The sequence below is a fragment of the Kutzneria viridogrisea DSM 43870 genome, assembly GCF_000525635.1.
In the GTDB taxonomy this organism is placed as follows: Bacteria; Actinomycetota; Actinomycetes; order Mycobacteriales; family Pseudonocardiaceae; genus Kutzneria; species Kutzneria viridogrisea.
In genome coordinates this window covers 5380779-5489821 of record NZ_CP007155.1, presented here as the reverse complement: position 1 = coordinate 5489821, position 109043 = coordinate 5380779, and the positions used below count along the sequence as shown (strand labels likewise).

At 68.3% G+C, this 109043-nt stretch carries 144 protein-coding genes (2 of these 144 cut by a window edge); 42 read left to right on the top strand and 102 right to left on the bottom strand.

All coding sequences use genetic code 11. The annotated features are described in order from the left end of the window. The 4 genes in view from KALB_RS47740 to KALB_RS50235 are tightly spaced (at most 51 nt apart) and all read right to left on the bottom strand, a layout consistent with a single transcriptional unit that may run on beyond the window. Positions 1–128, bottom strand: the 5' portion of a protein-coding gene (locus KALB_RS47740) for a hypothetical protein (RefSeq protein ID WP_025358337.1). It extends 103 nt beyond the left edge of the window; only the first 128 of its 231 coding nucleotides appear in the window; its start codon is at positions 126–128; the stop codon falls past the left edge of the window. 51 nt (positions 129–179) lie between these two features. After that, positions 180–1823 (bottom strand): terminase large subunit, encoded by a 1644-nt coding sequence (locus KALB_RS24430; RefSeq protein ID WP_236650001.1) that lies wholly within the window; start codon positions 1821–1823, stop codon positions 180–182. A 37-nt stretch (positions 1824–1860) separates the two neighbouring features. Beyond that, positions 1861–2319, bottom strand: a complete 459-nt coding sequence (locus KALB_RS24425; protein WP_025358335.1) for a phage terminase small subunit P27 family — start codon at positions 2317–2319, stop codon at positions 1861–1863. After that, positions 2294–2494, bottom strand: coding sequence for an HNH endonuclease (locus KALB_RS50235; protein WP_420811833.1), 201 nt, complete (start codon positions 2492–2494; stop codon positions 2294–2296). Before KALB_RS50235 ends, KALB_RS24425 begins: the two co-directional genes overlap by 26 nt. Positions 2495–2558: 64 nt before the next feature. On the opposite strand from KALB_RS50235, the gene KALB_RS49335 reads away from it, so the two are divergent. Beyond that, entirely contained in the window at positions 2559–2738 is a 180-nt protein-coding gene (locus KALB_RS49335) for a hypothetical protein (RefSeq protein ID WP_236650000.1), read from the top strand. Positions 2739–3668: 930 nt separating this feature from the next. Here the strand turns inward: KALB_RS49335 and KALB_RS46800 are convergent. The 7 genes from KALB_RS46800 to KALB_RS46790 form a co-directional block, all read right to left on the bottom strand. Beyond that, positions 3669–4103: a hypothetical protein gene (locus tag KALB_RS46800; RefSeq protein ID WP_148309605.1), complete on the bottom strand. Its 435-nt coding sequence runs from the start codon at positions 4101–4103 to the stop codon at positions 3669–3671. Next, complete coding sequence (locus KALB_RS46795) at positions 4100–4684, bottom strand: hypothetical protein (protein WP_148309604.1); 585 nt, start codon at positions 4682–4684, stop codon at positions 4100–4102. Before KALB_RS46795 ends, KALB_RS46800 begins: the two co-directional genes overlap by 4 nt. A gap of 369 nt (positions 4685–5053) precedes the next feature. Further along, entirely contained in the window at positions 5054–5227 is a 174-nt protein-coding gene (locus KALB_RS47730) for a hypothetical protein (RefSeq protein WP_158510800.1), read from the bottom strand. Positions 5228–5475: 248 nt separating this feature from the next. Then, the gene (locus KALB_RS24405) at positions 5476–5892 is read right to left on the bottom strand and encodes a hypothetical protein (protein WP_148309603.1); all 417 of its coding nucleotides are present in this window, start codon (positions 5890–5892) and stop codon (positions 5476–5478) included. Then, positions 5837–6880, bottom strand: a complete 1044-nt coding sequence (locus KALB_RS24400) for a glycosyltransferase family 4 protein (protein ID WP_158510799.1) — start codon at positions 6878–6880, stop codon at positions 5837–5839. Before KALB_RS24400 ends, KALB_RS24405 begins: the two co-directional genes overlap by 56 nt. Next, entirely contained in the window at positions 6877–7200 is a 324-nt protein-coding gene (locus KALB_RS47725) for a hypothetical protein (protein ID WP_025358329.1), read from the bottom strand. Before KALB_RS47725 ends, KALB_RS24400 begins: the two co-directional genes overlap by 4 nt. Next, positions 7197–7436, bottom strand: a complete 240-nt coding sequence (locus tag KALB_RS46790) for a hypothetical protein (protein ID WP_025358328.1) — start codon at positions 7434–7436, stop codon at positions 7197–7199. Before KALB_RS46790 ends, KALB_RS47725 begins: the two co-directional genes overlap by 4 nt. 105 nt (positions 7437–7541) lie before the next feature. Here KALB_RS46790 and KALB_RS24385 point away from each other — a divergent pair, with 105 nt between their 5' ends. Both KALB_RS24385 and KALB_RS46785 read left to right on the top strand, forming a co-directional pair. Continuing rightward, on the top strand, positions 7542–7733 hold the full coding sequence (locus KALB_RS24385; RefSeq protein WP_025358327.1) for a hypothetical protein: 192 nt from the start codon (positions 7542–7544) through the stop codon (positions 7731–7733). After that, a complete protein-coding gene (locus KALB_RS46785) occupies positions 7730–7978 on the top strand; it encodes a hypothetical protein (protein ID WP_148309602.1) in 249 nt (82 codons plus the stop codon). Before KALB_RS24385 ends, KALB_RS46785 begins: the two co-directional genes overlap by 4 nt. Here KALB_RS46785 and KALB_RS24380 read toward each other — a convergent pair. The 15 genes from KALB_RS24380 to KALB_RS24315 form a co-directional block, all read right to left on the bottom strand. After that, complete coding sequence (locus tag KALB_RS24380; protein ID WP_025358326.1) at positions 7936–8757, bottom strand: PIG-L family deacetylase; 822 nt, start codon at positions 8755–8757, stop codon at positions 7936–7938. The two genes, KALB_RS46785 and KALB_RS24380, sit on opposite strands and share 43 nt — an antisense overlap. A gap of 147 nt (positions 8758–8904) precedes the next feature. Beyond that, complete coding sequence (locus tag KALB_RS47720) at positions 8905–9075, bottom strand: hypothetical protein (protein WP_158510798.1); 171 nt, start codon at positions 9073–9075, stop codon at positions 8905–8907. 10 nt (positions 9076–9085) lie between these two features. Continuing rightward, positions 9086–9403, bottom strand: a complete 318-nt coding sequence (locus tag KALB_RS50230; RefSeq protein WP_420811787.1) for an Acb2/Tad1 domain-containing protein — start codon at positions 9401–9403, stop codon at positions 9086–9088. Next, positions 9333–9671, bottom strand: coding sequence for a hypothetical protein (locus KALB_RS46780; RefSeq protein WP_148309601.1), 339 nt, complete (start codon positions 9669–9671; stop codon positions 9333–9335). The genes KALB_RS50230 and KALB_RS46780 overlap by 71 nt, the downstream gene beginning before the upstream one ends. A gap of 175 nt (positions 9672–9846) precedes the next feature. Further along, a complete protein-coding gene (locus KALB_RS44200) occupies positions 9847–10224 on the bottom strand; it encodes a hypothetical protein (RefSeq protein ID WP_025358323.1) in 378 nt (125 codons plus the stop codon). Then, positions 10221–10961, bottom strand: a complete 741-nt coding sequence (locus KALB_RS24360) for a hypothetical protein (protein WP_025358322.1) — start codon at positions 10959–10961, stop codon at positions 10221–10223. Before KALB_RS24360 ends, KALB_RS44200 begins: the two co-directional genes overlap by 4 nt. A 72-nt stretch (positions 10962–11033) precedes the next feature. Next, on the bottom strand, positions 11034–11186 hold the full coding sequence (locus tag KALB_RS47715; RefSeq protein ID WP_158510797.1) for a hypothetical protein: 153 nt from the start codon (positions 11184–11186) through the stop codon (positions 11034–11036). After that, positions 11183–11644, bottom strand: coding sequence for a hypothetical protein (locus KALB_RS24355; RefSeq protein WP_025358321.1), 462 nt, complete (start codon positions 11642–11644; stop codon positions 11183–11185). The genes KALB_RS47715 and KALB_RS24355 overlap by 4 nt, the downstream gene beginning before the upstream one ends. A gap of 175 nt (positions 11645–11819) precedes the next feature. Beyond that, on the bottom strand, positions 11820–12245 hold the full coding sequence (locus tag KALB_RS24345; protein WP_025358319.1) for a hypothetical protein: 426 nt from the start codon (positions 12243–12245) through the stop codon (positions 11820–11822). Continuing rightward, positions 12242–12436, bottom strand: a complete 195-nt coding sequence (locus tag KALB_RS24340) for a hypothetical protein (protein ID WP_025358318.1) — start codon at positions 12434–12436, stop codon at positions 12242–12244. The genes KALB_RS24345 and KALB_RS24340 overlap by 4 nt, the downstream gene beginning before the upstream one ends. Further along, complete coding sequence (locus KALB_RS24335) at positions 12433–13059, bottom strand: hypothetical protein (protein WP_025358317.1); 627 nt, start codon at positions 13057–13059, stop codon at positions 12433–12435. The genes KALB_RS24340 and KALB_RS24335 overlap by 4 nt, the downstream gene beginning before the upstream one ends. Beyond that, positions 13056–14120 (bottom strand): glycosyl hydrolase, encoded by a 1065-nt coding sequence (locus KALB_RS24330; RefSeq protein WP_025358316.1) that lies wholly within the window; start codon positions 14118–14120, stop codon positions 13056–13058. Before KALB_RS24330 ends, KALB_RS24335 begins: the two co-directional genes overlap by 4 nt. Then, positions 14117–14803: a hypothetical protein gene (locus KALB_RS49330; protein WP_025358315.1), complete on the bottom strand. Its 687-nt coding sequence runs from the start codon at positions 14801–14803 to the stop codon at positions 14117–14119. The genes KALB_RS24330 and KALB_RS49330 overlap by 4 nt, the downstream gene beginning before the upstream one ends. Next, the gene (locus tag KALB_RS24320; protein WP_025358314.1) at positions 14796–14975 is read right to left on the bottom strand and encodes a hypothetical protein; all 180 of its coding nucleotides are present in this window, start codon (positions 14973–14975) and stop codon (positions 14796–14798) included. The genes KALB_RS49330 and KALB_RS24320 overlap by 8 nt, the downstream gene beginning before the upstream one ends. Positions 14976–15105: 130 nt before the next feature. Next, a complete protein-coding gene (locus tag KALB_RS24315) occupies positions 15106–15333 on the bottom strand; it encodes a hypothetical protein (RefSeq protein ID WP_025358313.1) in 228 nt (75 codons plus the stop codon). A gap of 287 nt (positions 15334–15620) precedes the next feature. Between KALB_RS24315 and KALB_RS24310 the strand changes: the two genes are divergently transcribed. The 15 genes from KALB_RS24310 (at position 15621) to KALB_RS24250 (ending at position 25402) form a co-directional block, all read left to right on the top strand. Next, complete coding sequence (locus KALB_RS24310; protein ID WP_025358312.1) at positions 15621–15926, top strand: hypothetical protein; 306 nt, start codon at positions 15621–15623, stop codon at positions 15924–15926. A gap of 3 nt (positions 15927–15929) precedes the next feature. Then, positions 15930–16394 carry a hypothetical protein gene (locus tag KALB_RS24305; RefSeq protein WP_025358311.1) on the top strand — a complete coding sequence of 155 codons (465 nt, stop codon included), beginning with the start codon at positions 15930–15932 and terminating at the stop codon, positions 16392–16394. Between the two features lie 2 nt (positions 16395–16396). Then, positions 16397–16855 (top strand): hypothetical protein, encoded by a 459-nt coding sequence (locus tag KALB_RS24300; RefSeq protein WP_030110532.1) that lies wholly within the window; start codon positions 16397–16399, stop codon positions 16853–16855. A gap of 2 nt (positions 16856–16857) precedes the next feature. After that, positions 16858–17646 (top strand): DUF2637 domain-containing protein, encoded by a 789-nt coding sequence (locus KALB_RS24295; protein ID WP_025358309.1) that lies wholly within the window; start codon positions 16858–16860, stop codon positions 17644–17646. Positions 17647–17657: 11 nt separating this feature from the next. Next, complete coding sequence (locus KALB_RS47710; protein WP_158510796.1) at positions 17658–17795, top strand: hypothetical protein; 138 nt, start codon at positions 17658–17660, stop codon at positions 17793–17795. Continuing rightward, entirely contained in the window at positions 17792–19024 is a 1233-nt protein-coding gene (locus KALB_RS46775) for a hypothetical protein (protein WP_148309599.1), read from the top strand. The genes KALB_RS47710 and KALB_RS46775 overlap by 4 nt, the downstream gene beginning before the upstream one ends. 34 nt (positions 19025–19058) lie before the next feature. Then, entirely contained in the window at positions 19059–19661 is a 603-nt protein-coding gene (locus KALB_RS24285) for a hypothetical protein (RefSeq protein WP_025358307.1), read from the top strand. 1 nt (position 19662) lies between these two features. Further along, positions 19663–21612, top strand: a complete 1950-nt coding sequence (locus KALB_RS24280; protein ID WP_025358306.1) for a winged helix-turn-helix transcriptional regulator — start codon at positions 19663–19665, stop codon at positions 21610–21612. A gap of 270 nt (positions 21613–21882) precedes the next feature. Next, the gene (locus KALB_RS24275) at positions 21883–22650 is read left to right on the top strand and encodes a metal-dependent hydrolase (RefSeq protein WP_025358305.1); all 768 of its coding nucleotides are present in this window, start codon (positions 21883–21885) and stop codon (positions 22648–22650) included. Between the two features lie 2 nt (positions 22651–22652). Next, complete coding sequence (locus KALB_RS46770) at positions 22653–23144, top strand: hypothetical protein (protein WP_148309598.1); 492 nt, start codon at positions 22653–22655, stop codon at positions 23142–23144. Between the two features lie 96 nt (positions 23145–23240). Next, a complete protein-coding gene (locus KALB_RS24270; protein ID WP_025358304.1) occupies positions 23241–23585 on the top strand; it encodes a GntR family transcriptional regulator in 345 nt (114 codons plus the stop codon). 23 nt (positions 23586–23608) lie between these two features. Continuing rightward, positions 23609–23818 (top strand): hypothetical protein, encoded by a 210-nt coding sequence (locus KALB_RS24265; RefSeq protein ID WP_025358303.1) that lies wholly within the window; start codon positions 23609–23611, stop codon positions 23816–23818. A gap of 40 nt (positions 23819–23858) precedes the next feature. Beyond that, on the top strand, positions 23859–24098 hold the full coding sequence (locus KALB_RS24260) for a hypothetical protein (protein ID WP_025358302.1): 240 nt from the start codon (positions 23859–23861) through the stop codon (positions 24096–24098). Positions 24099–24219: 121 nt separating this feature from the next. Next, positions 24220–24555: a hypothetical protein gene (locus KALB_RS24255; RefSeq protein WP_025358301.1), complete on the top strand. Its 336-nt coding sequence runs from the start codon at positions 24220–24222 to the stop codon at positions 24553–24555. A gap of 100 nt (positions 24556–24655) precedes the next feature. Further along, positions 24656–25402 carry a hypothetical protein gene (locus KALB_RS24250; protein WP_025358300.1) on the top strand — a complete coding sequence of 249 codons (747 nt, stop codon included), beginning with the start codon at positions 24656–24658 and terminating at the stop codon, positions 25400–25402. A gap of 52 nt (positions 25403–25454) precedes the next feature. Here the strand turns inward: KALB_RS24250 and KALB_RS24245 are convergent, their stop codons facing one another. Beyond that, positions 25455–25709, bottom strand: coding sequence for a hypothetical protein (locus KALB_RS24245; RefSeq protein ID WP_025358299.1), 255 nt, complete (start codon positions 25707–25709; stop codon positions 25455–25457). Positions 25710–25835: 126 nt separating this feature from the next. Here KALB_RS24245 and KALB_RS24240 point away from each other — a divergent pair, with 126 nt between their 5' ends. Continuing rightward, positions 25836–26108: a hypothetical protein gene (locus KALB_RS24240; RefSeq protein WP_025358298.1), complete on the top strand. Its 273-nt coding sequence runs from the start codon at positions 25836–25838 to the stop codon at positions 26106–26108. Further along, positions 26105–26623, top strand: coding sequence for a DUF1700 domain-containing protein (locus KALB_RS24235; RefSeq protein WP_025358297.1), 519 nt, complete (start codon positions 26105–26107; stop codon positions 26621–26623). The genes KALB_RS24240 and KALB_RS24235 overlap by 4 nt, the downstream gene beginning before the upstream one ends. A gap of 386 nt (positions 26624–27009) precedes the next feature. Here KALB_RS24235 and KALB_RS24230 read toward each other — a convergent pair whose 3' ends face one another. The 65 genes from KALB_RS24230 to KALB_RS23910 all read right to left on the bottom strand — a co-directional run bounded on the left by KALB_RS24230 (position 27010) and on the right by KALB_RS23910 (position 55549). Then, positions 27010–27291 (bottom strand): hypothetical protein, encoded by a 282-nt coding sequence (locus KALB_RS24230; RefSeq protein WP_025358296.1) that lies wholly within the window; start codon positions 27289–27291, stop codon positions 27010–27012. A 91-nt stretch (positions 27292–27382) separates the two neighbouring features. Further along, a complete protein-coding gene (locus KALB_RS24225; protein ID WP_025358295.1) occupies positions 27383–27568 on the bottom strand; it encodes a hypothetical protein in 186 nt (61 codons plus the stop codon). Positions 27569–27813: 245 nt separating this feature from the next. Continuing rightward, positions 27814–28035, bottom strand: a complete 222-nt coding sequence (locus KALB_RS24220; RefSeq protein ID WP_025358294.1) for a hypothetical protein — start codon at positions 28033–28035, stop codon at positions 27814–27816. Positions 28036–28048: 13 nt separating this feature from the next. Next, the gene (locus tag KALB_RS24215) at positions 28049–28597 is read right to left on the bottom strand and encodes a hypothetical protein (RefSeq protein WP_025358293.1); all 549 of its coding nucleotides are present in this window, start codon (positions 28595–28597) and stop codon (positions 28049–28051) included. Beyond that, entirely contained in the window at positions 28594–29043 is a 450-nt protein-coding gene (locus tag KALB_RS45570; RefSeq protein ID WP_042220732.1) for a RusA family crossover junction endodeoxyribonuclease, read from the bottom strand. Before KALB_RS45570 ends, KALB_RS24215 begins: the two co-directional genes overlap by 4 nt. Then, positions 29040–29294 carry a response regulator transcription factor gene (locus tag KALB_RS24205; RefSeq protein ID WP_025358291.1) on the bottom strand — a complete coding sequence of 85 codons (255 nt, stop codon included), beginning with the start codon at positions 29292–29294 and terminating at the stop codon, positions 29040–29042. The genes KALB_RS45570 and KALB_RS24205 overlap by 4 nt, the downstream gene beginning before the upstream one ends. After that, the gene (locus tag KALB_RS24200) at positions 29291–29536 is read right to left on the bottom strand and encodes a transcriptional regulator (protein WP_025358290.1); all 246 of its coding nucleotides are present in this window, start codon (positions 29534–29536) and stop codon (positions 29291–29293) included. The genes KALB_RS24205 and KALB_RS24200 overlap by 4 nt, the downstream gene beginning before the upstream one ends. Next, complete coding sequence (locus KALB_RS24195; RefSeq protein WP_025358289.1) at positions 29533–29820, bottom strand: hypothetical protein; 288 nt, start codon at positions 29818–29820, stop codon at positions 29533–29535. The genes KALB_RS24200 and KALB_RS24195 overlap by 4 nt, the downstream gene beginning before the upstream one ends. Next, entirely contained in the window at positions 29817–30062 is a 246-nt protein-coding gene (locus tag KALB_RS24190) for a hypothetical protein (protein WP_025358288.1), read from the bottom strand. Before KALB_RS24190 ends, KALB_RS24195 begins: the two co-directional genes overlap by 4 nt. Continuing rightward, on the bottom strand, positions 30059–31261 hold the full coding sequence (locus KALB_RS24185; protein ID WP_025358287.1) for a DUF2283 domain-containing protein: 1203 nt from the start codon (positions 31259–31261) through the stop codon (positions 30059–30061). The genes KALB_RS24190 and KALB_RS24185 overlap by 4 nt, the downstream gene beginning before the upstream one ends. Continuing rightward, on the bottom strand, positions 31258–31488 hold the full coding sequence (locus KALB_RS24180) for a hypothetical protein (protein WP_025358286.1): 231 nt from the start codon (positions 31486–31488) through the stop codon (positions 31258–31260). The genes KALB_RS24185 and KALB_RS24180 overlap by 4 nt, the downstream gene beginning before the upstream one ends. Then, complete coding sequence (locus KALB_RS24175; protein WP_025358285.1) at positions 31485–31670, bottom strand: hypothetical protein; 186 nt, start codon at positions 31668–31670, stop codon at positions 31485–31487. Before KALB_RS24175 ends, KALB_RS24180 begins: the two co-directional genes overlap by 4 nt. Further along, positions 31670–32146 carry a WhiB family transcriptional regulator gene (locus KALB_RS44190; protein WP_025358284.1) on the bottom strand — a complete coding sequence of 159 codons (477 nt, stop codon included), beginning with the start codon at positions 32144–32146 and terminating at the stop codon, positions 31670–31672. Before KALB_RS44190 ends, KALB_RS24175 begins: the two co-directional genes overlap by 1 nt. A 1-nt stretch (position 32147) precedes the next feature. After that, complete coding sequence (locus KALB_RS24165) at positions 32148–32462, bottom strand: hypothetical protein (protein WP_025358283.1); 315 nt, start codon at positions 32460–32462, stop codon at positions 32148–32150. A gap of 190 nt (positions 32463–32652) precedes the next feature. After that, positions 32653–33852, bottom strand: a complete 1200-nt coding sequence (locus tag KALB_RS50225; protein WP_420811832.1) for a DNA cytosine methyltransferase — start codon at positions 33850–33852, stop codon at positions 32653–32655. Between the two features lie 142 nt (positions 33853–33994). Continuing rightward, entirely contained in the window at positions 33995–34492 is a 498-nt protein-coding gene (locus tag KALB_RS46765) for a hypothetical protein (RefSeq protein WP_148309597.1), read from the bottom strand. After that, entirely contained in the window at positions 34492–34806 is a 315-nt protein-coding gene (locus KALB_RS24155; RefSeq protein ID WP_025358282.1) for a hypothetical protein, read from the bottom strand. Before KALB_RS24155 ends, KALB_RS46765 begins: the two co-directional genes overlap by 1 nt. After that, positions 34806–35489: a hypothetical protein gene (locus tag KALB_RS24150; protein ID WP_025358281.1), complete on the bottom strand. Its 684-nt coding sequence runs from the start codon at positions 35487–35489 to the stop codon at positions 34806–34808. The genes KALB_RS24155 and KALB_RS24150 overlap by 1 nt, the downstream gene beginning before the upstream one ends. Next, the gene (locus tag KALB_RS24145; RefSeq protein WP_025358280.1) at positions 35489–35866 is read right to left on the bottom strand and encodes a hypothetical protein; all 378 of its coding nucleotides are present in this window, start codon (positions 35864–35866) and stop codon (positions 35489–35491) included. The genes KALB_RS24150 and KALB_RS24145 overlap by 1 nt, the downstream gene beginning before the upstream one ends. Continuing rightward, on the bottom strand, positions 35866–36153 hold the full coding sequence (locus KALB_RS24140) for a hypothetical protein (protein WP_025358279.1): 288 nt from the start codon (positions 36151–36153) through the stop codon (positions 35866–35868). The genes KALB_RS24145 and KALB_RS24140 overlap by 1 nt, the downstream gene beginning before the upstream one ends. Beyond that, a complete protein-coding gene (locus KALB_RS24135; protein ID WP_025358278.1) occupies positions 36150–36527 on the bottom strand; it encodes a hypothetical protein in 378 nt (125 codons plus the stop codon). The genes KALB_RS24140 and KALB_RS24135 overlap by 4 nt, the downstream gene beginning before the upstream one ends. A gap of 65 nt (positions 36528–36592) precedes the next feature. Continuing rightward, positions 36593–36820, bottom strand: a complete 228-nt coding sequence (locus KALB_RS24130) for a hypothetical protein (protein ID WP_025358277.1) — start codon at positions 36818–36820, stop codon at positions 36593–36595. Next, positions 36817–36972 carry a hypothetical protein gene (locus tag KALB_RS47705; RefSeq protein ID WP_158510795.1) on the bottom strand — a complete coding sequence of 52 codons (156 nt, stop codon included), beginning with the start codon at positions 36970–36972 and terminating at the stop codon, positions 36817–36819. Before KALB_RS47705 ends, KALB_RS24130 begins: the two co-directional genes overlap by 4 nt. Further along, positions 36969–37154, bottom strand: coding sequence for a hypothetical protein (locus KALB_RS24125; RefSeq protein ID WP_025358276.1), 186 nt, complete (start codon positions 37152–37154; stop codon positions 36969–36971). Before KALB_RS24125 ends, KALB_RS47705 begins: the two co-directional genes overlap by 4 nt. After that, on the bottom strand, positions 37151–37360 hold the full coding sequence (locus KALB_RS24120; protein ID WP_025358275.1) for a hypothetical protein: 210 nt from the start codon (positions 37358–37360) through the stop codon (positions 37151–37153). Before KALB_RS24120 ends, KALB_RS24125 begins: the two co-directional genes overlap by 4 nt. Continuing rightward, complete coding sequence (locus KALB_RS24115) at positions 37357–37701, bottom strand: hypothetical protein (protein WP_025358274.1); 345 nt, start codon at positions 37699–37701, stop codon at positions 37357–37359. The genes KALB_RS24120 and KALB_RS24115 overlap by 4 nt, the downstream gene beginning before the upstream one ends. After that, complete coding sequence (locus KALB_RS24110) at positions 37694–37894, bottom strand: hypothetical protein (protein WP_025358273.1); 201 nt, start codon at positions 37892–37894, stop codon at positions 37694–37696. The genes KALB_RS24115 and KALB_RS24110 overlap by 8 nt, the downstream gene beginning before the upstream one ends. Further along, positions 37891–38172 carry a hypothetical protein gene (locus KALB_RS24105; protein ID WP_025358272.1) on the bottom strand — a complete coding sequence of 94 codons (282 nt, stop codon included), beginning with the start codon at positions 38170–38172 and terminating at the stop codon, positions 37891–37893. Before KALB_RS24105 ends, KALB_RS24110 begins: the two co-directional genes overlap by 4 nt. A gap of 64 nt (positions 38173–38236) precedes the next feature. Beyond that, on the bottom strand, positions 38237–38377 hold the full coding sequence (locus KALB_RS47700; RefSeq protein ID WP_158510794.1) for a hypothetical protein: 141 nt from the start codon (positions 38375–38377) through the stop codon (positions 38237–38239). A 318-nt stretch (positions 38378–38695) separates the two neighbouring features. After that, a complete protein-coding gene (locus KALB_RS24100; RefSeq protein WP_025358271.1) occupies positions 38696–38992 on the bottom strand; it encodes a hypothetical protein in 297 nt (98 codons plus the stop codon). Then, the gene (locus tag KALB_RS24095) at positions 38989–39264 is read right to left on the bottom strand and encodes a hypothetical protein (protein ID WP_025358270.1); all 276 of its coding nucleotides are present in this window, start codon (positions 39262–39264) and stop codon (positions 38989–38991) included. The genes KALB_RS24100 and KALB_RS24095 overlap by 4 nt, the downstream gene beginning before the upstream one ends. A gap of 148 nt (positions 39265–39412) precedes the next feature. Continuing rightward, positions 39413–39664: a hypothetical protein gene (locus KALB_RS24090; protein ID WP_025358269.1), complete on the bottom strand. Its 252-nt coding sequence runs from the start codon at positions 39662–39664 to the stop codon at positions 39413–39415. Between the two features lie 103 nt (positions 39665–39767). Next, positions 39768–40034, bottom strand: a complete 267-nt coding sequence (locus KALB_RS24085) for a hypothetical protein (RefSeq protein WP_025358268.1) — start codon at positions 40032–40034, stop codon at positions 39768–39770. Next, on the bottom strand, positions 40034–40315 hold the full coding sequence (locus KALB_RS24080; protein ID WP_148309596.1) for a hypothetical protein: 282 nt from the start codon (positions 40313–40315) through the stop codon (positions 40034–40036). The genes KALB_RS24085 and KALB_RS24080 overlap by 1 nt, the downstream gene beginning before the upstream one ends. Beyond that, positions 40315–40551 (bottom strand): hypothetical protein, encoded by a 237-nt coding sequence (locus KALB_RS24075; protein WP_025358266.1) that lies wholly within the window; start codon positions 40549–40551, stop codon positions 40315–40317. The genes KALB_RS24080 and KALB_RS24075 overlap by 1 nt, the downstream gene beginning before the upstream one ends. Next, positions 40548–40733, bottom strand: a complete 186-nt coding sequence (locus tag KALB_RS46760) for a hypothetical protein (RefSeq protein WP_148309595.1) — start codon at positions 40731–40733, stop codon at positions 40548–40550. Before KALB_RS46760 ends, KALB_RS24075 begins: the two co-directional genes overlap by 4 nt. Continuing rightward, complete coding sequence (locus KALB_RS24070; RefSeq protein ID WP_025358265.1) at positions 40730–41122, bottom strand: hypothetical protein; 393 nt, start codon at positions 41120–41122, stop codon at positions 40730–40732. Before KALB_RS24070 ends, KALB_RS46760 begins: the two co-directional genes overlap by 4 nt. After that, complete coding sequence (locus KALB_RS24065) at positions 41119–41427, bottom strand: hypothetical protein (protein ID WP_025358264.1); 309 nt, start codon at positions 41425–41427, stop codon at positions 41119–41121. Before KALB_RS24065 ends, KALB_RS24070 begins: the two co-directional genes overlap by 4 nt. After that, on the bottom strand, positions 41424–41840 hold the full coding sequence (locus KALB_RS24060) for a hypothetical protein (RefSeq protein ID WP_025358263.1): 417 nt from the start codon (positions 41838–41840) through the stop codon (positions 41424–41426). The genes KALB_RS24065 and KALB_RS24060 overlap by 4 nt, the downstream gene beginning before the upstream one ends. A gap of 213 nt (positions 41841–42053) precedes the next feature. Beyond that, positions 42054–42662: a zinc finger domain-containing protein gene (locus KALB_RS24055; RefSeq protein WP_025358262.1), complete on the bottom strand. Its 609-nt coding sequence runs from the start codon at positions 42660–42662 to the stop codon at positions 42054–42056. Next, positions 42659–43696 carry a hypothetical protein gene (locus KALB_RS44180; RefSeq protein WP_025358261.1) on the bottom strand — a complete coding sequence of 346 codons (1038 nt, stop codon included), beginning with the start codon at positions 43694–43696 and terminating at the stop codon, positions 42659–42661. The genes KALB_RS24055 and KALB_RS44180 overlap by 4 nt, the downstream gene beginning before the upstream one ends. Then, a complete protein-coding gene (locus KALB_RS44175) occupies positions 43696–44700 on the bottom strand; it encodes an HNH endonuclease (RefSeq protein WP_025358260.1) in 1005 nt (334 codons plus the stop codon). Before KALB_RS44175 ends, KALB_RS44180 begins: the two co-directional genes overlap by 1 nt. A 37-nt stretch (positions 44701–44737) precedes the next feature. Beyond that, the gene (locus KALB_RS44170; RefSeq protein ID WP_051913237.1) at positions 44738–45160 is read right to left on the bottom strand and encodes a hypothetical protein; all 423 of its coding nucleotides are present in this window, start codon (positions 45158–45160) and stop codon (positions 44738–44740) included. 188 nt (positions 45161–45348) lie between these two features. After that, positions 45349–46428 carry an HNH endonuclease gene (locus KALB_RS45560; protein WP_035975507.1) on the bottom strand — a complete coding sequence of 360 codons (1080 nt, stop codon included), beginning with the start codon at positions 46426–46428 and terminating at the stop codon, positions 45349–45351. 11 nt (positions 46429–46439) lie between these two features. Then, on the bottom strand, positions 46440–46667 hold the full coding sequence (locus KALB_RS24020; protein ID WP_148309594.1) for a hypothetical protein: 228 nt from the start codon (positions 46665–46667) through the stop codon (positions 46440–46442). Beyond that, positions 46660–46959, bottom strand: coding sequence for a hypothetical protein (locus tag KALB_RS24015; RefSeq protein WP_025358257.1), 300 nt, complete (start codon positions 46957–46959; stop codon positions 46660–46662). Before KALB_RS24015 ends, KALB_RS24020 begins: the two co-directional genes overlap by 8 nt. Further along, positions 46956–47228 carry a hypothetical protein gene (locus KALB_RS24010; protein WP_025358256.1) on the bottom strand — a complete coding sequence of 91 codons (273 nt, stop codon included), beginning with the start codon at positions 47226–47228 and terminating at the stop codon, positions 46956–46958. Before KALB_RS24010 ends, KALB_RS24015 begins: the two co-directional genes overlap by 4 nt. Further along, on the bottom strand, positions 47225–47515 hold the full coding sequence (locus tag KALB_RS24005; RefSeq protein ID WP_025358255.1) for a WhiB family transcriptional regulator: 291 nt from the start codon (positions 47513–47515) through the stop codon (positions 47225–47227). The genes KALB_RS24010 and KALB_RS24005 overlap by 4 nt, the downstream gene beginning before the upstream one ends. After that, positions 47512–48681, bottom strand: a complete 1170-nt coding sequence (locus KALB_RS24000; protein ID WP_025358254.1) for a DNA polymerase III subunit beta — start codon at positions 48679–48681, stop codon at positions 47512–47514. The genes KALB_RS24005 and KALB_RS24000 overlap by 4 nt, the downstream gene beginning before the upstream one ends. Next, positions 48678–48875 (bottom strand): hypothetical protein, encoded by a 198-nt coding sequence (locus tag KALB_RS23995; RefSeq protein WP_025358253.1) that lies wholly within the window; start codon positions 48873–48875, stop codon positions 48678–48680. Before KALB_RS23995 ends, KALB_RS24000 begins: the two co-directional genes overlap by 4 nt. Before the next feature lie 11 nt (positions 48876–48886). Next, a complete protein-coding gene (locus KALB_RS23990) occupies positions 48887–49075 on the bottom strand; it encodes a hypothetical protein (protein WP_025358252.1) in 189 nt (62 codons plus the stop codon). Next, positions 49075–49284, bottom strand: coding sequence for a helix-turn-helix domain-containing protein (locus KALB_RS23985; RefSeq protein ID WP_025358251.1), 210 nt, complete (start codon positions 49282–49284; stop codon positions 49075–49077). The genes KALB_RS23990 and KALB_RS23985 overlap by 1 nt, the downstream gene beginning before the upstream one ends. Before the next feature lie 20 nt (positions 49285–49304). Further along, on the bottom strand, positions 49305–49598 hold the full coding sequence (locus KALB_RS23980; protein ID WP_025358250.1) for a hypothetical protein: 294 nt from the start codon (positions 49596–49598) through the stop codon (positions 49305–49307). Further along, entirely contained in the window at positions 49595–50356 is a 762-nt protein-coding gene (locus KALB_RS23975) for a hypothetical protein (RefSeq protein ID WP_025358249.1), read from the bottom strand. Before KALB_RS23975 ends, KALB_RS23980 begins: the two co-directional genes overlap by 4 nt. Then, positions 50353–50718, bottom strand: coding sequence for a hypothetical protein (locus KALB_RS23970; protein WP_025358248.1), 366 nt, complete (start codon positions 50716–50718; stop codon positions 50353–50355). The genes KALB_RS23975 and KALB_RS23970 overlap by 4 nt, the downstream gene beginning before the upstream one ends. Next, positions 50715–51179 carry a hypothetical protein gene (locus tag KALB_RS23965; RefSeq protein ID WP_025358247.1) on the bottom strand — a complete coding sequence of 155 codons (465 nt, stop codon included), beginning with the start codon at positions 51177–51179 and terminating at the stop codon, positions 50715–50717. Before KALB_RS23965 ends, KALB_RS23970 begins: the two co-directional genes overlap by 4 nt. After that, entirely contained in the window at positions 51176–51532 is a 357-nt protein-coding gene (locus KALB_RS23960) for a hypothetical protein (protein ID WP_025358246.1), read from the bottom strand. The genes KALB_RS23965 and KALB_RS23960 overlap by 4 nt, the downstream gene beginning before the upstream one ends. Further along, positions 51529–51888: a DUF7574 domain-containing protein gene (locus tag KALB_RS23955; protein WP_025358245.1), complete on the bottom strand. Its 360-nt coding sequence runs from the start codon at positions 51886–51888 to the stop codon at positions 51529–51531. Before KALB_RS23955 ends, KALB_RS23960 begins: the two co-directional genes overlap by 4 nt. Beyond that, entirely contained in the window at positions 51885–52523 is a 639-nt protein-coding gene (locus KALB_RS44155) for an ERF family protein (RefSeq protein ID WP_051913240.1), read from the bottom strand. The genes KALB_RS23955 and KALB_RS44155 overlap by 4 nt, the downstream gene beginning before the upstream one ends. Next, the gene (locus KALB_RS23945; RefSeq protein WP_025358243.1) at positions 52520–52876 is read right to left on the bottom strand and encodes a hypothetical protein; all 357 of its coding nucleotides are present in this window, start codon (positions 52874–52876) and stop codon (positions 52520–52522) included. The genes KALB_RS44155 and KALB_RS23945 overlap by 4 nt, the downstream gene beginning before the upstream one ends. Next, positions 52873–53661 carry a hypothetical protein gene (locus KALB_RS23940; RefSeq protein WP_030110545.1) on the bottom strand — a complete coding sequence of 263 codons (789 nt, stop codon included), beginning with the start codon at positions 53659–53661 and terminating at the stop codon, positions 52873–52875. The genes KALB_RS23945 and KALB_RS23940 overlap by 4 nt, the downstream gene beginning before the upstream one ends. A gap of 45 nt (positions 53662–53706) precedes the next feature. Continuing rightward, positions 53707–53970, bottom strand: coding sequence for a hypothetical protein (locus KALB_RS23935; protein ID WP_025358241.1), 264 nt, complete (start codon positions 53968–53970; stop codon positions 53707–53709). Positions 53971–54184: 214 nt separating this feature from the next. Further along, positions 54185–54532, bottom strand: a complete 348-nt coding sequence (locus tag KALB_RS23925; RefSeq protein WP_201771803.1) for a DUF4326 domain-containing protein — start codon at positions 54530–54532, stop codon at positions 54185–54187. A 283-nt stretch (positions 54533–54815) separates the two neighbouring features. Then, positions 54816–55133, bottom strand: coding sequence for a hypothetical protein (locus KALB_RS23915; RefSeq protein WP_025358237.1), 318 nt, complete (start codon positions 55131–55133; stop codon positions 54816–54818). Beyond that, on the bottom strand, positions 55130–55549 hold the full coding sequence (locus KALB_RS23910) for a helix-turn-helix domain-containing protein (protein ID WP_025358236.1): 420 nt from the start codon (positions 55547–55549) through the stop codon (positions 55130–55132). Before KALB_RS23910 ends, KALB_RS23915 begins: the two co-directional genes overlap by 4 nt. Before the next feature lie 133 nt (positions 55550–55682). Between KALB_RS23910 and KALB_RS23905 the strand changes: the two genes are divergently transcribed. Continuing rightward, positions 55683–56267, top strand: a complete 585-nt coding sequence (locus KALB_RS23905; protein WP_030110547.1) for a helix-turn-helix domain-containing protein — start codon at positions 55683–55685, stop codon at positions 56265–56267. A 4-nt stretch (positions 56268–56271) separates the two neighbouring features. Here the strand turns inward: KALB_RS23905 and KALB_RS23900 are convergent, their stop codons facing one another. From KALB_RS23900 to KALB_RS44875, 4 genes are all read right to left on the bottom strand, one after another. Continuing rightward, positions 56272–56493 carry a hypothetical protein gene (locus tag KALB_RS23900; protein ID WP_025358234.1) on the bottom strand — a complete coding sequence of 74 codons (222 nt, stop codon included), beginning with the start codon at positions 56491–56493 and terminating at the stop codon, positions 56272–56274. A gap of 602 nt (positions 56494–57095) precedes the next feature. Next, complete coding sequence (locus KALB_RS23890; protein ID WP_025358232.1) at positions 57096–57401, bottom strand: hypothetical protein; 306 nt, start codon at positions 57399–57401, stop codon at positions 57096–57098. 67 nt (positions 57402–57468) lie between these two features. Further along, positions 57469–57819 carry a hypothetical protein gene (locus KALB_RS23885; RefSeq protein WP_025358231.1) on the bottom strand — a complete coding sequence of 117 codons (351 nt, stop codon included), beginning with the start codon at positions 57817–57819 and terminating at the stop codon, positions 57469–57471. Next, complete coding sequence (locus tag KALB_RS44875; RefSeq protein ID WP_025358230.1) at positions 57819–58031, bottom strand: excisionase family DNA-binding protein; 213 nt, start codon at positions 58029–58031, stop codon at positions 57819–57821. Before KALB_RS44875 ends, KALB_RS23885 begins: the two co-directional genes overlap by 1 nt. Positions 58032–58280: 249 nt before the next feature. Between KALB_RS44875 and KALB_RS45555 the strand changes: the two genes are divergently transcribed. Together KALB_RS45555 and KALB_RS23870 are read left to right on the top strand one after the other, a co-directional pair. After that, entirely contained in the window at positions 58281–58847 is a 567-nt protein-coding gene (locus KALB_RS45555; RefSeq protein WP_081789470.1) for a GntR family transcriptional regulator, read from the top strand. After that, positions 58831–59559 carry a GntR family transcriptional regulator gene (locus KALB_RS23870; protein ID WP_025358228.1) on the top strand — a complete coding sequence of 243 codons (729 nt, stop codon included), beginning with the start codon at positions 58831–58833 and terminating at the stop codon, positions 59557–59559. Before KALB_RS45555 ends, KALB_RS23870 begins: the two co-directional genes overlap by 17 nt. Before the next feature lie 71 nt (positions 59560–59630). Here KALB_RS23870 and KALB_RS23865 read toward each other — a convergent pair whose 3' ends face one another. Continuing rightward, positions 59631–59891 (bottom strand): hypothetical protein, encoded by a 261-nt coding sequence (locus KALB_RS23865; RefSeq protein WP_148309593.1) that lies wholly within the window; start codon positions 59889–59891, stop codon positions 59631–59633. 200 nt (positions 59892–60091) lie between these two features. Here KALB_RS23865 and KALB_RS23860 point away from each other — a divergent pair, with 200 nt between their 5' ends. Beyond that, positions 60092–61132, top strand: a complete 1041-nt coding sequence (locus KALB_RS23860) for an NAD-dependent epimerase/dehydratase family protein (protein ID WP_025358226.1) — start codon at positions 60092–60094, stop codon at positions 61130–61132. A gap of 44 nt (positions 61133–61176) precedes the next feature. Here the strand turns inward: KALB_RS23860 and KALB_RS44150 are convergent, their stop codons facing one another. Next, the gene (locus KALB_RS44150; protein WP_025358225.1) at positions 61177–62472 is read right to left on the bottom strand and encodes an NsdA family TPR-like regulatory protein; all 1296 of its coding nucleotides are present in this window, start codon (positions 62470–62472) and stop codon (positions 61177–61179) included. Between the two features lie 144 nt (positions 62473–62616). Between KALB_RS44150 and KALB_RS23850 the strand changes: the two genes are divergently transcribed. From KALB_RS23850 to KALB_RS23815, 7 genes are all read left to right on the top strand, one after another. Next, positions 62617–62931: a hypothetical protein gene (locus tag KALB_RS23850; RefSeq protein ID WP_025358224.1), complete on the top strand. Its 315-nt coding sequence runs from the start codon at positions 62617–62619 to the stop codon at positions 62929–62931. Further along, positions 62919–63278 (top strand): hypothetical protein, encoded by a 360-nt coding sequence (locus KALB_RS23845; RefSeq protein ID WP_025358223.1) that lies wholly within the window; start codon positions 62919–62921, stop codon positions 63276–63278. The genes KALB_RS23850 and KALB_RS23845 overlap by 13 nt, the downstream gene beginning before the upstream one ends. Before the next feature lie 461 nt (positions 63279–63739). Further along, positions 63740–64327 carry a hypothetical protein gene (locus KALB_RS46755; protein ID WP_148309592.1) on the top strand — a complete coding sequence of 196 codons (588 nt, stop codon included), beginning with the start codon at positions 63740–63742 and terminating at the stop codon, positions 64325–64327. A gap of 253 nt (positions 64328–64580) precedes the next feature. Then, positions 64581–65486: an MFS transporter gene (locus KALB_RS23830; RefSeq protein ID WP_030110550.1), complete on the top strand. Its 906-nt coding sequence runs from the start codon at positions 64581–64583 to the stop codon at positions 65484–65486. Between the two features lie 51 nt (positions 65487–65537). After that, positions 65538–65912 (top strand): hypothetical protein, encoded by a 375-nt coding sequence (locus KALB_RS23825; RefSeq protein WP_025358220.1) that lies wholly within the window; start codon positions 65538–65540, stop codon positions 65910–65912. A gap of 69 nt (positions 65913–65981) precedes the next feature. Further along, positions 65982–67055: a PLP-dependent cysteine synthase family protein gene (locus tag KALB_RS23820; protein WP_025358219.1), complete on the top strand. Its 1074-nt coding sequence runs from the start codon at positions 65982–65984 to the stop codon at positions 67053–67055. Further along, positions 67052–68281: an MFS transporter gene (locus KALB_RS23815; protein WP_025358218.1), complete on the top strand. Its 1230-nt coding sequence runs from the start codon at positions 67052–67054 to the stop codon at positions 68279–68281. Before KALB_RS23820 ends, KALB_RS23815 begins: the two co-directional genes overlap by 4 nt. Here KALB_RS23815 and KALB_RS23810 read toward each other — a convergent pair. The 4 genes from KALB_RS23810 to KALB_RS23795 form a co-directional block, all read right to left on the bottom strand. Next, the gene (locus KALB_RS23810) at positions 68271–68924 is read right to left on the bottom strand and encodes an ArsR/SmtB family transcription factor (RefSeq protein WP_025358217.1); all 654 of its coding nucleotides are present in this window, start codon (positions 68922–68924) and stop codon (positions 68271–68273) included. The genes KALB_RS23815 and KALB_RS23810 overlap by 11 nt on opposite strands. Next, entirely contained in the window at positions 68908–69741 is an 834-nt protein-coding gene (locus KALB_RS23805; RefSeq protein WP_236649997.1) for an MBL fold metallo-hydrolase, read from the bottom strand. Before KALB_RS23805 ends, KALB_RS23810 begins: the two co-directional genes overlap by 17 nt. A 629-nt stretch (positions 69742–70370) precedes the next feature. After that, positions 70371–71534 carry a serine hydrolase domain-containing protein gene (locus tag KALB_RS23800; protein WP_025358215.1) on the bottom strand — a complete coding sequence of 388 codons (1164 nt, stop codon included), beginning with the start codon at positions 71532–71534 and terminating at the stop codon, positions 70371–70373. An 80-nt stretch (positions 71535–71614) separates the two neighbouring features. Continuing rightward, entirely contained in the window at positions 71615–74428 is a 2814-nt protein-coding gene (locus tag KALB_RS23795) for an ABC transporter substrate-binding protein (protein ID WP_025358214.1), read from the bottom strand. Between the two features lie 177 nt (positions 74429–74605). Here KALB_RS23795 and KALB_RS44145 point away from each other — a divergent pair, with 177 nt between their 5' ends. The 11 genes from KALB_RS44145 to KALB_RS23740 all read left to right on the top strand — a co-directional run. After that, the gene (locus KALB_RS44145; RefSeq protein ID WP_148309591.1) at positions 74606–75787 is read left to right on the top strand and encodes a sensor histidine kinase; all 1182 of its coding nucleotides are present in this window, start codon (positions 74606–74608) and stop codon (positions 75785–75787) included. Further along, positions 75784–76398, top strand: a complete 615-nt coding sequence (locus tag KALB_RS23785) for a response regulator transcription factor (RefSeq protein ID WP_042222428.1) — start codon at positions 75784–75786, stop codon at positions 76396–76398. Before KALB_RS44145 ends, KALB_RS23785 begins: the two co-directional genes overlap by 4 nt. A 315-nt stretch (positions 76399–76713) precedes the next feature. Further along, positions 76714–77580 (top strand): siderophore-interacting protein, encoded by an 867-nt coding sequence (locus KALB_RS23780; RefSeq protein ID WP_025358211.1) that lies wholly within the window; start codon positions 76714–76716, stop codon positions 77578–77580. A gap of 36 nt (positions 77581–77616) precedes the next feature. Further along, entirely contained in the window at positions 77617–79317 is a 1701-nt protein-coding gene (locus KALB_RS23775; RefSeq protein WP_025358210.1) for an ABC transporter ATP-binding protein, read from the top strand. Then, positions 79310–80998: an ABC transporter ATP-binding protein gene (locus KALB_RS23770; protein ID WP_025358209.1), complete on the top strand. Its 1689-nt coding sequence runs from the start codon at positions 79310–79312 to the stop codon at positions 80996–80998. The genes KALB_RS23775 and KALB_RS23770 overlap by 8 nt, the downstream gene beginning before the upstream one ends. Then, the gene (locus KALB_RS23765; RefSeq protein WP_025358208.1) at positions 80998–82050 is read left to right on the top strand and encodes a FecCD family ABC transporter permease; all 1053 of its coding nucleotides are present in this window, start codon (positions 80998–81000) and stop codon (positions 82048–82050) included. Before KALB_RS23770 ends, KALB_RS23765 begins: the two co-directional genes overlap by 1 nt. Then, positions 82047–83114: a FecCD family ABC transporter permease gene (locus KALB_RS23760; RefSeq protein ID WP_025358207.1), complete on the top strand. Its 1068-nt coding sequence runs from the start codon at positions 82047–82049 to the stop codon at positions 83112–83114. Before KALB_RS23765 ends, KALB_RS23760 begins: the two co-directional genes overlap by 4 nt. Positions 83115–83205: 91 nt before the next feature. Further along, positions 83206–83433, top strand: a complete 228-nt coding sequence (locus KALB_RS23755) for an MbtH family protein (RefSeq protein ID WP_025358206.1) — start codon at positions 83206–83208, stop codon at positions 83431–83433. Further along, positions 83430–85448 (top strand): multicopper oxidase family protein, encoded by a 2019-nt coding sequence (locus KALB_RS23750; RefSeq protein WP_042220722.1) that lies wholly within the window; start codon positions 83430–83432, stop codon positions 85446–85448. Before KALB_RS23755 ends, KALB_RS23750 begins: the two co-directional genes overlap by 4 nt. A gap of 28 nt (positions 85449–85476) precedes the next feature. Then, positions 85477–101301: a non-ribosomal peptide synthetase gene (locus KALB_RS23745; protein ID WP_025358204.1), complete on the top strand. Its 15825-nt coding sequence runs from the start codon at positions 85477–85479 to the stop codon at positions 101299–101301. Next, positions 101298–109043 carry the 5' portion of a non-ribosomal peptide synthetase gene (locus KALB_RS23740; RefSeq protein ID WP_158510793.1) on the top strand. The gene runs 5658 nt beyond the window's last position, so only the first 7746 of its 13404 coding nucleotides appear in the window; its start codon is at positions 101298–101300; its stop codon lies off the right edge, out of view. Before KALB_RS23745 ends, KALB_RS23740 begins: the two co-directional genes overlap by 4 nt.

Below are 109043 nucleotides of genomic sequence, written 5' to 3'. Positions count from 1 at the left end.
ACATCCGTGAAATGCATCGACGTCCGATCGGCGTCAACAAGGACAGCGGTGAACGTCGGCCCGGAAACCGGGGTCACCACGAACCGCTCCCTCACGACCTGCTTCACCAGACGGTCACGCCCGAACACCGCGGCTCCCTCCACACATCGACGGTCGCCAGCAGGTCAGGAGCCAAACGTTCAGTTGTAGACAGCGAACCCGTCGTACTCGAACTCGTCGCCGACCGTGTCACCGCGAGACATCAACGCGTTCGCCGCCATCGCCGCCGCCGGCACCGCATCGATGCGCTTCGCTGACGCGCCACGATCCGGCTTGTCCGGGCGGATCAACGCCGGGTCGTACGGGGCCTTCCGCACCTCAACCGAGTCGAAACACCAGCGGGCCACAGGGTTCCCGTGATGCCGGAACCGCTCGTCCTTCACCCAGCCCATCACCATGTCCATGCCCGGCGACATGTGCGTGTACGTGTTCGTGTACACCACGATGCTGCCCTCATCCGGATCCAGGTTCGTCCGGACCGACAACTCCTGCACCACCGGCATCGACGACCACTGGTCACCGTCAGCCCCGAGGATGTCGAACAGCGCAGCGTCATCCTCGACATCGGAGTAGATCCGCTGATAGTCAACGACGTTCCCGTCAGTGACCGTCACCCAGCCGTCACGGACCCACCGCGACATCTGGCCATCCGTGTGCTTGTCCAAGAGTGGCAACGCCGCCTCCGGCAGCCAGAACCGCCACAGCACGTCCACCCCACCATCCCCATCCGGGAACAGCAGGCACCACGCTGTGAGGTCGAACTTCGCGGCCAAGTCGAACCCGACCCAGCACTCCCGGCCCGCCAAAAACTCACGCCCATGCTCCAGCGACGGCCACAGCTCGCCAGCCGACGCGTCATACAGGTGCATCGGCATCCACCGCGACGCCTGACCCACCCACTGGTTCAGACGGAACTGCCGGAAGCTGTTCTCCTGCGCCGGGTTGTTCCGAGCCTCCTGCGCCTCCTGCCGCATCGCCTCGATGCTGAGGAAGTCACCCAGCGCCGGGTTCGCGAACGGCCACGTCGACTCATCAAACGGGTCCGCATCCTGCGGCGTGTTCCGCAAATACACGAACACGTGCGCCGCCCGCCCCGGATCCTCCGCAACACGCTGCATCTCCGCGTGCATCTGCCCCGCAAACCCAGCCGTGTCACTACCCGCCGTCGTCGCCGCGATCATCAACGGCTGCCGGCGAGCACCCGAACCCATGCCGGTGCGCATCGCATCCCACATCGCCCGATCACGCCACGCCAAGATCTCGTCCGCGGCCACACCCGACGGGTTCGAACCCAACGCGCCCGCGGCATCAGCGGCGATCACCGCGTACACGCTCGCCGTCTTCGGGTCGATGATCCGCTTGTTGTGGTCCTTCACCTGCAGGCGCTTCGACAAGATCGGCGACAGCTGCACCATGCGCTTCGCCACGTCGAACACCAGCGCCGCCTGATCCCGGTCCCTGCCGACACCGAACAGCTCCGCCGACTCCTCACCATCAGCGACCAGCAGGTACAGCATGATCGCCGCGAGTAGTTCGCTCTTGCCGTTCTTGCGCGCCAGCTCGATCCACGCGATCCGATACCGGCGGACATACGACTCCTGCTCGCCAGACCACACAACCTGGCCGAACAGTGGACGCACGATGTCGTCCCGCTGCCAGTCACACAAGATGAACGGCGTGCGGGCGTACCTGCCTTTCGTGTGCAGGCAGATCTCCTCGATAAACGCCTGCGCGTGATCAGCCCGCGGCTCACAAAAATGCTCCCCACGCCGCCGGCAAGTCACCCCATCCAGCGTGTAGCCACACGCTGGCGGCAACCCGCTAGCTGAGGAGCCGCTCGGCGCCCGACGCCCGCTCATCGCCGCCGCCAATCGACAACTGAGCCCGATCGCTCGGAGTCAGCCCGAACCGGCCGCCCAGCTTCACCATCGCGTCGATGCTGTCCCGCATGATCTGCCAGTACGGAGACTTGATCTCCCCGCCCGCAGCGCCCCGTCCAGTCAGGCCGTAGGTAGTGAGGTGCTCCGACGCCTCCCGGAACGTGCCTGCCGCCACACAGTAGGCAGTGAACGCGTGCACATCCCACGCCGTCAGAACATGCTTGACAATCAAGTCCGGCGCCAACAGGTCCCACGCTGCCCGCGCGTACTCCGTCAACTCCTGCGTCGGCTCGATCCGCTCCTCCGCAGGCTGCGGCTCAGCAGTGTTGATCCGGTACGGCCGCTCCCCGTGCAGGACCCGGAGAGCATTCGGCTTAGGCGCAGGACCCCGCTTCCCCATGGAACGACCTCCGCTTGTCCTGTGCCCGCACGTTGCACCCGAGGTGAGCGGCCTGCACGTTCTCGTAGGTGTGGCTCCCGCCGCGAGACAGCGGCACGATGTGGTCGAGGCTTGGTGAACCAGGGTTGGGCCACGACAGCGTGTAGTCGATGTGCTCGTTGCACAAACCGCACACCCAGCGGTCCCGAACAAAGACCTTCAGCCGGTCAACCCGCTCCACTGCAGTCTCGGCGCAGCGGATGCGGCGAGTGTGGTTCTTCGCCGCGTCACGCTCCGCCTTCTTCGCCCGCAACGCCAGCGCGGAGCACTCAGGCGAGCAGTACGCCTTGCACCTGGACGACGGGAACTCCGTGCCGCAGATACCGCACGGCATGAACGTGCCAGCCGCCCGCCTGACCCCTCGACGCAGCCGGGCGTAGTTCAACGCACACTCGTCAGAGCAGTACCGGCGCTTGCGGCCCACGAAGGTGTAGCAGCTACCGCACATTCCGCATGTGGACGTGCGCTCCACGCTGGTAGGTAAAACCTGCCGGGCCTTCTGGACTGGGTAGTGCGCCCGCTTCCGACACTGAGCCGAGCAGTACATGTTGGGTCGACCAGTTGCTTGGCGACGTTCATACGGTTCCAGGCAGAAGGTGCACTGTGCGACGTCGCCTACCTCGTGCTTGCGCTTGGGTGTGGACGGTCGACACGACGGCGAACAGTAGACAGCCCCTCGGCCCTTGCCTTCCCCCTTGACTGGCAACGGGTTCTCGCACCCGACCACCCCACAAACGCCGCTCATCAGCCCATTTTCCCTGCCCTGGGACCTATTTTTTAGTTTCGGCGCGGGTGATTCTGGGGCCAACATCCTTGGATACCCTTGCAGCCATAAGGCAGCCCAACATGGCGGTGCGTAGCCCATTTGGAGTAGAGATTTCTCGGTACCCTATGGGGTCTATGTCCGATTCTGCATGTTCACCCGAATGGCGGGTTGCAAAAATATCGGAGCCGCGCTAAAGGGGGGGCCTGACCTCCCACCTGTGTCAACCACAGCCCTCAGGGGCCCCAGGGGAGGCCAGTGGCAGCCCCTAGACCACCAGGGCAGGCAGGCACTCAAGGCGCCCGAGGGGACGATGTGGCGCCCGACAGCGGGCATCCTGTCCAGTGCTCGCCCTGCCCTGCTGGTGTCCACCCCTGCGGGTGTAGTGCGGGGCGGGTGCTTGTGGTGCGCGTGCTGTCAGGACCGGGGTGTAGTGGTGTTGGTGTGGCGTGCGCCAGCCAGTGCGGGCGGGATGCGCCCAGTGGTGGCAGCGAGGATGGCGGCCTGTCGCTCCATCATGCTGACTGCAGGTTGCCTGCGGTAGCCATCATGCACGCCCCGGCTGGTGCCAGGCGCCCGCACGGGCACGTTCAGCCTGTTGGACCCTGGCGTCAACCAGGCGCCCCACCTCGTGTGAATCGGGTGAACTGATGACGATGTACGTGTCGTTGCTGTGGCACGAGCAGACGCAGGGCCTGTCCTTGGGTTCGATCACGCCACCCTCGGCGTACACGGTGGGCTGCTGCTCGGTCACGCCGGGATCGCCTTCCTGCAGTGCATGCTGCTCGGAGCTGGCTGCACCTGGCTGGTGTACCAACGGAAAGAAGATTCTGGGTGCAGCTGCCCTCATGGCTTCGAACGTCTCGCGGGGCAGTCGGGCGACGAGCTGGCCGTCAACCTTGTAGAGGTCGACCGTGTTCGGTGCGGCGTGGGGAATGAGCGCGTGGAACAGGGGCCGCTGGGGTGTTGGCTTGCGCTTCACGCTGCACCATCGACGGTGATGCCATAGCCGACGGCGATGTCCTTGAGGGTGGCGCAGGGCCAGGGCTCGTAGTCGCCGTCTTGCTCGCTGATGCAGTGGTCGCAGCCGTTGCCCATGGTGCAGGTGGCGCAGTACTCGATGTCGCGGAGCCCGTCGGGGCTGGTGTCGTCAGCGGCTATGCCGGTGCCTGGCTTGTGGCGGACAATGATGCGGCGGTCTGCCGTGCAGCGGCGGAGTACGGCGAGATCCGGGCTCGGTTTCGCGTTGCATGTGGTCAGCCACTGTTCGTGGGTCAGTGGGCACCTGCAGGGGTCTTCGTAGTAGACCGGGCCACTGGTTGTCTGGCGCGTGAAGCAGCTTCTGGTGACACCATCATGGCGAGACCAGGTACCGAGTGTCGCGGTGCAAACAGGGCATTTGGCCAGTTCGGGTTGACCCAGTGTCGTTTTGGCGTTCTCGGACCGCTCGACGCTTGCGATGGCGACGAGGATGCGGTGGGTCAGGTCTGATGCTGGCGGCATGATTTGACCTTCTGAATCGAGTACCTTCTCGACAAGTTCGGCACTTACGTGATCTTGCATGGGGTGCTGACTGCTTACCGCTCCCGCCCGAACCGGTGTCCGGGCTGCAGCCGTGCGGTCTGTGCGTTATGGCAGGCAACACACAAGCCCCGCCCATGCTGCGGGTCGTTGGGGTCCGCGCCCGCGGCGACGAGTTCCCGCCGGGACTTCGGGTAGTGGTCGGCGACCACGGCAGGTTCCCCGCAGAGAACGCACAGTGGGTTCTTCTCCAGGACCCCGGCACGGAACCGGTTTCGGTGCTCTGTCCCATAGCCGCGTTGTGTGGCGTCTCCGCGTTTGCTCTCGGAGAGCTTGCGGACTTGGGCGTGGCAGCGGCGGCAGCGGCCGACGGTGGGTTGCCCGCAGCGTCCGCATCGGCGGGGCGGCCGGTTAGGCACCGGCTTGGCTGGCTGGCGGGTCGATGCGCTGCTCGATGGTGGTGCCGTCGCCGAGGTGCCAGGTGATACCGGACAGCTGATAGTCGCGATACTGGCCGTCGATGTGGCTGCTCGTGTAGATCGGCGTCATCGACACCGCACCAGCGGGGGCGTCGGGCATGTACACGTGGAACGTGGTGGTGTGGAGTTCCTGGCCGCGTGGGCTCAGGATCGTGGCGCCGGCGGGGAGCCTGAACAGATCGGCGAGGATCGTGTTGTTGCAGCGGAGCTCGACGACATGCCCGGGGTGCGGCTGCTGGTCGCAGCGTGGGTGGTGGCCGTTGGGGGCGCCGATGCGGAGGTCGACGGCCCACCTGTTGCAGTCGCAGGAGGTTGGAGCCTCAGTGTCGGGTGCGGCGTGCCTAGGGGTCGTCACTAGCTTCCCCCGTGGCCGTCGTTGTCCCGCGTGTAGCGGTCAGCTTGCTCTGCGGTCATGACGTACTCGCCATCAGCGTGAGCGTGGCTGGCGCGGACTATCCCGATCCCCGGAGGTAGATGGCCGCCGTTGTCGTAGTGGCGTTGCTGTTCAACCGGCAGCTCGGTCGGCTCTGCCAGGACTTCACCCCTGAGCAGCTCTCTTTGCTCGTCGATGCGGCGAATGGTGACCACAAGCCTCTTCGGTACCGCGAACACGACCTTGTTGTCGCTGTCCTTGAACTGCAGCAGGTCGTGGGCCTGCTCGCCGCTCATGCTGAAGTAGGCGGCGTGGACCTTGGTCCGTTCCGCGTTGCCGCCGTTACTGAAGTAGGTGAGCTGCCACGTGCGCATCGGGGGAGTCTTCTGCTCGGTCATGGTTGTTCCCGTGGTGGTTGAGGTTGTAGGCGTCGAGCCAGTGGTGCAGGTTGTGGTCGATGGTCCAGCCGCGTGCGACCTGCCGGGCTGCAATGCTCATCGCCGCCCGGGTATCTGGGTCGGCGAGTGCGCGGAGCGCTGTGGTCCAGTCGTGCGGGTACTTCACGAGCCACCCGGTCTCGCCGTGGGCCACGGTGTCCGCGTACGGGCCGAAGTCGGAGGCGATGACGGGGATACCGAGGGCGCCAAGCTCACGAACCCGCAGGTCGGACTTGGACCGGTTGAACACGCCAGGCCTGAGTGGCGCGAGGCCGATGTCGAAGTCGATGTACCGCAGGTAGTCCTCGACCCCAGGCAGCCAGTTACTGTGCCGTGCCCGGTTCGGGCGAGCAGTGAAGTAGGCGCCGATCGTGTGCAGCTCGACGTCGGGGTTGCGGTCCACGAACCGTTTCACGGCGGGCGCGCACTCGTCCCAGTCTTTCAGGTGGCTGTAGCCGCCGGCCCAACCGACCGTGAGGAGGTCGTTGGTGACGGGCGGCTGGTGGTCGAGCATCCACGAGTCGACGCAGTTCGGGACGACGGCGACGTTCGAGTTGAACTTCGAGGCAACCTCGGCGAGCGTCGCGGTGGACACGGTGACGAGGTGGGCTGCGGCGATGTTGCGTTCGAGGTCCCGCAGAGCCTGCTGGTTGTACACGGAGAATGCGGGTTCGTTGTGGGCCTCGATGTTCCACATGTCGTCGTCCAGGTCGAGTACCAGCATGCTGTCGCTGTGCTCGGCGAGGTGCTGCCAGGTTCGTGTGGATCCTGGGTCAGCGAGTCTCTGCGCGACGATGACATCGGCGGTGGAGTCGTGGAGCACGTCCAACGGCAGTACGCGGCCGTAGGTGGCGTCGAAGCCACGCGAGGCGAGCGCCTTCAGCGGCACTTGGATCCGGTAGTGGCCGCAGCCTGATGTGTCCTCTTGCCAGCCGAAGATGCGGGTCACGGCGTCGGCCCACTCGGCGCCTCGGTGGCGTAGCGGATGCCGCGAACCGAGATGGGGTCGGGGCGCCCGTCGTGGTGGTAGACGAGGTGCAGCGCAGTCGAGCCCGCCGGCGCATCGGGGGCTTCGATCCCGAACGTGACGAGCCCGGTGTCGGGGTCGACGTCGGCGGAGATAACGCGAGTGTGGAGCGGCAGGTGCAGGAGGCGGTGCAGCATCTGCCCGGAGATCTGGAACTCGATACCCGGCTGCTCGGGCTGCTCGCTGGGTTGCTGCTGCGGGTTGCCGGTGCGGGCCCGATGCTGGGTGCGGGTGCGTGTCACTGCTTCTCCTCGTCGGTCGAGGACTTGATCTCGAGGAGACGCGGGTAGAGCGTGAGGGTGACCGCGGTGAATGCACTCTTGCCTGCATCGCCCGCTTTGATCTGGATGCCGTCTTCGGCGATCAGGCCGACATCGACACCGTTGATGTAGACGTGACCGGGGAGCAGCGGGCCGGATGCGGGCCCATTGGGTTCGATGATCTCGATGTGTGCACCCGTTGCTGGCGGCTGGGGCATCGTTCCTCCTGGCGGACATCTGTGCAGATGGTTGCGCTACCCCTTGAAACTTCACTACGGGCGTAGCATACTTACAAGTGAAGGCTCGAAGTGAGGAGGTCCACGATGGACGCCATCGTCAAAAGCGCCGGAGGTCCGACCGAGGCTGTCGTATGGACTGCCAAGAACCTCGTTGGCCTGAATGCCAGCGACGACTCCTACTACGACATGCTGCTCACCCCGGAGCAGGCTGAAGCCCTGGCTCAGGCGCTGCTCCTCAAGGCCGCCGAGGCTCGACACGCGACGGAGAACCAGTGACCAGGAAACTGCTCACCACTGCCGACATCGCAGAACTGCGTGGGCTGGCCAACGCCGCCGTCGCCCGCACCTGGATTAGGCGTGTCGGTCTCAAGGCGGTCGACCGCGATCCCGTCACCGACGCCAAGCTCTACGACCAGGGCGAGGTTCAGGCAGCGGCTAAGTCGATGCCTGGCAAGGGCGTTGGTGGCGGCCGTCCAAGTCAGAAGTCAGTGGGCGCAGCCCAGGAGGAGCCAGGCAAGTAGATGCCCCCAGGGCGCCGGTACTGCTTGCCCATCACCGGGAGCCACGCGCCCGGGGCGAGCTCGGGGTCGTGCGGGGCGTAGGCGTTCCACATGCTCGTCTTGAAGTCCGCGAGCCCGGATGGCTCGCTGGGGTAGGCGATGTCGTCGCGGATCGCGTACCCGAGATACTCGTCGCGGCGGACCCGGGTGTTGCCGGAGGCGTCCCGGTCGGCCATGGCCGCGAGGATCGCGCCCGCCGTGTGGTCGACGTGGTCCCGGTTGGGTGCGGGGTCGCGGTGGCCGAGGGTGTTCTGGGTGCGGATGTAGTCCGGGGCCACGTCGGTGATCAGCGCGCTGAGCATGGCGACGAACGCGGCCTGCGTGTAGCCGGGGCGGCCGTCGATCGGGTTCGCGATAAACGCGGGGTCGTGCAGCATCCGGTACAGGTCCCCGGTCGGGTCCTCCGGAGCCGCGGCGGCGTGGATGAACGTGAACACCAAGTGCAAGTTCGTGCCGTTGAGCTGGTTGGTGGCGACCTGGTGGCCATTCCACGTCTTCAGCTGGTACGTCCAGGAGTTTGGCATGCCACACGCCTCGGCGTAGGCGGCGCGCGCACCCTGGATGCGCATGTCCGCGTAGTCCATGCCGCCGTAGGTCTTCCCCGTCCGGTACGGAACCTCACCGGCGGTGAGGTACACCGTCCACACGGTGCGGCCGTCGAAGATGTCGCCCCACAGGTCGGGGTTCATGAACAGGAGGTCATCGTCCTGGTGGGCGATGAACTGGATGGCGGTGGTCACGGATTCCCCTCGGCAGGTGGGTCGGCCGCCGCGGGGGCACCCGCGCGGTCCCGCGGCGGCCAGATCAGGTGCACGTCAGCAGACGTGCAGGAACAGGTGGACGAACAGCAACAGCACCCCAGTCACCTCCCCCCCGAGGTGGATCGGTCACTCCTTGTCGGTGAGGAGTGCGACCTGGTGCCCGTAGCGGGCAGCGAGGTGCTGGCAGTACCAGTCACCCTCTCGGACCCTGACCTGACAGGTATCGCAGCTGGCGATCACGTCAGCGGGAGTGATGCTGATCGGGAGGACGGCGCCGCGGGTGGTGCGAATCGGCACTGTCATCTCCTCACGTGTGGTGGCGCGCGATCGCGGCGTTGGCCCGGAACATGCAGTCCTCGAGGTGCTCGATCGCGAGGTCCCGGTCATCGCAGGGCGGCACAACGTCGAGCAGGTGCCGGGCCAGGGTGCGACAGAGTGAGCGCACCGATTCGTGGGCTGCTCGACGCGTGTAGCTGTCAGCAGGGTGGTGGGCGAATCGGTGCTCAATGTCGTCGTGAGCAGCGGAAGTCAACGAGATCCCCAGGGTGAAGTGGTTAAGCGCGTGGCCCGAGTGGCTTGTGCTGGCCGGTGTCAGGGTCGATGCCCAGGGAGTCGGCGAGGACACGGATCAGGCGGTTGGTGTCGTCCACTGTGGTGGCTATGTGGACTTGCGCCTGGTGGTCGGCGTCGGCCTTCGCGTCCCGTTTCGCGTCGGCCCGGTTCGCCGCGCCTTGCAGGACGGGCAGCGCCCACGCCTGAAACCAGGAACTGAAGATCACTGAAACGGCCAGTTTCACCGAGTCCGGTGCGGGCAACGTCAACAACGGCACGAGGAACGTCACCCAGAACAGGGCCATCGAGCCGAGGACGCTGGACGCGATCCGGGCCACCATGAGGTTGAACCGATTGGTGGCCTGTCTGGTGGCGAGGAACTCACGAGGGTGCGGGACCTGAGGGTGCACCACCACCCCCGGTGTCACTCTCGACAGCAGAAATCCTCAGCACGCTGGCTGAGGATTCTGGGCACAGATGTGGCTAGAACAAGCATGGACTGTCCAGGTTGAATGGTCAAGTTTGGTGGCGTTGGGCGCGTCGCTGCCTCATTTCGGCATCCACGTTCTCCACGTCACCAACCCTGACGCGGAGGCGCCCATCGGAACCGGGGTGAGCAGTGAGTCGCTGGTCGCGCCTGGCCCACTTGTAGATCATGTCCCGGCTGCGGCCGACAAGCTCGGCGGCCACGTCGAGGGTGACCAGGTCGTTCTCCCCGTGGATCGCGACAGTGGGAAGGAGCCACTGCTGCCCGAACACCTCCGCCTGCCGGTCGAGGTGTGCGCAGGTATCTGGGTCCACGAGCTGGAGGGCACGCCGGTACTCGCGTGCGATGGCGCGGGCGGCGTCCAGGGCGGTGTCGCCGGGGATGGGCCACCGTCTCGGCTTGATCACGCCGCGTCGTGTTCGTAGGCGCGGGCCAGGATGCGCGACAGGTTGTCGTAGTCGTCGAGCGTCATCCTGTGTCGGCAGCGGCGGCAGTTGATGTGACTGTCGCCCTCCTGACGTTCCAGGCTGAGCCGAGAGCACGCCGGGCACGGGGTCCAGAGCCGGTCGGATCGGTGAGAACGGCCAGCGAGCGCCTCGACACGGTCATGCAGGCCGAGAAGTGCCAGGCCCCCGTCGACACCGTCCTCCTCGACAACGACACGCGCGTCCCCGGACCAGCGCATCACGGCGGTCATCGGCAGGTCGAGGAGCGCGGGCCAACTGTCGAGGAGCACATCAACAGAGCGTCGCGCCCGGTAGTTGGGGCGGCCACCGATGTGCAGGTAGGTTCCGGCGCGTTCGGCGACAGGCCACGCCCATCGTTCAAGTTCATCGACGAGGGCGGCTTGGAGGGCTTCGACGTTGAGGCGGATGGGGACGGGTAGTTCCCGGGTGCCCCCGGTGGGTTCGGTGAGGGGGTTGGCGCCTTTACCGAGGAGTTCGCCGAGCTCGTCGTAGTCCGCGAGGGCCTGTTCGATGGCGCGGCGCACGGTGTCGGTGTCCATGCGGCAGAGGCCGCTGGGGGCCGTTGCCCAGTCAGGGACGCGGGCGCGGGTGGTGCCGTCGTCTGCGGTGTTGGTGTAGGTGCGGGCGTTGGTGCAGTGGGTGCCGCGGCGGCAGCGGAGTGTGTCTTCGGTAGTCATGACAGACCTCTCTGACTGGTGGTGGCGGCTGGCGACCTAGGCCACTGACTGGGGTGGACGTTGGAGAACGGGTCAGGCGCCGATCGCGACCAGCAGTGCCGCGACGCCCGCGAGGACGGCGGCAGTGACCCCGAGGATCAGTCCGGCGCGTCCGCTGATGAGGTAGGCGAGCGCGAGTGCGAGGACGGCTACGGGGATGAGTAGGGCGCGGAGCATGGGGTTCACGGGGTCTCCTTCGTGTGGGTGTTGAGCCAGGAGCGTTGGACGCCTCGAATGGAGACATGGACCTCGGCGGGCCGGGTGTAACGGTCGTGCTCTATGGACGTGTACTGCTTCTCGTGGCCGGTGGTGAGGTTCACTGCGACTGGGACGACGCCGTGCTCATCCAGTTGGTCGGCGAACTCGGTCAGGGCTGCGGCGAGTGCACGCAGCGGGTTCGGCAGCGCATTGATCCGCTGCGCGAGGTGATCCTCGAGGCCGCCCACAGTGGATTCTGGGGAGCCAACCACGAACGGGCTCTCCACGGGAGACGGTGCTTCCGGGAGAGTCTGCCGCCACACGTGTCGGGCCGCCATCGTGGTCTCAAGGAGCTGATCGGACCCGACAGGCCAGGGCGGGGTGGTCCACTCGCGGCGGGTCTGGACAGCGAGGAGTTCGGGGTTGACGTCGTCGTGGGGGATCACGTGGTCTCCTCGGGGCGGGTGTCGCGGTGGCGGCCGGAGCCGGGGCAGGTGGCGCCTTTGGGTTTGCCGGTTCGGCTGTGGCGTTCGGTGCGGTGGGGTGCGAGGTATCCGGTGTGGCGGTCCACGACGATCCCTGGGCGGTGGCAGAAGTTGCAGCACGCCAGTTCGGGGCCGGTCACCGTCGCCTACCGGGGTTGATGCTGCGCGGAGCACGTTGTTGTCGAGCGGGTCCGGTATTGCGGTTGCGATGGAGTTCGAGCGCATGAGCGCGAGCATCGACCTCGTTGTGGTTCATGGGCTTCTCGGTCAGCAAGCCGAGGAGGCCGCGGGAGGCCACGTCGGCCGCTGTGGCCATGCTGGCAATTGCGTTCCTGATGGCCTGTTGGAAGCCGTGGATGTCGAGTGTGACGTCGATGGAGATGGCGTTCGTGAGGCGTCCGATTGGGCTTGCGAGTGCCACACCCTGGAGCCGCTGCCACTCGTACTGGCAGACATCGTTGCAGTAATACTCGGACGGTCCGTCAGAGCGGAGTTCGGCCTGGCACCAGCCGCAGACGGGCGCGGTGACCTGGTCGATGGCAGCGATGATGTCCGGGGTCACGTCTGCTCCTTGTCGCGCTCAGCTACCTCACCGAAGTAGTGGTCCCACATCGCTTCGAAGTTGAACTCGTCGATGTGGAAGGTGACCTTGGGCAGTGGGGCGAACCACCGCTGTCGATAGACGCAGTTCTCGATGCGCATCGGGTCGCGGAGTCCGAGTCTCCGCGCGGTGCCGGGCTTGATCGGGGTCACTGGGCCACCTCGTCGGCCATTAGCTCGACCTTGGCCCGTGCGATAGCGAACAGCGCCCGATCTGCCTCGTGCTGTGCCTCGAACTCGCCAGACAGCGCATGGTCGGACAGCCGCCAGTACCGTGCCTCCTCTGCCTCTTGCCGCTCCAGCAGTTTCAGCACGTTGATCAGTGCGTCAAGCGTGGCCCACGTGCCGTCAAGAAGCAGCGGCTGGCCGTCCTTGCAGGTCGACCATGCGTAGCTTTGGAGGCTGATGATGCGCAGGGACGCTCGCCGGTCGTAGAACGCTGCCTTGTAGAACACGGCACACCGCTTCCGGCCGTGCTCGTCGATGATGTCGGACCACACGCCGTGGCCGTTCGACTGCTTCGACCAGCCCGCCGGGAGTCGCGCGTACTGGAACAGCGGGTCGCCATCAACTGCGGGGCCGAGAGTGAACCCGAGTCCGATCAGGCTCTCCTCGGTGCCGCCGCGGATGTCTGTTGGGATGACCTCGGAGGCGACGAACTCGCGCTGGCCTTGAGCCTCCATGTTGGTGATGTACCTGTCCGAGCCTGGATCAGCGCGGGCGGCGAGGAAGTGCAGTAGAGGGTCGCGGTTGGTGGTGTTCTCAGGCGTGGTCACTGTCCTGCTCCCCACACTGGGATCTTGACGGGTGCGTCGGCGGTTGGCGCGCTGCGGAGCTTGATGCCGGGATCGCTGGGTCCGTACACGTAGCTGACGGGCTGCGGTGCGGTCGCTGGTAGCCGGTCGCGGGTGACGCAGCGCGGGTCAGCGAAGACCTGCGGCGAGTTGGCCATACGCAACCACGAGTTGTTGTCGAACCACGCGATGGCGCCAACGAGCTTCGGGTAGGTCTTCGCGAGGGCGTCCCGCAGGATTCGCGTGTCCCAGTAGGCGGGGGTCGTGTCCGCGTTACTGGACGGCCCGAACTCGAACAGCAGAGCGGGCTTGCCGGTACCGACTAAGGCGGTGTAGTCGCCGCTGTTGGCGAACGTCACCTTCGTGGGGTCAGGCAGGTACAGGCTCGCGCCCACGACCTGCGCGTCCGGGGTGAGGCCGTACAGGATCGGCGAGTACCACGACATCGCCCCCGACCATGCGGGGATCACGTTCGGGCAAGCACCGATCACGCGGCCCATTAGGTCTGTCCACAGTGCCTTCACCCCAGCCTCGGAGCGTGCCGGGTTCGTGTTGTCCCGGCCCCACACGAACCAGCTTCCGCCAGCCTCGTGGAATGGCCGGAAGATCACCGGCGCATCCGAGGGCAGGGCGTGGATGTAGTCGATGACCCGCTGCGCCACCCGCAGGTACCGCGCCCGCGCTGTGCTCGTACCCGATAGGACACTGGTCAGGTCCGGTTTCGCCGTGTTCGTGTTGGCGACCCACGCTGACCCGATGGACTGGTCACTGCCCCACAGGTTCGGCATGTGCATGCAGGCCGCGATCAAGCCGCCTTGCTGGGCGTGGGTGGTGGCGATCTTCTGGGCACCTGGGTTGAGGGCGATGCTGGAACTGTCGTTGTCGCCGACGGGGATGTTGACGCCGAGGATCGCGGGCGGCTTCGCGATGTCGAGCAACTGCGCTGCGGTTGGGGTCCGGTCGTCGCTGGGTAGCTGCTGCCCGGCGAGCCACGCGTTGCCACGGATGGCGGTCAGGTACGGGACAACGTCGGCGGCCTTCACACGCTCACCTCCTCGTAGGTGGCCTGGAAAATGTCATCTCGGCACGGATAGAACTCGCCCTTGACGCCCCGGATGATCCAGTCGCCGAAGTTGGCGTGCATGACGTCTTCGAGGGTGCGGATTGCGATGGTGTGCGGGATGTCGCAGTCGTTCGTTGCGCACCTGTCGGTGTTGGTGCAGTAGTAGCAGTAGTAGTTCGCGCGTCCACCGTTGGCCAGGACCCAGTCGATGATCGGAATCGTGCCTTCAGCGGTTCCGTCCCACCGCATGGCCTGGATCTCAACGGGCTTATTGCGGTATGTCCGTGCGTTTATCTTCGCTGCGCGTTCGAGGATGATCTGCGCGACCTGGAGTGCGGCGAGGTCTTCGTCAAGGATCGGGCCGTCCCAGCTGAACTGGCCTCTGAGCGCCGTGCCTCGAAGCCATGCTTCGATGCGGGACGCCATGAACGGAGACATCAAGGCAATCCACCGCTGATCGGCGTCGTTCGGAGGCCAGTGCTCCGCCTCGGCTTTGAGCACGTTCATCGGATGCAGTGGTGTTCCCGCGATGTCCTGCGGGTGCACGAGCTCAACTGAGTCGCCCCAGTGCTGCCACTCCCACGGTCCAGGGGTCGCCTTGCCAGCCAGCTCGGCAAGCAGGTCTGCGGCTTTGGCGAGGATGTCCTGCGGGCTGTCAGCCACGACGCCCCTCCTCCGCCGTGAGCCCGAGCATGTCGAGGAGGCGTGCGCAGTCCCCGACATCCACGGCGTTTGAGGCAACCCAGCGGACCGCGGCTCGCTTCTGCTCGTCCGGGCTACCGCCTTTGATGCTGCCCGCCAACAACTGGCCGCGTTCGTGGATGTCGCTGCTCACCGACGCCCCGCCTCAAGCTCGGCGGCACGGCGACGAACCCACCTAGCAGCAGACGGCCAACCAGCGGACTCCAACTCGGTGGCAACCCGGCGGCGTGTCTCCAAATCAACCTGTGACTGGCTTTTGGTGTTCACGTGAGCTCCTCGCTGGTGTGTCTCAGGTACCCGGCGGCCTCATGCCAGCCCTGCAAGCGGACCGGGTCGCCGCCTTGGGCGAGGCGCCGGTCGGCTTCGGTGTCGATGAGAGCGGCGTCGTGGAGGCGGATGTCGGTGACGCGTCTCCCGACGATGCGGGCGACGGCTGCGGCGTGTGGTTCGTCCAGTTCGCGACGGTCGTCGTGGCCTGGGTGGGTGGTCACGGTTGCCTCCGTTTGGGTTGGCGGCTGGCCCGGATGGTGGCGAAGTGGCGTCAGGGTATGTCGCTTGCACCGTGTGGGTGATTCTTGTGGCGGGTTTGTTGTGGGGTGTGTCGGGTGATTTTTGGACGCCAGTGCCTGCTATTCCGGCCCGTTCCGGACTCGGTCGGTTTGAGCGGGTTTGAACCGGGCTCATGTTGTGGTGAGACCACAACGTCACGATTCCCTGTCGATCTCCAACCGCCCGCAAGGCGCTTTTCGAAAACTGAAAGAAGTGATCTACTGCGCCCATGACCGACGACGCCGACATCCCCGCCAACGTCCTGGAGGAGCTGGTGGCCGCACTCCAAACCACCCCCAACCCCACCCTCCTCAACGTCAGCGCAGAACTCGCCACAGCAGACGATGAAGAACTCTGCGAACTGGGAAAACGCGTCGCCCGATTCCGCCGCAACGCCAGCGCCGCACTCGGCTGGCTCGCCGCCGAATGCTACGCCCGCGGCATCAGCTGGCCCCTCATCGCCGAACAATTCGATGTCCCCCTGGCGACGATCCACGGCTACGCGGCCCCGTTTGTCCGAGCGAGGGAGTCCTGAGCCATGAGCATCCTGGGGAACCTCCGCAGTACCAGGCCAGCGCCGGGCGATGACCCGTGGCGCCTGCACTGCGCGGCACACGAACTCGGGCACATGCTCGTCTGGCAGGCATTCAGTTTCGGGATCGCCGGAGTCACGGTGACTGGTTTCGGTGACCAGGTAGAGGGCTGGACGCACCTCACCGACCAGGGCAAGAACCTCACCAGTCCGGAGCGTTGCCGCCTCTACCTCGTGGGTCTGCTCGCCGGGCGTGAAGCGGACATGCGGTGGGCCCGGCACTCGCGGCGCCCGTTCCAGGAGAAGCACAGCAAGTGGGACCTGCGGGAGTTTCAGAGGATCCACCGTCACCCGTGGGTCTGTGACATCACTGTGAACGTGCTTCGAGCCCAAGCGCACGACGCGATCGCCTGCCACTGGCCGCAGATCGTGCGGATGGCGCCGAGCCTGGCACGCAAGGGGAGCGTGTAGCTGTGAAGGACACCCTGTGGAAACGTGGCTACGAAAGCACGACAGGTCTTGACCAGCATCGGCTCCGTATCGCCGCACACGAACTCGGTCACATGGTGGCCTGGCAGGAACTTGGCCTGCGAGTCGTCTCTACGCAGGTGTGGGGACACGGCGAAGCATCCGAAGGATTCACCAAGCTCGACGGCGGCAAACTCCGCACCAGGGACGACTACTACACGTACCTCGTGGGCCTGGTCGCTGGGCGTGAGACTGACCTGCGGTGGAGCGAGCTGCACCGGATGCCGATCCGGCCCCAGAACTGGGCGCGGGACATGAACGAGTTCTCACGGCTTCGCAACGAGCGTGTCATCCGCGACGTCACTGACGCCCACTTCGCTGCTGAGGCGCGCCGACTGGTCCTGGCTGCCTGGTCACATATCAAGTCGCTGGCCCCTGGGTTGGCACGCAAGGGGAGTGTGTAGCCGTGAAGGACTTTCTGGGGCGTCTTCGTGGTGACGGCTGGGTCAGCGTCGCCAAGTTCGCGGGCACGGCCGTCGTCGCCGCGGTAGCGCTCGCAGTGTCTGCTGTGCAGTTGGTCAAGCTTGCTGGGCAGGTCCACATCGACGACGCCTTGCGATGGACCCTTCCGGTCACCCTGGACGTGGGTGGCGTGGTTGCCACCGTGGTGTGGGCTAAAGGGGGCGGGTCTGCCCAGAAGTGGGGCAAGGGCATCGCGATCATGCTGCTGCTGGAATCCGTGGTAGGCAACGTGATCTCACACCTGCTCGACGCGGGCATCATCCAGATGACAGGCAAGCGGGGCACGCTCCTGATCATTTGCGTGAGCGCGATCTACCCACTGAACCTGTCCGCGATGGTGCACCTGATCGTGTCGTCCTCGGACCGCGTGAAGAAGGCTGTCCCGAAGCACGCAAAGCAGCCGGAACCGCGCAGGACCGAGGCCATCCGGGAGTCCGTCAAGCCCGCGGTGAAGCCGGAGCCCGCTCCCACGGCACTGGAGCGCAAGCCCATCGAGACCGCGAAGCCCAAGAACCTTGTCGAACTCACCACCGCAGGCAGTAAGCGGGAACAAGGTCGGGCGTGGTTCATGGAGCAGGTCTTCGTCCACGACCGGAACCCGGACGAGATCACCGCCTCCGAGGTCGACGCACAGATCGAGACCAACGCCTACGCCAAGAAGCACATCCAGGCGTGGCGGGCTGAAGCATTCGCCGCCATCAAGGCCACGCCCACCGCAGTGGCCGGGAACTGAGGGATACCGCCATGAACCCGATGATCACCGTTGCCGCGCTGGTTGCCCTGGCCGTGATGGTGTTCACCAAGAAGACCTCCACCCCGCTCGTACTGTGCTCGGCCGCGGTAGGCGCTGTCCTGGCTGTCGCCTGGGTCGGTGCGCGGTGAAACGAACCCGTGTCAAGCCGTCCCTGACGATCTGGGATGTCACGTGGATCGTGACGTACTGGTCGTTGAGGCAGTCCGGCAAAGCCATCGTGTGGACGGGAAAGAAAGCCGCGATCCACACTGGCCGGCTCGCGAAATCGACGGCGAAGCCTATCGGGGCGGGCTTGCAGAACCGGGTGGCGCTGGTGTCGTCACGGGCCAAGGAGCGGGCCGAGTTCGGGTTTTGGACTTCGATGGTCGAGACCCTGGATGGTGTCCGGATCCCGGCGTGGAGCGTCGGGTCCTGGCTCGACCAGCACGATGGCCCCGCGGCGGACCCAACCACGTTCAGTGGCCAGGAACGGCGATCCCACGAACCAGTGCGTGCCACCGCGGAACGCCTGGACCGGCCCGCGGCGACACCACTTGCTGGGCGTCGCGGCAAGAAGCTGAAGCCGCCATCACGGGATGCTGCTGTGAAGTGCCGGTGCGGGTGGACCGGGATCGAACGCGACTACGCCCGGCACGTTATCGCCTGTGCCCGCAAGGATCTGCACGCGACCCGCGCCGTACAGGTCGCGCTCGCCGAACACGCTGACCGTTTCATCAAGAAGCCAACCAACGCCCCCGGTGTTGGACAGAAGGGAACTGGCATGAACCTCCGCGACTGGACCAAGTCCGCGATCATTCTGACCCGCCCGAACATCCACCATCCCGCCGAGCTGGCGACCTGGCTGCAGCTCGCAGCCAAGGGCACGGACCCGTTGGCGACCGCGCTGCGGACGCTGGCGGACGGGTTCGTGCGCGCCCAGGTGGACGCGGAGATCGTGCAGCCAGTGGAGCGTGCCGCGGTCGCCGCCGGCCACATCAAGGGCGCGTTCGTCACCGCCGCCAAGGTCTCGATCAACCTGTACGCGACGATCCCCGTGTTCGTGTCGAAGAACACCGGGACGATGAGCGACCCCAGCGCCTGGTCGAAGTCCGCGGAGATCCTGGCCGAGCCGTTCATCGACAGTCCGCGGCAGTTGGGGGCGTGGCTGCTGGAGGCCGCGGCCCCGAAGGAGTTGCCGCAGAACATCCTGATCCTGCTGCTGGACTACCTGAAGGACGCCAAGGTCCACGCGTCGATCATCACTGCGCTCGAGGGCGCGATCGCGGATGCCCGCATGATCTGCATGGCACTGAAGCAGGCTGGAGACGAGGCAACGTCCCTGTATGGCGCGGTGCCTGAGTTCAAGGCCGCGGGCTGACCTCACCTACCAACAACACTTGGGGAGAAGACTGATGTTTCTGCCGGATCAGTGGGCCAATGCCCGCAAGGTTGCTGCCCTGTGCGGCGAAACCCTCACCCACCCTGGCCAGTTGAAGGCGTTCTTTGCCTCCGCCGCGACGGGTGGTGGCGTGCTCGCAACCAGCTTGGCCACGCTCGCGAAGAAGCTGGAGGAGTGCGACGTCGACAAGAGCGTCCTGTCCCACGTGAACGCTGCACTCGGCGCAGCCTGGGCCTTCGAAAAGGACCTCATGGAGGCGGCGTCGCGATCGGGGACTCACTACCGGTCGATCCCGAAGTTCCGAGCGACTGCCGCCGCCATACCTGACCTGTCGGGGTGGGCTGATGGATCAGAGGTGCTGGCTGACCCGCAGATCGATCACCCCAGCGAGCTGGGGGTGTGGTTGACGACCGCGTCGGAGAAGGGATCACTCCTGGCTCACGCTCTGGGGCGGCTGGACTCACGCCTGACTAGCGCCGGCGTGGCCCCAGCGATCGTGAACTGCGTGGGGCGTGCCCAGGATGATGCGGCGAACCTCGGTAACGCGCTGACGGAAGCTGGCAAGCAGGCAGACGCGCTGTACGGGCAGATCCCTGATTTCCGGAAGGTGTCCTGAGATGGCGATCGATCTGCAGGCACGCCGCCAATTGGAGGCCCGCCTGGACCAGGGTGGTGCGTGGGTATCGCGGCACCGGCACGCGGTGGGCCCGATGCTGGTCGCCCTGGGCGTGACTGGGATCGCTGCGGGCGCGTGGAGTTTGGCGGTGGGGCGCGGTTGGGGGTGGACGCAGTGGGCGGTGACCGCGGTCGCCGTGTTCGTGTGGATCCTGCACTTCTCGGCGGTCCATGAGCTGCCGAACCCGCGGGAGAAGCAGTACGCGCGGGCCGCGTTCACCGCGGCCTGTGCGTACGCGGCAGCCGTGGTGTGGTGGGGCCCTGTCCTGTGGCTGCTGGTCGTGGGCGGCGTGGTCACCGTGTGCCTGGGCATCCCGTGGTACGTGCACCGGCGGGTCCGGATCTCGGTGAGCGTGGAGAAGGAGATCGCCGCCTGGGGCGACGGGTCCGCGGTCGGGTTGCCGGGCGTGGAGCTGGTGCAGGCCGCGGCGAAGGCGGGCGCGGACTGGTGGTCGGCGCCGATGCGGGCGCGGGAGCGCGGCCAGTGGACGCGGAGCCAGATGCGGCAGGCCAAGGAGCGGATCGCCGCCCGCTACGGGGTGTCCGCGGAGCAGGTGCACATCACCGACCGGGATTCTGAGGGTGAGGCCCTGTTGACGGTGCACACCAGCCGGGCGGTGAAGACGCTGGAGCCGCTGCCGCTGCCGACCGAGCGGCGCCCGATCGAGGGTCCGCACGAGGTGTGCCGGTACCTGTCCGACAACAGTCCGGGCCACATCACCCTGTACGAGCCGGGCTATGGGGCTATCGATGGCGCCGGGATCGGGGTGAAGGGGTCCGGGAAGTCGTCGGAGGCGGAGCTGGTCGCTGAGATCGTGATCTCCTCCACGAACGCCCTGTTGTTCGCTGTCGACTTGAAGCCGGGCGCCCAACATTGGAAGGGCTGGGAGAACGCAACCGACATGTTCGCCCGCACCCCTGCCGAGCTGGATGTGATGCTGCAGGTGTTCGAAGTGATCTGTGAATATCGTGGTGTGCGCACCGAGGGAACCATCCACGTCCCTACCCCGACCGCCCCGCAGATCGTGTTGCTGATCGATGAGGCCGCGCTGGCGTTCTCCGACAAGGATGCGTTGACTGATTTTGATGAAGCGATGGATCGCCGGCAGGTGATCGCTAACCGGGTTGCGTTGATGGAGAAAAACACGCGCGTGTCTCGTTCATTCGGTGAATGCAAGTACATGTTCACCCAGGACGGCTACGTGGATTCGTTCGGCAACGGGTTCATTTTCTCCGAGCTGAAGGCCGGGAACCTCGCGATCTTCCGGACCGCTGACCGGGGAGACACCGGTCAGATTCTCTCGGGAATCGACGTGGACCCGTCCAGGTTCCCGAAGAACCAGCCTGGCACCGCGTACTGGAGTTCGTATTCCTCCGATCGTGACGAGGTGGTCCGGTTCCACAAGCGCACCGACAAGCAGATCGGGGAGTTGGTGTCCCGGTTCCCTGCGGGTGTCCCCGGGGCGCCGTCCCTGGAGCCGGGACTGCTGGACGCGATCCGGGCCCGGGTCGGGGACGCCTACGACCGTCGGTTCGAGGGACGGTCCCCTGTCCCCGGTCGTTCGGCTGTCCCCGCGTCCCCGACTGGTGTCCCCGCGGTTGTCCCCTCCGGTGTCCCCGCCGTGTCCCCAGAGGGGGGACTGCCGGACTTCGCCGCAGCGAATGCCGCGGCCGGTGTTCCCGAGGGGCCAGACCGGTTGTCCCCGGAGGAGTCCCGGGCCCGGGTCCTGGAGGCGCTGCGCGAGTTGGGGCCGGACGCGACGACGAAGGCGATCGCGGAGCGGGTTGGTCGGTCGGTGACGTTGACGCGGGCCCGGCTGAACGAGCTCGCAGCCGAGGGGTTGGCGACGTCGAAGGGCAAGCGTGAGCCGCGATGGACCGCGACGCAGTAAGCCCGCTGGCGGCTCCCAGTGATGCGCCAGCAGCCTGGGAGCCGTCGTGTTGTGAAGCGCTTATAGGCGTGTCGAGCCGCTGATAGCGCTGGTTGAGCCGCTTATACGCGCCTGTTGTTGTCGTCCACGCGCGCACGCGCGCGCCTGCGCGTTGGGGGGCGTTTGGGCTTGAGTGCCGCTTATACGCGCCTGAGGCGCTGATAGCGGCTCGAACGTACCTGTCCGAGGGTGTGCACGCCCGTGGGGTGTGCGTGGAGCGTTGGAGGCGTGATGCTGGGTCGGACGCATGCAGTGTCCGGATGGTGCGCCGGGTTGGTGGTGGCGCCAGCGGTCGGTGTGCACGGGCTGGGGTCGGTGCTGCTGTTCGCCACAGTGACCGCCGGCTGGGCTCTAGCACCGGACCTGGACCACCCAGGCAGCGTGGCGACCCGGTTCGCTGGCCCGGTCACCGGGATCCTGTCGCGGGGACTGCGGGGACTGTCCGCCCGCCTGTACGCGGGGACGAAGGGGCCGCGGGACGAGGACTGGGAGGGGACACACCGGCACCTGACCCACACCCTGCTGTTCGCGGTGCTCGTGGGGGCGGGGACAGCGGTGGGGACTGCGGTGTCCCCGTGGTGGGGAGTCCTTGTCCCCGTCGCGGTGGGGACACTGCTGGCCGCGCGGGCACTCGGGGACTGGGTGCTGGTGGCGGGGACTGTCCCCGTGGCGTGGGGACTGGTGGCGGGAGGGGACAGCGTCCTGGAGGTGTTGTCCCCGGTGCGTGGGTGGATTGGGATCGCGGTTGGCTTGGGTTGTCTGGCTCACTCTTGTGGCGATGCGCTCACATTGAGTGGCTGCCCGATCTTGTTTCCGATCCCGATTCGTGGTGAGACCTGGTTTGAGCTCGGGCCGCCGCGGGTGATGCGTTTCCGGACGGGCGGGACACTGGAACAGTTGGTGGTGTTCCCGGCGTTCGCCGCCGCGGGAGTGATGCTGGTTCCGGGGGTGTGGCCACTGGTCGCGTCAACTATCGGTCATGTGCTGGGAGTGAGGTAGTCGTGGCGGTTGCCGTGGATGCACTGTCGGACGCGGAGTGGTTCGTGTTGAATGCTGCGGTGCATGAGGCTGGTCACCTTGTGGCGTGTATCGCCCAGGGGCTGCCTGTCGTGTTCGCGCGGGTGGAACGTTACGGGACGAGCGCGAATGCGGTGCGGGGTTTGGTCCGGGTGGATGACGCGTTTTTGGATTCTGATCCGTTGGGGGCGGTAGTGGTTGGGGTTGCCGGGGTTGCTGCTGAGGTTGCGTGGTTGTGTCGAGAGAACTCGATGGGCCGGTCTGCTGCCCGTCGCTATGTGGGTGGTGCGGGGTGTGAGGCTGATTTGCGTCTGGTTCGAAAGTATTTGCCTCGCGCTGGTGTTGGTGAGTCGGTGGCGAGGGAGTTGGCTGAGCGGGTGGTGCGGGAGCGGTGGGGGGCGGTGCTGCGGTTGGGTGAGGCGCTGGCCGCTCGGGGGTGGCTGGATGGTGGACGGGTAGCCGCGTTGGTGCGGTGAGGTGGCGGGCCCCCGTTTCGGCGGGGGCTTCGCTGTGTCTGGGTTGTGGTTCACCCAGTACTAGACATGTTCAACATGCTCAGCTAATCTACTCATGTGAAGACGTTGGATCCGAACAGCCCCAAGCCACCATCGCAGCAGATCGCCGACGCAATCCGCGAAGCCATCCGGGGTGGCGAACTCAAGCCCGGCGACAGGCTTCCCGGACGCGCCGAACTCATGACCCACTTCGGTGTCGCCGCCGCGACCCTGAACTCCGCACTCGCCACGTTGAAGCAGGGCGGCATCCTGGTATCCCGCCAGGGATCCGGTGTGTTCGTCCGCACCGACATCGACAACCAGCACGACACCGAACCGACTGTCGACCATCTGGCGTCGATCAACGCCCGCCTGGCCCGAATCGAACGCCACCTCGGCATCGACACCGCCGCGGAGCAGTGAGCGGCACGACAGATCGATTGGCCATGAGCAGCAAGGAGGACAACGACATGAGTGATTGGCACTGGCATGAGGCGTTACGAGGCTCTTTCGAGCAGTTTTTGGAGGCTGGGCATGACGAGGAGGAGGCGAAGCGACTGGCCCAGTGGGACACCCGCCACTGGTGGTCGGACTCGGACAGTCACGCGCTTGATCGCCTGCACCCCTGGTTGCCGCCGCATCTGCGGGACAAGTAGGGGCCCAACACCTCGGCATCGACACCACCAAGGAGGAGCAGTGAGCATGTTGCGCATCCCACCGAAGGCCCTGGGGGCAGGCTGGCACGAGTTCAGGTATCCGCGTCCTGCCGTGGACGAGCCGACTGATGCGTTCAAGCGAGGCGTGGAGGCTGCGGGCGCTGTCCTGCTGGCCGAGCGCATGGACCTGGTGGAGCGGGTCCTGGTGGAGCGGCTGGGCCGTTCCACAGCGGACGAGTTGATGGGCGCGATCGACATCGCACTGGAGGAGGAGCAGTGAGCACGAGCGAGTGCATGAGCAGGGGTAGTCGGTGTTGGGATCTCGCCGACCACCTGTGTGACGACGGGCAGTACCGGTGCGGTGAGCACTGCATGTGCGGCGAGACTGAGGAGGTGACAGGGTGACCGACGATGACCTCGTGTTCGTGATCGGCTTGCTGCGGGGCGCGGTCGAGGGTGATCCGCGACAGTACTTCGGGTCCATCCGGTCCTGGGACCGGCATCAAGCGAACGCGATCCAGTGTGGGGTGGTGGAGGTCGCCGAGGCCGTAGAGGAGGTGGATGGTCGGCCGATGGTGGTGCTGTCAGAGGTGCCGACCGAGTACGGCAAGGAGTTTTACGTCCGCCACGATCTGGGTGGTCTGCCACCGGGTCGGGCGTACATGTGGCCGCCGGAGAGGTTGTCTACCGCGATCGCGGAACTGGCCGCCACCGAGGGGTGCGGGAAGGTGATGTGATGGCAGGACGTGCGGATCGAGACCGGATTGACCGGGGTATCCGGAATGCGATCCTCGCCGCAGACTGGGACAAGGTGATCAGTCTGGCTGAGGAGGAGCAGTGAGCAAGGCCGAACGGGACTGGAACGGGCTTAACCTGCGGCAGCAGGTGTATCTCCGCGCCATCTACCGCGCCGAGATGGTGCACGAACGCCGAGAGCTCGACCGCGCCCACACCGACCGCCGAATGTTCCCGCAGCACAGGCCCCGCGACGAGTGGGCGTGGCTCGTGTTCGCGATGTCCGCCCAGGCCGACTACCACCAGGCGATGATTCACAACGAGGTCAAGGCAGCCGGGGAACTTGACCAGGGCGCCGGAAGCACCCTCAAGGCCCTCGCCGACCGCGGCCTGATCGAAGTAGAGGGCGGCCACGGCCGAGGGCGCCGTGGCACCGTGGTGGAACAGATACTGGTCAAGCTCACCACCGCCGGACGCGCCGCTGCCCGCGTCGACAACCCGGCCCGGGTGAAACCACCCAAGGGGCTGCTCTCCGAGTGGCTGTGGGAAAAGCTCGCCGCCATCGCCGTGGCCGAGCCGGACGGCCTGGATGTGGACAAGGCGGGTGGCTGGACCTGGCCCCATCACCTCGGCCCTGAGCGCAAGGGTCTCATCGAGGTGCGGACCCACGTGGAGCAGGCGCCGCCTGGGCACTGGCTCTGGAAGGCCATCGAGGAGGGCCGGATGCCCCCGGAGTCGGTGATGTTCAAGAGGCGCCGCTGGCACCTCACCGCAGCCGGGCGCGAGCACATCGTGCAGCACCTCAACACGTACCGCGCAATTTTTCCAGACGTGATCGTCAGCGAGTAGCAGCACGGACCGCGTGGCCCCCGTTTCGGCGGGGGCTTCGTCGTGTCTGGGGTTAGGCGTCTGCCCAGCGGATGTCGGGTGCGAAGTTGTTCTCGAACGCCTCTGGGCCTCGCGGCTCGCCGGTGCCGTGCTGGGTAATGAGCTCGGTGGCGATTTCCCAGATGCTGCCCGGCGGGGTGACGACGCCCGCGGCGACGGCGGGCTGGAGGTTGTCCAGTTGGATGCGGGCGAGGTCGAGGATGAGGGGCCACTCGGACTTGGGGACCCCATGCTGGTCGGCGGCCTGGATCCACTGCTGCTCGGTCATGGGGGCCATCCTCACTCGGGAGATGCAGTGATCGCCATGGGGTCTGATCCAACACACGCTGGGGCCGTGTCGAGCGAATGCAGGGAGGGGGTTGCTTTTAAAGCAGGGAGGGGGTTTACTTACCTCATGACGACGACCACCACCGCCCGCCGCATCTGCCGCAGCGTCAACCACCACGCCGCCGCCAGCCACACCCGCAACGCCTCCCTCGGCGGCATCGAGGTCTACTTCGACGCCATCGGCCACGAGGTCACCTGGACCGAATCCGGCCACGTCATCCCCGACAGCGGCCTGCCCTTCGAGTACACCTACCGCTGGACCGTGCGCCCCGATCACCGCACCACCGCCGCTACCGTCCAGGACGAGCTCGGCCGCTACACCGTCGGCGTGATCGCGTGACCCACATCGAGGACTATCTGCACCTCAACCGCAAGGCCCTAGATGAACTCCCGCCAGCCGAGCGGATCGCGGTCCTCGCGGACCTAGCCCAGCGAGCGAACAAGTGGCTGGCTGACGCGCGCTCGGAAGAGATCGACAGGCTGAGGTCGGAACTCGGCGGCGACCAGGCTGTCGCTGAGGCGCTCGGCATCTCCCGGCAGACCCTGGCTGATCTCGGCGACGGACCAGCGGTCCAACTCGGCAACGGCGCATGGGCGCGTCCCCGCCTGCTCAAGCGGGGATGCGAGCTGCTGCTGAACTACCTGCCGCCAAGCTCCCAGCCCCGGGACGTGTTCCAGGCCCTGGAGATCCTCAGTCGCCGTGGACGCCCAGACCCGAAGCAGCTGCAAGCCGCCGCGCATCGTCTGGCCCGGTCAGCGAGGCTTTCGCCGACGTTGGGGAACGAGATGCCCCAGGACGAGATGCGGGTTCTGGTGCGGGCTTTGACCCACGCGGCGGAGATCAGCAGTCAGTAGTACGCTCGCGCCGTTCTCCCCGCACGGGGAGGTGGGTCGGTTCCATTGAGTCGAAACCGAAGCTAGTTCTCCACGTCGGTGGAGGTGGGTCGTACAGTGTGCTACCACGATCCGGAGTTCTCCACACTGGTGGAGGTCGAGTCATAGCAGAGCCCCAGGTTCCCGCCTGGGGCTTGTTACTGTTTGCAGTCCGGCGCCCCCGGGGAGGATCCGGGGGCGCTTGTCCGAGCGGGGGCGAGGACACTGTGGACATCGCCTGACCAGCGGAGATCGTTACTCCGTACGGCTGGCTTGCTTCAAGATTTGGAACAGTTTGGAGCAACTTGGAGTTGACACGGGGCCGCCCTGCTCCGGGGAAGTGGAGCAGGGCGGTGGACTGGTGGTTACTAGTTGACAAGCTTGCGCAGAGTCGCGACCTCGTCCACGTACTGCTGCGCCTCCACCAGCTTCGTCGCAGCGCGGTCACCGTGCTCGGCCAGCCAGTCTTGGAAGTCCTCGCTGGCTTTCTTGGTGGTGATGTGGAGGTGGACCACATCTCGAAGCGCGCCAGCGGCATCCAAGGTGATGATCGCGGTATCAAGGTCGGCGCCAGCTCGGATCGCCTTGCCTATCCGCTCGTTCCGCGCATCGCGAGACTTCCGGCGGTCGTAGTCATCGAACTCAAGCACTGTTCCTCCAGTAGGGACGTTTCGTGACGGGTCCTGGCGGACCGGACGCGGCACCCACGGGGGTGGATGTCGCATCCCGTGCGCCAGGTGGTTACCGGTGCAGCCAGCGCTGGAACGGAGTCAGCTTGGCCTCGGCTTCGCCGGCTGCGCGGTTGAGCTTCTGGTAGGTGGGGTCGGTGTCCTCGAACGGGTCGCGTCCGTTGTTGGAGCGCTCGTCGCTGTAGTCCCTGACGGCGTCACGGGCCGCCTTGTAGTTGCGGATGTTGTCGTCGGCCATGGCGGTCTCCTTCATCACTTGGTCGCGCAGGACAGGCACTTGATGCCGGTGGTGGGCATGCCGCACGCGCAGCAGTCGTTGATCGGGGCCTCGTAGTCCATGATGGGTGTGCTCCTTGCGGGGAGTGGGCCCGGTCGGCTGGTTCCTAGGCGAGCCGACCGGGCCGTCTTCGTGTTGGTGGCCCTGGTGGACCAGAGGCGGCACCCGGGCGGGGCGGATGCAGCCTCCTGCACACCAGGCGCCGGTCAGTCGAGATGCCCGGACTGGCGGGCGGCCGCGATCTCCGCGGCGCTGCTGTTGCGTTTCGCCGCGTCCAGGGCTGCTTGGGCGCGTTTCTGCTCCAGCTCCTGTGCCGGTGAGTTGAAGGCGCTAGCCCCCGTGTCCGCGACCCATTTGTCTAGCGCCAGGTTGTGGAGCCGTTTCACTTGGTCTTCCCGGACGGGCTCGGTCTTTTTCTTGCCGAACATGCGATCAGTCCTCTCAGATGAGTGCGGTTGCGAGTGCTGCGAGGGCGAGTGCCCCGATGTGCCAGGCCTGGTCAATGGCGTAGCCGCCGGTGCCCAGGCTGGGGTTGTCGAAGCTGGTTGGTTCCTCGGCGCCGTTCTTGCCGATGGACACGACGTGGACGGGCAGTTCTTCCCCGCCAGACGTCTTGACGTAGGCGCGGATGTTCTCCCTCGGCTTGCCGAGGCTGGGGAACACGGGGCTGCCGAGCTTGGCGGAGAGCCGGGCGAGCCTGCCCCGATCACGGTCAGCCCAGTAGTGGGTGACCGCGGAGACGGCTTGTCCAACGACGAAACCAGCGGGAGTGATGCCGAGGCGCAGTGCCTTGTTGAGGACCAGGACGGCGCCGGCGGTGTGCGCCGTGTACTGGAGCACGTGCCCGAGACATGCCCTGGTCCCATCAGGGCCAGGGTCGCATTTGTGCGCGGCCTGCGGGTCGGTTTGGCCGGTGAGGTGGTCGGCAACCTGGTGCACGGCGTACAGGGCGGCGGCGAGCGCGGCGAACTTCGCGGCCTTCGAGGTCATGACGCGGCCTCCTCAATGAGTGCTGCGACACGGATGTGGCAGCCGGGCTGTTCGCCTGGCTCAGCGATGCGCTTGGACGGGTGCATGTCGACGACTTGGGAGTCGTCTGCCCAGAGTCCTGCGTAGGTGAGTGCGTCACAGACGGCTCGGGTGAGTTTGTCGAGGTCTGGGCGTTTCACTGCGGGTGGCGTGGAGCGTTTCGGTGCGGACAGTGGCCGCGGCAGGACGAATTCGAACTTGGCGACGAGCGGGACACCAGTTGTGAAGCCGCGGTGTCCGGTTTTGCGCATGGCGTCGATGACGGTCCAGCGGATGTCTTCGCGCCAGGGTTTGACGGCCTTCGACATTTCGATCATGACTCCGCCACCAACGTGCCGCTTGGAGCCTTGCGGGGCGGGGCGACCAGGCACGAACACTTCGAGCATTGGCGTGACGGTGGCGGTCATGCGTTAGCTCCTGGGATGAGGCCGCGTCCGATGGCGATGGTGACGGCGTGGGTGGAGTTGGTGGCCGCGAGTTTGCGGATCGCGTTGTGGGCGTGTCGTTTCGCGGTGTCGAGGGACATGTCGAGCTCGCGGGCAGTGGTCCTGTAGGTGTGGCCGAGGGAGATGTAGTGGAGGACCGCGAGCTCGATCTCAGTGGGCCGGGCAATGCGGTGGGCGTCGACCTCGGCGGCCATGGCCTCGATGTCACTCATGGCTGGTCTGCGTTCGTTGGCTGTCCGACCCAGCGGAGGAGGGTGAGGAGGTGATCGGTGCGGACGTCTCCGTCGCGGGTTTCGAACCGCATGATGGTGGAGGCAGCGATGCCCAGGTTTTCTCCTGCCGCCCTGAGTGAGAGCTGGTCGCGACGGCGCTTCTCGCGGACGAGTGCGGGGAGGATCTCGATGACGTGGGCCAGTTCCTCGTAGGAGGTGGGTGCTGAAGTCGGGTCACTCACGGCTGGTCTCCGTCCTCGAAGGGCAACCCGTCCATGCAGGCTGCGGCGAACCGCATCCCGGCTTCGATGTGATCGGGGCAGAGAACCCGACCGTCCGGGAGCGCCAGCCAGTCGCCTAGGTGGTAGCGGCGCTGGGTGTCGGTGAGTTCCGGTCGGCCGTAGAGGATGGGGCCGGGTTCGTTGTCTTCGTCGTCTTCGGGAATCTCGTAGATCGTGGGGCACTGGCCGTTGGTGGTGCGGCCGTCGCAGCGCAGCACGTAGAAGGTGCGTGTCTCGAAGCTCATGGCTGCCGCTCCAGCTCCAGGAGGGCCGCTTCGACTGCGAGGCGTGCGAGGTTGTTGACCTCGTGGATGAAGCTACTGTCGACGCACTCCAGGGTTTGCGCGGCACTGCCGTTTGGGCTGATAGCTGCCCACCTATTCAGGACGGCTTGCACGCAGGATTTGGGAACTCCGATCCCGAGTGCGCCATAGACGTAGCCGTCACGGTCCGGCTCGTCGTCGTTGCTGCGGTGCAGAACACTCACGGCTGGTCTCCGTCCTGTACTGGGATGCCGGCGGCATGTAGGGCTTCCTTGGCGCGCTGGATGTAGCCAGCGTGGTTCCACTTCTCGGCGAAGTACTCGCTGACGTAGGGCAGCATGTCTTCGAGTCCCTCAAGGGCATCTGCGAGCGCGGCTTTGAGTCGCCCGTTCTCGACGGTGACGTGCGCCAGTTCCTTGGCCTGCTCCGGCAGTGCGCCCGGCTTGGGCATGGCGTCGATCATGTCGGCGACGGTGACGCCTTCGCCGTCGGGCAGGCCGAGATGATTACGGAGGATCGCCATCTGCTCCGCGTACAGGCTGCTGCTCGCGGTGAGGAACTCGACATCCACCACGAGCTTCCGATTCTCTGCGGCGAGCTTCATGTGTGCATCGAGGAGGTTCCCGCCCTTGTGCTGCTCGTTGACGTACGGGGTGTCGTGGGCGGCGTAGTGGGCGAGGATCGCGGCGGCGGCTTCCGCCGTGTGCGCCTCCCACGTATGCCAGTGACCGCGACACGTATCGAGTGGCTTGCGGCTTTCGTGGATGGCCCGCGCCACTGCCTCCACCACGTCACTGCCGGGCTCCGGTACTGCCAGCTCGACGGGGATCCGTCCAGCCGGGACAGTGCCCTCCATGCATTCGTTGGACTGCCAGCCGGACATGTTCTGTTGGCCAGGGCAGTACACGAGGTGCCACGGTTCGTCGTCGGGTTCGGCGAGCTTCACGTACAGGTGATCGGTGGCGATGCGCAGGCTGCCGACGGGATCTTCTTCGGGTGTGGTTGTAGGCAGGTCGAGTCCGTAGGGGGCTGGGAGTTCGTTGATGACTCCTTGGTTGGAGGTGACAGGCTTGCCGTCCACCACGACCCGGATTGAGCCCAGCACTTCGACACCAACGAGACCGCCGTTCGCGTCCCGGTCGATGTTGATCGACGCGGTGATGCACTCGGTACGGTCCACATCGGCGTCCCGGAGGTGCACGTACACCGAGCCCTGCGCGGGCTCCGTGGGCGGCTGCCATCCAGCGGTGAGGAGCGTGTCCGCGATTTCGCCGACCGTCACTGGCCGCCAACTGTCGCCAGCCGCGGCGACACAGTTGAGGTCCTCTGCGTCCGGGAGATCCGGGTTGCTGTCCCGGTCGGGCCGGAACGCGGCGGCGAGAAGTTCCACCGCCGCGTCCCGACCGGTCCGCTGCTCGCTCACCGCCCCTCCTCGGCAATCGTCCAGCGTCGGGCCTCGCCGATCTCCCAGGCGTGCACCTCTACGTGATGCAGGAACCGGGCATCAGAAGCCACGACGCCAGGCGGGGACAGCCACGCGTGCTGGCCCTTGCCGGTGTTGTCGCCCTCGGTGAAACGGATCGCCCACCGGCCGGTTTCCGGGCACACCCGGATCGTGCCCACCGGGTCGTCAATCGGATGCTCGCTCACCGCTTCTCCTTGAAGTCATTGGGTTCCACGCTGTCGTCGAAGATCACGACGTGCCCGTCTGGCCACGTCTCCAACGCACCCCACACATCGGGGTGCAGGAGCCGCAGGTGGTTGAGTAGGTCCACGCTGGGCATGTCGGATCGGCACACGTGGCAGTGACCGGTATTCAGTGGCTCGGTCATCACGCCACCTCCAGTTGCGTCTCGTCCAAGCGCCGGAACCGGTGCTTGCACCCGGCTGCTGTGCACCGTTTCGCGTCCGGGACCTCGCGGGCCGGGATCGCCTTCGACACGTCCGGGCTGGTGTGCCCACAGGCGGGGAACCCATCGACCATGACGTGCCAGACGACTGTGCCAGCGTTACTGGTCTTGCCTCGCCTGGTGTATGGCGCGGCGATCAGGTCCCCGGATGCCGCGGTACCGGCCAAGACCCTCGCCTGTCGGATTTCATTCCGCTCGGCGGGCGTGGTGCCGCCGAAGATGCCGCACGGGATCGCCTGCTGTAGCGCCCACTCCAGGCATTGCGCGGTGACTGGGCACGCGTTGTTGCAGATGCCCTTCGCGTACGCCTCCTGATCCGGCGACATCGAGCCACGGTCAGGGGAAAACCAGATCGACTTTGCCTTGCTCCGGCACTTCGCCCGGTCACGCCAGTCCATGTCAGTCCCCTCCGTCGCGGGTCTCGGCGATGGCGAGCGCGTTCTTCTCTGCCTGCTGGAGCTGCCAGATCTCGGCGCGGAGGTTGTCGATGCGGATCCGCAGTGCCTCCAGCGACTGGGCCAGGCGTGCGTTCTCATCGGTGAGCCGCTGAATCTCGTCGTCCTTCGCTTCGAAGATCGGTTGGATCGTGGCGAGCGCCGCATCAGCGAGGTTCAGGCAGTCTTCCCACGTGCTGTCGATCGGGTCGGCGGCACTGATGGACTCAGCCACGCACTGCCGCAAACCATCCACTACGGGCTCGATGTGCTCGGTCATGTCGTCCTCCTTGGACGGTTAGCAGTCGGGGCAGCGGGTGATTTGGCCGGCGATCCACACCCACCGGAAGTCGTTGCACGTGCCGCAAGTCGCGTTCACGGTGTCTCCTTGGGGTAGCAGCGGTGAATGGTGATGGCGAGGACGGCGATCCCAGCGGCGATCACGGGCGCGAGGGCGATCCACTCGGGGGTCACGCCGCACACCTCCCCGCGGTCGAGAGCAGTGGCAGCAGGTGTCGTAGGGCGGCCTCGCCTTGCTGGGGGACGACACCGTTCCCCAGTAGCTTCAACTGATCGTTCCGGGAGACTCCCTCAACGCCAGTGACATGGCCAGCTGGGAGGCCCATCAACCACTCCACGAACCGCGGGCTCAGGACTCGGTTGGCTCGCCGTCCGGGCTCGGTGGGCTCTGGGGCTGGGCGGCCGAGGACAGACTCCCAGCGGCGGATAGCGGGCTCGTAGGCTCCCCAGTCCAGAACACGTCGGTCAGTGTCCAACCGAGGTTGGTGCTGCCCTTCTTCGCGGACCTGCGCGCTGTCGCATTCCGTGTTCCACGACTGTCCGCCACCGTTGGTGTCGGCAGCAGCTTCTCCCCAGTAGCACTGCCTATCGGTGGGGCAGGCAGTGCAGAAGCCGCCCTCGTCGTACTGCCACTCTGGGTGTCCGCAGCGCTCACACTGGTCGGCGTCGGCAGTAGATGTTCCACCTCGTCGGCCAATGTGGGCCCATGCCCACCCGCCTTGCGCTTGTCCAGGTGCTGCGAACCGCCATTCACCGCCAGTTGCGCAGTTGGTGTTTTGAACAGCTGCACCGCCGAGGGCAGCATCAAGTCCCCCGACGAGCCTCGCTGATTCGGGCCACCCTTCGTCCCGTCCGTCGCCCGCGGTGTCGGCAGCAGCGACGAACACGCGGTACCGGTTGTGGGGGGCTCCCACTTCGGCAGCTCGTAGGCCACACCAGACCGCGTCATACCCGAGGGTGGCCAGGTCTCCAAGTACACATCCGAGTGCCCGCAGAGGGACGACGTCGCTGTCTCCCAGACACCACGGGCAGGGTTCCAGGTCGCAATGGGCCTTGGCACTGAGGATTCCCCTGACGTTCTCAACGACCACCAGGCGTGGCCGTAGTGTGCGGATTGCGGTGGCCATGTGGAGCCACAGCCCGGACCGGGTCCCCTCGGCGAGGCCAGCGCGGAGGCCGGCGCTGCTGACGTCCTGACAGGGGAAACCGCCAGCGAGGATGTCGACGGGTTCGACCTGGTCCCAGTCGATGGCGGTGATGTCGCCGAGGTTGGGAACACCGGGATGGTGGTGTGCGAGGAGCTTGCTGGCGGCGGGGTCGATCTCGGAGTACCAGGCGAGGTCGCCGCCGAGTGCGGACCGGACTGCCATGTCGAGGCCGCCGCATCCGGAGAAGAGTGAGCCGACGGTGGTCATGCGAGGACTCCGATCAACGCCGCGGTGTAGAGGAGCGCGGTCCAGAGTCCGAGGCGCCACAGGGGCATTGGCTGGCGGGGCTGGTGGAGGCGGTGCATCAGGCTGCCTTCCCGTGCTCGGCCTCGGGGCGGATCACGTCGTTGTGGCAGCGGCAGCCACACACAGGCTTGCGGCGCCACACGGATCGACGGGCGCATGCGCAGTCCTGGCAGGTCACTTCGACTGCGATGCGGATCGAGTGCCGCATTTCCGCCACTACCTGCCGGCCCCAGAGGGTGACCACGGCGTGGTCGTTGATCAGGCCGTGGCGTTGTAGGCAGGCTCGGGTGGCTGGGTGCAGGTGGGGCTGGTCGCCGGCGTAGATCGCTTCGAGTGCCCGTCGGGATGGGCGGGAAAGTTTCCACCATGCAGCGGATTCGCGGCTGCCCGCGGTGAGCCAGCTGGTCATGCTGTCGACGGTTTGTCGGACGGCTTCCGCGGGGTTGTCTTTCATCCACTGCACCCGGAGGCACACGCTGGGTTGAGGGTTGGTGGCGTCTTCGGGGGCCATGTTTGGGTCAATGGTGACTGGGGTGCCGTCGGGCCAGGTGTCCATCAGGCTGCGCTCCTCTCTCCGGTCGCGAGGCGGATACCGGTGTCTGTGGCGGTGGTGATCGTGTAGGGCTGCTGTTCGGCGTCGTAGCCGTCGTAGCTGCGGATCACCCACTGGGTGCCGTCCCACTCGGTGCGGCTGACGATCTGGTGGCCGCGGTCGGCGCGGAGGATGACGCGGATCCGGGTGAGGCCTCGGCGGTGCTGGTAGATCCATGTGCCTGGGATGCCGGGGAGGGTGATGCGTTGGAAGCCCGCGGCAACGAGGCGGTGCCCAGCCGCCGCGAGCTCCCGTCTAGCAGGCAGATCCCCGGACATCAGTCCGCGTCCTCGGGCGGGTATCCCATCGCGATCAGCGTGGCCCGCAGGTCTTCTGCCGTGATCGTGGCCACGTTCCCACGACGACCGTTCGAGGTGCGCTTCCAGTCGATCGTGATACCGGGCAGCGGGTCACCTTCCGGCCGGTACACGGAGGCGTACAGGCGCAGCCGGATGTTCTCGTAGTCGCCGCGGATGGTGAGCTGCCTGCTGCCGCTTCCGCGCTCCACGTTGATCGTGTCCACGTTGAGGTGTGTGGCCCAGCGGAGGAGCATCGGCAGGTCACCATCCAGGTCCAGGTCGATGTGGAAGCGGTCGCCGCCTCCCCTGGGATGCACACCACTCGCGGCCAGGCTGTGGCTCCGCATGACGGCGATGACGGTGTCGAGGGCCGAGAGCAGGTCTTCGGTCTGCGTGGCGGTGATGGTGCGCAGTTTGATCGGCGTGGCCGGGACGACGGGGGTGCAGGCGGGGCAGGTGGCGGTCGGTGTCCACGCGGCGGCTTTCGCGTGTAGCTCGACCCGGATCTCCTCGACCGTCTTCTGGTCACCAGCGCCGTTGCGGTTCCAGGGGTTGACGGTCTGACTGAACGTCTGCCGCCTGGTGATCTTCTTGCCGCATCCGGTGCAAGGGACATGCTTGGTTGCTTTGTAGGTGATCTCCGGGAAAGTGATGGTCGACATCATGCGTCCTTTCCGTTGAGCGTGTCCGCCAGGTCGGGGTAGTCCTGAGCTGCTTCGATGACCATGGCGGCGAGGTTGGCGTCGCCTTCCAGGGCTTCGACAGCCACGTACTTGAATGCTGTGGCCAGCCACGTGACGCCTGCGTCCTGCCCTCGGTGGTAGGCGCAGGGGTTGCCTACGTCGTGGCACCAGTCGCAGTCTTCGGAGCTGAGCGGGTAGTCGGCGTTGGCATACTCCTGCTCCCATGCGGCCCACAGGTACGGGAGTGCGGCTGCGAGGACTTCCTCGGCCAGGTCCGTGGTGGACGTGTGTGGTGCGTGGACGATGAGCTCCGCGGCGACGTTCACGGCGGCGGGCGGGATTTCGATGTTGGCCATCACTCCCACCCCGTCAGGTCATGGATGCTCCTGTGGGAGTTCATGCACGCTGCTTCGGCAGCAGCCCGCGCGGACGGCGGGTTGACGGTGAGGGCGTGTCCGGTGTGGACGTCACACTCGGCTTCGAAAGGCGTGTCGTCGGTGTGGCTGTCAACGATCGGGTTCCGGTCCTGCGTGACCTGCGGGCGGCCAGGTGCGGGGCTGGTGGACTTGTCGCAGGCAGCCGGAGCGACAGCGGTGACAGCGACCAAGGCGGCGCCAGCGGCGAGCTTCCCGGCGAGGTTCACAACACAGCCTCCGTCCCGGCTAGATGGATCGTGGCCGTGCCGTTGGGAAACTCGCGGCTGGCCCTGAACTGTTCTGCTTCGTCGCCGACGAGGACGGCAACGATCTCGATGGTGAACGTGCCGAGGGTTCCGGTGGTGGTGACGTGGATCTGGTCATCGACCACCATGGCGCGGACGGTGGCGGCGTCGATGCTGTTAGCCCACTGAGTGAACACCGGGTAGGTGAGGTCGGTGAGGCAGTGGGTGGCGCTGATGTGGATACGCGGGTAGTAGCCCGCGACGGCGCTGATGGTGTGGTTGAGGTTGTGCTTCTCGGTGTGGTCGGCGAGGACACGGAGCCACGCGATCGAGTCGAACTCGCTCCGGAAAGTCATCGGCTGCTCCTATTCGTGTGCGGGGGCGGCGTGGACGGTTTTGCAGGCGGTGCAGTAGATGACCATCACGTGTCCCGCCGTTCGATCGCGGCCTGGATGGCGTTGAGGGCTTCGCGGATGAGGCGGAGTTCCTGAACGATCTGAAGGACGGCGTGCGCGGTGGCACGGGCCGCCACCTGCAACCCGGTGTCAGCGGTCTGGAGGGTGGCTGCGTACGGCGTGGACGTGTCGGGGGCCAGCAACTCCAGCGCCTTGGCCTCGTGGTGGCCGTACTCGTTGGCGTAGTCGCTCACTGCCTGCCTCGCTTCCCGTTGATCGCGTCGAGGGCGGTCTTCGTCGTCTGGTCTGGTGTGGGGCTGGTGGCGATGAGGGCCCGGATGACACCCCTAAGGTTCTGGTTCTCGCGGCGGAGACGCTGCGCCTCAGGGACCTCGGTGGCGGTCACGGCTGATCACGCTCGTCGGATGCGGTAGCCAGCCTGGCGTGCACCATTGCTGCGGCCAGGACATCGGCTGTGGTCGGCAGGTGCTTCACGGAGTCGATGGCTGCGCTGGTCAGATTCCACCGGGGGACCTTGGCGATGGACAGCAGCCGCTCAGCCTCGTGGTAGTGCTCGTTCGGAGTCACTTCTTCTTCCCCTTGTCTTCGACAGTGATCCCGCCGGGCTCGTGATGGAACCTGGACTTTTGCATTGAGGCAGCGATCTTGAGTGCGTCTGCGGCCTGCGAGGCTGGACCGAACAACTCGGCGAGGGCCTCGACCTGTTCACGGTGGACGGGTTTCGGAGGCGGGCTGGCGGCGAGCCACTTGTCGATGCGGGCACGGAGACTCACCGGGACTCACCCCGCAACTCGGCGGCACGGGCACGCATCCTCACGACCGCATCATCAACGCCGGTGACGTAGTCCTCGTCCGTCTCGTTGCCTGCCCCATGCTCTTGCCAGATTTCGTTGGCCTGCCGTTCCAGTTCTGCGGCGGTGAGGAAGTGTGCCGTGGCAGCGATAGCGGCGAGCAGGCCCTGTTCGTGGTGGCGCTGTTCCTTGCGGCTCGGCGTGAACACTTCGCTGTAGGCGTCCAGGGCGGCACGGGTGAGGTCGTACCAGTCAGACGAGCGCAGCCCGGTCGCTTCCAGGGCGCGACGCGTGTCGTCGACGGTCGGGGGCTGCTCACTCACCCTGCTCACCGCCCTCGACACCCAAGGACTTGGCGATGGCTTCCTGGAGCTCGCGGAACGGCACAACCCTGCCGTGTTCGTAGTTCTCGCAAATGTCCATGATCTCGTTGAGTGCGTTGATGTACGTGTCGACTTCCGGGGACAGGAACAGCCGGTCTTCAAGCTTGGCCCGGATCTGGTCGGAGAGGCTCACCGGACACCGTCCGCAGCATCCAGTTCGTTGGCACGAGCATCAGACCAAGACGCGATCGCCTTCAGTGCCCAGTCAACTCCAGCGCGGAACTCGCCACTCATCGGCTTGTTGACTGACTCGAACTTCTGTCGCCGCAGCAGAGCTGCAAACTCGGCCCGATCGGCGGACAAGATCACCGACGCTGCCGCATCCAGAATCGCTTCGATCGTGTCGTCGTCAACCGCGCTCACTTCAGCAGCGGCCATAAACGCCGCGTTCGGGACGTGGTACTCGCTCATCTCGTTGCCCTCCTCGGGCTGGTGGTGCTGGCCACGGGTTGGTCACGTGGCCGACGGCACGGGGTCAGTTCTTGCTGCGGCCGATGGTCTTGGCGACACCGGAGAAGCCAGCGTCAGCGATCTTCTGCCGAACCTGCTCCCGCTCCTGGTCGGTGGTGGCGTTGTCGAACTGGTCCTGCATGTCCCACACGGTCTCGTTGCTCATCTGTTTGCCTTTCACTGCTTGTGGTTGGTGGGGGCGGCCGGGGCGGTCACGGCTGTGGCTCCCCGTCGGCCCTCACGGGTGAAAGCCCGAACGCGGCGCGCTCAGCGTTGACCCGCGCGACCCTGTCCTCATTGGACTCGCCAGCAACGCTCTGTCTGCAAGAGCCCTCTGCGAGCTCCCAGTCGCAACCCACACCGCACGACAGGCATGCGCGACCCACGCAGCCCGGCGCGTCACAGGCAGTGTCGTAGAACGGGCCCCCACAGTCCTTGCAGTTGTCGGGGTAGATCGCGAAGTACTTGCTGGCGGATTCCGCGTTCACGACTGCGGCTCCCCGTGCTCGGCGTTCCAAACGGACAGGAGCTCCTGGCCCTTTGCGGTCAGTGACACCGGTCGCCGGGCGGAGAACCGCTCAAAAACGCGATGCCCAATCAACCCTGCCAACTCCAGCTCGCCGAGAGCGCGAGCCTCAGGCCCACCGATCGAAGAGGAGTTGACCAACCGGTACTTCCAGATGCCGTGGCGAGGGTTCACCCTGACGTAGATCACGGTTGTCCCAGGCTCGACGAGACGGAGCACGATGTGCCGGGTCTGGGTCCACTTCATTCCGTTCACAGCATCTCCCCGTAGGTGACGTCCCACTCGTACAGGCGGGCGCGACCAGCGGCGCGGGCATAAACCTCGCGCCACGACAGTCCGTCACCAGGAATTCCTTCAACGAAGATCAAACCCGCCTCGGCTAACGCTTGCAGGGCGAGAACTTCGCCAACCTGCATAGACCCGGAAGGGTCATCCCACTGCCAGTAATTGTTCAACTGAGCAACGGTCCCAGCGTTCACCTCAGCGAGCATCCGGTGTCGCAGCGGGGTGTGACGCAAGGCGGTCACGGCATCCTCCGTCCCATGGCTGCGAGCTCGTCACGGATCTCCAGCCGCCAGTTGTGTCGCTGCCCCCGCTTCGCGCTGCGGGTCGGGGTCCTGTGGTTGACGTCCCGGCGGGACTGGACACGGCCAGCCATCGGGGAAGTGTGGGCGTTCACTGCTTCGCCGCCTTCCGCTCGCACCGCTTGCACAGCGGCAGTTCGCTGATGTCGTTGCGACGCTTCTTCTGCCCCGGGAACGCCATCCCGAGCAGGGCTAGACCGTCGTACACCGTGACCGGGGTCGACTCGCTGTTGCACAGCGCCAGGCCAAACCGTCCAGGCCGGAGACCTGGCATCGGCTGAAGGGTGCTGCTGTAGTGGCGCCGCGTCCCGTGGTAGTTCGCGGCTTCTTCGATCGCGCTCACCGCTGCCTCCTTGCTGCTCGGTCCATTTCCTGTCCCACCCGGATGCAGTCCCCGCACGTGGCGTCCAGGGACACGCCGTGGGCGCACGTCGTCGTGTCAGCCATCACGCACCGGCCTTCAGGTGCTTGTTGATCCTGGCGATCAGGGCGTCCGCTCGTGCGGCGGTGGCGTCGTCGTACTGACGGATCCCGGTGATCAGGCCGTCGCGCATCTCGTGCAGCTCCCGTGACAGGGCGTCAATCGAGTCGACCGCCGTGTTCGCGGCCTGACGGACACCAGGCTGGGCCTTGCTGTCGTCCCGCAATGCCCAGGTCTCCATGGCGCCAGCCAGCGTCTCCACGTGCCCGCGGAGAGCGTCGATGTCAGCCATCACGCACCTGCTTCCTGGTCGAGGAGCCTCTTCGCAGTGCGGCGGGACACGCCGAGCTGCTTGGCGATCGAGTCGACCGCCGTGTCCCACGGCACTTCACCCTCGGAGTGGAGTCGGCGAAGACGGTTCAGGTTGTTGGTGGCCGCCTCCTCCCGTACGGCCTGGGCGAACATCTCGGCGTGGGCCTGCTTGTCCGCTACGAGCTGCTCAGCCTCGGCACGCACCGTCGCGCGGTGCGCGCGGAGAGCACCCTTGCCCTGGGGGCCACTGAAACGGGACATCACGCACCCGCCTTCTCATGTGCTGCCTTGATCGCGGCCTTAGCGGCATCCTCGGTGGGGAACGCGAGCGGGCCGGCCTTGTAGTCGCCGCACAAGCACTTCTCGCCCTCGGGGCCGCACACGCACGCCTCGTACGCCGGGGCGTTACGGAACGCGTCCCAGTGGAAACTGACCCGGCCGATGATCTGGCCATCCACGGTTACGGGGGTGTCGTTGGACGGGACGATCGCGGTCATCGCGCACCCCCAGCGGACTCGACCTCAGTGGGGCTGGTCACCAACAGATCCGGGCTGAACGGCAACAACTCCTCGCCGTCACGAGTCACCAGGACCGTGCCGTCCCGCTTCACGCGGACCACCACAGCGGACTCACCCGAGAACCGGTGCCACACCTGACGGCCAGGAACCGGGGCGCTCATCGGGTCACCGCCAGACCGGCAGTGCACTCGACCGGGTTCGTGCACTCGTAGCAGGCGGAGATCATGTGCCCGGTCGGCACCGTCACCGTCGCCAGGTCGTCGTCGATCTCCAGTTCGATCGTCGCCAGACCGTCGTTCACGGCAATCAACCAGCCGTAGTGGTCGGGGTGGTGAAGCGACCGGACGAGGAGTCCGCGACCGTTCCACCAGCCCATGACACCCCAACCCTTGTGGGTGAGGCTGTAGTGAGCCTTGGGGCGGTCGCCCTCACGGAGTCGGGTGAACACGGCGGCCAGCAGGACACCGCTGGGAACGTCGTGTGCGGGGGTCTGGGTCTCGCAGTCGTCCTGCCAGCCGATGTCGGTGAGGCGACGGATGGTGGTGGTCATCGGGTCACCTGCTCACGGCGAGCGGTGATCACACGCACCCACTCGGCCTGGAGAGCAGACAGCTCGCTGTGCTCCTCGAAGCCATCGAAACCGTAGGCGGCCTCCTTGAAAGCGATCCCCAACACGAAGGCGCCGCGGTCGAAGGAGCCGTACAGGTGCCCGAGGACGCAGCGCGCGGGGCAGTCGAGCTTGAGCTTGTCGAGGTCGATCTGCTGGAACCAGTCGGGCTGCTTCTCGTCGAGGAGGGCGGCGCCGCGGGCGACTCGCTCCTCAATCGACGGGGCCTGGACGGTGGTGGTGGTCATCGGGTCACCGCCGGGTTGGCCTGCTCGTGCTCGACAGCCCAGCGGTTGGCCATGAACCCGGAGAACGTCTCGTCCGACTCCCAGCCGCACCCGGTGCAGTACGCCGTGTTCCTGGAGTTGCCCGTGTAGCAGCCCATGAAGTAGTCGGGGCGCTGGTCGATGCGGACCGTGTGCGTGACGCACTCGGTGCTGACGTCGACCCAGCCGTCCTCGACGCGGGACCACTGGTCGTGGCCGAAGCCGTTGGTCCACTGGACGTGCTCGACACCGTCGAGCCAGACGCGGTGGACGTTGCTGATGGCCAGCTTCGGGCCGGTCATGCCGTCGCGGAGGAGGGTGGAGCGGATCCCGGTGAACTGCGCCAGGTAGCGGGTCACGATCTCCAGCTCGGTGGCGGGGATGGTGGTGGTCATTTGGGCTCCCAAGGTGGGGAGGGACTCGGTGTTCGCTGCCTCGAACTGTACGCGAACAACCTCGAACTGTCGAGAGGTGGATGTCCCTCGTTTGAAACTCCCGGCAACACCTGACCCTGACCAGGCGGCTACCGCTCCACCGCTTTGACGCCCAGCTCGCTCACACGCCCGTCCAACGCATCCAGTCAGACGGACTACAGCGGAGGTGGGTGCTCAGGCGCTCTCAGCGCCCCTGACACCCATGCGTCCGATCTCCGACCGCGCGGCCACCTCAGACCGCGGCCTCACGGCCGGTGCCTGGCCATCAACAGCCTGCTGCCGCGAGTCATGAACCACCCCATCCGACAGTGGCACGCCGCGGATCCCCACACAGGGCCGGTTGACCTCGGCCTGGCAATGCGGGCAGCGCACCGACCGCAGCAGCCGTGCCGCCTCGGCTTCCCCCTCAGCCTCGTCTGGGTCCACGCCCTTCGCGATCGCCAGAGACTTCCGCACCAGCGACACGCCAGCCATGACCCGCTGTGGATCCATCGGGGGCGCCGGCAGGGCACGCCGATCACCACCGGCCCGCTCCTGCTCGTTCGGTCGGCGGCGCGCGTTCCACCACTGGACGATGTCGCCGGGGGCGATCGTCTCCCGGGTCTGGGTGTACCGGTCGGACCGGTAGTAGGCAATCACTGCCTGCTGGCCAGCCTCGACAGGGACGTCGTGCAACGCTGCCGCCCAAGCGCTGCGGATGAACCCGGCGTCATCGGGTTGCGGCATCTTCGGATCGAGGCTGATGGCCATGAGCAGGATTCGCCCGGCCTCGTTGGCGTTCATGCGGTCTTGCCTCCTTCGATGACGAGCCAGGTCTCGGCGGACGAGGCTGTCTGCTCGGCTGCTGCGGCTTGAGCGGCGGCGTACTGGGCGCGGAACGGGTCATCGGGCGCTAGTGCGGCGAGTGCCTTGTCCATGCGCTTCGAGCCGCTCCCGACTGGGCCAACTGGCCGGGCGGGGCTTGCTGGCCGGTTCATGACCTCGTTGACGACGCTGGGCAGTGTTGAGGGATGGAGGGCCTTGCGTGCCCACTCGAGCAGGCCAGCCTGGACGTCGCTGTGGTCGATGCCTTCTTCGAGCATCGCTTTGACGTTCTTGCTGATCTGCCCGATGACGTTGCCGGGTGGGCGCTTGCGGCAGGTGTCGATCCAGGCGCCAACGATCTGCTGGGTGCCGGGCGCCTCGCGCCCCACCGTAGGTGGAGTCTTTTGTTCTTTCTTCTGGGTTGTACGTAGTACAACCCCCTCAAATTGGCTTGGCGCATCGGCTGGGCTATCCGATAGCGCATCGGATAGCCTATCTACCTGGGGAAACGCTGAACTTGGCATCTGTTCGTCGATCTGGACGCTGGTCGGGTCGCTCGCCGCCCTGGATAGCCCATCCGATGCCGTATCGGATGGGCTATCCGTCAGGAAGTTGACGGGCAGGTCGAGCCTGCTGAACTCGTCGGCCAGCACCCGGCGCAGGGCTGGCGAGACGAGTTCCTCGGCGGCCCGAAAGATCACGGGGCGCCGCTTGCTGTTGCGGTGGCCGCCGTCCCACTTCACGAACGAGCGCACGAGGAGCTCCTCGGTGTTGCGGTCGAACGCGATGAACCGCTTGGCGGCAAGCGTGGTCAAGGCCGAGGTAACGCCCTGGATGTCCGTATCTGCGGCGAGGTCCGCCCAGCGGCGGACGGTCAAGGGGAGCGTGCCGGCCGCGCTAATGTCTGGTTGCGTGACGAGCAGCAGGTACATGCGCTGCGCGGCCGAGTCGAGCCCGCGAAACTCGCGGTTGCGCCAGATTGACGTCATGAGACGGGCGTAGGAGCGGGCCATCAGTCCACCGTCCACGGGTCGCTGCCAATGCTGGGGACGATGTAGGAGTAGGTGTACTCGGTCTCCCTGGCCCCAATGACCTGCAGGCTTCTGATCATGTAGCTCAGCAGGTCGCCCTGCGACCAGTTGTTGCCCAGGTGTGCGGACAGCTCGTTGATGATCTGCTGACGTAGCCGCTTGAGGGTCTCGGGGGACAGCTGCAGTAGGAGTGAGCTGGCCGCGTTCTCAAGCGTCGACGCCTTGTCGGCTAGTTCACCGATGGCCCCGAGTACTCCCCATTCGGTGCTTGAGAGGTTCGGCTGCTCCCCGTCTTCCTGGTAGCTGATCCTGGTCTTGAGCTCAATCTCGCGCAGTTCATCGTCATGAGAAATGTCAAGGTAACCAAGCAGTAGGTTGGCAAGCTCGTTCGGCTCGCGGATGGCATCTTCCTTCTGATTTTCAAGGTTTGCATCAACCAGGTGTCGTGTCTCTTCCTGAAGGCTGGCAACCAGGTTCCAGGCGATCCCGCATGCGTATCGGAACACGTTCTCGTTGGCGACACGATTGACGGGCATTGCCTTATCGATGCAGTCAAGCAGGATCGGTACCGGTAGGCCGGCAGCCACGAAGTTGTCAACTGAGTGCTCCCACCCCCCGGGTAGGGCGATTGCCTGTCCTCCGCGGGGCCACTGGTTCCAGCGTTCCTCGAACGCTCGATGGTGTATCGAGCGGGTCTCGAACTGTCGGAGCATCTGCTGAGCAGCAGCCTGTTGCGCACGGGCCCAGCGGAGCGCGTCCTGGGCAACATCGGCGACGAAGGGAGCGTCGGGACTAGATGAGGTCTTGCCTGAGTTGCAGTCACGGCAGGCGGTGACGAGGTTGCTTGGCTCGTCGGAGCCGCCGAGCGCCACAGGCGTGACGTGGTCGATGGTCAGTTTGGTGTTGGAGGCTGTCGCGCCGCAGTAGCGGCAAGAGTGGCTGTCACGCCGGAAGATCTCGAAGCGTAGGCGCTTGCTCACGCTCATGTTGGCCTCCTTGGGCAGGTAGGGCTGGAGGCGGTTGTCAAGCCGCGGTGGACTGGTTGTGCTGGCTGGATCGACGGAGCGCCGTATCGAGGGATGCCTCGGTGACGCCGAAGAGTTCGGCGACGTGGTCGTGCTGGACGCCGTACGACAGGAGCGCTCGGGCGTCTTGAACGTCGATCTTCGGCATGCCCCGCCTGCTTGCGGTTGCGCCGAGGTCAGGCTGTGCTGACGGGTTGTCGATGGTGTCGTCGTCCCACGCCAGCGGCGGGGGCCACCCAGCCTGTTCAGCGAGCTCACGTGTGCGAGCGTGCGGGCCACACGTCATTGAGAGCTGGTCGTAGAGGGCAGCGATTGACTGTGCGGTCTTGATGGAAACGGTGGAGCGGCCGAAGACCTTGTGGAGGCTGCGGCCGTGGCTGTGTCCGAGGAGCAGTGCGATGTGCTGGATGCTGTGCCCCATCCTGCACAGGGCGCGGAGTCGACGGTGGGTCCCGGTCGAGTCGACGATGCGCCTTTCGGCCCGTCCTTCACGGTGCCTCTTGCGGTGCAGGCGTCGTGCTTCGCGGGCTTCTGCGCAGCGACATCCGTGGTAGGTGTAGGCGGACATGGTGCCGTGTTTGGAGGCTGGGCAGTTACTGCGGTCGATGCTCACGCGGCACCTGCCGTGGTGTCCGGCTGCCTGGTCGGCAGGTCATCGGGGTGACCAATCGAGCTGTTGGGCCACGGAGCGAGCTGGACGCTGCCGTCTTCCATGAGGAGCACGTAGTCGTGGCCGATGCTCGGGTGGTAGATCAGGGCCGGGACCGCGGCGGGGTCGCGGTGGGATGGGACGATCCAGCCCTTGTCTTCATACTCGGCACGCTTGCCGTTCGTGTTGGTGACATCAAGGTGACAGGGAGCACACAAGTCCAAGCCGTTGTTGGCACACCATTTGCCGCCTTGGGAGCGGTTCTTGCGGTGGTGCCACTCGGTGGCGCGAGCGTTGCTGCAGCGTTCACACACGCGCCCGCTACGTGCGTAAACGATCTCGCGTGCCCGGTTCTCGCCCTCATGGGCGCGGTTGCTCGAACGGCCTGGCTTCCGTCGCGGTACGCCGGCCCTATCAAGTGCCTCAGCGATTCGTCCGGAGGTGACACGCCATTCCCGCGCGAGTGACTGAAGACTTCGGCCCGTCTGGTACTTATCTCCGATCTCTCTGTCGTTGAGGACGGTGGCGTAGTCGGTGGACGTCCTCATGACCACGCCAGCAGCGGCGAGCCGCCGGTATACGTTGGAGGCGTCAATGCCTACGATTCCAGCGATTTCAACTGTCGTCAGACCAGACTCGTAAAGGTCGCGCATCCGATTGACTTCGTCTCGGCGTTGCGCTTCGCGCGCAAGGCGACGCTGAGCCTTCTCCATGGCGGCGCGTCCTTGGTATGGTGCGAATCGACGTACGCCGGGGGTGCGGCCTGGGCTCTTCTTGAGGTTGCCGTGGCGTGCCTCGTGCTCCCCCGGCGTCAGAATTTCGAGGTTCTCGGGTCGGTTGTCGTCCTTCACCTCGTTGCGATGGTGGACGTGAAACCGTGGATGTGGACGACCGGCTACGAGGCGGTGCTCGTACTCCTCGACGTACTGCTGGGTACCGACGAGCCAGCGCAGTCGGATGTAGCCCCGGCCATCGCGGTAACGCCTTGGCGTTGCTTCAGGAAGCGGTTCGTCCCAGCGGAGTGTTCGGATCGTTGCCATTCGTGAGCGCTTCACAGGGAACCTCCAATCGGGAGTGCACGGCGGAGGCGAGCGGTGTCCTGGGTGATGCGGGTGAGTGCCCGGTGCTCGGCGACGATCCGGGCGAGTTCCTCCTCGCGGCCTTCCCAGCCCGCGTGGGCGGGGCTGGTGAGACCAAACAGGCGCCGGGCCAGTACCGCGCACCACGCGGCCTCACCTACCGTGGCGAGCGCGATCACGACCACGAGTGCGCTATCCACGCGCGCTCACCCCACTGACCGAACTGGACAGGTGCGGCCGTCGTGCGCGGATGGCATCGACAACCAGCGCGCCGTGTCGATCCGCGAGGATCACCGCCAGGTCCCCGCCGGTCAGGGCCTTCTGAAGATCGGCGATGTCCACTGCCAGGGTGGGTTTCCGGCCGGTGCGGATCTTCCAGGCGATGTCCCGTTCGATCCGGACCTTCGAGCAGGGCGGGCACAAGCGGGTCCGGTGACGACGGTGCCGCCACACCGCGGCGAGAGTGCCGTGCTGGATGGGCGGAGTGTTCATGCCGCCGCCTTCTCTGTGCCGTCAAGCCACGCGAGCATCGACCGCAGGCTCCGGTCGACTGGGACCATCGCGGCTAGTAGCACCGCGAGAGCCATTGCCGCAGCAGCATCACCCTGTGACTGGGCCTTGTGTGTGGCGAGGAGATTCCGTGCCTGCCGGAAGGCGGCCAGTACCTCGCTGCGCTCCATCATGTGCACCGACCAGGCGAGGTTGACTGCGATTGGGACCATTGCGTCGGTGAGCGGGTCACCGGTGAGGGAGGTACTCATGCCGCTTCCTGTCGTTGCTGCGCCTTGAGCTTCCTGCGTTCCCGTTCGGACAGCCCGCCCCAGATGCCGAAGCGCTCGCCGTGCACCAGTGCGTACTCCAGGCACTCGGAGCGCACCTCGCAGCCCTGACAGATCCGCTTGGCCTCCCGCGTGGAGCCGCCCTTTTCCGGGAAGAAGCATTCGGGGTCCGTCTGGTTGCAAACGCCGTAGTCTTGCCACTCCTCCTTGCGGAGAGCGTCGAACAGGTTGGGAAGGAGTCGCAGACCGAAAGACTGATTGGGGGTCATGCCGCCCTCCTTACTTGCACCGGCGGCGCGTCCAGGCGGATCGGCATCACCAGTTGCGTCGAGGTCGTGGCCTGAGTTCCGTCCGGGCGCAGCCGACGAACTACGACAGCGGTCTTGTAGTTGGTGATGCCGAGAACCGCGGTCTGGCTGTTGCCGACCTGGGCAACGGCGTTGCGGAGGTATCCGATGCGCACCCGCGCTTCGACGGGTTCGCCGTCGTAGTCGATGAGGAGGGTTTCGCGACCGGTTCCCCCAGTGACGGCAGGCTGGTCGACTACGACGTGCAGTTCGCCGGGTTCGAGTTCGATGAGGATGTTGCCTTCAGGCTGGTCGCCGAGGGCCTCGGCCCTGCGAAGTGCAGCATCAAGGTCGGTGGCCGGGACAGCGATGTTGATGGGTGGGTTCGCGGGGATAATGCGCCGCCAGTTCTGCGCGAACTCATCGACCGCGAGCCTGATCGTGGCGTGCCGCCCGGGGCTGCTGATCCCAAGGACCCCGGCACCTTCCGAGTGGTGAAGCGTCAAATTGCCGTCGCCGCGCAGGGCCTTGGCGTGGTCGGCGAGAGTGGCTGCCGGGATCAGCAGCCGGGTACCGGGTGCTCCGTCGAGGGTGGGTTGCCAGGGTAGGTCGATGGTGGACAGTTGGTGGCGGTTGGTGGCAACCATGGTGAGGTTGTCGCCGAGTTCGATGAGGATGCAGGCGAGCCAGTGAGGAGCAGAGTCTTTACCGCCTGCCGCGATCGCGACCTGTCGTACAGCTGCTGCCCAGTCCGCTTCGGGAATCTCGCCGACTACTGGCGGAAGTTCAGGAAGCTGCGGATAGTCCTCGGTGGGCATGGTGGGTAGCCCGAACGTGCCGCCCGCGGTCATGCGCAGTTGGCCGTCCGGGAGTTCGTTGAGGACCACGGTTCCAGTCGGCGCGACCTTTACGATGCGGTCCATGAGCCTGGCGGAGACGAGGACGCGCCCCGGCGTGTCGATGATCGCTGGGACGGTGGCGACTGCGGAAACATCTGCTCCGCTTGCGGAGAAGCGCAGTTCATCTCCGACCGATTCGATCAGTACCCCAGCGAGGATGGGGGAGAGGCCGAAGCCGTCGGCGCGCTTCGCGGTCCAGGACATGGCGTCGGCGAGGTGCCGGTGTTCGATGCGGGCACGGAGGTTCATGATTCCACCTCCATCAGGCCAGCCTGGATGATCTCCGCTACCGGAGAGCTGTTATCGCCTGGCTCGGCAACCGTGATCTCGGCTTCGATACCGACAGAGCAGCGGACCATCTTGGTGCCCGCGTGGATGTGTGCACCTCCGTGCTGGCTGGATTGCTTGATGACATAGCCACAGTTCTTGCAGTGTTTGGCCATGGCCGGCCTCCTCAGTCGTTGGTGGTCTTGGTCAGGTCGGCGCGCCACGAGAACTGGGTTCCGTCCGGGCGCTCGATCACATAGGTGGGGGCGTCGCAGTAGCCGATGACGCGGCCACTGCCGTAGACGCCACCAGTGAGGAACAGGGCGTCCACGTGCTGCCCGCTGCGGACGAGTTCGCAGGGATCGGTCGCGTCCATCACGACACCGCCACATCGGCAGCAGCAGCGGCTGCATAGCGATCGTGGGTGCCCAACTTGATCGAGGCGCGCAGCAGGTGCGTCTTCACCGTGTTCTCCCCGATGAACAAGATGGCGCCGATCTCCTTGTTGCTGGCGCCGGCCCCGGCGAGGGCGAGCACTTCGCGTTCCCGGCTGGTGAGGGGTTCTCCGTACAGGGGCATGGTCATGGCGGCCTCCTCAGTAGGCGTCAGCGGGTGAGGACGGGGTTTCTTGGCTGGTCTCCCACGTAGTGGCAGCGATTGCACGGATCGCGAACTGGTAGCCCGGGCGCAGCGACTCGTGAACCAGGGGGGATGCCGTCGATCAGCTGCTGCTTGATGCCGTCGGCCACGGAGTAGCCGTAGGTTTGGCCGATGTGCAGAAGTTCCCGCATCGCGATGTGCGCGTCAGTGGGGAGGGCGGTGTAGTCGATGCCGCGGGCGGTGCAGAACTCAGCGAGTGCCGAGTCGAACAGAGCGGTGGTTTCCTCATCGAACGTCATGCGGCACGCTCGACAGGCCTGGGGAACCGGAACTCGGGGAGCAGTGCGTGGTCGGCGTCGGTGCAGTAGTGGCAGTACTGGACGCTAAACGCCGCTCCGATCCCGCTCTTGCGGGTCTGGTCGACGCTCGACAGGAGTGCGTCACTGTCCTGAGTCCAGTCGATGTCCAGCTCACCGAGCTTCTCGACGATTCCTCGCGCCGTGTCGAGCGGAAACGCCATCTGCGCGATGACACGGAGTGACGGCTCGTGCATCACTTTCCAGGCGCCGGGTCGAGGTTCCCAACCTGATGGCTCACCTTGCTCCACGACGGTCGCCTTGACTGCCTGAGCGATGATCAGCCCTGGGATGTTCGTGTGGACCGCGAGCACATCAACGGTCGTGCCGTTCTCCAGCGGGCTCGCCACAGTGAAAGCGTCAGCAGGTGCTGGCGGCTGCTCCTCCTTGAAGGGGCCAAGGTCAGTGAGCTGGTGCTGGCTCGAGACCTGCTCGTTCCACAAGTCGGTCAGTTCGGCTGCGGTTTCGCCGTCATCCAGTCGGTCGTTGATCCAGGCCACGAGTTCATCGGCTTGCTGAGGGTTCTGGCGTCGCAGGGTCTCCAGCAGCACTGCCACCCTGAACTGGGCGCAGTACAGCCGGTGGTTTGCCAGGTCGAACTGCTCGATAGGGGCCGATAGCTGCTTGTCCAGGCACTCCTTTGCCTGCTTCAGCGACGCGACGATCTGAGTCTCAGCGGTGTACGGCTGGTCAGTGCTCATGCTCCACGCTCCTGTGCGTCGAGGGTGTGATGGACGACTGCCTTGATCCGGTTCACGAGGTACTTGAGGTCAGCTTCGGGTGGCCAGAACCTCACGGGCTTCCCGGTGTTGAGGGCGTACTCCATCTCGGATTGGGTGGCGTCACCGAGGGAACCGTCCGGTCTGGCCACAACAACGACTTCGGTGGCGAGGTCGATCTGTGCGCGGTGTCGCCGGTCGTGTTCGGTGCTGGCGATGTGCGGCTGGGAGGTGGGGCCGTACACCTGGTGGCCTTGTCGCCACTCGGCCATCGCGGCGAGCATGAGGTCCTCAGGCCACGCGAGGCTGCCGCAGAGGACCACGATGTGCGGGCGGGCGTTCATGCGGCCCCGCCCGTACGCATCACGTACTCGGCGAGCCCGAGGGCCTTGCGGTCCACACTCACCCTGAACTCGCCACGGTTTGGTGCGGCGGCAGCGATCTGTGCGGCCTGCGACAGCCAGGCTGCAAGGAACGGGGCGATCGTCGGGCCCATGACTGCGATCCACTGCGCGTTGTTCCAGACGTTCCTCGACTGGTCCCACGGCTCGTTCGAGAACGTGGGCAACCAGGCCAGCAACTCCACCTTGGAGGTGCCACTTTCGCCAGTGAGAACAGACGCAGTGTGACCGCCAACGCCGAGGTGCGTGTCGTGTGTCCACCACTGGCCTGGGGTTGCGGCAGATCCCAGCTTCGTCAACTTGTTGGCGGCGTCGGCGAGCAGCTGCACGGCCTGATCCCGCTCGGCCTCAAAGTCCAGGAACACGAGGTGCTCCTGGACCATGCGGATGTCCTCGTCGCTCATGGCTGCCCTACCGCTCCGGCCGCGAACTCGGCCTTGATCGCAGAACTGAGGGACCTACCCACCTCGATCTGGTCGCGAATGGTCCTTATCCGCTCTTTGCAGGCACGTACCTTCTGGTCGGCTATCTCCATCGCGAACCACTCGTCCTCGACCTTGAGGACGGCGGTCTGCTCCCGGAACCCCACCGATCCCTCGGTGGTCAGGAACGACCGCGCGTACGCAACCCGGTGGGCCGCCTTCGCGCGCACCCAAGCCTCATCAAGCTCGGCATACTCGTTGGTCGCTTCGTCCAACATCCGCGACAACTCGACGAGGCGGCCTACAACCTGGTTCACGGTCGGCGTGTTCGTCACCGGGCACCCCCGCGCTGGAAGCTCAGGTCCAAGCCATCCATCAACGCCGCAACTGCTGAGTCAACAGCGCTGCCCTCTTCTTCGAAGTAGCGGTGCAAGTCCAAATCAGCCCACTTCTCACGGGCGAACTTGTCGACATCTGCCAGCGTGTGAACAGCGATTAGGTGAGGCAACTTGATGTCTTCGAAAGGTGGGAAGCACGAGTTCCCGCTGTCGTGCGCGACGAAGTACCTGACCGGCTCCCAGCCATCCCAACGGAACACGGCGATCGTGTTGAACTGGTAGGCAGGGCTGGCGTTGTGGCTCTTGACGATCGAGAGACCGAAGTGGTCCGGGTCGCTGTAGATGTTGCTCATCGCGTACCCCCGGCGGACTGGCGGCGCTGCATGGTCTGCGTCGCCGCAGGCTTCAGGTGCTTCAGGTAGTCGGCGAGGTCCTTCTCGTCCGCCGCCTCGATTTCCGCTCCCTGCGACCAGAGCGCGTAGTCCTCACGCAGCGCCTGCATGGTGGCCAACCCCTTGACTGCGCCAGCCGCCTTGACCTGCTGCTGCAACTGGATCAACTTCCGGCCGACTGGCTCACCAGCGTGCGGGTCGCGTTCTCCAGTGGGGATCGCGAGCGCCTGGATCAGGGCGGTGCGGAACGCGACGGACATGGCCTTGCTGCTGGCCTTGTCCTGTGCGTCCATTGCCTCGCCAGGTACAACGGCGGTGACCTTGTCGCCAGCGGGACCCCAGAACGTGTAGGCCACCTTGACGACGACCCGATTGTTCTTGCCGACTAGTTCGGACGTCTGCTCCAGCACCTCGGGGATGACCACGACACCGTGCTCACGCAGGGCGGGGGCGACGTGTTCGAGGACGATGTCAATCCCACGAAATCGAAAACCGAAGTGCGTGTTGGTGTCGCTCTTGCTGACTGATCGGACGTCTCGCATCACGTTGGTCAGCGACTGGATGACCGTCGGCAGTTCCTTGCTGGTCTCGCTCATGACCGCACCGCCATGATGTGGGACGCGAGGCCGAAGACGTTGGGGTTAGTCGATGCTGGAATCTCGTCAGCCATGCAGACGCTGGCCATCGAGCTGGCCGCCGCGCGAAGTTGGCCGACCAGGAACGGGGCGATCGCGGGGCCGACCATCCTGGCCCAGTTCGCTGCGCCGACGCTGAGGTCCGCACGTCGGGTTTCGCGCTGCCAGAACCATTCGGACTGAAAGTCACATGCGGCCATCTCAAGCCGGTCAGCGGCGGCGTTCAGGAACTGTGCCGCCTCGTCCCGCGTCTGCTCCCATGGCCACGGTTCCTTGTGTTCTTCGACCGGAAGCCAGTTGTCGTTGCCGCTCATGCCGCCACCTCGTGAACGGGGTGGGGCAGGGGCTGGCCGATCAGCTTCCGAAGCTTGTCCGATTGCACCGCGCGCCGGTACACGTCCAGCACCTCAACGAACAGGTCGTGCTGCTCCCGCTCGGCTGTGATCGGGATCAGCTCGTAGTCGTCAGGCTTGATGTGCAGGATGTACGCACCCTCGACCGGGATCATCGGGTGCTCCACGTCGTGCTCGTCGAGGTACACCTCAGCGAACCGGTACGCGGGCAGTTGGAGCGCGTGGTTGCCGTAGATCCCGTTGGAGGTCTTCCAGTCCACCAAGACCCGGCCCAGCCCTGGAACGTCCTGGATGGAGTCCAGGGTCCCGCAGTACAGGTGCGTGTAGGACGCGACGACCGTCTCGGCGAGGACCGTGGTCGGCTGCCAGTCGTCCAGGTAGGCCAAGGCGCCACGCACGTACGGTGCGACATGCTCTGGGACATCGACAGGTTCGCCATTGGCAAGGGGCACGACGAGTTCGTGAACGTAGGTGCCGCGGACAGCAGCGTCGTCACGCTTCTGGTTCGGCAGCGACGCGAGGTAGTTGATGGTCGGCTGCTTCCCGCCCTCGGCAACCATCGAGGACACGGTGCGGACGTTCTCGACGACGTGCTCGGCGACGGTGCGGGCAGCCCACCGGGTGAGGTCCTTGGGGAGGGCGTTGAGTGCGGTGGTGACCCCGACGGCCCGCTTGCCGTTGATCGTGTAGTAGTGGCTCTTCGGGGTGTCGACGCGTTGCACGCCGACCGTGGGCTGCTTAGGCATGGGGGTACCCCTCTACGAATAGCGGTGTGGCGGGAAAAGCGATGTTCAGAGAACGGCGGTGCCTATGCGGACCGGTTGCCCGGTGCCGTGGAACACCCATTCGCGGGTGGGGTGGTAGTAGGTGAGGCGGTGGACCTGATCGGGGTCCTCGTGTTCCGCGCTGACCGAGAGGGCGTCTTCGGCTTCGCGCCGGGACTTCTCGGCGATCACCACGTACGCGCCAGGCTCGGTGGCGGGAACCGCGACACCCCAGGCAACGACGTCGGGGATGAGTTGGTCGAGTCTCAGGGGGACATCGGGTGCGGTCATGCAGCACTCTCCATGACCGGTTCGCCGTCGCCGGGACCGGGGTCGAGGCAGTCGTGGTTGATGGGCTCGGTCCGCAAGCGCACGACCGTCTCAACCGGAACGCGGCCGGTCGCGGTGACTGGTCGAAGGATCGTCTTCGGGGGCGACGAGTACACGTTGACGGTGACGCCCTGCTGGCAGCGGGGGCACACCTCGAACCGGGTAGCGATCGGGTTCATGCCGCACCCCCGTTGGCCTGGCGCATGATCTCATCGGCGTGGCAAACCTCGTCCAGGCCGCACGAGCAGCACACGTTCTTGCCTCGGAGCCTGTAAAGGTTGGCCCGCACCCATCGACGATCGAAGGTGCGGCGGCCGACCGTGTAGACGTCCCGGTAGGACTGGTCGCCATCGAGCCATGCGACGTAGTGCGCGAAGCAAGCGCCACGGGGGTCCTCATGGCCGGTCTCGATGGCGTCGGAAATCCTGAACGGGTTCCCGAAGCCGGTGGTTCGATCAACAATGACCGTGTTTGGTGGCTTGCGCCATCCGCGCTTGCGCTTCCGCTGGATTCGCTGCGGCATCACGCTGCCCTCGCGATCTGCGTGGGCGCAGCCAGCACCAGGACCTCGACCGTCACCTGCGTTCCGGGAACCCTGTCGTCCAGGGCGCTCGCGACACGCCCGAACGGGCCATCCGCGCACTCCGCACACGAGTACAGGTGTCCCGCCCCAGTCTCTGATGGCTCCCACGTGATTGATAGGTCTCCGGCGACATGCCTGCTGACCGTCGGGTGCTCCTCACACAACGGCAGTCGGTCCACCGCCACCTCACGCACCCGAACCACGGACGAACCCGACCAGGCGTTCATGCCGCACTCCGCAGAGACCTGGTCTCACCAGTGGACGGATCGGTGTAGCTGTAGGCGACCTCCGCGATCGCCGGGGTGAAGACACGCCACTCCCCGTTGATTTTCAGTCCCTTCAACTTCTTCGACTTGATCAGGGCCCGAACCCGGTCCGTCGCGAGCTTGGCCGCAGCGGAACCGCGCTTAACGTCCTTCGTCAGGTACCCGAACATGACGGCAACCTGGTAGGTGTCGAACCCGAAGACCGGCAGGTCGTCTGGGTCCTGAAGGAACCGCTTCAGCAGCAACATCACGGCATCGGGGTTCGTGCTGTTCATGCTGCCCTCCCGTTCGGAGAGTCATTCGTCGTGTCCTGCTCGGCGAGCACGGCAGCAAGCTCCATGAAGAGGGACCGCAGCGGGGGAGAGAGCCGCTTCACGTTCGCGTTGAACAGGGCCTCGGAGCAGCTGGGGCGGCCACCAAGGGCTGCAACAGGGACGTCGGCGCTGTACCCGGCGAGAGTGAGGGCCTGTTCCTCGTCTAGGCGAAGAACCAAGGCAAGGGCACGGATGTTCTCAGGCTTCGGCTGGCGAGGGCGCGCGTCAGGTCGGTCTCCAGCTTCGAGCAGTCCGAGCCACCGGTCGGACAGCCTGATGGCCCGGGCGACTTGGACCATGGAGAGGCCGAGCTTGAGACGGGCGTCCCGCACCAGCTTTGCCAGCTCGGCTGGCTTGAAGGTGGGTTCCTGTGTCATGTCTCGAACTGTACGCGAACAACCTCGAACGAGCAACACGGCGTGAAGCTGTCAACAACTCGTCACCGTGAGGTTCATCAATGTCACCCCGCGAGATTGGCCGAAGCCAGCCTCATGGGGGATCATGCGGCACATGACTCCACAGGAGCATTCCTCTGCCAGCCTGCGCGAGTTCGGTGCACGCATCGAACAGCTGCGCAACGACCGACGCCTCAGCAAGGTGAAGGCCGCGAAAGCCGCAGGAATCTCCGACAAGTACTGGGCCATGTTCGAGGCCGGCGCCAGGCCCGACGGCAACCCCTTCCGCCCCGAGGCCGCAGTAGTTGCCAGCGTTGCTGACGTGGTTGGTATCGACCCCGCTGAGGCGCTCCGCGTCTACGGCATCGACCCCGCCTTCCACAAAGACAAGCTCGGTGGTCGGCCTACGGTCGCGTGGGCTCGGATCGAGAAGAAGAAGGAGCTCCTCGACCCGCAGGAGCTCGCCGCGCTCGAGGTCCTCGTCGACACTATCCTCCGCGCGAAAGGCGTACTCCCACCGATCGGGAAGGAAACCGAGTCGGCCGAGGCGGACGGGGTGCCCGCGGCACGGCGCGGCAGCCCAGCACCACTGCCCGACGAAGGCTTCTCGTTGGGGGAGACCACCGTGTACGACCCGGCTGAGGCACGCATGACTGAGGCCCCCGGCAGCGCGCACCAGGGGCCTCGAACAGTCGACTAGCTTGCTAGTTCGAGCGCAGCGCGTCCATGACGCCAGCGAGCATGCCCCGCAGCTTGATGCGGGACTCGCCGCCGAGCGGGAACCGCACCAGCGGTTCGGTGACCAGCTGCCCGTCACGGACTCGGGCGACCTGCATGATGACCACTGCGCTGCAAACGACCGCGCCCTCGGGGAGCGGCATGGAGCCGATGGCCTCGGCTAGTGAGGGGCCTGTGTCCAGGTCCATGGCGCCTCCCGTGTTCACGATCCCGTCGCTTGTTGTTTTCCTACAGCAACCATCCGACTTGCTGTCATGCGCGTTAGCAGATACTCGGCCTAACGGAGCAGTTGCACTCGAACGGGCTAGAGGCTGGCGTCACGGACGGCGACGATCCTGGGGTGGACGCCGCAGCGACTCCGCTGCCTCATCCACGATCCCCCGCATCGTCTCCCGATCAATCGGCCCCAACGGCACCGTCTCCACCCGCTCCCCGCCCTGCCGGGTACGCACAAGGAGGCTCGCGACCCCATGCGTCACGAGCTCATCGGAGCCGACCCTCCCTTGCGCCAGGGCCGCGTCCCGTACCGCACGAAACTCGAGCGTGTCGTGGCCTTGCTGCCGGGGTGTTCCACACTTCGGGGTTTCCGCGTCAGGCATCGGTTCCTCCCCAACAGCCCCCGTTCGGGCTGTGTCGGTAGTAGGTCACCTCGGCAGGCGTAAATCCCCACCCTGCCCCGTTTGCCATACCCACACACTTGGATGGGTCAAACATCCTCCGACCGGAGCAGTCGATACACCCAGTTGCATACGCGTGTGCGTGCTAGAACCCGGCAGCCCACTGACGGTGATCACGCACTGCTGCGGTACGCCGCCAGTAGACCCGACATGCGCTCCAGCACCTCGCCCAGCGACTCAGCGGTCAACGGGGGGACCCGGGTCGCCTCGTGCTGCTCGAGCACGGCCAGGACATCCGCGACGAACCCAACGGTCAGGTCCGTCCCGGGGATCACGGTCGCCCTCGCAGGCTCTGCGTGCTCGTCCAACGACCGGTAGAAGCGGCCGAGGGCCCGGCTGCCCGGCTTCCCTCGCTGGGGGTCGACGCTGGCCAGCAACTCCAGCACCTGCTCGCTGGACACGGTGTGGTCGGCGGTCATCGCGTGCTCCCGATCTCGACGGGCGTAGGGTCGGTGATCTGGTCCAACTGCGCACAGGAGTCGTTCATCAGGCACCCGCCAGTAGTTCGTCGCGGACGTCCAGCCACGCCTGCAACTCAGTCGCCCACTCGACCGGCCACCAGCAGCCGATCCACTGCGTCCACATCCCTGTCAGCAGGAACTGCTCGGCGTGGGTCAGGGCGTACCGGGCCGTCCGAGTGTCCCCGGCGAAGACCTCGACGAACACGTGTCCGGTGGGGGTGCGGTGGGTGCAACCAATCAGCGCCCACACGTGGCCATCACGGATCTCGGACCAGTTGATCCGGACGGGAGAGCGGGTCTGGACTGCGGTCACGCCGAGCTCAGCGAGAGCACGGATGCCGTCATCGATAGCCAGAACACGGGTGTCGACGTCCATCACGCCACCTCGGTGGCGGCTGCGGTGACGGCGGCCTGCTCGCACTGTTGCAGGTAGGTGTCGTAGGCGTCGGCCGGGATGCAGATGCTGCCACCGACTCGGATTCCCTCCAGTGCGCCAGAAGCGACCAGTCGGTAGACGGTGCTCTTGTGGAGGCCGAGCATGCTTGCGACTTTCGATACTCGGTAGTGCTGGGTAGCCTGGTTGGGCATCGGCTGGCTCCTCAGGGCCTCGATGTGCGCCCCGACTGGTGTGTCCGCACTGGTCGGGGCTTTCTGTTGCCTGCGGCGGCTTCGCATCCGTCGCATCTGCCGCAACTCTAAGGCATAGCGACTTAGAGTGCTAGTGCCGTCGGCGCGTCGCACCGCCCTACGGCAACCGACCAACCTTGCCGCCTCTACCCTTAAGCCCTACAGGTGGACGCAGGCACTACGAGCGCCCATTGTCGCCAGGAGGACGTCTTGAACAGCGAAAACGCGTGGGTAAGCGTCTCCACGCCTTACCTGCAACCCCGTACAGATGGGGAGCAAACAGCATGGGCGCAGGAAGCCGCTCAGCACGACCAAGCAGGCACGCAGCTGCTCCAGGAAGTTGCCGAGACCCTTCCATCTAGAGCTATCGCCGAAGCGCTCCGGGTGCCTAGCGGCGAACCTGTCATCGTCCGTCGCCGCATGATGCTGCTCGACGAACAGCCCGTCGAGCTCACCAACTCCTACTACCCGGTAGCCATCGCCCGCGGTACCCGCCTCTCCGAGCACAAGAAGATCCGCGGAGGCGCTACCACCCTGCTCGCTGAACTCGGACACCGAATCCGCCACGTCGAAGAGGACGTGTCGGCGCGACTCGCAACCAGCGACGAACAGCGACTTCTCGGCCTGGACGCGCCTGAGATCGTGCTTGTCCTGACCCGGACGTCCAAAGCAGACGACGGCACACCCGTCGAAGTCAGCGTGATGACGATGCTCGCCGCCAACCGTCACCTCGCGTACCAGCTGACGATCGGAGGCGACGATGCCGCAGCCGAATGACTCGCGACCCTCGTCCCAGAAGATCGCCGCCACCTGGCGGGCACAGATCATGTCGGGGGAGTTGCAGCCGGGAACCAAGCTGCCGTCCATGCCGCAGCTCATCGAACAGTTCCAGGTGGCCAACACGACGATCCAGAAAGCCCTCGCAATCCTCAGGGACGAAGGGTTCATCGACAGCCAGCAAGGCCGGGGCGTGTACGTCAGAGCGCGACAGCCGTTCGTGGTGAACGTGGCTGCCTACTTCGCGCCAGCTCCAGGCGGCTACTCGTACAGCGCTCCAGAAGTCAGCGAGATCAGGCCGCCCGCCGACGTCACCGCCGCCCTAGGGCTCACCGAGAACGACCACGTCGTACTGCGCCGCAGAGTCACGTTCCACGACGGCGAGCCCGTGGAGCTGTGCTGGTCGTACTACCCGCTCACCATCGCCGCCGACACCCCCCTTGCCGCCAAGAAAAAGATCAAGGGCGGCGCACCGCAGGCCCTCGCCGACCTCGGCTACCCGCAGCGCGAGTTCACCGACCGGGTCTCTGTACGTCAACCCACCACCGAAGAGGTTGAAGCCCTCGACCTGCCCGCCGACGTGCCGGTCATTCGCCAGTTCCGTGTCATCTACTCCGACAACAGGACACCTGTAGAGGCATCTGTCATGGTCAAGGGCGGACACCTGTACGAGCTGTTGTATCGGCAGGTCATCTCTGAGGCTGCCGACTGAGCCCAGCCCACTGACGCACGAAGGCCCTGTCAAGTCGCCTTGGCAGGGCCTTCGTTGCGGTATTCGGTTAGCTACTCACCGGGCTCGGGCAGCCTGCGTACCAGCTCGCCAACCATCTGGGTGAGGGAGCGCAGCTGGGCGTCCAGCGAGTCGAACCGGCCCGTGTGCGCCTGCAGCAGCCCCGTGTGTATCTGCTGGGTGGCTCTGACCTCGCGGAGTTCACCGCGGATCTCCTGGATGTCGTTGTCCATGTGGAGCGCCAACCAGCGGGTTTCAGCGTGCTCGACCACGAGCTTACGCACCCGGCGCTGGAGTTCCTCGTCATCACTCATGGGAGTCTCTGGGGGTGGGTTCGGCGGCGGCTGCGGTCATGCGGCCCACGATAGCCCCACGTCGCTGTCAGCGGCAGGATTGCCCCATCCGGCTGGCCTGCCGCCACCCTGTCGCTCGATCGTGGCCAGCGCCGGAGAGGCCATCCTCTGAGGCGACCACCGGATACCTCAGCGAAGGCCCACCTTGGCAGGATGACGCTATGCGTCTACTCGTACTCGGATCGTCCTGGTTCCTCGGTCGCGCCGTCACCGAGACGGCCCTGGCCGCAGGGTGGGAGGTGACCACGTTCCGGCGCGGGCGCCCCGAGTCCGGCGACGACCCACACGGTGTGACCACCATTCGAGGTGACTACGCCGACCTGGACGCGGTGGCGCGGCTCGCCGCCGCCGGACCCTACGACGCTGCCGTGGACAACCTGGCGTACACCCCACGGGAGACGCTGGCAGTGGCCCGCACCCTGGAGCCGGTCACCGCCCGGTACGTGATGATCTCCACCGTCAGTGTCTACGAGGGCTGGCCGATCAAGCCGCTGACCGAAGACTCCGCGGTGCTGGAGTGCGAGCCGGACGCCGGACCCAACCCCGGCTACGACGGCGACCCGGGCCCGTCGACCTACGGGTTCGGCAAAGCCGGGTGCGAACGTGCCGTCACCGTGACGTTTGGCTCCGACCGGTCCACCATCCTCCGACCTGGTGTCATCCTCGGCCCACACGAATACGTTGGCCGACTCCCGTGGTGGCTGTGGCGTATGGAACGTGGAGGAGAGATCCTCGCCGCCGGCAGCCCCGATCGCCTCATCCAGCCAGTGGATGTTCGTGACGTCGCCGAGTTCGCAGTGCACTGCGCCGCCGGCCGATCCGGCGTGTTCAACGTGACCGGAACGGGCAGCACCATGGGCGCGTTCCTCAGCGCGTGCCGGGAGGCCACTGGATCCGATGCCGCTATCACCTGGATTACTGATGAGCAGTGGCTCGCCGACCAGGGCGTGCGCCAGTGGACTGGCCTGCCCCTGTGGAGGACCTACCCAGGCACCTGGGCGGTCGACTCGACCAGGGCCCGGCAGGCGGGGCTCGTGACCCGGCCACTGCACCACACCGTCGCCGATACGTGGGAGTGGCTCACCACCGGGAAGCCTGTGGAGCATGAGCGTGCTGGCGAACTGGGCATCAGCCCGGACCGGGAACAGGCGATCCTCGGCGTGTGGCGTGCCCGTGAAGCTGACAGGTGCGGCGGGGAGTAGAAGCAAGTACCGGCCGGGCCCTCACGTTGGGCCCGGCCGGCAGGTCACACGCCTGGCGCCAATGCGGGCCGTGCGGTCACCCGCGCCAGCGAGGACGACGTGAAGTCCTCGACCTGCTCACCCAACCGCCGCGCCTCGATCGAGCCATGAAAGCGTCGCACCCCCAGCAACTGCCCAAGGTTCAGCAGCCGCCTCGACAGAGCCTCCGTACGCCACTCCGGGCCGATCGCGAACACCGACCGGAGCGCGTCCTCAGCGCCTGCGAGGTCACCGCGCAGCGTGCGGGCTGTCCCCAGATCCACCAGGGCACCGAGCTCACCGGCTGACCATCGGGCCTGCGCTGGGAGCATCGCGAACAACTCGATCGCTCGGGTCGCGGCTGTCTCGGCGCGGTCGCCGTCACCCAGTCGCACATATGAGGCACCGGCACACAGGGCGTGCCTGCTCCGCCCGAACGCCAGCTCACCACCGATCTCATCCGCCCAGTCGTCACCTGCCCGGTCGAGTTCGTCCGCTGCCGCGTTCAATGCGGCATCGACCTCGTCCCGGGCGCCGATCATCGACAGGGCCCGTGCGTGCACCGATTGCAGCCTGGCTGACGGTGTGCCCGTGGGGGCGGCATGGAGCGCGTCGCTCGCCAGCTTCACGGCCCGCCGCGGGGATCCTGACCAGAACACGATCGTCACCTGCAACGCGCGCGCCCACGCCTGCAACGACGGGTGGTCAACCGTGGTGCCGTAAATGTAGGCACTGCGCGCCTGGTCCTCCGCAACATCCGGGTAGCCCAGGTCCCACGCCACCGACGCGAGCAAACCGCACACCTGCCCCGCCAGCAGATACAGCTCGGCCTGCTGTCGAGGCTTCCGGGTCTTGTTCAGCTGCTCGTAGACGTCATTACGGAGGACGACGAGGTCCTGCAGCATCACCGTGGATGGCGTTGTGAGGTAGTCACGGGCGGCCCGTTGTGCCTCGACATGCAGTTGCTCGAGGACCGATGGGCTGACCGAGCTGGCCGCGGCGCGGGCATGCTCGGTGCTCTCACGACCGGCTTGCATGATCCACTCCTGCGAGGTGGCGGGCGACATGGCGGAAACCGAGAGAGCACGCGGCGGCCCCAGCAGCACCTCGATCGGCTCACCAAACCAGCTGGCCAGAACACGGCGACTAGCCGGATACGGGCGCGATGTCCCAGCGAGCCATCGCAGCGCCTGACTCTTCGATGTCGTCGCCGACTCCCGTACGGACTGAGCGGCCTCAGCGAACTGCTTCACGAAGTCCTCGATCGACAAGTGCGCCTCGTGGACACGCTGCTCAAGTCGCGTTCGCGCCGGCAGATCCATCGCGTGACCTCTCGTTTTCGATGCCACACGGTACGCCGAACCGCTCATGGGCCGCGTGTGACCAACTCCAGACGACACCAAGATGACACGGGCTGACACCGAGATGAACTCGAGTCGCTTAACTGGGTGGTCGATCGTTAATACATGCCCGGGGAGACGATCACAGCAGTCCAGCTGTTGCAGATCGCTGCCGTCATGCCGCCCAGCGCGATCGTGGGTGTGCTGATCGGCCGCCGCGTGCTGGCCCGGGCCACGTTGTCGGGCGACGCGGGCGGGCACCACGTGCCCCGCGGCGGCCGACCCCGGTTCCTGGCGACGTCTGGGTTCCTCATGGACGTTGCCAGGGCAAAAACGGGGGCGGGAACTGCCCACCCCGACCTGGTCGCGGTGGATCGCACCTCGGCAGGTGGCCACCGCGACCAGGGTCACCACGCCGAGGAGGCCCCGTGGATCCGTTGACCGACGCAGCCTCGATCCGCGCCTTCCCCGAGCTCGCCGGGCTCATGGCGATCCGCGACCACAACTGGGTGTTCCAACGGGTCCTCGACGACGAGGGGCATCTCACCCAACTCGATGGCTTCCGCTGCTGGCCCACCGCCACCGACGCGATCCGCATCCACTCCGCCACCGACGTCATCGGGCTCCGCATCCTGTCCGGCGAGAACGGGATCGTGTGGACGCGGACTGGCGCGCTTACCGACGTCATCGCCGAGCTGATCGAGCTCCCGGCACCGGATGCGCCCAATGCCCCCACGCTCGTCCGTGCATCCGCACCCTTGCTATGGACACCCGGTAACCCCTTTTGACCTTGCCCGCCATGGCGAGAAGGACTGCTCCAGCGGTTCTACCGTCGGAGTGACGGGGCGCAGGTTCCCCCGGACATTGCGCCCCACCGGAAGCCTCCCCGCCCCCGTGACCCCGACACCAGGGGCGGGGAGGCCCGACCACGCCACAGGAGGTGCACATGACCCCGACCAGGACTCAACTCACCGTGGAAAGATTGTTCGCCGCGATCGAGGCAGCGTGGGTTGAGGTCGCCGACGCCCACCAGCCGGCTGACACCGGTCACTGTGACGGGTGCGGTGAGAAGTGGCCGTGCCGGATGCATCGCACAGCCACCGCCAGCCGCTGACACCGATCAGGTCACGCCCGTAACGTTCCCGCGCCGCGGTGAGACAAGTGCGACGTGTCCACCAGTGAGCCACCCACCAACCCGATCCCCACGCCCGGTCGTCGGAAGCCGTGGTGGAGACGCTGGTGGATCTGGGTGACCGCGTTCCTCGTGTTCGTCATCACGATGGGTCTCCTCGCGCCAAGGACACCCGAGCAGGATGCTGTGACCGCGTCAGCTGCGAGTGCCACGACGAGCCCGGTGGCCTCCACTACATCCGCGACGCCAGCCTCGACGACCACCACCACATCCCGGAACGCTCCGACGACAACTACCGCCACGGCCGCGCCCGCCCCGACGAAGGCGCCCGCGGCACACCACGTCATCTACCAGTTCGACGTGAGCAAGCCTCTCCACGGTGATGACTGGCAGCAGATTGGGCTCGGCTGGAACAACCCGAACACGGGCCGGCATGAGCTACCGCCTGAGGTCACTGGCTCCCCTTCGAAGCCCCTCGTGTTCCCATACACGGTTCAGTTCGATGTCAACGACCTGCAGACCGACCTCCAGCACTTGTCGGCTGGCGGGAACAGCAGCGTCCGTGATGTCGCCGTGTCGTGCACGGTCATCGTGGATGGGAAGGTCGCCGCGGCCGAGCCGGGGACGACGCCGACGTTCCTGCCGGATGGCAGCGTGAACACGGCGGGCTACTCGGATTGTCTCCCGGGGGCGGCGCACAGGTAGCGGGATGCGTGTGTGCGGATTTCGCACACCCTTTGGTTACCGCTCGGTAGGGTGCCCCGTCCGCTTCGGCGGGCGGGGCACCGACGTGTCAGGACCCTGCCATCAGGCCATGATCGACACCACCACTTACCCACCGTTTATGAGACCCGCCCACTCCCGATCGGGCCGGAGTGGGCCGGTTCCGCAGGAGCGATCAAGCTCCGAAACCCGCCAGCTCCGGCTAGCTCCGGCTCGCTGACCAGCGTGTATGTAGATGTTCCTGATCAACCTGCCGCTGGGGCTCGTGGCCTTTCTGGTGGCGTGGCGGCTGATCCCGGCAGGCGCGGGCAACTCCGCCGTGCGGCGCCTGGACTGGCTGGGCGTGCTGCTGCTGTCCACCGGGCTCGGCGGCCTGACCTACACCGCACACCTGGTGTCGGAGACGAGCACGGGCTGGGCGCTCGCCGTGACTGCCGGGGCGGTTTCCCTGCTGCTGCTGGCTTTGGCCACGTGGCACCTGCTGCGCACCGCTCACCCGCTGGTGGAGCTGCGCACGCTGAGATTCGCCTCGCTGCGGGCCTCCGTGCTGGAGGGCTCGCTGTTCTGGATCGCCGTTGGGGCCGTGCCCTTCCTGCTGCCCCTGCTGTTCCAGGACGTGTTCGGCTGGAGCCCGGTCAAGTCCGGCGCCGTGGTGCTGTTCGTGTTCGCGGGCAACATCGGCATCAAGCCCGCGACCACGTACCTGCTCAACCGGTTCGGCTACCGCAAGCTGCTGGCGGCCTCCGCCGCGGTCATGGCCGCCAGCGTGTTCGCCTGCGCGTTGATCACCGACTCCACCCCGCTGGTGCTGATCGCGGCGATCGTGCTGATCAGCGGCGCGGCGCGCTCGGTGGGGCTGACCGGCTACTCCACCATCGCCTTCAGCGACGTCACCGAGGAGCACCTGCGGCACGCCAACACGCTCTCGGCCACGGCGACCCAGACCGCGGCCGGGCTCGGTGTCGCGGCGGCCACCGTGGCCTTGCGTGCCGGGGACCTGTTGCCCGGCAACACATCCCCGGCCACCTCGTACGGCATCGCGTTCGCGCTGATCACCGTGCTGCCGCTGGTCGCGATGGTCGGCGCACTGCGCCTGCACCCGGCCACCGGGGACTCCGTGCGGCAACCGGCAAAAACGTGACCCGGGTCACCGCCGCCCGCCAAATCGGCTAAACCGGATACTCTCCTCACCGTGCGCGATGGGTTGACGACCTCACGTCACCGCGGCCTGCTGGCCGCGGTGGTGCTGGTCGTGCTCGTCTTCGCGCACTTCGCCTGCTGCTCGGTGTTCCACCAGCACGACGGCTCCGTCGGCGTGCACTCGGTGAGCGTGCACACCGCGCCCGCCGACTGCGACGGCCCGGACTGCCCGCTGGTGCACGACCGGGTCCAGACCGGCTGGTCGGCCCCCGACCTGTGGCAGCACGAGCTCGCACTGCTGGCCACCGCGCTGGACCTGCCGGCACCGCTCACGCACGCGATCGGTTCTCCCGCAAGGAATTCGACGCCCAGCCGATGTCAGGCAGGGCGAGCGCTGCTCGTCGACCTCTGCGTCGCCAGGTCCTGACCGGGCCGGGCGCCCCACGCGCCCCACCCCGTCACCCGAGACCACCGACGTGGAAAGCGAAGCAGCGGCATGACTGCGACACTGCCCGACCCGAACTCGTCCACGCCCGCGGCCACCGTGGGCAACACCCCCGTGCTGTGGATCGACCAGCCGCTGTCCCCGAGGGGACGCGGGTTCTGGGCCAAGCTGGAGGGCTTCAACCCCGGCGGCATGAAGGACCGGCCCGCACTGCACATGGTCACGCAGGCGGCGCGGCGCGGGGAACTGGCCCCCGGCGCCATGATCGTCGAATCGACCAGCGGCACGCTCGGGCTCGGCCTGGCGCTGGCCGGGATCGTGCACGGTCACCCGGTGACCCTGGTGACCGACCCGGGCATGGAGCCGATCATGCGGCGGCTGCTGGCCGCGCACGGCGCCCGCGTGGAACTGGTCACCGAGCCGCATCCGGTGGGCGGCTGGCAGGAGGCACGGCGGTTGCGCGTGCGGGAGGTCATGGCCGCGCACCCCGGCTCGTACTGCCCCGACCAGTACCACAACCCGGACAACGTGGCCGGGTACGAGCCGCTCGCGGTGGAGTTGCTGGCCCAGTTGGGCCGGATCGACGTGCTGGTCTGCTCGGTGGGCACCGGCGGGCACTCCGCGGGCGTGTCCCGGGTGCTGCGGCGGCACTTCCCGCACCTGCGCCTGATCGGAGTGGACACGATCGGCTCCACGATCTTCGGCCAGCCCGCGGGCCAGCGCCTCATGCGCGGCCTGGGATCGAGCATCTTCCCCCGCAACGTGGACTACTCCGCCTTCGACGAGGTGCACTGGGTGGCTCCGGCCCAAGCGGTGTGGACGTGTCGCGCGCTGGCCGCCTCCCGGCACGCCAGCGGCGGGTGGAGCGTCGGCGCGGTGGCGCTGGTCGCGGGCTGGGCCGCGCGCACCCTGGACCCGGACACGCGGATCGCCGCCGTGTTCCCGGATTCGCCGCACCGCTACTTCGACACCGTCTACAACGACGAGTACTGCGCACGCCACGAGCTGCTGACCGGGCCGCCACCGGAGGAACCGGAGGTGATCGCCCACCCCGGTGAGCGGGTGGTCACCAGCTGGACCCGGTGTGCCGCGGTGCAGGACCCGGTGCGGGTGGGCATCGCGTGAACCGGATCCTCGCCCAGTACCGGTCCTTCGGCCTGCCGGTGCGCCTGCTGCTGCTCAACCAGTTCACCATCAACCTCGGTTTCTACATGTTGATGCCGTACCTGGCCGCGCACCTGTCCGGTGAGCTCGGCCTCGCCGCCTGGGCGGTCGGCCTGGTGCTGGGCATCCGCAACTTCTCCCAGCAGGGCATGTTCCTGATCGGCGGCACGCTGGCCGACCGGCTCGGCCACAAGCCGATGATCGTCGCGGGCTGCACCCTGCGTACCGGCGGCTTCGTGCTGCTCGGCTTCGCCGACTCGGTGCCCGCGCTGCTGATCGCCTCCGCGGCAACGGGATTCGCCGGTGCCCTGTTCAACCCGGCCGTGCGCGCCTACGTGGCGCAGGACGCGGGGGAGCGTCGGGTCGAGGCCTTCGCCCTGTTCAACGTGTTCTACCAGGCGGGAATCGTGCTCGGGCCGGTGGTCGGCCTCGCACTGACCACAGTGGACTTCCGCCTCACCAGCGGGGTCGCCGCCGCGGTGTTCGCCGCGCTGACGGTGTTGCAGGTCCGCGCCCTGCCACGGGACAGTCGCTCGGCCCGGGTGGGGTCGGTGCTCGCGGACTGGCGGTCGGTGCTGGCCAACCGGTCCTTCCTGCTGTTCGCCCTGGCCATGGTCGGTTCCTACGTGCTGTCCTTCCAGATCTACCTGGCGCTGCCGCTGGAGGCCCGCAGGCTGGCCGGTGACGGACCCGGGGGCACGGCCCTGGTGACCGCGCTGTTCGTGGTGACCGGCGGGCTGGCCATCGCCGGGCAGTTGCGGATCACCGACTGGTGCCGTCAGCGCTGGGGCTCCGGGCGTTGCCTGGTACTCGGGCTCGGACTGATGGCACTGGCCTTCCTGCCGCCCGCGATCAGTCCACACGAGACGGTGTGGGCCATGGCGGCACTGGTGCTCGCGGCGGCGCTGCTGGCGTTGGCCACCAGCGTGGTGTTCCCGTTCGAGATGGACACGATCGTCGCACTGGCGGGCAACCGGCTGGTCGCCACGCACTACGGGCTCTACAACACCGTTGTGGGCACGGGGATCCTGCTCGGCAACCTGGTCACCGGCAGCGCGCTCGACCTGGCCCGTGCCGCCGGGGTTCCCGCACTGCCCTGGGCCGCGCTGGCGTGCCTCGGACTGGCCTGCACGCTCGCACTGTACACATTGGACCGAAGGGAGCACCTGCTGCCCGCTACGGCTTGAGCGGCCTGGACCTGCGCCACCGCGCGAACCCGCCGTCCAGTGGGCGCGCGCGGTGGCCGTGCTCCCGCAGCAGCCGCACCGCCTTCGGCGACACCACGCAGTACGGCCCACCGCAGTACGCAACGATCTCCACGTCGGTGGGCAGCTCGGCGAGCCGCTGCCGCAGCTGAGACGCGGGCAGCGACACCGCGCCCGGCACGTGGTCACGCTCGTACTCGGCCGCGGAACGCACGTCGAGCACCAGCACCCCGGGATCGGCCAGTCGCGTGCGCAGCTCGCGCACGGTGACCGGCCGCATCACCTCGGGATCGCCCAGGCTGGCCGCCACCTCCTCGCGGAGGTCGGCCAGCCTGGCCTCGGCGAACTCCTGCACCTGGCCCAGGAAGACCGACACCGACCCGTCGGCGAGCCGGTAGTGCACCCGGGTGCCCTCCTTGCGGGTGGCCACCAGGTTCGCCGCGCGCAACTGCTGCAACTGCGCCGAGGTGTTCTTCAGCGGCACCCCCGCCTGCTCCGACAGCTCCTCGACGGTCAGCTCCGCACCGTCGAGCAGGTCCAGCAGCCGCAGCCGGATCGGACTGGCCAGGGCCTTGCCCACCCGCGCCAGCTGCGCGTAGATCGGCTCCTCAACGAACGCCCCCATCGATCGCCACCTCACCGCGCAGGAACTGGATGTACCGCTCTGCCGAATTGTGCAGCACCCGGCTGCCACCCGACCTCAGCGCCGGGGTCCACCAGCCGCCGTAGACCCTCTCGAACGGGTAGTCGCGCAGCGCCGCGACTATGCCGCGCACCTGTTTCTCCGGTAGCGGCAGGCGGTTGGGCGCACTCCACATGAATGTCAAGCGGTCCTCGCCGGGGGTGACCATGATCGTGTCGCCGGTGAGCAGCACCCCGCCCTCGTGCGCCCAGTGCAGCGCCGTGCTGCCCGGGAAGTGGCCGCCGCACTGCACCAGCGTCACCCCCGGCAGCACCTGCTCGGTGCCCGACCAGGTGCGGACCCGCACGTCGGTGCGCTGCAACCAGTGCACGTCGGCCTCGGGCAGCACCACCTCGGCGCCGAACTCGTGGCTCCACTCGGCGAGCGCGCCGTACATGTGCGGGTGGCTGGAGGTCACCACGGCCAGGCCGCCCGCCTCGCGCACCGCCTGCTTCGCCTGCTCGTCCAGGTAGGCCGGTGGGTCCCAGAGCAGGTTGCCCTGGTCGGTCCGCAGCAACAGGCCCCGTTGGCCCACACCGAGGTCCGGGGTCACGCCGATGCCCAGCAGTCCCGGCTCCACCTCGCGGATGTCCGCGCGGTGCCCCGCCGCCGCCAATTCCGCCAGCGTCGTCCAACGCTGCCCCGTCGGCGGCACCCACTGACGCTCGTCCTCGCACAACACGCACTCCGCAGGCGGTTGCTCGGTGTCGGGGTAGTGGGCCCCGCAGGTCGGGCAGATCCAGAACACGTCATCCCCCAAGAACTCAAGCTCTAAAGAACATTAGAATAAAAGAACTGTAGATCGCTGCCGACCCCTCCGCAACCCCTCCCTCCCCCCTCCCGCGAGCCCCGCTCTGAATGACCAAGCCGCCGCCCCCTCCCCGCGAGTCCCGCTCACGCGAACGCGATTCCCGTCCTGTGGTCCGCGAGTCCCGCTCAGGCGGGTGTGAGTCCCGTCTTGGGGTACATGGAGCCGCTGGCTTCGGCGCGAGTCCCGCTCTGCGGCGCGTGAGTCCCGCCTTAGGGCGCGTGAGTCCCGCCTTGGTGTGCCCGAGTCTCGCTATGTGGCGCCGGAGTTCCGCCTTGGGGTGTGTGAAGCCGCTGGGTTCCGAGTGAGCCCCAGTCTGGCGGGCGCGGCCCCGTCTTGGGACGCGCGAGTCCCGTCCCGTGGCCCGCGAGTCTCGGTCTGGCGGGTGCGAGTCCCGCTCTGGGTTGTGCGAGTCCCGTTCCGTGGGGCGTGAGTCCCGCCTTGGGGTACGCGGAGCCGCTGGCTTCGGCGCGAGGCCCCAGCCTGGCGGGCCCGTCCAGTCATCACCACTCCACTCGGTCACCAGGGATGTTGCAACCACCCCCTGAACCCAAGGCACTTTCATGACATGTGGGGTGTGGTCAGGCGAGTGCGGCGTAGGCGGCGGCCTGGATTGCGCGGTGCACGGGCGGCGGCTCGGGGCTGTCGAACATGCGCTGGGTCAGCACGATGACGATCAGGTCCCGGCCGGGGTCCACGAGGAACGAGGTGCCGAGCCCGCCGTCCCACCCGTAGGCGCCGCTGTCGAGCACGGATTGGCCAAGCGTCCAGGACCGTCCGGTGAAGAAGTCCGGCCCGAGGCCACCGCGTGCCTTCTGCTCGGCGGTCAACTGATCGGTGGTCATGCCACGCACGGCCTCGGCGGACAGCACGGGCGAGCCGCCGCGCAGCAGCATCCGGGCAAAGGCGAGCAGGTCCTCGGCGGTGGAGACCAGCCCGGCAGCGCCGTCACCGAAGGCGGGCGGGCGGCTCCACGCGCCATCGGGCTGGTCCCAGACGAGGAGCCCACCGGGCCCGGACACGTAGGCGGTGGCCAGCCGCGAGCTGTCGGCGGCCCAGAACCGGGTGTCGCGCATGCCGAGCGGCTCGAACAGGCGGCTGCGCAGGACCTCGGCGAACGGGGTGCCCGCGGCACGGGCAGCGAGCACGCCGAGCACGGAGGAACCGGTGTTGTACAGCCAGCGCTCACCGGGCTGGGCGAGCAGGGGCAGGCTGCCGAGGTTGGCGATCCAGGTGTCGGGGTCGGGCTGCACGGCGGGTTCGGGCGGACCGAAGGTGGCCAGCCCGAGGGAGCGCTGAGCCTGGTCCACCGGCCAGGGTGTCGCGGCGGCGAACATCTCCATGGCCATGCCGAAGCCGCCGGTGAAGGTGAGCAGGTCGCGGGCGGTGATCGCGCGCCGCGCGGGCACGGTGTCGGTCAGCGGCCCGTCCGGCCGGCGCAGCACGCGCGGATTGGCCAGTTCGGGCAGCAGCCGGTCGACCGGCTCGTCGAGGTCGACCAGGCCCTCGTCGACGAGCCGGAGCACGGCCGCGGCGGTGATCGGCTTGGTGGTGGAGGCGATCCGGAACAGCGAGTCGCGTGCCACGGGGGCACCGCCGATCGTCAAGTGCCCCAAGGATTCGACGTGCACCTGCTCGCCGCTTGCCACGAGCGCGACGAGGCCGGGCACCTGCGTGTCGCCCACGTGTTCGGCTGCGGTCTCGCGCAGCTTCTCGATCCCCGCCGCCGTCAGACCTGTGCTCACTGCGTCCTCCTCCTACGGTGCACGGACTGTACGAGCTTGGACTCGGGCGGGCGCGAGAACTCATCGCCGCGCGGACGGCACTAGCGGCCGTTGTCCTGCGGGCACCACTTCTCCGCCGGGCAGGCGGCGACGACCTTGCTGACGACCTCGCCGGAGACCACCCGCAACATGGCGATGGCCTTGTTCTGCGGTACGTGGTGGGTCAGGCTGCCGCCGAAGTCGATGTCGCCGGTGACCCCGGCGAGGGCCGTGTTGCCCTGGTCGGCCAGGTCAGTGGCGCGGTTGATCAGCCCGATCTCCCGCCACAGCCCGGCCGGGGTGATCGGGATGTCGTGCTGAGCGAGGTACCTGGCCGCGCTGATCAGCACCCTGGTCGCGTCGAAGGAGAGGGCCGCGTGGCCGTCCAGGGAACGCGATGCGAGGTTGTCCGGGCTCTCGAAGCCGAACTGGTCCGACAGCCCGAACGTGGTGCCGTTGGTCCCCTCCGGCGCACCGGCGGCCGCCTTGCTCTCGTTGGCCACCGAGAAGGACACATAGTAGAAGGGAACCGCCTTGTTGGCCTGTCGCTTGGCGGTGTCGGCCACGTAGCGGGTCACGTCGTCCCCGGCGAGGTAGGTCGCGGTGACCTCGCACTGCTGCGCGCCGTTGAGGAAGTCCTGGAAGTCCGGCACGCCCCGGCCCGCGAAGTAGACGATTCCCCGGAAGCCACAGGTGTCGCGACCAGCGGCGTTCGCGGGCTTGCCGTCCTTGCCCGCCGGGTCGTACTGGACCTTGTCCACCACGAAGTTCCGGTCGGTGAACGCGGTGGCCACGTCATCGGCCAGGTTCGTGCTGTAGGTGTCCTGGGGATCGGCCGTGTAGTACACGCGGACCTTGGTGCCGGGCCCGTGCGGAACGGCTCCGGTGTTCCTGGCGAACTCGGCCGCGAACGCCGCCTCCCGGCGGTTCTGCGGGGCCACCTGGAAGTACAACGGGTTCTTGTCGACCAGCGAGTCGGCGGACAGCGTGGAGGCGACCATCGGCAGCCCCGCGGTGGTCAGCGCGTCGATGGTGTCCTGGGTCGGCTTGCTGCTCATGTCCAGCCCGACCACCCCGCCGATGCTGGGGTCGCTGACCGCCATCCGGCCCAGCTGCGCGGCGACCGCGGGACCCTGGAGCATGTTCCGGCCCGCGTTGGCGATCAGCACGCGGACGATCGGCTCGGTCCTGCTGGCCGTGGTCAACTGGGCCCTCTGCGCGACAGCGACACCCTCCAGGCCCTCGCGCTGCGCGGTCAGGCTGTCGGCCTTGTCGTCGGCGGCGGTGAACGCCTGCATGTTGACCAGGGTCAGGTAAGGCCAGTCCGGATGATCAGCGTGCAACTGCACGGCCTCGCGGTTGTTCGCCAGCACGGCGTCGAGCACCTGTCTGAACTGCAACGGCCCGGAGGTCGGTTCGAAGATGTCGGCGGAGCCGTCGGTGACCCCGGCGCAGCCGTCCACGGTGCGCGTCAGGCCAAGTGAGTACCAGGGCAGCGCGCCCCAATCCCCGCAGCGGTGGTCGGTCCACTGCCAGGCGCCCACTGCCGCGCTGGCGGCGAGCGCGACCACCAGCAGCACACGTGTGGTCCGGGAGACCAGCCAGGGCGCCGGGGGCACGACGTACCGCTCGCGCGGGCGGAACGTCTGCCTGAGTTCCTCGACCTGTTCCCCGGTGGGCGCGCCGGGCACCAGCACCCGCAGGTACCAGGCCGTGGACCTCCTGGCCCTCCTGTCGTTGGCGAGCGAGTCGCGCCAGTGCCCGTGCCCCACCGCGGCCTTGTCCGCGTTGTAGACCACCGGCTTGTGCGTGTGGTCCCCGGGTTCCACCGCGCTGGGCGGCACCTTGCGACTGGCGCTGATCACCAGCAGCGGGTCGAAGCGACCGATCTCGTTGCGCACAGAGTTGATCATGCGCAGCAGGGTGTACCCGCCGTTGGCCCGGGTGATGTTGTCCAGCAGCAGCGCGGTGTAGGTGCTCCTGCGCTTGCCGCGCAACTGCCACGGCCGCCAGCGGTAGGACCGCCGCAGGTCCTCCAGCAGCGCGTTGACCAGCAGCCTGGCCACCTGTTCGGGGTCCTCGCGGGCCCACTCACCGGCGGTGAGCCGCTCGGCGAAACCGATGAAGTCCCCGGGGATCTGCGGGGACAGGTAGGGCTGGCGCAGGAACCACCGGTAGATCCCGGACAGGCCCGGTGCCCGGCCGGTGACCTTGGCCGCGAACAGCAGTGGCGGCAGCAGGCGCAGTGCCCTGGCCACCCAGCCCAGCCAGGTCGGGCCGTCGCTGGGCACCGAGGTGGCCGCGCCCAGGGAGTTCTCCAGCCTCGAGGTGATGTCCCGCTGGCGCAACCAGGATCGCAGCTTCGAGGTCCGCTCCCCGGGTTCGGCCAGCTCGTCCAGGTCCTGTTCCATCAGCCCGGTCATCAGGAACAGCGCGGGGAACCGGAACCGGCCCCAGCGCGAGTTGACGCTCCTGCTCAACTCGGCGGCGACGGCGAGCAGGAGCGCGCGCAGCACCTCGACGTCCGCGTGGTCCAACGGGTCGTGATCGGTGAGACGGGTGCGCGTCCCGGTGCCGAACTCCTCGTTGAGCCGTAGGTAGGCGTGCGGGATGCGGGACGGGCTGGCCGTCGCCAACTTGTCGCCCAGCGCGGGCAACAGCCCGTCGTGTGGCTGAGTGCGGATCAGGCAGAGCAGCGGCAGGCCCCGCCGCACCCTGCTCTCCCGCCTGCTGACCGGCTCGCTCGGGGTGTCCCCCCACTTCGGACGCCGCGTCAGCTGCTCGACCAGGTCGACCAGTTCCGTCACGCCGTTGAACACCGGCATCTCGTTGGACGTCGGCGGATCGCTGAACAGCTCCTGGCTGTTGTCCCCCACAGCAGTACCTCACGCATTCTTGATCCTCGAGCGTATCGCAGGTGTTCGCCACCTACCTGCACTTGGCGCCACGAGCGGCCGATCCGCCAGGTCGCACCTGCGCGACCTGGCGGCCGAAGTTGGCGTTCTGACACCGTGAACGTGCCTGGTGAGCCAAGATCTGGAGGTGTGAACGGCGTGGGGGAGGCAGGTCTGCGCAGGCACCGCCGCGCGGTCGTGCTGGTCGGCCTGGTGCTGCTGCGGGTGCTGGTGTTCCCCCAGGTGGCGCTGAGCGTGGTCTTCGGCGCAGGTCAGCACCTGTACACCAACCCCGTGCTGGCCGGTGCCTGCTACGTGGTGGCGCTGGGTTGGAGCGTGGTGTTCCTGGTACTTGCCGTGTGCCGGGATCCCTTGCCCGCCTGGGTTGCGCTGGTGGACACGGCGTTGGTCGCGATCTGCCTGCTGGCGTTGAGCCTCGCGGTGGCGCCGGAGTTCTTCCTCAGCACGATCAGCGACTCGGACCTGGAGGCGCTGGCGATCGCGTCCTCGTTGTCCACGGCGATCCTGTTGCCGCCCAAGCGGGCCGCGGTGTGCTGCCTGGTGCTGGCCGGGGCGTACTGGGTCGCGCAGGTCCCGGCGACCCAGCTCCAGGGCTACGACGTGATGGCCACGTTGAGCGTGCTCTGCTGGCAGTTGGGGGCTTCGTGGTTCGGTGGCATGGTCGCCGACGCGCTGCGCAAGGCCGCGGCCCAGGTCGACGCGGCGACCAGCGAACTGGTGGCCAGCCGGGAACGGCACGCGTTGGAGCAGGAGCGGGCGCGGCACTTCGAGGAGCAGAGCCGCCGCTACCGGGCGCTGCACGACGGGCCGCTGTCCCTGCTCACGGCGCTGGCGGGGCGCGGGCCGGTGGCGCACCCGGACGCGGAGATCCGCAGGCAGTGCGCGGTCAACGCGAACCTGTTGCGGGGACTGACACCTGACGAGCCGAACAGCACGCTGACCGACCTGTCGCTGGCGCTGACCGAGGCCTGCGCGGACCACGCCGCGCGCGGGGTCCGGGTGCACTACCAGTTCTCCGACCTGCCCGCGGATCTGAGCCCGGAGGTGGTCGGCGCGCTGAGCGGGGCCAGTCGCGAGGCGCTGAACAACGTGGCCTCGCACGCGGGTACCGACCGGGCCTGGCTGACCGCGCTGCCCTCCGGCGGCGGCGTGGTGGTGGAGATCGTTGACCGCGGGGTGGGCTTCGACCCCGTGCGCGCGGTGACCGGGCGCGGCCTGCCGGAGTCGATCCTGGGGCGGATGCGCGAGGTCGGCGGCCTTGCCGAGGTGGACAGCGCGCCGGAGCAGGGCACGAGGATCAAGCTGAGGTGGCCCGGGTGATCGACGTGGCGGTGGTCGACAACGACAAGCTCGTGCCCGCCGGGCTGCGCGCGATGCTGGCGCCGGTGCCCGGGATCCAGGTGGTCGGCACGAGCACCAGCGTGCACGACCACCTGCGGGCGGGGCTGTCGGCCGATGTGGTGCTGCTGGACCTGATCCTGGAGGACGGCCGGGACCCGAGCCAGAACGTGGCCGCCATACGGGAGACCGGCGCTCGGGTGCTGGTGATGTCGGTGCACGGCGACCGCCACCACGTGCGCGACACGATCCGTGCCGGGGCTTCCGGCTACCTGCTCAAGGACGACGACACCGACAAGCTCGCCGAGGCCATCCGTGCCGTGCACGCCGGTGAGCTGGCGATGACCCCCGAGCTGGCGTTCATCATCACCCTGCAACCGCCCAGGTTGACCGAGCGCCAGGTGGAGGTGCTGCACCTGTACGGCACGGGCTGCACCCTGGAGGCGACCGCGCACCGGCTGCGCATCAGCGTGGGCAGCGTGCGCACCCACCTGAGCCGGATCTACGCCAAGTTCGCCGCGGCGGGCGACCCGATCCGCAGCCGCGAGGACATCCCGCCGCGGGTGCGCGACTACGAGATCGGGCCGTCGTAGCGTCCTGAAGGTGCCGTTCACGGCGTGGTGGGTGGGCCACGTGGGCCTGCCACGGCCGCCTTCGCGGCGCGTCTCGGTGGCGCCATGTCCTGAAGGTGCCGTTCACGGCGTTGGGTGTCCCGAACGGCACCTTCATGGCAGTGCGACGCGATCCGGCCCGCCCACCCCGCCATGTCACGAAGGTGCCGTTCACGGCGTTCACCGTCGCGAACGGCACCTTCGTGGCACTCTGACCCTGATCGGCACTCGCGGTACGGACTATGGTTAGGCTAACCTTCGCCTCAACGGTCCGGTATCACGAGAGATGGTCCACGCATGGCAGCCAGCAAGTCCGCCACCCTGGAGGTCGAGCCCTTCCTGCACTTCGACGCGGAGGTGCTGGCCACCCTGCCGATCGGCGAAAGCCTGGTGCGGGTGACCTTCGGCGGGCCGGGGCTGCGCGAGGTGACCACCTGCGGCCCGGACCAACGAATCAAGATCTTCCTGCCGCGCGCGGGCGAGACCAGCCCGCGCGTGCCCACCGGCCCCGACTGGTACGCGCGCTACCGGGACATGCCCGAACGCGAACGGCCGGTGATGCGGACCTACACGATCCGCTCGGCGCGCCCCGGCCAGATCGACGTGGACTTCGTGCGGCACGGCGACACCGGACCGGCCTCCAGTTGGGCGGGCGGCGCCGCGCCGGGGGACCGCGCCGTGATCTGGGCTCCCAACGCGCGGTTCACCGACTACGCCGAGGGCTCGCGCATGGGCTCGGACTACGCCCCGCCCGCGGACACGACCTGGCAGTTGATCGCCGGGGACGAGACCGCGCTGCCCGCGATCGGCGGCATCGTGGAGGGGCTGGCCGAGGGCGAGCGGGCCCTGGTGTTCCTGGAGGTGCCGACCGAGGCGGACCGCCAGCAGTGGCAGACCGCGGGGGACGTGTCGGTGACCTGGTTGCCGCGCAACGGGGTGCACGCCGGGGGCGGGTCCGCCCTGCTGGCGGCGGTCCGTGCCGCGCAACTGCCCGAGGGCCCCGGCTACGCCTGGCTGGCCGGTGAGTCGGGCCTGGTGCGTGGGCTGCGCAGGCACCTGGTGGGCGAGCGCGGGGTGGACCGCAAGCGGATCTACTTCTGCGGGTACTGGCGACAGGGCAAGTCCGAGGACGCCCCGCACGAACCGGTCGGCAGCGAGGACTGATCACCCGAGAAGCCGGTCTGGGACAGGGGAGAAGCGATGACGCTCGGCCACGGGCGCAAGGGGGCGGCCCGGCTGCTGGCGGACTGCCTGCGCCGGAACTGGGTTCGGGTGCTGGCGGCGGTCGCCGGGGGCACGGTGTTCCAGCTGTCCTCGGTGGTCTTCCCGCTGTGCGTGGAGTACGCCATCGACCAGGGCATCCAACCCGGTGACCAGGCGGCCACCCTGCGCTGGGCGCTGGCCATCGTGGGCACGGCGATCACCCTGGTGGCCGGGCTCGCCCTGATGCAGTGGCAGATCACGCTCGCCGCGGTGTCGGCGACCAACGACCTGCGTGGTGCCCTGCTGGACCGGGCGATGCGGCTGGACCGCCGTTCGCTGGCGAGGTTCGGACGCGGGGACCTGGCCACCCGCGGCACCCGTGACGTGGACTTCGTGCACAACTGGCTGGCCGGTGCCGCCTCGATGGTCACCGGTTTCGTCGGCTTCACGGTGATCCTGGTGCTGATCGGCTCGCAGGACGGGTTGCTCGCACTGGTCGGCCTGGGCACCGTCCCACTGCTGATCGCGCTGAACATCGTGCTGCCCAAGCGGTTCGCCGCCGCCAACGAGCGGCTCGCCGCCGCGCACGGGGCACGTGCGGACACCGTGGAGGAACTGCTCACCGCCAGCGCGGCCATTCGCGGCATCGGCGGAGAAGGACCGTTGCTGGAGCGGCATTCCGAGCACAGCAAGAAGGTCACCGAGGAGACCATCGCCACCGCACGGGTGGCCGCGAGTTGGGCCGCGGGCGGGCCGTTCGTGCCCGGCCTGGCCACCGCGGTCGGCCTGCTCGTCGGCGGCCAGGCGGTGATCGCGGGCTCGCTCACCATCGGTGGGCTGGTGGCCTTCACCAGCTGGATGACCATGCTGGGCAACTGGATCAGCGTGCTCACCCACCGGTTCACCCAGCTCGGCGAGGCGCTCACCGCGGCGAAGCGGATCAACCAGGTGCTGTGCACCGAACCCGTGGTCGCCGACCCGGCGCGGCCGGTGGACCTGCCCGCGCGGGGCGAACTGGTGGCCAGCGGGGTCGAGGTGCACGCCCAGCACGGCAGGGTGGTCGGGCCGATCGACCTCACCGCCCGGCCCGGGGAGTTCCTCGTGGTGACCGGACCGCTGGGCTCGGGCAAGTCCACGCTGCTGCGGCTGCTGACCCGTTGGGACGACCCGGACGCGGGCAGCGTGCGCTACGGCGGGACCGATCTGCGCGAGACCCGGCTGAGCGAGGTCCGCAGGCGGCTGGCCTTCGTGCCGCAGCGCCCCGACCTGATCTCGGGCACGATCCGGGAGAACCTGGTGCTGGGCCGCCCCGGCCTGACCGAGCAGGAGCTGCACGCGGCGTGCTCCGCGGCGGCGATCCACGAGCACATCGCGGGCCTGCCCGAGGGCTACGACACCGAGACCGGAGAGGGCGGAACCACCTTGTCCGGCGGGCAGTTGCAGCGCATCGCCCTGGCCCGCGCCCTGCTGCACGGAGCGGACGTGCTGGTGCTGGACGACCTCACCTCGGCGGTGGACGCGGGGACCGAGCGGCGAATCCTTGCCGGGCTGCGCGCCTGGCTGTCCGAAGTGGACGGAACGAGGACGATCGTGTTCGCCAGTCACCGCACGGCCGTGGTCGCCGAGGCGGACCGCACCGTGGACCTGCCCGCGCGGACCCGGGCCGAGGAGCAGATGGCAGGTGTGCACGGTGGCTGAGGCCCTGGTGCTCAGCGAGCGCCCCAAGCAGACCGCCGTGCTCCGGCGTGCATGGCCGTTCCTCAAGCCGCACAAGGTGATCCTGGCCTTGGCGATCATGCTCAGCGTGGCCGCGACCCTGGCCATGACCCTGTTCCCCTCGGTGATCGGCTGGGCCGTGAACCGCGTGGAGCAGCGCGATCTCACCGGCCTGTACGCCGCCGCCGGGACCTTCGCCGCGCTGGTCGTGGCGCGCATGGTCCTGTTGCGCAGTGCGGAACTCTGGCTCGCACGGGCCGGTGAGCGGGTCGTCGCCTCGCTGCGCGACCTGGCCGTGACCCGGCTCGCGGAGGCCCCGCTGCGGTTCCTGGAGGCACAGCGCTCCGGTGACCTGCTGCGCCGCAGCACGGCCGAGATCGCCGACCTGGCCTCGTTCGTCCGTTCGGACCTGCCCGACCTGCTCTCGGTCAGCGGCTACCTGATCTTCACCACGGTCATGCTGTTGTTCTACTCCTGGCAGCTGACCCTGGTGCTGGTGTTCGTCTTCCTGCCGCTGGCGGTGCTCACCATGCGCTGGTTCCAGCGGGGCGCCCGCGTGGCCTTCGCGGCTGAGGCCGCCGAGAAGGCGTCCATCGCGGCCACCTACCGCGAGGGCGTGCAGGCCCGTGAGCTGCTCGTGTCCCGTGGGGCGCAACAGGAGTGGCGGCAGCGTTTCGACCGCGACGCGGGCAGGCTGCGGCGTGCCACGCTGGTCTCGGAGTTCGTGGTGCTGCGCACGAGCGGGGTCACCGTGGCGCAGGCCGTGGCCGACGCCACGATCCTCGTGCTGGGCGGCGGCCTGGTGCTTGCCTGGGGTATGCCGCTGAGCACGGTGGCGGTGTTCGTGCTGGCGATGCGCCAGCTGTTCGACTCCACCAACCAGTTGACCAGCCTGATCGGCCAGTTGCAGACCTCGCGGGTGGGCCTGGCCCGGTTGCTGGACCTGCTCGACACCACCGCCCGCCCGAAGATCGGCTCGAACGGGGTCAGCGTGCCGCCCCGTGGCGCGTTGGAGGCCTCCTCGCTGCACTTCTCCTACGTGGACGGGCTTTCCGTGCTCACCGACGTGTCCTGTGCCTTCCCGCCCGGGTCCCGCTCGGCGCTGGTCGGGCCGACCGGTTCGGGCAAGACCACCCTGGCCAAGATCCTCGCCGGGCTCTACACCGCCGACGGGGGCAGCGTGCGCTACTGCGGTGTGCCCCTGGAGCAGATCGGCCCCGAGCAGCTGCGTAGCCGGATCATGCTTATCCCGCAACGGGTCCACGTGGTCACCGGCACGCTGCGGGACAACCTGCGGCTGGTGCCGAGCCCGCCGACCGACGATCGGATCGACTGGGCGCTGGGCGAGCTGGGGCTGCGCGAGTGGGTGCAGGGGCTGCCCGAACAGCTGGACACGCCGGTCAGCGCCACCGGGGACACGCTGTCCGCGGGCGAGCGGCAGCTGATCGGGTTGGTCCGGGCCGCGCTGGTGGACCCGGCCGTGCTGATCCTGGACGAGGCCACCGCCGACGTGGACCCGGTGACCGGTGACCGGATCGAGCGCGCGCTGGACCGGCTGCACGCCGACCGGTCGCTGATCGTCATCGCGCACCGGCAGTCCACAATAGACCGGCTCCCGCACGCGGTCCGGCTGGAAGCCGGTCGTACCAAGGTGAGCAGCTGATGGCCACCGTCACGCAGTTACGGCCGCCCCAGCCGCGTGCGGCCAACCGGCGCAGGCTCGCGGTGCTGCGTGCCGCCGGACTGCTCCTCGGGGCCGGGCTGGTGCTGCTGGCCGTGCTGATCAGCGTGGCGGTGGGCTCCAAGCACATCCCGTTGGACGCGGTGTGGAACGCGCTGTTCCACTTCGACGGCTCCTACGACGCGAACCTGGTGTGGGACCAGCGCATGCCGCGCACCCTGCTCGGGCTCGCGGTGGGTGCGGCGCTGGGCGTGTCGGGTGCGCTGATGCAGGCCATGACCCGCAATCCGTTGGCGGACCCGGGTTTGCTCGGGGTCAACGCGGGCTCGGCCGTGGCGGTGGTGGTCGCGGTGTCGGCCTTGGGGCTGACCAGCCTGTCCAGCTACGTGTGGTTCGCGCTGGCCGGTGCCGCCGCGGCCAGCGTGGTGGTCTACGTGCTCGGTGCCACCGGCCGCGGCGGTGCGACCCCGGTGCGGCTCGCGCTGGCGGGCACGGTGGTCACCGCCGTGCTGACCGGTGTGATCACCGCGTTCACCACCATGAACGCCAAGTCCTGGCAGCTCATGCGGTTCTGGACGATCGGCTCGCTGGTCAACCGGGGCTACGACGTGCTGTGGCAGGTGCTGCCCTTCCTGGTGCTCGGCGCGCTGATCGGCCTGTCGGTCACCGGCTCGCTCAACGCGCTGGCGCTGGGCGAGCAGGTGGGCCGCTCGCTGGGCGCGCACATCGGCCGGACCCGTGTGCTGACCGCCACCGCGATCGTGCTGCTGTGCGGCGGGGCCACGGCCGCCGCGGGGCCGATCGGCTTCGTGGGGCTGGCCGTGCCGCACGCGGTGCGCGCCGTGGTCGGCCCGAACTACCGCTGGGTCGTGCCCTACTCGATGATCGCCGCCCCGCTGCTGCTGCTCGGGGCCGACGTGCTCGGCCGGGTGCTGCTGCCCACCGGCGAGCTGGAGGCCGGTGTGATCACCGCTGTGGTCGGCGCACCCCTGTTCATCCACCTGGTCCGTCGAAAGCAGTTGGCGAAGCTGTGACCACCACCGAGAGTCCCCAGAAGAGTCCTCAGTGGACGCTGCGCAGCAGGAGCGGGGGCATCTCGCTGCGCCTGCACCGGCGCACGGCCTGGATCGCCGCGGTGCTGGTGGTCCTGTGCCTGGTGGTGGTGCTGGCCAGCCTGCTGTCCGGGCAGTTCCCGATCACCGTGGAGGGCGTGTTCCGCGCTCTGGCCGGTCAGGGCACGCTGCAACAGCGCTACTTCGTCAACGACGTGCGCCTGCCCCGCGTGCTGGTGGCCCTGTTGGTGGGCGCCGCGCTCGGCGTCAGCGGGGGCATCTTCCAGAGCCTGTCGGGCAATCCGCTGGGCAGCCCGGACATCATCGGCTTCAACGGTGGTGCGGCGGCCGGGGCGCTGGTGTGCATGCTGCTGATGCACGATTCCAGCCTGCTGGCCACCGGCGTCGGGGCGGTCGGTGGTGGGGCCGCGGTCGCCGTGCTGGTCTACCTGCTGGCCTATCGGGGCGGGGTGCGCGGCTACCGGCTGGTGCTGGTCGGGGTCGGGGTGAACGCCTTGCTCAGCGCGGGAATCGCGTACCTGCTCAGCCGTGCCGAGCTGACCGACTCGCTCAACGCCCAGGTGTGGATGGTGGGCAGCCTCAACGGGCGCGGCTGGGACCAGGTGTGGATCCTGCTGGTGGTGCTGGTCCTGGTGCTGCCGCCGTCGCTGGCGCTGAGCAATCCGCTGCTGACCCTGGAGCTGGGGCCCGAGGCGGCCACCTCGCTCGGGCTGCCGGTGAACTCCTTGCGCCGCTGGGCGATCACCATGTCGGTGCTGCTGAGCGCGGTGGCGATCGTCACGGCCGGACCGATCTCCTTCGTGGCCCTGGCCGCACCGCAGATCGCCAAACGGCTCGCGCGCTCGGTCGGTCCCTCGCTGGCCATCTCCGGTCTGACCGGAGGGTGCCTGCTGGCCGTTGCGGATCTGTTGGCACAGCGGCTTTTCCCGGCCGCGCAGTTGCCCGTCGGGGTGGCCACGGTGGTGCTGGGCGGTCTGTACCTCGGCTGGTTGCTCGTGGGGGAGTCGCGCAAGGGGCTTGCCTGATCGGGCAACGCAGTCGTCGTCACATCTTCGGCGCATAGGCAGCTCGCAGAAATTAGGCTAGCCTGCCCTAAGCTCTTGGAGGGGAGACGACATGACCAACCCGTTCGACGACGACAACGGCCGCTTCCTGGTCCTGGTCAACGAGGAGAACCAGCACTCGCTGTGGCCCGCCTTCGCCGAGGTGCCCGGCGGCTGGACCGTGGTGAAGACCGAGTCCAGCAGGCAGGAGTGCCTGGACCACATCGAGGCCAACTGGACCGACATGCGGCCCAAGAGCCTCATCGACGCCATGGGGACAGCCGGGGCCGAGCGGTCTTGAGCGAGAGAGAAGGCGTGGACCGCAGGGGTTTCCTGCTCAAGGCGGGCGCGGCCGGGGCACTGGTGCTGGGCGTAGGCTCGGTCACCGCGCAGTCCCTCCCGGTGCGGCGCACGGCCGCCGACGCGGCCCAGCCGATCACCACGATCAACCCGCACGTGCACGGCGCACCGCGCGCCCAGGGCGACCCGGTCGAGCCGGTGGCCGCCAAGTCCGTGAGTGCGACCCCGCCCACCCGTGGCACGGTCACCAAGCTGGAGGCGTTCCGGGATCCGTTGCCAGCACTGCGTTCGGTGCGCGGGTCCCGTGTGGACGGTGTGCAGCAGCTGACCATCCGAATGCGACCGGCCACGGTGCGGCTGCACTCGCAGCTGCCGCCGACGCGAATCTGGGGCTTCGAGGGCCAGTTCCCGGGACCGATCATCGAGGCGCGGCGCGGACAACCGCTGCGCGTGGTGTGGACCAACGAGCTGACCGGTCCCTACCCGTTGCCGGTGGTGGAGATCCCGTTCGACGAGAACGCCAACCCGTACCAGTGGGACCTGCCCGGCCGCGAGGGCGTCGCCCCGCGCGCCGACGTGGCCGCGCTGCCCGGCTGGACCTCCATCCACCTGCACGGCCAGTTCAGCGACGGCAGCAGCGACGGCTGGGCCGAGGACGCCGTGCTCGCCGGGCGCAGCCAGCTCGTGGAGTACCGCAACGACCAGCCGGCCACCACGCTCTGGTACCACGACCACGCCATGCACATCACCCGCTGGAACGTGATGTCCGGGCTGCTGGGCATGTACGTGCTGCGCGATGACGAGGAGGAGTCGCTGCGGCTGCCCGCCGGGGACCGCGAGGTGCCGCTGGTCATCTGCGACCGCAACTTCGACACCGACGCGCAGAACCGGCTCACTGGCACGATGCTGCACAAGACGACCGTCATGCGCACCGACCCGCTGCGCCAGGTGCGGTCCTTCGCCGGGCCCTACACCCTGGTCAACGGCGTGATCTGGCCGCACAAGGAGGTCGCGCCCGACTGGTACCGGTTCCGCATGGCCAACGCCTCCAACACCAGGCCGTACGACGTGCAGTTGGTCACCGAGGACGGCAAGCCCGCACCCGAGGGCACCATTTACCTGATCGGCACCGACTCGGGGCTGCTGGGCGCACCCGTGGACGTGCGCGAGGGGTTCAGCCTCGCCGCCTCCGAGCGCGCGGACATCCTGATCGACTTCCGCCGGTTCGCCGGGCGCAAGCTGGTGCTGCGCAACATCAACTACGACCCGGGCCCGTGGCCGGACTTCCTGCAGTTCCGGGTGTCCCAGCACGGCAGGCCCTCGGGCTTCCAACTGCCCAAGACCCTGGCGAAGTCCTTCACCAAGGTCACCGAGCAGCAGCCGGTCAGCGCCGAGCGGATGGTCATGCTGACCCCGGTGGGCGTCTCGCACGCCCGGCTCTGGGAGATGCAGCGCATCGAGGCGCCCAAGGGGCCGTTCCCGATCGACGGCGTGGTGCAGGTCAAGGAGCAGGACGGCACGGTCACCACCTGGCAACGCATGGCCTACCGGTGGACCGACCCGCCGCAGTACACGGTGCGGACCGGCGCGTGGGAGCGCTGGCGGTTCCTGAACCTGGACTGGTCGGGCTGGCCGCACCCGATGCACGTGCACGTCTGCGCGTTCCAGCCGGTCAAACGCGGGTTCTACAACATCGACGGCTTCAAGTTCATCGACCTGCCCGGCGGTGGTATCGGCGGCGGTACCGCCACGCCGGTGTTCTGGCAGGAGAGCAAGCCGGTGGTGGCCTCCCAGCAGGGCTGGAAGGACGTGGTCAACGTGGCCGCGGGCGAGTCGGTGGACGTGATCGCGCACTTCGCCGAGGTGACCGGCAAGTTCGTCTACCACTGCCACATGCTCGAGCACGAGGACATGAGCATGATGCGGCCGTTCCTGGTGCAGCCCAAGGAGGTGCTGGCCGTGGCGATGTCCATGGACCACGAGCTGCCACCCAACGGCGGGCACGGCGGGCATTGATCGTCAAGTGACGGGGAGAGGACCAGCAGTGTCATCGGTGCGAGGGGACGACCGCCAGCCGCTGACCGCGGCGCAGCAGGGCGTCTGGTACGGGCAACGCATCGACCAGGCCAGCCCGGCCTACAACACCGGTGAGTACGTGGAGATCCGCGGCCACCTGGACGCGGCGGCCTTTCGTGAGGCCGTGCGCAGGACCTGCGCCGATGCCGAGGGCCTGACCGTCCTGTTCGGACACGACGAGTCGGGTCCGTGGCAGCGCCCCGGTGCCGCCCCGCTCCCCGAACTGTCCGTTGTGGACATATACGGGGATCCTGTCCCGGCGATGCGGGCGGAGCTGGCCCTGGCCCGTGACCTCACCACGGGTCCACTGGTGACCCAGGTCCTCTACCGGGTGGCGCCCGACCGGTACCACTGGTTCCTGCGCTGCCACCACATCCTGCTCGACGGCTACGGCTACGGCCTGCTGGCACGCCGCGTGGCGGAGGTCTACACCGCGCTGGTCGGCGGCGACCCGGTTGCCGACAACCCGTTCCGGCCGGTGGCGGACCTGCTCGCGGAGGAGGCCGCCTACCGCGGATCCGAGCGGTTCGACCGCGACCGCCGGTTCTGGCGCGAGCGGCTGGTGGACCTGCCGGAGGTCGTGTCCCTGGCCGAGCCCGCACCGGCCTCGCACCACTTCCTGCGCGAGCACACCACCGTCGGCGCGGACACCGTTGCCGCGCTGGGGGTTCTCGGCAAGCGGCTGGGTGTGGGCTGGGCCGAGCTGATCACCGCCGCCACCGCCCTGTACCTGCACCGCGCCACCGGGGCGCCGGAGGTCGTATTGGGCCTGCCGGTGATGGGCCGACTCGGCTCGGCGGCGGCGCGGATTCCGGCCAGCACCGTCAACGTGGTGCCGTTGCGGGTGCCCGTCACCGCGTCGAGCACCGTGGCCCTGCTGGCCGCCACGGTGGGCGCCGAGTTCAAGCTGACCCGGCCGCACCACCGGTACCGCGGCGAGGACATCCGGCGCGACCTCGGCCTGCTCGGCTCCGGCCGTCGGCTGGTCGGACCGTGGATCAACATCAAGCCCTTCGACGGGGAACTGTCCTTCGGCGGCCTGCCCGGCACCACGCACTACCTCGCGGCGGGCCCGGTGGACGACCTGTCGATCACCGTGCAGGGCGGGCCGACCAGCGCCGGGCTGGTGCTGGACATCGACGCCAACCCGGCCGCCTACACCGAATCGGAGCTGCGCGGGCACGCACGGCGCTTCGTCGCACTGCTCGACGCCCTCGCCAAGGCCGAGCCGGAAACCCCGGTCGGCCGGTTCGAGGTGGCCACGGCCGAGGAGATCGGCCACGCCCTGTCGGCGGGGCGCACGGTGTCCACAGTGCACGATCAACTCGACCTGCTCGCGACCATCCCTTCCGGAGCGGAGGTCGCAGTCCGCGCCGGGGATCATGCACTGTCCTATTCGGAACTCCACGACAGGTCCGACCGCCTCGCCGCGCTGTTGCTCGCACGCGGTGTCCAGCCCGGCGAGCTCGTCGCCGTGGTGCTGCCCCGCAGCACCGATCTCCTCGTGACCCTGTTGGCGGTGCTCAAGTCGGGTGCCGCGTACCTGCCGGTGGATCCCGAATTCCCCGCCGAGCGCGTGGAGTTCATGCTCGCCGACGCCAAGCCCGTGCTGGTGGTCGACGGCAAGTGGTTGGCCGCCAACGAGAGCGGCGAACCTGCTGAGTCGCTTCCGGTGGTACCGGCCGACGCGCCCGCGTACGTGCTCTACACCTCGGGATCGACGGGGCGACCCAAGGGGGTCGTCGTCACCCGGCGCAACCTCGCCAACCTGTTGGCCTCGCTGCGCGAACGGTTCGCCTTCGGTGTCGGCGACCGGTTCCTGGCCGTCACCACGATCAGCTTCGACATCGCCGCACTGGAGCTGTTCCTGCCCCTGCTCGACGGCGCCACCGTGGTGCTGGCGGACAAGCAGGACACCCGCGACCCCTTTCGCCTGACCGCGTTGCTCGCACGTGAGCGGATCACCGCCATGCAGGCCACGCCCGCACTGTGGCAGGCACTGGTCGAGCTGGCGCCACGGTCGCTGCGGGGCGTGCGGGCACTGGTCGGCGGCGAGGCGCTGCCGCCCGCGCTGGCCCGCGCGCTGACCGCGGTCGCGGCCGAGGTCACCAACCTGTACGGGCCGACCGAGACCACGATCTGGTCCACTGCCCGTGAGATCACCACGGCGGACGCAGACCGGCCGCTGATCGGCCGCCCGCTGCACAACACCAACGCCTACGTGCTCGACTCCGCGCTGCGCCCGGTGCCGCCCGGTGTGGCCGGTGAGCTGTACCTGGCCGGAGCTGGCGTGGCACTGGGCTACCTGGGCCGCGGCGCGCTGACCGCAGCCCGGTTCGTGGCCAACCCGTTCGACGGGGGCCGCATGTACCGCACGGGCGACCTCGCCCGCTGGACCGAGTCCGGCGAGCTGGACTGCCTGGGCCGCACCGACCAGCAGGTCAAGGTGCGGGGGTTCCGGGTCGAACTGGGTGAGATCGAGTCCGTGCTCGGCCAGGCCCCGGGCGTGGGCCACTGCGCGGTGGTCGCGGTGGGCGCCGGGCTCGTCGCCTACTACGTGGCCACCGGTGAGGTCGGCAACCTGCACGAGCACCTGGCGCGGCAGTTGCCGGACTACATGGTGCCCGCGCTGATCGTGCCGTTGGACGAGTTGCCGCTGACCCCCAACGGCAAGGTGGATCGGCTCGCACTGGCCGCCCGGTCGCACTCCGGCTCCGGTGTGTCCACAACGGACGCACGGGTGGCCCGGCTCTGCGCACTGTTCGGCGACGTGCTCGGCGTTGGGCAGTTCGGCCCGGAGGACGACTTCTTCCGTTTCGGCGGGCACTCCCTGCTCGCCATGCGGCTGAGCACCAGGCTGGGCGCCGAGTTCGGCGTGGAACTGCCCATCGCGGTGATCTTCGACGCGCCCACGCCCAGCTCGTTGGTGCGCCACCTGGCTGACTCCGCGCCCACCCGGCCCGCACTGTCCGTTGTGGACCGTCCCGCGCGGATCCCGCTGTCCGCGGGCCAGCGCCGCCTGTGGCTGCTCCAAGCGCTGGAGGGTGCCAGCGCGACCTACAACCTGCCGCTGGCCGTGCGCCTGCACGGGGCACTGGACCGGGATGCACTGGTCGCCGCACTGGACGACCTGGTGGTCCGGCACGAGTCCCTGCGCACGGTCTACCTGGACGACGGGGGCGAGCCCTGGCAGCACGTCCTGCCGATCGGTGCGATGCGCTGCCGGGTGATCACCGCCAGCGAGGCGGAGCTGCCCGCGCTGGTCCGTGAGCACAGCCGCCGCCCGTTCGCGCTGGAGTCGGAGCTGCCGGTCCGAGCAGTGCTGTTCGCGCTGGCCGCCGACGAGCACCTGCTGCTGATCACCGCGCACCACATCGCCACCGACGAGTGGTCTCTGCGGCCGCTGCTCGCCGACCTTGAAACCGCTTACACGGCAAGGCTTCGCGGCGAGCAGCCACAGTGGGCGCCACTGCCCGTGCAGTACGCGGACTACACCCTGTGGCATCGCGACCTGCCCGTTGCGGCCGACCTGGACTTCTGGGCCAGTGAGCTGGACGGGCTGCCGGAGGAGATCGCCGTCCCGACCGGGCGTGCCCGGCCCGCCCGCCCGACCGGCCTGGGGCTCGTGCTGGACCTGGAGCTGCCGGACGGGGTGTTCGAGCAGATCCGTGCCCTGGCCGCGGAGACCGGCACCAGCGTGTTCATGGTGCTGCACGCCGCGCTGGCCGCCGTGCTGTCCCGCTGCGGGGCGGGCACGGACGTGCCGGTCGGCGTGCCGGTCGCGGGGCGGCACGACCAGGCCCTGGACGGGTTGATCGGCTTCTTCGTGAACACCGTGGTGCTGCGCACGGACCTGGCCGGGCGGCCCACGTTCCGCGAACTGCTGGCCCGGGTCCGCCGCGCCGACCTGGCAGCGCTCGCTCACGAGGGCGTGCCGTTCGAGCAGGTCCTCGACCGGGTGGACCCGCCGCGCTCCCCGTCGCGGCACCCGCTGTTCCAGGTGATGTTCGCCTACCGCAACACCGCTGGCGGCACGGAGGGCTTCGCCGGGCTGGACGCCGAGGTCGAGCTGATTACCACAGGCACCGCCAAGTTCGACCTCACCCTGAACCTCACCGAGTCGGACACCGGCCTGAGCGGGTTCCTGGAGTTCGCGCTCGACCTGTTCGACCTGGACGAGGCCGCGCTGTTCACGGACCGGTTCACGCAGTTCCTGGTCGGCTTGCTCGCCTCCGCCGACGAGCCGATCGGCGCCGTTCCCGTGCTGCTGCCCGGTGAGCGCGTCCAGCCGGACACAACCCACGTCCTGCCGGACACCACGTTGACCGCCCTGCTGGAGCAGGCCCTGACCGAGCACGCCGACAACGAGGCGCTGGTCTTCTGCGACTCAAGTCTCACTTACCGTGAGCTGGGGGAGCGCAGCGAGCAGTTGGCCGCCGCATTGCAGGCCCAGGGCGTTGGCCCCGAGTCGGTGGTGGCTGTAGTCGTGCCGCGTTCCCCGGAGCTGGTCGTCGCACTGTTGGCCGTGCTCCGCGCGGGTGGCGCCTACCTGCCGGTCGACCCCGAGCTCCCAGCCGAGCGCGTTGACGAGCTGATCGCCGACGCACAGCCCGCCGCCGTGATCACCGCCGACACCGCCGCCGCGGGTGGCCTGTTCGTCCAGGCCGCGCTCACACCGGGCAACTCCGCGTACCTGATCTACACCTCGGGCTCCACCGGGCGGCCCAAGGGCGTGCTGGTGGAGCACGCGGCCATCGTCAACCGACTGCTGTGGATGCGTGAGCGCTACGGCATCGACGCCACCGACCGCGTGTTGCAGAAGACCCCGGCCTCTTTCGACGTCTCGGTCTGGGAGTTCTTCCTGCCGCTGGTCACTGGCGGTACGCTGGTGCTCGCCGAACCCGGTGACCACCGCGATCCCGAGCGGCTGGCCGCGCTGATCGAGTCCCAGCGGATCACCACCGTCCACTTCGTACCGTCCATGCTGGCGGCCTTCCTCGCCGCCGAGACCCGGCACGACCTGGGCTCGCTGCGCCGCGTGGTGTGCAGCGGCGAGGCGCTGCCCGCCGACCTGGTGCTGCGCGCCCGCGAGGTGCTCGGCGCCCCGCTGCACAACCTCTACGGCCCGACCGAGGCCGCCGTGGACGTCAGCGAGTGGGACACCTCGGCCGAGGACGGCACCCGGCCGGTCCCGATCGGCGTGCCGGTCTGGAACACCAGCCTGCACGTGCTCGACGCCGAGCTGCGGCCCGTGCCACCCGGCGTCGCGGGCGAGCTGTACCTCGGCGGGGTCCAGCTCGCACGCGGCTACCGCGACCGCGCCGGACTGACCGCGGAGCGGTTCGTGGCCAACCCGTTCGACGGGGGACGGATGTACCGGACCGGCGACCTCGTGCGCCGCAGGCTGGACGGGGCCGTGGAGTACCTGGGGCGCACGGACCACCAGGTCAAGATCCGCGGCCAGCGCATCGAGTTGGGGGAGATCGAGTCCCGGCTCACCGCCCTGCCGGAGGTCGACGGCGCGGTGGTCGTGCAGCGCGGGGACAAGCTCGTCGCCTACTGCGTACCGGCCACTGTGGACACCACAGCCGTGCTCACCGGGCTGGCGGCCACGCTGCCCGCTGCCATGGTGCCCTCCGCGCTGGTGGCGTTGACCGAGTTCCCGCTCAGCCGCAACGGCAAGCTGGACCGGTCCGCCCTGCCCGAGCCCGCTGGGGCAGCTGCCCCAGTGCTCGTGGCCCCACGCAGTGCCCGCGAGACGGCCGTGGCCGAGGCGTTCGCCGAGGTCCTGGGCCTGAACGAGGTCGGTGCTGACACCGGGTTCTTCGCCTCCGGCGGGGACAGCATCCTCGCGATCCACTTGGTGGCCGCACTGCGCCGCGACGGTCTGCGCGTCACGCCGAAGGACGTGGTCGAGGCCGGGACCGTCGCGGTGCTGGCGGACCGCGCCCAGCCGATCGCCGACGCACCAAGGGTTTCCGCCGAGCAGTCCACCGGACTCGTGGCGCCGACCCCGATGCTGCGCTGGCTGCTCGACCGCGGCGGGCCGATCGACCGCTACAGCCAGGCCACGCTGCTGCGCGTGCCGGTGACGGTGAGCACCGCCGACCTGGAACGACTGCTCGCCGGGTTGGTGGCACGCCACGAGTTCCTCCGGTCCCGGCTGACCGGTGAGTCGCTGGAGATCCTGCCCGCTCAGGACGTGCGGGTCACGGTCCGCGCCGTGCCCTCGGACGCCGACCCGGTGGCCGAGCTGGCACGGGAGGTCACCGCGCTCGACCCGCGCGCCGGGATCATGCTGCGCGCGGTCCACTTCGAGCCGGGCCGTCTGCTGCTGGTGGCACACCACTTGGCGGTGGATGCCGTGTCCTGGCGGGTGATCGGCGCCGACCTGGCCGCCGACTGGGCGGGGCAGGCGCGACCCGGCGAGTTCGCCGCCCGCGCCTGGGCCGCGTCCCTGGCCGCCGACCAGACGCAGATCGTTTTCTGGCAGGACATGTCGGCCGGGAACAGCACACTGTCGGCCACCGGCACGGTCGGCGAGCTCGCCCACCGGGTGGTCGAGCTGCCCGCCGACCTGTCGCGGGCCGTCACCGAGCACATCCCGCGCGCGTTCCACACCGGTACCCGTGAGGTGCTGCTCGCCGCGCTCGGACTGGCCGCCCGCGAGGTCTGGGGTGAGTCGGAGCTGCGCGCGGACCTGGAGGGGCACGGCCGTGACCACGTGGTCGGCGCCGAGTCCGCCGTGGGGTGGTTCACCAGCCTGTACCCGGTTCGGATCGGGCTGGCGGGCACGGCCGAGCAGATCCTCAAGCGGGTCAAGGAAACGCTCAGCGCGGTGCCTGGTGACGGCACCGGGTACGGGCTGCTGCGCGACCAGGTGCCCGGTGCGCCGCGGCCGATCCTGTTCAACCACCTGGGCCGTGCCACGAAGCAGGACGCGGACTTCGCTCCGGTCGACGGGCTGGGCTTCCTGGCCGGTGGCGTGGACGAGGGCCTGGCTGCCTCGCACGCGGTCGAGGTCTCCACGCTCGTCGAGGACGGGGTGCTCAAGGCACGCTGGTCCTTTGTGGATGGTGTCGACATCGAGGCGCTGCTGACCGCCTGGCAAGCCGCGTTGACCGCGTTGACCAGCGGTGGCGGGCACACGCCCTCGGATTTCCCGCTCGTCGCACTGACTCAGTCCGAAGTGGACGAACTGGGCGCGGTGGAGGACGTGCTGCCGCTGTCCCCGTTGCAGGCTGGTCTGTTGTTCCAGTCCAGCGTGCAAGACGCCGAGACCGATGTCTACACGGTGCAACTCGCCTTCGACCTCACCGGGGAACTGGACGCGGCGCGGCTGCGCGCGTGTGCCGAGGACCTGGTCCGTCGCAACCCAGCGCTGCGGGCGACCTTCCACCTGCGGGACAACGGCGACCCGATCCAGGTCATCGCGGCCGAGCCCGAGTTGTCCTGGCACGAGGACGTAGTGGCAGAGGAGTTCCGCCGTGCCAGGTTCGACCTGGCCGAGGCGCCATTGATCAGGTTCGCCCTGCTGCGCGAAGGGCCGACGAAGCACCGCCTGCTCATTTGCCACCACCACGTCCTGCTGGACGGTTGGTCCTCACTCGCGCTGGCCCGCGAACTGCTCGCGACCTACGGCGGTGCCGACGCACCCGTGCGACGCCCGCACCGGGACCACCTCCAGTGGCTGTCCACAGTGGATCGCGATGCGGACCGTGCGGCCTGGGCCGAGGCGCTGGCCGGACTGGACGAGCCGACCGTGCTGGTGCCGGAGGCCAGCGGAGTGCAGTGGCCGGAGCAGATCCACCGCGAACTCGGCGCCGACCTGACCGCCGCGCTGGTGGACCGGGCGCGCGCGGGCGGCTACACCGTCAACACTGTCGCGCAGGCCGTGTGGGCGATCCTGTTGGGCAGGCTCACCGGCCGGTCCGACGTGGTGTTCGGTACCACCGTGTCCGGGCGGCCCGCCGAGCTGGCAGGCGTCACGGACATGGCCGGGCTGTTCATCAACACGCTGCCGGTGCGGATCAGCCTGAGCCCGCGGGAAACCGTGGACGAGCTGCTCGGCCGAGTGCTGCGTGAGCAGACGGACCTGTTGGCGCACCACCAGATCGGGCTCGCGGAGATCCAGCGCGCGGCGGGCGTCGGCGAGCTCTTCGACACGCTGCTCGTGGTGGAGAACTACCCGGCTGCCGCCGAGTGCGACGCCGGGCCGGGCCTGCACGTGGCCGGGGGACCGCCGGTCGACGCCACGCACTACCCGGTGACGCTGATCGTCGCGCCCGAGGAACGGCTCTACCTGGGGCTGAAGTTCCAGCCGGGATTCGGTGCCGCGCAGGCGGAAGCGCTGCTGGACCGGTTCGTCCGCGTGCTGCGCCTGGTGATCGCCCAGCCCTCGGCCCCGGTCGGCACGCTGGGCATCGCCGACCCCGCCGAACAGGACCTGGTGCTGCGGCAGTTCAACCGGACCGGCGAGTTCGCCGCCGACCGAACCCTGGCCGCGGAGTTCCGCGCCCAGGTGCGGCGCACGCCGGACGCCATCGCCGTCACCGACGAGCACACGCAGGTGACCTACGCCGAGCTGGACGCGGCGGCTCGCGGACTGGCGCGGCTGCTCGTCGAGCGCGGAGTCGGCGCGGAATCCTTGGTAGCCCTGGCCATCCCGCGCTCGGTCCAGCTGATCACCGCGATCCTGGCCGTGCACAAGGCGGGCGGCGCCTACCTGCCGATCGATCTCGGCCACCCGGCCGAGCGGATCACGGGCATCCTCACCGAGGCCAAGCCCGCACTGGTGCTCACCACCGACGCCTACTTCGAGGGCTTCGAGCACCTGTCCCTGACCGGCCTGGACCTGACCGGCGGAGCCGAGATCGAGGCCCGGCCGGGCAACGCGGCTTACGTGATCTACACCTCGGGCTCCACCGGACGGCCCAAGGGCGTGGTCGTGGAGCACGCCAGCGTGCTCGGGCTGGTCGGGTGGGGCCGCGCCACCTTCGGCCCGCAGGGGCTGTCCCGGGTGCTCGCGGCCACCCCGCTGACCTTCGACGTGTCCGTGTTCGAGATCTTCACCCCGCTGCTGAGCGGCGGCCGGATCGACGTGGTCCCCGACGTGCTCGCGCTGGCCGACGCGCGGGAGGGCGGCCGGCTGAGCCTGGTCTGCGGGGTGCCCTCCGCGATCGCCGGGGTCTTCGAGCAGAACCTGGCCGGGCTGGCGGTCGACACCTTCGCCCTGGCCGGGGAGGCGCTGTCGGCCGACCTGGTGCGCAAGATCCGCACCGCGCTGCCCGGGGCCCGCCTGGTCAACATCTACGGACCGACCGAGGCCACCGTGTACGCCACGAGCTGGCCGGTGGCCCAGGACGGCCGGGTGCTGATCGGCGCCCCGCTGACGGGCTGCCGCTGCTACGTGCTGGACCGCGACCTCAACCCGGTGCCGCCCGGGGTCGCCGGTGAGCTCTACCTGGCGGGCGGGCTCGCGCGCGGCTACCTGGGCCGTCCCGGGCTGACCGCGGAGCGGTTCGTGGCCAACCCGTTCGACGGGGGCCGCATGTACCGCACCGGGGACCTCGCGCGGTGGACCGCCGACGGGGAGATCGACTACCTGGGCCGGGTCGACCACCAGGTCAAGGTCCGCGGGTTCCGCATCGAACTCGGTGAGGTCGAGCACGTGCTCACCGGCGCACCCGGTGTCACGGCCGCCGCCGTGCTGGCGCGCTCGGGCAGCGCCCTGGTCGGCTACGTGACCACTGAGTCCACTGTGGACTTCGAGCAAGTGCTGGCACACTGCCGTTCGCGGCTGCCCGCCTACATGGTGCCGACTACCCTCGTGCCGCTGACTGAGTTCCCGTTGACCCCCAGCGGAAAGCTGGACCGTGCGGCCCTGCCCGAGCCGGGTGCGGTCGCGGCCGTCGACGAGGCCGGTACGGGCGACGTGACGGCCGAGCTGCTGGCCGGGATCTTCGCCGAGGTGCTGGACCTGCCGCGGGTCGGCGAGCGGGACAACTTCTTCAGCCTTGGCGGGGACAGCATCCTGTCCCTGCGCGTGGTCGGCAAGGCCCGTGCGGCCGGTCTGACCATCGGCGCCCGCGACGTGGTGGAACTGGCCACCCCGCTGGCCCTTTCCGAGCGGATCGGCAGCAGAACCGTTGAGGTGCGGCAACTCCCCAGTGCGGAGCCCGCCGAGATCGCCCGCACGCCGATCATGGCCTGGGCCACCGAGCGAGGCGGTGACCACAACCGGTTCGCGCAATGGATGCTCCTGCGGACCCCTGCCGGGCTGGACCTGGCACGTCTCCAGCAACTCCTCGCGGACCTCTACGCACGGCACCCCGAACTCGGTTCACGGCTCACCGAGGACGGCCGTCTCATCCCCGGCAGCACCGGGGCGCCCACGGTTCGCGTCGTCGCCGACCTGGCAGGTGAGCGCGAGCGAGCACTGTCCGAACTGGACACTTCTGCTGGGGTCATGCTGCGCGCGGTGTGGTGCCCGCAGAAGCGCCAACTGCTGTTGGTGGCCAACCACTTCGTCATGGACGGCGTGTCCTGGCGCATCCTCATCGAGAGCCTGGCGGGCGAGACCGCCACGAGCAGCAGCTTCGCCCGCTGGACGCAGGCGGCGGCACAGGTCGACACCGACCTCACGGCCTGGCGGAACCTGCTGGACGGGCCGTTCGAGCGGATCGGCCGCCGCCCGGTGGATCCGGCGACGGACCTGGTCGGCTCCGCGGTGAAGATCGAGACGGAGTTGCCGTGGCAGGGGCTCACCGAGGTCGCCGCCAGGGCACACGGCACCGTGCAGGACGTGTTGCTCGCCGCGCTGGCGATGGCGGTGGGCCACCCGCTAGTGGTCGCCGTGGAAGGGCACGGACGGGCTGACCTCGGCCTGGACATCTCCCGCACCGTTGGCTGGTTCACCTCGCGCTACCCGGTTCCGCTCCACCTCGGTGACGGCCCGGTCGACACCCTCAAGCGGGTCAAGAACACCCTGCGCGGGCTGCCCGGAGGCGAGCTGGCCGGACTCCAGTACGGACGGCTGCGCTACCTGGACCGCGCGCCCGGCCTGCCCGAGCCGGAGATCGGCTTCAACTACCTGGGCCGGTTCACCGGCAGTGACGGGGACTGGACGCCGATCGGCCCGATGGGCGGCAGTGCCGATCCAAGCACGGCCGTGGCCTCCGCACTGGACATCAACGCGGCCGTGGACGGCTCGGTGGTACGCACCTCGTGGGCGTTCGTGCCCGAGGTGATCACCGAGGCCGAGGTCCGCGCGCTGGCCCTGCGCTGGCAGCAGGCCGTCGCCGAGCTGGTCGCGGCCGTGCACGAACCCTTCCACACGCCCTCGGACTTCCCGCTCGCCCGGCTGGAACAGTCCGATGTGGACTCGTTGCCCGCTGTCCGGGACGTGCTGCCGCTGACCCCGTTGCAGACCGGCCTGCTGTTCCTGACCGGCTTCGCCACCAGCGGACCCGATCCGTACCTGATGCAGCTGCGCCTGGACTTCGACGGGCCGGTCGACTCCGCACGACTGCGCCGCGCCGCCGCCGCGCTGCTCGACCGCCACCCCGCACTGCGCGCCGGATTCCGCTACACCGCAGCGGGTGTGCCGATCCAGTTCGTGCCAGAGTCGCTCGAACCCCGCTGGGCCGAGCACTCCGCCGAGGACGTGGCCCCGTTCGTGACCGCCGACCTGGCGGAGCGGTTCGACCCGGCCGAGCCCCCACTGCTGCGGCTCACCCTGATCCACCGCGGTGACGGCACGTCGGTGCTGCTGTTCACGGCGCACCACCTGCTCTACGACGGCTGGTCCGGACCGCTGATCATCGGTGACCTGCTGGACGCCTACACCCGTGACGCCGCAGCGGTTCGCGCCTCACGGCCGTTCCGTGACCACCTCGCGTGGCTGGCCTCCCGGGACGCGCAGGCCGCCGAGCAGGCGTGGCGGATCGCCCTGGACGGGTTCGACGAGCCCACCTTGTTGGCGCCCACGGCCGCTGGTGAGCGGTCCGCCGGTCGGCACGAGACGGTGCTGCCACAGGAGTTGACCAGCGAGCTGACTGCCTTGCTGCGTAGGTCCGGACTGACGGTGACGAGCCTGATCCAGTCCGTGTGGGGCGTGCTGCTGGGCAGGCTCACCGGCCGCGAGGACGTGGTGTTCGGCACCGTCGTGTCCGGACGACCGGCCGAGGTGGACGGTGCGGACCAGGTCATCGGCCTGTTCGCCAACACGATCCCGGTGCGCGTCCTGACCCGGCACGAAGAGCCGCTGCTCGCGCTGCTCGGACGTGTCCAGGCCGAGCAGGCCGCGCTGCTCGGCCACCAGCACCTCGGACTCGGCGAGATCCAGCGCATCACCGGCACCGGCGAGCTGTTCGACACCATGCTCGTCGTGCAGAACTACCCGCTGGACAGCGCGTCCGTGCGGGCGGCCTCCGGCGAGCTGGCGCTGAGCTCGGTCCAGGCCCTGGACGACACGCACTACCCGTTGGCACTCGTGGCCGAGCCCGGCGAGCAGTTGCGGATCACGTGGAAGTACTCCGCGACGCCCTTCAGCGCCGACGAGGTCGAGCAGCTCGGCGAGCGGTTCGTCCGGATCTGCCGGGCACTGGTCGACAACCCGAACCGCGCCACCGGCAACGTGGAGGTTCTGTCCACACAGGAACGGCACGACCTGTTGGTGGCGGCCAACGACACGGGCCACGCCGTTGACGACCTGACCATCGCGGAGCTGTTCGAGCGCGTGGCCAGGGCCAACCCGGACCGGGAAGCGGTGATCGACGGGGACACCGCCCTGACCTACGCCGAACTCGACCGACGATCGACGGAGCTGGCGCACTCCCTTGCCGCACAAGGTGTTGGACCCGAGCAGGTGGTGGCCGTCGCTCTGCCGCGGTCGGTCGAGCTGATCGTGGCGCTGCTCGCAGTGCAGAAGGCGGGCGGGGTCTATCTGCCGATCGACCCGAACTACCCGGCGGACCGGGTCGAGGCGATGCTCGCCGACGCCGCGCCCGTCCTCACGGTGACCGGTACCGACCTGCCGCCGAGCGAGCACCCGCTGAGCCGCGTCTGCTCGACCGGTGCGGGGGCGTACATCATCTACACCTCGGGTTCGACCGGCCGTCCCAAGGGGACGATCGTCAGCCACGCGGGCGTGGCCAGCCTAGTGCACACCATGGTCGAGGCGTTCGGAGTCGGGCCGGGCAGCCGCGTCCTCCAGTTCGCCTCGGTCAGCTTCGACACCTCGGTGTGGGAGCTGTGCATGGGCCTGCTCACCGGGGCCGCGCTGGTGATCATCCCCGACGACCAGCGCGCCGGGGACCCGCTCGCGGCCTTCCTCAGCGAGCACCGCGTCACGCACGCGACCCTGCCGCCCGCCGCGCTCGCCTCGATCCGGCCCCAGCAGGTGCCCGCCGACCTCGTGGTGATCGCCGCGGGCGAGGCGTGCACCCCTGCCCTGGTCGCGGAATGGGCCGCACAGCGGCGGATGTTCAACTCCTACGGGCCCACTGAGACCACAGTGGACATCACGCTGTGGGAGTGCGTGCCCGAGCCGGGGTCCAGCGCGGTGCCGGTCGGCGGCCCCGTGCACAACACGGCCGTCTACCTGCTGGACCAGCGCCTGCGCCCAGTACCGCCCGGCACCGTCGGCGAGATCTACGCCGCAGGGACCGGACTCGCGCGCGGTTACCTCGGCACGCCGGAGCTGACGGCGAGCCGGTTCGTGGCCAACCCGTTCGACGGCGGCCGGATGTACCGAACCGGTGACCTCGCGCGGCGCCGCGCTGACGGGGCGCTGGTGTACGTGGGCCGCGCCGACCACCAGGTCAAGGTGCGCGGGTTCCGCATCGAACTGGGTGAGGTCGAGGCCGTGCTCTCGGCGCACCCCGGCGTGGCGCGGGTGGCCGTGCTCGCGGTGCCCGATGCGCGGGGCGGCAACCGGCTGGTCGCCTACGTGGTGGGCCGGGACGGGGACCTGGACACCGAGGCGGTGCGGGCCGCCGCGTTGGCGAAGCTGCCGGACCACATGGTGCCCGCGGTCTTCGTGCAGCTGGACGCGTTGCCGTTGACCTCGCAGGGCAAGCTGGACCGGCGTGCGCTGCCCGCGCCGCCCGAGCCCACGGCGACCGGTGACCTGACCGGTGCCACCGAGGCCGAGCGGACCCTGGCGGCGATCATCGCCGAGGTGCTGCGGCTGCCCGCGGTCGGGCTGGACGACGACTACTTCGCGCTGGGCGGTGACAGCATCCTGTCCATCCAGGTGGCCAGCCGAGCCCGCGCGGCCGGACTGGAGTTGCGGCCCCGGGACATCTTCGACCTGAAGACCGTGGCCAACCTCGCCGCACTGGCCGAGTCGCGCACGCCTACTCAGTCCACTGTGGATGAGGAGGTGGCAGCCACCGGCACGGTGCCGATCACGCCGGTCATGCACTGGCTGCGCGAACTCGATGGACCGATCGCCCGCTTCAGCCAGGCACAGACCCTGGTGACCCCGGCTGGCCTGACCCTGTCCGAGCTGACCGAGCGCGTCCAGGCCGTGCTTGATCGGCACCACATGTTGCGGGCCAAGCTGATCCGCACCGGCGAGGACTGGACCTTGGACGTGCCGCCCGCGGGCGCCGTGTCCGCCGCCGACCTGATCACCCGGGTAGACACGTCCACAGTGGACCTCTCGGCGGCTGCCGACCGGTTGGACCCGGACAACGGGGTGCAGGCACGGTTCGTGTGGGCCGACCGGGGCGAGGACCGGGCGGGCCGCCTGCTGGTGCTGGTCAACCACCTGGCCGTGGACGGGGTGAGTTGGCGGATCCTGCCCGCGGAGTTGGCGGGCGAGCACGGCCCGGTCGGCACCTCGTTCCGGGCCTGGGCCCACCGTCTGGCGAAGGCCGGTGCCGAGGGCGAGTTCGCGCACGAGCTGTCGCACTGGCATGCCGCGCTGGAGGACGCGCCGGTGCTGCCCGGTTTCGCGCAACCCGACCCGGCACGGGACCTGGTCGGTACTGCCAAGCGGGTGCGTCGTGTGCTGCCCGCGCACAGCACTGAGCCGCTGCTGACCAGCGTGCCCGCCGCGTACGGCGCGGGCGTGCAGGACGTGCTGCTCACCGCGCTGGCGCTGGCCGTGGCCAAGCGCGGACCGCGTGACCTGTTGGTGCAGATCGAGGGGCACGGCCGTACGGAACTGCTCGAAGGCGCCGACCTGTCGGCGACGGTGGGCTGGTTCACCAGCGCCTATCCGGTGCGGCTCAAGCTGGACGGCATCGACGTGGCCGAGGCGCTGCGTGCCGGTGAGTCGGCGGGGCGTGCCGTCAAGGCGGTCAAGGAGCAGTTGCGGGCCGTGCCGGGCGAGCAGGGATTGGGCTACGGCGTGCTGCGCTACCTGGATCCGAGTGCTGGCAAGGAACTGGCCGCGCTCGGTACGCCCAACCTCGGGTTCAACTACCTGGGCCGGTTCACCGCGGCCGAGGACGAACGCCCGTGGGCGGCGGCGCCCGACTCCACCGGGGTCAACGGGGCGACCGAGCCCAAGTTGCCGATGGCGCACGCGCTGGAGATCACCGTGGTCGTCACCGACTACGACGGGGAACCCGAACTGACCGTGGACTGGCTCTACGCGCCCGGGGCGGTGGCCGAGTCCGAGGTGGTGGCGCTGGCCGACACCTGGTTCGACGTGCTGGACGCGATCACCGAGCACACCGCCGGCGAAGGCGCGGGCGGGCACACCCCGTCCGACCTGGGGCTGGTGTCGTTGAGCCAGCAGCAAATCGACCTGCTCGAAGCGAAATGGGGCAAGGCATGACTCGCGCGGGACTCGAAGACGTCCTCCCGCTGACTCCGTTGCAGGAGGGCATGTTCTTCCTGTCCTCCTTCGACCGGGGGGAGCGGGACGTCTACACCGTCCAGCTCCGCTTCGAGCTGGCCGGGGCGGTGGACGCCGCCGCGCTGCGGGCCGCCGCCCAGGCACTGCTCGACCGGCACGCGAACCTGCGCGTGGCGATCACCGCTACCGGGGTGGACCGGCCAGTGCAACTGGTGATGCGGCGGGTCGAAGTGCCGTTCACCGAGTTGCACGCCGCGGACCGGGCCGAGGTGGAGGCCATCGTCGAGCGGGACCGGCACACCCGGTTCGACGTGGAGACCCCGCCGCTGATCCGGTTCACCCTGGTGCACCTGGGCGCCGAGGAGCACCACCTGCTGCTGACCCACCACCACCTGCTGATGGACGGCTGGTCGGGGCCGCTGCTGGGACGTGACCTGTTCGCGCTCTATGGCAGCAAGGGCGATCCCTCGGTGCTGCCGAGAGTCCGGCCGTACCGCAACTACCTGGCGTGGCTCAACGCCCAGGACAAGCAAGCCGCCCGCGCGGCCTGGAGCGCCGCTCTGTCCGAAGTGGATGGACCGACGCTGCTCGCGCCGGAAGGCCTTGGCAAGAGCCCGGTCGCCGCCGAGCGCATCCGGCACAGTTTGTCCATTGAGGACAGTGAGTCGCTGGCGAACTTCGCGCGCGGCCGGGGCGTCACGCTCAACACCCTGGTGCAGGCGGCTTGGGCGCTAGTGCTCGGGCGCGCGACCGGACGGCACGACGTGGTCTTCGGTGCCACCGTGCACGGCAGGCCCGCTGACCTGCCCGGGGCCCACGACATGGTGGGCCTGTTCATCAACACCGTGCCCGCGCGGATCACGCTGCGTCCGGCCGAACCGGTCGGTGAGTTCCTGCGGCGCGTGCAGTCCGAGCAGGCCGGGCTGCTGGACCACCAGCACCTCGGGCTCGCGGAGATCCAGCAACTCGTCGGCGGCCGGGAGCTGTTCGACAGCCTGGTCGTGTTCGAGAGCTACCCGGTGGACGAGCAGGAGCTGGTCCGCCAGCAGAACGAGGCCGGGCTGGACGTCCGGGCGGTCACCACGCAGGACGCCGTGCACTACCCGGTGAGCCTGATCGTGGTGCCCGGCAAGCAGCTCGAACTGGCCTGCGGTCACCGCGCCGATCTTGTCCCGGTGGCCAGGGCCGAGCAGTTGCTGCACAGCGTCGCGGGCGTGCTCCTGGCGCTGGCAGCCAACCCCGACCAGGCCGTGGGACGCCTGCCGTTGCTGCCCGCCGAGCTGGCCGACACGGTGCTGACCAGCTGGAACGACACCGATCACCAGTTGACCGGCGCCACCCTGCCGCAGCTGTTCGCCGAGCAGGTGCGCCGCACACCGGACGCGCCCGCCGTCCTGGCTGAGGCCGCGCGCTGGAGCTTTGCCGAGCTGGACGAGCAGGTCGCCCGCTTCGCCGGTGCGCTCGCGGCCCGCGGTGTGTCCGCCGGGGACCTGGTCGCGGTCTCGTTGCCCCGTTCGGCCGAACTGATCGCCGTGCTGTACGCCGTGCACCGCCTTGGCGCGGCCTACCTGCCGATCGACCCGGACTACCCGGCGCAGCGCGTGCAGTTCATGATCGAGGACGCCCGCCCCGCGCTGGTCGTCACCCCGGAATTCCTCGCTGAGCGGGCAGAACCGGTCACGCGGTCCGCGCCGGTGACCGCGGAGCACCCGGCATACGTGATCTACACCTCCGGCTCAACGGGCCGCCCCAAGGGCGTGGTCGTGCCGCACGGGGCGATCGCCAACCGGTTGCGCTGGTTCGCCGACGCCTGCCGCCCCGGCCCCGCTGACCGGTTCGTGCAGAAGACCCCGATCTCCTTCGACGTGTCGGTACCGGAGCTGTTCTGGCCCGCGTACACCGGCCAGCCGCTGGTGATCGCCCGCCCCGAGGGCCACCGCGACCCCGCCTACCTGGCGGAACTGGTCGAGCGCGAGGCCGTCACGGTGCTGCACTTCGTGCCGTCCATGCTGGCCGCTTTCCTCGCCGAGCCAACGGCTTCCCGCGCGAAGTCCCTGCGGACCGTGCTGTGCAGCGGTGAGGCTCTGCCCGCCGAGCACGTGCTGCGGGCACGCGAGGTGCTGCCCGCCGCGAACCTGGTCAACCTGTACGGCCCGACCGAGGCTGCTGTCGACGTCACCGCCTGGGACACCACGCCCGAGGACGGCAGCCGGCAGGTGCCGATCGGCGCCCCGGTCTGGAACACCCGCACGTACGTGCTGGACTCGGCGCTGCGACCGGTGGCGCCCGGCGAGCCGGGGGAGCTGTACCTGGCCGGAACCCAGTTGGCCACCGGCTACCTGGGCCGTCCCGGACTGACCGCGCAGCGGTTCGTGGCCAACCCGTTCGGCGGCGGCCGGATGTACCGCACGGGCGACCTCGCGATGTGGAACGCCGACGGCACACTGGCCTACCTGGGCCGCACTGATCACCAGGTGAAGGTCCGCGGCTTCCGCGTGGAACTGGGCGAAGTAGAGCACGCGCTGCTCGCCGTGTCCGATGTGGACAGCACAGCGGTGATCGTCCGCGAGGACACGCTGGTCGGCTACGTGACCCCGCAACGGGTCGACACCGAGGGTGCGCGTCGTGAGCTTGCGCAGTCTCTGCCCGCGCACATGGTGCCCTCGGTCATTGTCGCGCTGGAAGCGTTGCCCGTCACGGCCAACGGCAAGTTGGACCGTGCCGCACTGCCCGAGCCGGGCCGTGCGCTGGGCGGGGTCCGGCGCGAGCCCAGGACGGCCGCCGAGCAGCTGATCACCGAGCTGTTCGCCGCCGTGCTCGGCGTGCCCAGGGTGTTCGCCGACGAGGACTTCTTCGCACTGGGCGGGCACTCGCTGCTCGCGATCAAGCTCGTCGCCGGGCTGCGCTCCGCGCTGCGCGTGGACGTGTCCCCGCGCACGGTCTTCGACCACCCGACGCCCGCTGCGCTCGCGGCGGCGCTGGACGAGGCCCCCGCTGCCCGACCCGCGCTGGTCGCCGGGCCGCGCCCCGAGTTCGTGCCGCTCTCGGCCTCGCAGCGGCAGTTGTGGTTCCTGCACCGGGTCGACGGCCCGAACGCCACGTACAACCTGCCGCTGGTGTGGCGGCTCCGCGGGCCGCTGGACCACGAGGCGCTGCGCTGCGCCCTGGGCGATGTGGCCGGGCGGCACGAGGTCCTGCGCACGATCTTCCCCGACCGGGACGGCGTGCCGTACCAGCACGTGCTGCCCCCGGCGCCGGTCAACTGCCCGGTTGTGGACGCCACCGAGGAGGACCTGCCGGGCAGGCTGACCGAGGCGGTCGGGTACGGGTTCGCGCTGGACAGCGAGCCACCGATGCGGCCCACGCTGTTCCGCCTCGGTGCAGACAACCACGTGCTCGTCCTGCTGCTGCACCACATCGCGGGCGACGAGTGGTCGTCCCACCCCCTGCGCCGCGACCTGTTCGCCGCGTACGAGGCGCGACTGCGGGGCGGGGCGCCGCAGTGGGACGTGCTGCCCGTGCAGTACGCGGACTTCGCGCTGTGGCAGGACGACCAGCAGTTGATCACCGAGCAGGCCGAGTTCTGGGTGCGTGAGCTGGCCGGTCTGCCCGAGCGGATCGAGTTGCCCGCCGACCTGTCCCGCCCGCCCGTGGCCGGCCAGCACGGCGACGCCGTGGAGTTCGAGTTGCCGGTGCAGGTGGCCGAGCGGCTGCGTGAGCTGGCCACCCAGTCCGGTGCCACGCAGTTCATGCTCGCCCAGGCCGCGGTCGCCGCCCTGTTGCACCTGATGGGCGCGGGCGAGGACATCCCGTTGGGCACCCAGGTCGCGGGTCGGGGCGACAGCGCGCTGGACGAGCTGGTCGGGTTCTTCACCAACACGATCGTGCTGCGCACCGATCTCGCCGGACGCCCCACCTTCCGCGCGCTGATCGACCGGGTCCGGAGCACGGACCTGGCCGCGTTCGCCCACCAGGACCTGCCCTTCGACCGCCTCGTGGACCGGCTCCAGCCGCAGCGCTCGCTGGCGCACCACCCGCTGTTCCAGGTCGGCATTGCCTATCAGCACGCCGAAGTGGAGGCCGAGCGGTACGGCGAGCTGACCGTGGCCCCGCACCGCGTGCACTTCCCGGTCGCCAAGTTCGACCTGGACTTCGAGTTCGTCACCCTCGGCCCCGGCCGGGTCAGCGGCGCCGTGTTGTACCGCACCGACCTGTTCACCCGCCCCGCCGCTCAGCGCATCGCCGACTGGCTGGTGCGCCTGCTCACCGAGCTGGCCACCAACCCGGACCGGCCGATCGCCTCGGTGGAGCTGCTGTCCACAACGGACCGTGATCTCCTGCTGTCCCAGGGACGCGGCGAGCCGTTCACGGGGCGCCGCACGATCAGCGAGCTGTTCGCCGAGGCCGTGACCCGATACCCGGACGTGGACGCCGTGTGCGGCGCGGATCACGCGCTGACGTATCGGCAACTGGACGCGGCCAGCACCGAGTTGGCGGCCGAACTGGCTGGTCACGGCGTTGTACCTGGGGAGCGCGTGCTCGTTGCGCTGGACCGTGGTGTGGACGCGGTCGTGACGTTGCTCGCCGTGGCGAAGACGGGCGCCACCTACCTGCCGCTGGCCCCGAGCGCGCCCGCCGCGCGGCGGGCCGAGATCATCGCCGACGCCGAGCCGATCGTGGAGATCACCGCTGGGGGCGTGACAGCGCTCGGCGGGTCGAGCCCGGCGCCCTCCGCCGCGTACCTGATCTACACCTCGGGCTCGACCGGCAAGCCCAAGGGCGTGCTCGTGTCGCACGCGGGCGTCGAGTCCCTGGTGCACACGGCGGTGCACACCTACGGTGCCGGTCCCGGCGCGCGAGTCCTCCAGTTCACCTCGCCCGCGTTCGACGTGTACCTGGAAGAGCTGGCCATGTCCGTGCTCTCCGGTGGCACCCTGCACATCCCCGGCGAGCAGGAACGCCTGGGCGCCGCGCTGGCCGAGTTCGCGCGACGCCACGACCTGACCCACGTCGACCTGCCGCCCGCTGCCCTGGAAGCCCTGCCGGACAACGGGCTGCCCGCCACGACGACCATCGTGGTCGGCTCGGACAAGGTGCCAGCCGAGCTGGTTGCCCGCTGGTCGCCGGGTCGCGAGCTGTTCAACGCGTACGGCCCCACCGAGACGACTGTGAACGCCACGGTCTGGGCCTGCCCGGCGTCCTTCGACGGTCGAGTCCTCATTGGACGGCCGGATACCGCGCGCACCCTGTACGTGCTGGACGACCAGTTGCGCCCCAGCCACACCGGTGAGCTCTACGTCGGCGGTGACGCGCTCGCGCTGGGCTACTGGCGTGCACCGAAGGCCACGGCCGAGCGGTTCGTGGCCAACCCCTTCGACGGCGGCCGGATGTACCGCACCGGGGACCGCGTGCGCTGGACCGCTGACGGGGACGTGGAGTTCCTGGGCCGTGTCGACGCCCAGCTGAAGATCCGCGGCTTCCGCATCGAGCCCGCCGAGGTCGAGGCCGCGCTCACGGCGCTGCCCGGGGTCTCGCTCGCCGCCGTGGTGGCCCGCGAGGACGGCGGCCCCCGGCGACTGGTCGGCTACGTCGTGGCCGCCGAGGACCACGAACCGGACGGCACCGAGCTGCGCCGCCAACTCGGCGCCACGCTGCCGGACTACCTGGTGCCCGCGGCGATCGTGCCGCTGAGCACCTTGCCGCTCAACAACAGTGGCAAGATCGATCGCCGGGCACTGTCCACTGTGGACTGGTCGGCACCGCGGGAGAGCGCGGGCCGTGCGCTGGACACCGAGGCGGAGCACGCCATCGCGGCGGCCTTCCGCGGCGTGCTCGGGCTCACCGAGGTCGGGGCCGACGCGGGCTTCTTCGCCCTCGGCGGGGACAGCATCTCCTCGATCCAGGTCGTGTCCCGCCTGCGGTCCAGCGGCTGGCGCATCACCGCCCGCCAGGTCTTCGAGCACCAGACGATCACCGAGCTGGCCGCCGTGGCCGAACGGCTCGAACCGCAGGCCGCGCCCCAGCCCCGCGCCGAGCACGGCACGGTGTGGCCGCTCGCCCCGTTGCAGGAGGGCCTGCTCTACCTCAACCAGCTCGAATCCGACGTCTACCTGGTGCAACAGGTCTTCACGCTGCGGGGCGAACTGGATCCCGAGCTGCTGCGGCGCTGCCTGCACGCGATGCTGGAGCGCTACCCGAACCTGCGCGCGGGCTTCACACTCAGCGAGACCTCACGCCCCGTGCAGTTCATCCCCGAGCGGGTGGACCTGCCCTGGCAGCACCTCGAACTGTCCGAAGTGGAGTTCGAGCGGCTGCTCGCCGAGGACCGCGCCGAACGCTTCGACCTGGCCAATCCGCCGTTGATGCGGGCGACCACCGTGCGCTTCGCCGACGGCACGCACCGGCTGGTGCTGACCCACCACCACATCCTGATGGACGGCTGGTCCGGACCGCTGTTCGGACGTGAGCTCTTCGTCCTGTACGGAAACGGTGGCGACACAGCAGTGCTGCCGCCCGCACCGGACTACCGGGACTACCTGGACTGGCTCGCGAAGCAGGACCGCGCCGAGACCGCGAAGGCGTGGCGTGACGCACTGTCCGATGTGGACGATCCCACGCTGGTCGGCGCCTCCGACCAACCTGTGCGTGAGCTCCGGCTGGAGCTGCCCGAAGGGGTCGGCGAGCTGGCCCGCGAGCACGGGCTGACCGTCAACACCGTGGTGCAGGCCCTGTGGGCGCTCACCTTGGCCGCCGAGACCGGCCGCAGCGACGTGGTGTTCGGCACCACCGTGCACGGCAGGCCCGCCGAGCTGGACGGGGCCGAGCGCATGGTGGGCCTGTTCATCAACACCGTTCCGGTCCGCGTCCGCCTGCGGCCCGAGGAACCACTGGCGGAGCTGCTGGCGCGGATCCAGGTGGAACAGGCCCGGTTGCTGGACCACCAGCACGCCGGACTCGCCGACATCCAGCGCGCCGCGGGGACCGGCGAGCTGTTCGACACGCTGGTGGTCTTCGAGAGCTACCCGATCGACGATGCCGCGCTGGCCGAGGCCGAGCGGCAGGCCGGGCTCGCGGTCACCGGACTGTCCGAACGGGACGAGACGCACTACCCGCTGACCCTGCTCGTCGCGCCGGGGGAGCGGCTGGCGGTGACCCTGCGGTACCGGCAGGACGTCACTCGGTTCGCGAGCCGCCTGCGCGCAGTGGCCGAGTGGCTGCCACAGGGTGGCACCACGGCCGTTGGACGGGCGGAGTTCCTCACCGCCGACGAACGCGCGTCCGTGGTGCACGCCTGGAACGACACGGCACATGAGGTGCCTACGGCGATGTTGCCAGAGTTGTTCGCGGCACAGGCGGCCCGAACGCCGCAGGCCGTCGCACTGGTCGCTGGCGAGGGCGAGTGGACCTACGCGCAGTTCGCGGCACGCGTCCACGAACTCGCGGCTGCCATGCAGGCCCAGGGCGTGGGACCGGAGACGGTCGTCGCCGTGGCCTTGCCGCGCTCGGTCGACCTGGTGGCGGCCCTGCATGCGGTGCAGTTGTGCGGCGGTGCCTACCTGCCGATCGACGCGGGCCTGCCCGCTGATCGGATCGAGTTCATGCTGGCCGACGCCGAACCGGCGCTGGTCGTCACTCCGGAATGGCTATCCGATGTGGACGGATGGTCAGCTTTCACCCCGGTGCGGGTCCTCCCGGACAGCGCGGCCTACGTGCTCTACACC

Coding starts and splice junctions, on each gene's coding strand:
- KALB_RS24425 (WP_025358335.1), bottom strand. CDS start 2,319: ATGGGGAAGCGGGGTCCTGCGCCTAAGCCGAATGCTCTCCGGGTCCTG.
- KALB_RS49335 (WP_236650000.1), top strand. CDS start 2,559: ATGCGGCGAGTGTGGTTCTTCGCCGCGTCACGCTCCGCCTTCTTCGCC.
- KALB_RS46795 (WP_148309604.1), bottom strand. CDS start 4,684: ATGCAAGATCACGTAAGTGCCGAACTTGTCGAGAAGGTACTCGATTCA.
- KALB_RS24405 (WP_148309603.1), bottom strand. CDS start 5,892: ATGACCGAGCAGAAGACTCCCCCGATGCGCACGTGGCAGCTCACCTAC.
- KALB_RS46790 (WP_025358328.1), bottom strand. CDS start 7,436: ATGCCCCAGCCGCCAGCAACGGGTGCACACATCGAGATCATCGAACCC.
- KALB_RS24385 (WP_025358327.1), top strand. CDS start 7,542: ATGGACGCCATCGTCAAAAGCGCCGGAGGTCCGACCGAGGCTGTCGTA.
- KALB_RS46780 (WP_148309601.1), bottom strand. CDS start 9,671: ATGGTGGCCCGGATCGCGTCCAGCGTCCTCGGCTCGATGGCCCTGTTC.
- KALB_RS24360 (WP_025358322.1), bottom strand. CDS start 10,961: ATGACTACCGAAGACACACTCCGCTGCCGCCGCGGCACCCACTGCACC.
- KALB_RS24310 (WP_025358312.1), top strand. CDS start 15,621: ATGACCGACGACGCCGACATCCCCGCCAACGTCCTGGAGGAGCTGGTG.
- KALB_RS24305 (WP_025358311.1), top strand. CDS start 15,930: ATGAGCATCCTGGGGAACCTCCGCAGTACCAGGCCAGCGCCGGGCGAT.
- KALB_RS47710 (WP_158510796.1), top strand. CDS start 17,658: ATGAACCCGATGATCACCGTTGCCGCGCTGGTTGCCCTGGCCGTGATG.
- KALB_RS24285 (WP_025358307.1), top strand. CDS start 19,059: ATGTTTCTGCCGGATCAGTGGGCCAATGCCCGCAAGGTTGCTGCCCTG.
- KALB_RS24280 (WP_025358306.1), top strand. CDS start 19,663: ATGGCGATCGATCTGCAGGCACGCCGCCAATTGGAGGCCCGCCTGGAC.
- KALB_RS24275 (WP_025358305.1), top strand. CDS start 21,883: ATGCTGGGTCGGACGCATGCAGTGTCCGGATGGTGCGCCGGGTTGGTG.
- KALB_RS24265 (WP_025358303.1), top strand. CDS start 23,609: ATGAGCAGCAAGGAGGACAACGACATGAGTGATTGGCACTGGCATGAG.
- KALB_RS24245 (WP_025358299.1), bottom strand. CDS start 25,709: ATGACCGAGCAGCAGTGGATCCAGGCCGCCGACCAGCATGGGGTCCCC.
- KALB_RS24240 (WP_025358298.1), top strand. CDS start 25,836: ATGACGACGACCACCACCGCCCGCCGCATCTGCCGCAGCGTCAACCAC.
- KALB_RS24225 (WP_025358295.1), bottom strand. CDS start 27,568: ATGGCCGACGACAACATCCGCAACTACAAGGCGGCCCGTGACGCCGTC.
- KALB_RS24220 (WP_025358294.1), bottom strand. CDS start 28,035: ATGTTCGGCAAGAAAAAGACCGAGCCCGTCCGGGAAGACCAAGTGAAA.
- KALB_RS24215 (WP_025358293.1), bottom strand. CDS start 28,597: ATGACCTCGAAGGCCGCGAAGTTCGCCGCGCTCGCCGCCGCCCTGTAC.
- KALB_RS45570 (WP_042220732.1), bottom strand. CDS start 29,043: ATGACCGCCACCGTCACGCCAATGCTCGAAGTGTTCGTGCCTGGTCGC.
- KALB_RS24205 (WP_025358291.1), bottom strand. CDS start 29,294: ATGAGTGACATCGAGGCCATGGCCGCCGAGGTCGACGCCCACCGCATT.
- KALB_RS24195 (WP_025358289.1), bottom strand. CDS start 29,820: ATGAGCTTCGAGACACGCACCTTCTACGTGCTGCGCTGCGACGGCCGC.
- KALB_RS24175 (WP_025358285.1), bottom strand. CDS start 31,670: ATGACCGAGCCACTGAATACCGGTCACTGCCACGTGTGCCGATCCGAC.
- KALB_RS44190 (WP_025358284.1), bottom strand. CDS start 32,146: ATGGACTGGCGTGACCGGGCGAAGTGCCGGAGCAAGGCAAAGTCGATC.
- KALB_RS24165 (WP_025358283.1), bottom strand. CDS start 32,462: ATGACCGAGCACATCGAGCCCGTAGTGGATGGTTTGCGGCAGTGCGTG.
- KALB_RS50225 (WP_420811832.1), bottom strand. CDS start 33,852: ATGGCAGTCCGGTCCGCACTCGGCGGCGACCTCGCCTGGTACTCCGAG.
- KALB_RS46765 (WP_148309597.1), bottom strand. CDS start 34,492: ATGGACACCTGGCCCGACGGCACCCCAGTCACCATTGACCCAAACATG.
- KALB_RS24155 (WP_025358282.1), bottom strand. CDS start 34,806: ATGTCCGGGGATCTGCCTGCTAGACGGGAGCTCGCGGCGGCTGGGCAC.
- KALB_RS24150 (WP_025358281.1), bottom strand. CDS start 35,489: ATGTCGACCATCACTTTCCCGGAGATCACCTACAAAGCAACCAAGCAT.
- KALB_RS24145 (WP_025358280.1), bottom strand. CDS start 35,866: ATGGCCAACATCGAAATCCCGCCCGCCGCCGTGAACGTCGCCGCGGAG.
- KALB_RS24135 (WP_025358278.1), bottom strand. CDS start 36,527: ATGACTTTCCGGAGCGAGTTCGACTCGATCGCGTGGCTCCGTGTCCTC.
- KALB_RS24105 (WP_025358272.1), bottom strand. CDS start 38,172: ATGAGCGAGTACCACGTCCCGAACGCGGCGTTTATGGCCGCTGCTGAA.
- KALB_RS47700 (WP_158510794.1), bottom strand. CDS start 38,377: ATGAGCAACGAGACCGTGTGGGACATGCAGGACCAGTTCGACAACGCC.
- KALB_RS24085 (WP_025358268.1), bottom strand. CDS start 40,034: ATGGCTGACATCGACGCTCTCCGCGGGCACGTGGAGACGCTGGCTGGC.
- KALB_RS24080 (WP_148309596.1), bottom strand. CDS start 40,315: ATGTCCCGTTTCAGTGGCCCCCAGGGCAAGGGTGCTCTCCGCGCGCAC.
- KALB_RS24075 (WP_025358266.1), bottom strand. CDS start 40,551: ATGACCGCGATCGTCCCGTCCAACGACACCCCCGTAACCGTGGATGGC.
- KALB_RS46760 (WP_148309595.1), bottom strand. CDS start 40,733: ATGAGCGCCCCGGTTCCTGGCCGTCAGGTGTGGCACCGGTTCTCGGGT.
- KALB_RS24070 (WP_025358265.1), bottom strand. CDS start 41,122: ATGACCACCACCATCCGTCGCCTCACCGACATCGGCTGGCAGGACGAC.
- KALB_RS24065 (WP_025358264.1), bottom strand. CDS start 41,427: ATGACCACCACCACCGTCCAGGCCCCGTCGATTGAGGAGCGAGTCGCC.
- KALB_RS24060 (WP_025358263.1), bottom strand. CDS start 41,840: ATGACCACCACCATCCCCGCCACCGAGCTGGAGATCGTGACCCGCTAC.
- KALB_RS24055 (WP_025358262.1), bottom strand. CDS start 42,662: ATGAACGCCAACGAGGCCGGGCGAATCCTGCTCATGGCCATCAGCCTC.
- KALB_RS44180 (WP_025358261.1), bottom strand. CDS start 43,696: ATGGCCCGCTCCTACGCCCGTCTCATGACGTCAATCTGGCGCAACCGC.
- KALB_RS44175 (WP_025358260.1), bottom strand. CDS start 44,700: ATGAGCGTGAGCAAGCGCCTACGCTTCGAGATCTTCCGGCGTGACAGC.
- KALB_RS44170 (WP_051913237.1), bottom strand. CDS start 45,160: ATGGGGCACAGCATCCAGCACATCGCACTGCTCCTCGGACACAGCCAC.
- KALB_RS45560 (WP_035975507.1), bottom strand. CDS start 46,428: ATGGCAACGATCCGAACACTCCGCTGGGACGAACCGCTTCCTGAAGCA.
- KALB_RS24015 (WP_025358257.1), bottom strand. CDS start 46,959: ATGAACACTCCGCCCATCCAGCACGGCACTCTCGCCGCGGTGTGGCGG.
- KALB_RS24010 (WP_025358256.1), bottom strand. CDS start 47,228: ATGAGTACCTCCCTCACCGGTGACCCGCTCACCGACGCAATGGTCCCA.
- KALB_RS24005 (WP_025358255.1), bottom strand. CDS start 47,515: ATGACCCCCAATCAGTCTTTCGGTCTGCGACTCCTTCCCAACCTGTTC.
- KALB_RS24000 (WP_025358254.1), bottom strand. CDS start 48,681: ATGAACCTCCGTGCCCGCATCGAACACCGGCACCTCGCCGACGCCATG.
- KALB_RS23995 (WP_025358253.1), bottom strand. CDS start 48,875: ATGGCCAAACACTGCAAGAACTGTGGCTATGTCATCAAGCAATCCAGC.
- KALB_RS23990 (WP_025358252.1), bottom strand. CDS start 49,075: ATGGACGCGACCGATCCCTGCGAACTCGTCCGCAGCGGGCAGCACGTG.
- KALB_RS23985 (WP_025358251.1), bottom strand. CDS start 49,284: ATGACCATGCCCCTGTACGGAGAACCCCTCACCAGCCGGGAACGCGAA.
- KALB_RS23980 (WP_025358250.1), bottom strand. CDS start 49,598: ATGACGTTCGATGAGGAAACCACCGCTCTGTTCGACTCGGCACTCGCT.
- KALB_RS23975 (WP_025358249.1), bottom strand. CDS start 50,356: ATGAGCACTGACCAGCCGTACACCGCTGAGACTCAGATCGTCGCGTCG.
- KALB_RS23970 (WP_025358248.1), bottom strand. CDS start 50,718: ATGAACGCCCGCCCGCACATCGTGGTCCTCTGCGGCAGCCTCGCGTGG.
- KALB_RS23965 (WP_025358247.1), bottom strand. CDS start 51,179: ATGAGCGACGAGGACATCCGCATGGTCCAGGAGCACCTCGTGTTCCTG.
- KALB_RS23955 (WP_025358245.1), bottom strand. CDS start 51,888: ATGAGCAACATCTACAGCGACCCGGACCACTTCGGTCTCTCGATCGTC.
- KALB_RS44155 (WP_051913240.1), bottom strand. CDS start 52,523: ATGAGCGAGACCAGCAAGGAACTGCCGACGGTCATCCAGTCGCTGACC.
- KALB_RS23945 (WP_025358243.1), bottom strand. CDS start 52,876: ATGAGCGGCAACGACAACTGGCTTCCGGTCGAAGAACACAAGGAACCG.
- KALB_RS23940 (WP_030110545.1), bottom strand. CDS start 53,661: ATGCCTAAGCAGCCCACGGTCGGCGTGCAACGCGTCGACACCCCGAAG.
- KALB_RS23935 (WP_025358241.1), bottom strand. CDS start 53,970: ATGACCGCACCCGATGTCCCCCTGAGACTCGACCAACTCATCCCCGAC.
- KALB_RS23925 (WP_201771803.1), bottom strand. CDS start 54,532: ATGCCGCAGCGAATCCAGCGGAAGCGCAAGCGCGGATGGCGCAAGCCA.
- KALB_RS23915 (WP_025358237.1), bottom strand. CDS start 55,133: ATGAACAGCACGAACCCCGATGCCGTGATGTTGCTGCTGAAGCGGTTC.
- KALB_RS23910 (WP_025358236.1), bottom strand. CDS start 55,549: ATGACACAGGAACCCACCTTCAAGCCAGCCGAGCTGGCAAAGCTGGTG.
- KALB_RS23905 (WP_030110547.1), top strand. CDS start 55,683: ATGACTCCACAGGAGCATTCCTCTGCCAGCCTGCGCGAGTTCGGTGCA.
- KALB_RS23900 (WP_025358234.1), bottom strand. CDS start 56,493: ATGGACCTGGACACAGGCCCCTCACTAGCCGAGGCCATCGGCTCCATG.
- KALB_RS23890 (WP_025358232.1), bottom strand. CDS start 57,401: ATGACCGCCGACCACACCGTGTCCAGCGAGCAGGTGCTGGAGTTGCTG.
- KALB_RS23885 (WP_025358231.1), bottom strand. CDS start 57,819: ATGGACGTCGACACCCGTGTTCTGGCTATCGATGACGGCATCCGTGCT.
- KALB_RS44875 (WP_025358230.1), bottom strand. CDS start 58,031: ATGCCCAACCAGGCTACCCAGCACTACCGAGTATCGAAAGTCGCAAGC.
- KALB_RS23870 (WP_025358228.1), top strand. CDS start 58,831: ATGCCGCAGCCGAATGACTCGCGACCCTCGTCCCAGAAGATCGCCGCC.
- KALB_RS23865 (WP_148309593.1), bottom strand. CDS start 59,891: ATGAGTGATGACGAGGAACTCCAGCGCCGGGTGCGTAAGCTCGTGGTC.
- KALB_RS23860 (WP_025358226.1), top strand. CDS start 60,092: ATGCGTCTACTCGTACTCGGATCGTCCTGGTTCCTCGGTCGCGCCGTC.
- KALB_RS44150 (WP_025358225.1), bottom strand. CDS start 62,472: ATGGATCTGCCGGCGCGAACGCGACTTGAGCAGCGTGTCCACGAGGCG.
- KALB_RS23850 (WP_025358224.1), top strand. CDS start 62,617: ATGCCCGGGGAGACGATCACAGCAGTCCAGCTGTTGCAGATCGCTGCC.
- KALB_RS23830 (WP_030110550.1), top strand. CDS start 64,581: ATGTTCCTGATCAACCTGCCGCTGGGGCTCGTGGCCTTTCTGGTGGCG.
- KALB_RS23820 (WP_025358219.1), top strand. CDS start 65,982: ATGACTGCGACACTGCCCGACCCGAACTCGTCCACGCCCGCGGCCACC.
- KALB_RS23810 (WP_025358217.1), bottom strand. CDS start 68,924: ATGGGGGCGTTCGTTGAGGAGCCGATCTACGCGCAGCTGGCGCGGGTG.
- KALB_RS23780 (WP_025358211.1), top strand. CDS start 76,714: ATGGCAGCCAGCAAGTCCGCCACCCTGGAGGTCGAGCCCTTCCTGCAC.
- KALB_RS23775 (WP_025358210.1), top strand. CDS start 77,617: ATGACGCTCGGCCACGGGCGCAAGGGGGCGGCCCGGCTGCTGGCGGAC.
- KALB_RS23765 (WP_025358208.1), top strand. CDS start 80,998: ATGGCCACCGTCACGCAGTTACGGCCGCCCCAGCCGCGTGCGGCCAAC.
- KALB_RS23755 (WP_025358206.1), top strand. CDS start 83,206: ATGACCAACCCGTTCGACGACGACAACGGCCGCTTCCTGGTCCTGGTC.